Source organism: Aquihabitans sp. McL0605 (assembly GCF_049993875.1).
In the GTDB taxonomy this organism is placed as follows: domain Bacteria; phylum Actinomycetota; class Acidimicrobiia; order Acidimicrobiales; family Iamiaceae; genus Aquihabitans.
Genome location: NZ_CP188252.1, coordinates 2610270 through 2723313, shown reverse-complemented (window position 1 = coordinate 2723313; position 113044 = coordinate 2610270). Strand labels below are relative to the sequence as shown.

108 protein-coding genes, 3 tRNA genes and 1 pseudogene (2 of these 112 only partly in view) are annotated in these 113044 nt (G+C 71.6%); 51 read left to right on the top strand and 61 right to left on the bottom strand.

What is annotated here, in order from left to right; genetic code table 11:
* A protein-coding gene (locus tag ACPPVX_RS12645; protein WP_426570914.1) for an acyl-CoA carboxylase subunit beta crosses the window boundary here: on the bottom strand, positions 1 to 939 show its 5' portion. Its footprint begins 612 nt before the window's first position; only the first 939 of its 1551 coding nucleotides appear in the window; the start codon lies at positions 937 to 939; the stop codon falls past the left edge of the window.
* A gap of 85 nt (positions 940 to 1024) precedes the next feature.
* On the opposite strand from ACPPVX_RS12645, the gene ACPPVX_RS12640 reads away from it, so the two are divergent.
* The 9 genes from ACPPVX_RS12640 to ACPPVX_RS12600 all read left to right on the top strand — a co-directional run bounded on the left by ACPPVX_RS12640 (position 1025) and on the right by ACPPVX_RS12600 (position 8641).
* Positions 1025 to 1576, top strand: coding sequence for a carboxymuconolactone decarboxylase family protein (locus tag ACPPVX_RS12640; RefSeq protein ID WP_426570913.1), 552 nt, complete (start codon positions 1025 to 1027; stop codon positions 1574 to 1576).
* A complete protein-coding gene (locus ACPPVX_RS12635) occupies positions 1573 to 2343 on the top strand; it encodes an SDR family NAD(P)-dependent oxidoreductase (protein ID WP_426570912.1) in 771 nt (256 codons plus the stop codon). The genes ACPPVX_RS12640 and ACPPVX_RS12635 overlap by 4 nt, the downstream gene beginning before the upstream one ends.
* A 37-nt stretch (positions 2344 to 2380) precedes the next feature.
* Positions 2381 to 3154, top strand: coding sequence for a maleylpyruvate isomerase N-terminal domain-containing protein (locus ACPPVX_RS12630; RefSeq protein WP_426570911.1), 774 nt, complete (start codon positions 2381 to 2383; stop codon positions 3152 to 3154).
* A gap of 41 nt (positions 3155 to 3195) precedes the next feature.
* Complete coding sequence (locus tag ACPPVX_RS12625; protein ID WP_426570910.1) at positions 3196 to 4866, top strand: CocE/NonD family hydrolase; 1671 nt, start codon at positions 3196 to 3198, stop codon at positions 4864 to 4866.
* Between the two features lie 16 nt (positions 4867 to 4882).
* Positions 4883 to 5977 carry an ATP-dependent DNA ligase gene (locus tag ACPPVX_RS12620; protein WP_426570909.1) on the top strand — a complete coding sequence of 365 codons (1095 nt, stop codon included), beginning with the start codon at positions 4883 to 4885 and terminating at the stop codon, positions 5975 to 5977.
* A 1-nt stretch (position 5978) separates the two neighbouring features.
* Positions 5979 to 7451: a M1 family metallopeptidase gene (locus ACPPVX_RS12615; protein WP_426570908.1), complete on the top strand. Its 1473-nt coding sequence runs from the start codon at positions 5979 to 5981 to the stop codon at positions 7449 to 7451.
* A gap of 78 nt (positions 7452 to 7529) precedes the next feature.
* Positions 7530 to 7607 (top strand) — tRNA-Asp (locus tag ACPPVX_RS12610).
* A 23-nt stretch (positions 7608 to 7630) separates the two neighbouring features.
* Positions 7631 to 7706 (top strand) — tRNA-Phe (locus ACPPVX_RS12605).
* 323 nt (positions 7707 to 8029) lie between these two features.
* Positions 8030 to 8641 carry a hypothetical protein gene (locus tag ACPPVX_RS12600; protein ID WP_426570907.1) on the top strand — a complete coding sequence of 204 codons (612 nt, stop codon included), beginning with the start codon at positions 8030 to 8032 and terminating at the stop codon, positions 8639 to 8641.
* Positions 8642 to 8651: 10 nt separating this feature from the next.
* Here ACPPVX_RS12600 and ACPPVX_RS12595 read toward each other — a convergent pair whose 3' ends face one another.
* From ACPPVX_RS12595 to ACPPVX_RS12580, 4 genes and pseudogenes are all read right to left on the bottom strand, one after another.
* Entirely contained in the window at positions 8652 to 9371 is a 720-nt protein-coding gene (locus tag ACPPVX_RS12595) for a sulfite exporter TauE/SafE family protein (RefSeq protein WP_426570906.1), read from the bottom strand.
* Positions 9372 to 9482: 111 nt separating this feature from the next.
* Positions 9483 to 9902, bottom strand: a pseudogene (locus tag ACPPVX_RS12590) (arsenate reductase ArsC); the annotation flags it as partial.
* Between the two features lies 1 nt (position 9903).
* Positions 9904 to 10551 (bottom strand): aquaporin, encoded by a 648-nt coding sequence (locus ACPPVX_RS12585; protein WP_426570905.1) that lies wholly within the window; start codon positions 10549 to 10551, stop codon positions 9904 to 9906.
* Between the two features lie 65 nt (positions 10552 to 10616).
* Complete coding sequence (locus ACPPVX_RS12580; protein ID WP_426570904.1) at positions 10617 to 11075, bottom strand: ArsI/CadI family heavy metal resistance metalloenzyme; 459 nt, start codon at positions 11073 to 11075, stop codon at positions 10617 to 10619.
* A 133-nt stretch (positions 11076 to 11208) separates the two neighbouring features.
* Between ACPPVX_RS12580 and ACPPVX_RS12575 the strand changes: the two genes are divergently transcribed.
* On the top strand, positions 11209 to 11493 hold the full coding sequence (locus ACPPVX_RS12575) for an ArsR/SmtB family transcription factor (RefSeq protein WP_426570903.1): 285 nt from the start codon (positions 11209 to 11211) through the stop codon (positions 11491 to 11493).
* Positions 11494 to 11522: 29 nt separating this feature from the next.
* Here ACPPVX_RS12575 and ACPPVX_RS12570 read toward each other — a convergent pair whose 3' ends face one another.
* A complete protein-coding gene (locus ACPPVX_RS12570; protein ID WP_426570902.1) occupies positions 11523 to 13688 on the bottom strand; it encodes a beta-glucosidase in 2166 nt (721 codons plus the stop codon).
* Positions 13685 to 14707, bottom strand: coding sequence for a Gfo/Idh/MocA family protein (locus ACPPVX_RS12565; RefSeq protein WP_426570901.1), 1023 nt, complete (start codon positions 14705 to 14707; stop codon positions 13685 to 13687). Before ACPPVX_RS12565 ends, ACPPVX_RS12570 begins: the two co-directional genes overlap by 4 nt.
* A gap of 66 nt (positions 14708 to 14773) precedes the next feature.
* Here ACPPVX_RS12565 and ACPPVX_RS12560 point away from each other — a divergent pair, with 66 nt between their 5' ends.
* From ACPPVX_RS12560 to ACPPVX_RS12545, 4 genes are all read left to right on the top strand, one after another.
* Positions 14774 to 15970 (top strand): cytochrome P450, encoded by a 1197-nt coding sequence (locus ACPPVX_RS12560; RefSeq protein ID WP_426570900.1) that lies wholly within the window; start codon positions 14774 to 14776, stop codon positions 15968 to 15970.
* 93 nt (positions 15971 to 16063) lie between these two features.
* Positions 16064 to 16408 (top strand): ArsR/SmtB family transcription factor, encoded by a 345-nt coding sequence (locus tag ACPPVX_RS12555; protein ID WP_426570899.1) that lies wholly within the window; start codon positions 16064 to 16066, stop codon positions 16406 to 16408.
* On the top strand, positions 16405 to 16875 hold the full coding sequence (locus ACPPVX_RS12550) for an SRPBCC family protein (RefSeq protein WP_426570898.1): 471 nt from the start codon (positions 16405 to 16407) through the stop codon (positions 16873 to 16875). The genes ACPPVX_RS12555 and ACPPVX_RS12550 overlap by 4 nt, the downstream gene beginning before the upstream one ends.
* 121 nt (positions 16876 to 16996) lie before the next feature.
* Positions 16997 to 17662 carry an enoyl-CoA hydratase/isomerase family protein gene (locus ACPPVX_RS12545; protein WP_426570897.1) on the top strand — a complete coding sequence of 222 codons (666 nt, stop codon included), beginning with the start codon at positions 16997 to 16999 and terminating at the stop codon, positions 17660 to 17662.
* A gap of 40 nt (positions 17663 to 17702) precedes the next feature.
* Here ACPPVX_RS12545 and ACPPVX_RS12540 read toward each other — a convergent pair whose 3' ends face one another.
* Entirely contained in the window at positions 17703 to 18584 is an 882-nt protein-coding gene (locus tag ACPPVX_RS12540) for an LLM class F420-dependent oxidoreductase (protein ID WP_426570895.1), read from the bottom strand.
* 90 nt (positions 18585 to 18674) lie between these two features.
* Between ACPPVX_RS12540 and ACPPVX_RS12535 the strand changes: the two genes are divergently transcribed.
* Complete coding sequence (locus tag ACPPVX_RS12535) at positions 18675 to 19721, top strand: hypothetical protein (protein WP_426570894.1); 1047 nt, start codon at positions 18675 to 18677, stop codon at positions 19719 to 19721.
* Here the strand turns inward: ACPPVX_RS12535 and ACPPVX_RS12530 are convergent.
* The 5 genes from ACPPVX_RS12530 to ACPPVX_RS12510 are packed head-to-tail and all read right to left on the bottom strand — an operon-like array spanning position 19718 to position 25141.
* Positions 19718 to 20095 carry a VOC family protein gene (locus ACPPVX_RS12530; protein WP_426570893.1) on the bottom strand — a complete coding sequence of 126 codons (378 nt, stop codon included), beginning with the start codon at positions 20093 to 20095 and terminating at the stop codon, positions 19718 to 19720. The two genes, ACPPVX_RS12535 and ACPPVX_RS12530, sit on opposite strands and share 4 nt — an antisense overlap.
* Positions 20096 to 20138: 43 nt before the next feature.
* On the bottom strand, positions 20139 to 20552 hold the full coding sequence (locus tag ACPPVX_RS12525) for a DUF5655 domain-containing protein (protein WP_426570892.1): 414 nt from the start codon (positions 20550 to 20552) through the stop codon (positions 20139 to 20141).
* Between the two features lie 3 nt (positions 20553 to 20555).
* Positions 20556 to 21926 carry an aldehyde dehydrogenase family protein gene (locus ACPPVX_RS12520; RefSeq protein WP_426570891.1) on the bottom strand — a complete coding sequence of 457 codons (1371 nt, stop codon included), beginning with the start codon at positions 21924 to 21926 and terminating at the stop codon, positions 20556 to 20558.
* Between the two features lie 42 nt (positions 21927 to 21968).
* Positions 21969 to 23192, bottom strand: coding sequence for a lipase family protein (locus ACPPVX_RS12515; RefSeq protein ID WP_426570890.1), 1224 nt, complete (start codon positions 23190 to 23192; stop codon positions 21969 to 21971).
* Positions 23193 to 23221: 29 nt separating this feature from the next.
* Entirely contained in the window at positions 23222 to 25141 is a 1920-nt protein-coding gene (locus tag ACPPVX_RS12510; RefSeq protein ID WP_426570889.1) for a flavin-containing monooxygenase, read from the bottom strand.
* Between the two features lie 27 nt (positions 25142 to 25168).
* Here ACPPVX_RS12510 and ACPPVX_RS12505 point away from each other — a divergent pair, with 27 nt between their 5' ends.
* Together ACPPVX_RS12505 and ACPPVX_RS12500 are read left to right on the top strand one after the other, a co-directional pair.
* A complete protein-coding gene (locus ACPPVX_RS12505) occupies positions 25169 to 26056 on the top strand; it encodes an alpha/beta hydrolase (protein WP_426570888.1) in 888 nt (295 codons plus the stop codon).
* A 9-nt stretch (positions 26057 to 26065) separates the two neighbouring features.
* Complete coding sequence (locus tag ACPPVX_RS12500; protein ID WP_426570887.1) at positions 26066 to 26680, top strand: class I SAM-dependent methyltransferase; 615 nt, start codon at positions 26066 to 26068, stop codon at positions 26678 to 26680.
* 166 nt (positions 26681 to 26846) lie between these two features.
* On the opposite strand, the gene ACPPVX_RS12495 is transcribed toward ACPPVX_RS12500, so the two are convergent.
* The 4 genes from ACPPVX_RS12495 to pyrE all read right to left on the bottom strand — a co-directional run bounded on the left by ACPPVX_RS12495 (position 26847) and on the right by pyrE (position 29943).
* Entirely contained in the window at positions 26847 to 27581 is a 735-nt protein-coding gene (locus tag ACPPVX_RS12495; protein ID WP_426570886.1) for an HAD family hydrolase, read from the bottom strand.
* The gene (locus tag ACPPVX_RS12490) at positions 27578 to 29008 is read right to left on the bottom strand and encodes an NAD-dependent malic enzyme (RefSeq protein WP_426570885.1); all 1431 of its coding nucleotides are present in this window, start codon (positions 29006 to 29008) and stop codon (positions 27578 to 27580) included. The genes ACPPVX_RS12495 and ACPPVX_RS12490 overlap by 4 nt, the downstream gene beginning before the upstream one ends.
* Before the next feature lie 23 nt (positions 29009 to 29031).
* Positions 29032 to 29241: a helix-turn-helix domain-containing protein gene (locus ACPPVX_RS12485; protein ID WP_426570884.1), complete on the bottom strand. Its 210-nt coding sequence runs from the start codon at positions 29239 to 29241 to the stop codon at positions 29032 to 29034.
* A gap of 147 nt (positions 29242 to 29388) precedes the next feature.
* Positions 29389 to 29943: an orotate phosphoribosyltransferase gene (gene pyrE, locus ACPPVX_RS12480; RefSeq protein ID WP_426570883.1), complete on the bottom strand. Its 555-nt coding sequence runs from the start codon at positions 29941 to 29943 to the stop codon at positions 29389 to 29391.
* Between the two features lie 25 nt (positions 29944 to 29968).
* On the opposite strand from pyrE, the gene ACPPVX_RS12475 reads away from it, so the two are divergent.
* On the top strand, positions 29969 to 30778 hold the full coding sequence (locus ACPPVX_RS12475; protein ID WP_426570882.1) for a ParA family protein: 810 nt from the start codon (positions 29969 to 29971) through the stop codon (positions 30776 to 30778).
* A gap of 2 nt (positions 30779 to 30780) precedes the next feature.
* Complete coding sequence (locus ACPPVX_RS12470; RefSeq protein WP_426570881.1) at positions 30781 to 31119, top strand: hypothetical protein; 339 nt, start codon at positions 30781 to 30783, stop codon at positions 31117 to 31119.
* Positions 31120 to 31129: 10 nt separating this feature from the next.
* Here the strand turns inward: ACPPVX_RS12470 and ACPPVX_RS12465 are convergent, their stop codons facing one another.
* From ACPPVX_RS12465 to purF, 5 genes are all read right to left on the bottom strand, one after another.
* Positions 31130 to 31735: a sulfite oxidase-like oxidoreductase gene (locus ACPPVX_RS12465; RefSeq protein WP_426570880.1), complete on the bottom strand. Its 606-nt coding sequence runs from the start codon at positions 31733 to 31735 to the stop codon at positions 31130 to 31132.
* A 113-nt stretch (positions 31736 to 31848) separates the two neighbouring features.
* The gene (locus tag ACPPVX_RS12460) at positions 31849 to 33390 is read right to left on the bottom strand and encodes a N,N-dimethylformamidase beta subunit family domain-containing protein (protein WP_426570879.1); all 1542 of its coding nucleotides are present in this window, start codon (positions 33388 to 33390) and stop codon (positions 31849 to 31851) included.
* Between the two features lie 39 nt (positions 33391 to 33429).
* Positions 33430 to 33600, bottom strand: coding sequence for a hypothetical protein (locus ACPPVX_RS12455; RefSeq protein ID WP_426570878.1), 171 nt, complete (start codon positions 33598 to 33600; stop codon positions 33430 to 33432).
* A gap of 35 nt (positions 33601 to 33635) precedes the next feature.
* Entirely contained in the window at positions 33636 to 34670 is a 1035-nt protein-coding gene (gene purM / locus ACPPVX_RS12450; protein ID WP_426570877.1) for a phosphoribosylformylglycinamidine cyclo-ligase, read from the bottom strand.
* 36 nt (positions 34671 to 34706) lie between these two features.
* The gene (gene purF, locus ACPPVX_RS12445; protein WP_426575033.1) at positions 34707 to 36305 is read right to left on the bottom strand and encodes an amidophosphoribosyltransferase; all 1599 of its coding nucleotides are present in this window, start codon (positions 36303 to 36305) and stop codon (positions 34707 to 34709) included.
* A 119-nt stretch (positions 36306 to 36424) separates the two neighbouring features.
* Here purF and ACPPVX_RS12440 point away from each other — a divergent pair, with 119 nt between their 5' ends.
* On the top strand, positions 36425 to 37126 hold the full coding sequence (locus tag ACPPVX_RS12440) for a hypothetical protein (RefSeq protein ID WP_426570876.1): 702 nt from the start codon (positions 36425 to 36427) through the stop codon (positions 37124 to 37126).
* Between the two features lie 76 nt (positions 37127 to 37202).
* Complete coding sequence (gene dusB, locus ACPPVX_RS12435; protein ID WP_426570875.1) at positions 37203 to 38342, top strand: tRNA dihydrouridine synthase DusB; 1140 nt, start codon at positions 37203 to 37205, stop codon at positions 38340 to 38342.
* Here the strand turns inward: dusB and ACPPVX_RS12430 are convergent.
* The 4 genes from ACPPVX_RS12430 to ACPPVX_RS12415 form a co-directional block, all read right to left on the bottom strand.
* Positions 38324 to 38965 (bottom strand): Maf family protein, encoded by a 642-nt coding sequence (locus ACPPVX_RS12430; RefSeq protein WP_426570874.1) that lies wholly within the window; start codon positions 38963 to 38965, stop codon positions 38324 to 38326. The genes dusB and ACPPVX_RS12430 overlap by 19 nt on opposite strands.
* 19 nt (positions 38966 to 38984) lie before the next feature.
* Positions 38985 to 41549, bottom strand: a complete 2565-nt coding sequence (locus ACPPVX_RS12425; RefSeq protein ID WP_426570873.1) for a hypothetical protein — start codon at positions 41547 to 41549, stop codon at positions 38985 to 38987.
* A 114-nt stretch (positions 41550 to 41663) separates the two neighbouring features.
* Positions 41664 to 43895 (bottom strand): phosphoribosylformylglycinamidine synthase subunit PurL, encoded by a 2232-nt coding sequence (gene purL / locus ACPPVX_RS12420; protein WP_426570872.1) that lies wholly within the window; start codon positions 43893 to 43895, stop codon positions 41664 to 41666.
* A 74-nt stretch (positions 43896 to 43969) separates the two neighbouring features.
* Complete coding sequence (locus ACPPVX_RS12415; protein WP_426570871.1) at positions 43970 to 44368, bottom strand: TOBE domain-containing protein; 399 nt, start codon at positions 44366 to 44368, stop codon at positions 43970 to 43972.
* A 96-nt stretch (positions 44369 to 44464) separates the two neighbouring features.
* Between ACPPVX_RS12415 and modA the strand changes: the two genes are divergently transcribed.
* The 4 genes from modA to ACPPVX_RS12395 all read left to right on the top strand — a co-directional run bounded on the left by modA (position 44465) and on the right by ACPPVX_RS12395 (position 47711).
* Positions 44465 to 45283, top strand: a complete 819-nt coding sequence (modA, locus tag ACPPVX_RS12410) for a molybdate ABC transporter substrate-binding protein (protein ID WP_426570870.1) — start codon at positions 44465 to 44467, stop codon at positions 45281 to 45283.
* Entirely contained in the window at positions 45205 to 46074 is an 870-nt protein-coding gene (locus ACPPVX_RS12405) for an ABC transporter permease (RefSeq protein WP_426575032.1), read from the top strand. Before modA ends, ACPPVX_RS12405 begins: the two co-directional genes overlap by 79 nt.
* Positions 46071 to 47120, top strand: a complete 1050-nt coding sequence (locus tag ACPPVX_RS12400; RefSeq protein WP_426570869.1) for an ABC transporter ATP-binding protein — start codon at positions 46071 to 46073, stop codon at positions 47118 to 47120. The genes ACPPVX_RS12405 and ACPPVX_RS12400 overlap by 4 nt, the downstream gene beginning before the upstream one ends.
* Before the next feature lie 204 nt (positions 47121 to 47324).
* Entirely contained in the window at positions 47325 to 47711 is a 387-nt protein-coding gene (locus tag ACPPVX_RS12395; RefSeq protein WP_426570868.1) for a hypothetical protein, read from the top strand.
* Between the two features lies 1 nt (position 47712).
* Here the strand turns inward: ACPPVX_RS12395 and purQ are convergent, their stop codons facing one another.
* The 4 genes from purQ to purB form a co-directional block, all read right to left on the bottom strand.
* Positions 47713 to 48387 (bottom strand): phosphoribosylformylglycinamidine synthase subunit PurQ, encoded by a 675-nt coding sequence (gene purQ / locus ACPPVX_RS12390; protein WP_426570867.1) that lies wholly within the window; start codon positions 48385 to 48387, stop codon positions 47713 to 47715.
* Positions 48387 to 48647, bottom strand: coding sequence for a phosphoribosylformylglycinamidine synthase subunit PurS (gene purS / locus ACPPVX_RS12385; protein ID WP_426570866.1), 261 nt, complete (start codon positions 48645 to 48647; stop codon positions 48387 to 48389). The genes purQ and purS overlap by 1 nt, the downstream gene beginning before the upstream one ends.
* Positions 48648 to 48980: 333 nt before the next feature.
* Positions 48981 to 49877 carry a phosphoribosylaminoimidazolesuccinocarboxamide synthase gene (locus ACPPVX_RS12380; RefSeq protein ID WP_426570865.1) on the bottom strand — a complete coding sequence of 299 codons (897 nt, stop codon included), beginning with the start codon at positions 49875 to 49877 and terminating at the stop codon, positions 48981 to 48983.
* A gap of 54 nt (positions 49878 to 49931) precedes the next feature.
* Positions 49932 to 51374, bottom strand: a complete 1443-nt coding sequence (gene purB, locus ACPPVX_RS12375; RefSeq protein WP_426570864.1) for an adenylosuccinate lyase — start codon at positions 51372 to 51374, stop codon at positions 49932 to 49934.
* An 83-nt stretch (positions 51375 to 51457) separates the two neighbouring features.
* Here purB and ACPPVX_RS12370 point away from each other — a divergent pair, with 83 nt between their 5' ends.
* Positions 51458 to 51889, top strand: a complete 432-nt coding sequence (locus tag ACPPVX_RS12370; RefSeq protein WP_426570863.1) for a hypothetical protein — start codon at positions 51458 to 51460, stop codon at positions 51887 to 51889.
* Here ACPPVX_RS12370 and purE read toward each other — a convergent pair.
* The 3 genes from purE to ACPPVX_RS12355 form a co-directional block, all read right to left on the bottom strand.
* Positions 51882 to 52343 (bottom strand): 5-(carboxyamino)imidazole ribonucleotide mutase, encoded by a 462-nt coding sequence (gene purE / locus ACPPVX_RS12365; protein WP_426570862.1) that lies wholly within the window; start codon positions 52341 to 52343, stop codon positions 51882 to 51884. The genes ACPPVX_RS12370 and purE overlap by 8 nt on opposite strands.
* Positions 52344 to 52413: 70 nt before the next feature.
* Complete coding sequence (purD, locus tag ACPPVX_RS12360) at positions 52414 to 53643, bottom strand: phosphoribosylamine--glycine ligase (protein WP_426570861.1); 1230 nt, start codon at positions 53641 to 53643, stop codon at positions 52414 to 52416.
* Between the two features lie 16 nt (positions 53644 to 53659).
* Positions 53660 to 54994: an adenylosuccinate synthase gene (locus ACPPVX_RS12355; protein ID WP_426570860.1), complete on the bottom strand. Its 1335-nt coding sequence runs from the start codon at positions 54992 to 54994 to the stop codon at positions 53660 to 53662.
* A gap of 282 nt (positions 54995 to 55276) precedes the next feature.
* Between ACPPVX_RS12355 and ACPPVX_RS12350 the strand changes: the two genes are divergently transcribed.
* From ACPPVX_RS12350 to ACPPVX_RS12340, 3 genes are all read left to right on the top strand, one after another.
* Complete coding sequence (locus ACPPVX_RS12350) at positions 55277 to 55894, top strand: PadR family transcriptional regulator (protein ID WP_426570859.1); 618 nt, start codon at positions 55277 to 55279, stop codon at positions 55892 to 55894.
* Between the two features lie 191 nt (positions 55895 to 56085).
* Positions 56086 to 56859, top strand: coding sequence for an ABC transporter ATP-binding protein (locus ACPPVX_RS12345; protein WP_426570858.1), 774 nt, complete (start codon positions 56086 to 56088; stop codon positions 56857 to 56859).
* Positions 56860 to 56861: 2 nt separating this feature from the next.
* Positions 56862 to 59456 (top strand): ABC transporter permease, encoded by a 2595-nt coding sequence (locus ACPPVX_RS12340; protein WP_426570857.1) that lies wholly within the window; start codon positions 56862 to 56864, stop codon positions 59454 to 59456.
* Between the two features lie 36 nt (positions 59457 to 59492).
* Here the strand turns inward: ACPPVX_RS12340 and ACPPVX_RS12335 are convergent, their stop codons facing one another.
* The 9 genes from ACPPVX_RS12335 to ACPPVX_RS12295 form a co-directional block, all read right to left on the bottom strand.
* Positions 59493 to 60119 carry a hypothetical protein gene (locus tag ACPPVX_RS12335; protein ID WP_426570856.1) on the bottom strand — a complete coding sequence of 209 codons (627 nt, stop codon included), beginning with the start codon at positions 60117 to 60119 and terminating at the stop codon, positions 59493 to 59495.
* A gap of 20 nt (positions 60120 to 60139) precedes the next feature.
* Positions 60140 to 60793: a signal peptidase I gene (gene lepB, locus ACPPVX_RS12330; protein ID WP_426570855.1), complete on the bottom strand. Its 654-nt coding sequence runs from the start codon at positions 60791 to 60793 to the stop codon at positions 60140 to 60142.
* Between the two features lie 122 nt (positions 60794 to 60915).
* The gene (locus ACPPVX_RS12325) at positions 60916 to 62577 is read right to left on the bottom strand and encodes a PQQ-binding-like beta-propeller repeat protein (RefSeq protein ID WP_426570854.1); all 1662 of its coding nucleotides are present in this window, start codon (positions 62575 to 62577) and stop codon (positions 60916 to 60918) included.
* Positions 62578 to 63042: 465 nt separating this feature from the next.
* Positions 63043 to 64881: a DUF4214 domain-containing protein gene (locus ACPPVX_RS12320; RefSeq protein ID WP_426570853.1), complete on the bottom strand. Its 1839-nt coding sequence runs from the start codon at positions 64879 to 64881 to the stop codon at positions 63043 to 63045.
* Between the two features lie 107 nt (positions 64882 to 64988).
* The gene (locus tag ACPPVX_RS12315; RefSeq protein WP_426570852.1) at positions 64989 to 67475 is read right to left on the bottom strand and encodes an ATP-dependent Clp protease ATP-binding subunit; all 2487 of its coding nucleotides are present in this window, start codon (positions 67473 to 67475) and stop codon (positions 64989 to 64991) included.
* 61 nt (positions 67476 to 67536) lie between these two features.
* Positions 67537 to 69486, bottom strand: coding sequence for a hypothetical protein (locus ACPPVX_RS12310; RefSeq protein WP_426570851.1), 1950 nt, complete (start codon positions 69484 to 69486; stop codon positions 67537 to 67539).
* 128 nt (positions 69487 to 69614) lie between these two features.
* A complete protein-coding gene (locus tag ACPPVX_RS12305) occupies positions 69615 to 70265 on the bottom strand; it encodes a hypothetical protein (RefSeq protein WP_426570850.1) in 651 nt (216 codons plus the stop codon).
* On the bottom strand, positions 70240 to 71991 hold the full coding sequence (locus ACPPVX_RS12300) for a hypothetical protein (protein ID WP_426570849.1): 1752 nt from the start codon (positions 71989 to 71991) through the stop codon (positions 70240 to 70242). The genes ACPPVX_RS12305 and ACPPVX_RS12300 overlap by 26 nt, the downstream gene beginning before the upstream one ends.
* On the bottom strand, positions 71988 to 72806 hold the full coding sequence (locus tag ACPPVX_RS12295; protein ID WP_426570848.1) for a hypothetical protein: 819 nt from the start codon (positions 72804 to 72806) through the stop codon (positions 71988 to 71990). Before ACPPVX_RS12295 ends, ACPPVX_RS12300 begins: the two co-directional genes overlap by 4 nt.
* 179 nt (positions 72807 to 72985) lie before the next feature.
* On the opposite strand from ACPPVX_RS12295, the gene ACPPVX_RS12290 reads away from it, so the two are divergent.
* Positions 72986 to 73720, top strand: coding sequence for a hypothetical protein (locus ACPPVX_RS12290; protein WP_426570847.1), 735 nt, complete (start codon positions 72986 to 72988; stop codon positions 73718 to 73720).
* Between the two features lie 27 nt (positions 73721 to 73747).
* Here ACPPVX_RS12290 and ACPPVX_RS12285 read toward each other — a convergent pair whose 3' ends face one another.
* Genes ACPPVX_RS12285 through dnaK form a run of 4 tightly spaced genes read right to left on the bottom strand, consistent with a single transcriptional unit; the run spans position 73748 to position 77737 of the window.
* Positions 73748 to 74131, bottom strand: a complete 384-nt coding sequence (locus ACPPVX_RS12285; RefSeq protein ID WP_426570846.1) for a heat shock protein transcriptional repressor HspR — start codon at positions 74129 to 74131, stop codon at positions 73748 to 73750.
* Positions 74128 to 75294 (bottom strand): molecular chaperone DnaJ, encoded by a 1167-nt coding sequence (gene dnaJ / locus ACPPVX_RS12280; RefSeq protein WP_426570845.1) that lies wholly within the window; start codon positions 75292 to 75294, stop codon positions 74128 to 74130. The genes ACPPVX_RS12285 and dnaJ overlap by 4 nt, the downstream gene beginning before the upstream one ends.
* Positions 75295 to 75302: 8 nt before the next feature.
* Positions 75303 to 75887: a nucleotide exchange factor GrpE gene (locus tag ACPPVX_RS12275; protein WP_426570844.1), complete on the bottom strand. Its 585-nt coding sequence runs from the start codon at positions 75885 to 75887 to the stop codon at positions 75303 to 75305.
* Entirely contained in the window at positions 75887 to 77737 is a 1851-nt protein-coding gene (dnaK, locus tag ACPPVX_RS12270; protein ID WP_426570843.1) for a molecular chaperone DnaK, read from the bottom strand. Before dnaK ends, ACPPVX_RS12275 begins: the two co-directional genes overlap by 1 nt.
* Before the next feature lie 193 nt (positions 77738 to 77930).
* On the opposite strand from dnaK, the gene ACPPVX_RS12265 reads away from it, so the two are divergent.
* Positions 77931 to 78743 (top strand): acyl-CoA thioesterase, encoded by an 813-nt coding sequence (locus tag ACPPVX_RS12265; RefSeq protein WP_426570842.1) that lies wholly within the window; start codon positions 77931 to 77933, stop codon positions 78741 to 78743.
* On the opposite strand, the gene ACPPVX_RS12260 is transcribed toward ACPPVX_RS12265, so the two are convergent.
* A complete protein-coding gene (locus tag ACPPVX_RS12260; protein WP_426570841.1) occupies positions 78744 to 80954 on the bottom strand; it encodes an acyltransferase family protein in 2211 nt (736 codons plus the stop codon). It abuts the gene before it with no gap.
* Between the two features lie 162 nt (positions 80955 to 81116).
* Here ACPPVX_RS12260 and ACPPVX_RS12255 point away from each other — a divergent pair, with 162 nt between their 5' ends.
* The 6 genes from ACPPVX_RS12255 (at position 81117) to ACPPVX_RS12230 (ending at position 87331) form a co-directional block, all read left to right on the top strand.
* Entirely contained in the window at positions 81117 to 81890 is a 774-nt protein-coding gene (locus tag ACPPVX_RS12255; protein ID WP_426570840.1) for a phosphoglyceromutase, read from the top strand.
* Between the two features lie 85 nt (positions 81891 to 81975).
* Entirely contained in the window at positions 81976 to 82395 is a 420-nt protein-coding gene (locus ACPPVX_RS12250) for a cyclic nucleotide-binding domain-containing protein (RefSeq protein WP_426570839.1), read from the top strand.
* Positions 82396 to 82485: 90 nt separating this feature from the next.
* Positions 82486 to 84708 carry a (Fe-S)-binding protein gene (locus ACPPVX_RS12245; RefSeq protein WP_426570838.1) on the top strand — a complete coding sequence of 741 codons (2223 nt, stop codon included), beginning with the start codon at positions 82486 to 82488 and terminating at the stop codon, positions 84706 to 84708.
* Between the two features lie 2 nt (positions 84709 to 84710).
* On the top strand, positions 84711 to 85142 hold the full coding sequence (locus ACPPVX_RS12240; protein ID WP_426570837.1) for a hypothetical protein: 432 nt from the start codon (positions 84711 to 84713) through the stop codon (positions 85140 to 85142).
* A 189-nt stretch (positions 85143 to 85331) separates the two neighbouring features.
* Positions 85332 to 86261 (top strand): DUF1385 domain-containing protein, encoded by a 930-nt coding sequence (locus ACPPVX_RS12235; protein WP_426570836.1) that lies wholly within the window; start codon positions 85332 to 85334, stop codon positions 86259 to 86261.
* Positions 86258 to 87331: a CPBP family glutamic-type intramembrane protease gene (locus tag ACPPVX_RS12230; RefSeq protein WP_426570835.1), complete on the top strand. Its 1074-nt coding sequence runs from the start codon at positions 86258 to 86260 to the stop codon at positions 87329 to 87331. Before ACPPVX_RS12235 ends, ACPPVX_RS12230 begins: the two co-directional genes overlap by 4 nt.
* Before the next feature lie 28 nt (positions 87332 to 87359).
* Here ACPPVX_RS12230 and dcd read toward each other — a convergent pair whose 3' ends face one another.
* Together dcd and ACPPVX_RS12220 are read right to left on the bottom strand one after the other, a co-directional pair.
* Positions 87360 to 87935 (bottom strand): dCTP deaminase, encoded by a 576-nt coding sequence (gene dcd, locus ACPPVX_RS12225; protein WP_426570834.1) that lies wholly within the window; start codon positions 87933 to 87935, stop codon positions 87360 to 87362.
* A 145-nt stretch (positions 87936 to 88080) separates the two neighbouring features.
* On the bottom strand, positions 88081 to 88971 hold the full coding sequence (locus tag ACPPVX_RS12220) for an alpha/beta fold hydrolase (protein WP_426570833.1): 891 nt from the start codon (positions 88969 to 88971) through the stop codon (positions 88081 to 88083).
* 116 nt (positions 88972 to 89087) lie between these two features.
* On the opposite strand from ACPPVX_RS12220, the gene ACPPVX_RS12215 reads away from it, so the two are divergent.
* The gene (locus tag ACPPVX_RS12215) at positions 89088 to 89771 is read left to right on the top strand and encodes a hypothetical protein (RefSeq protein WP_426570832.1); all 684 of its coding nucleotides are present in this window, start codon (positions 89088 to 89090) and stop codon (positions 89769 to 89771) included.
* Between the two features lie 12 nt (positions 89772 to 89783).
* Here ACPPVX_RS12215 and ACPPVX_RS12210 read toward each other — a convergent pair whose 3' ends face one another.
* Both ACPPVX_RS12210 and ACPPVX_RS12205 read right to left on the bottom strand, forming a co-directional pair.
* On the bottom strand, positions 89784 to 92258 hold the full coding sequence (locus ACPPVX_RS12210; protein WP_426570831.1) for a lysylphosphatidylglycerol synthase domain-containing protein: 2475 nt from the start codon (positions 92256 to 92258) through the stop codon (positions 89784 to 89786).
* 112 nt (positions 92259 to 92370) lie between these two features.
* Positions 92371 to 92880, bottom strand: a complete 510-nt coding sequence (locus ACPPVX_RS12205) for a pyridoxamine 5'-phosphate oxidase family protein (protein ID WP_426570830.1) — start codon at positions 92878 to 92880, stop codon at positions 92371 to 92373.
* Positions 92881 to 93065: 185 nt separating this feature from the next.
* Here ACPPVX_RS12205 and ACPPVX_RS12200 point away from each other — a divergent pair.
* Positions 93066 to 93136: transfer RNA gene (locus ACPPVX_RS12200), tRNA-Gly, on the top strand.
* A gap of 138 nt (positions 93137 to 93274) precedes the next feature.
* Here ACPPVX_RS12200 and ACPPVX_RS12195 read toward each other — a convergent pair.
* Complete coding sequence (locus ACPPVX_RS12195; protein ID WP_426570829.1) at positions 93275 to 93757, bottom strand: MaoC family dehydratase; 483 nt, start codon at positions 93755 to 93757, stop codon at positions 93275 to 93277.
* A gap of 131 nt (positions 93758 to 93888) precedes the next feature.
* On the opposite strand from ACPPVX_RS12195, the gene ACPPVX_RS12190 reads away from it, so the two are divergent.
* From ACPPVX_RS12190 to ACPPVX_RS12175, 4 genes are all read left to right on the top strand, one after another.
* Positions 93889 to 94041, top strand: a complete 153-nt coding sequence (locus ACPPVX_RS12190; protein WP_426570828.1) for a hypothetical protein — start codon at positions 93889 to 93891, stop codon at positions 94039 to 94041.
* A gap of 132 nt (positions 94042 to 94173) precedes the next feature.
* Entirely contained in the window at positions 94174 to 94353 is a 180-nt protein-coding gene (locus tag ACPPVX_RS12185; RefSeq protein ID WP_426570827.1) for a hypothetical protein, read from the top strand.
* A gap of 101 nt (positions 94354 to 94454) precedes the next feature.
* Positions 94455 to 94748 (top strand): TraR/DksA family transcriptional regulator, encoded by a 294-nt coding sequence (locus ACPPVX_RS12180; protein WP_426570826.1) that lies wholly within the window; start codon positions 94455 to 94457, stop codon positions 94746 to 94748.
* A gap of 44 nt (positions 94749 to 94792) precedes the next feature.
* A complete protein-coding gene (locus ACPPVX_RS12175) occupies positions 94793 to 95080 on the top strand; it encodes a TraR/DksA family transcriptional regulator (protein ID WP_426570825.1) in 288 nt (95 codons plus the stop codon).
* A gap of 48 nt (positions 95081 to 95128) precedes the next feature.
* Here ACPPVX_RS12175 and ACPPVX_RS12170 read toward each other — a convergent pair whose 3' ends face one another.
* On the bottom strand, positions 95129 to 96463 hold the full coding sequence (locus ACPPVX_RS12170) for a sulfatase-like hydrolase/transferase (protein ID WP_426570824.1): 1335 nt from the start codon (positions 96461 to 96463) through the stop codon (positions 95129 to 95131).
* 487 nt (positions 96464 to 96950) lie between these two features.
* On the opposite strand from ACPPVX_RS12170, the gene ACPPVX_RS12165 reads away from it, so the two are divergent.
* From ACPPVX_RS12165 to ACPPVX_RS12140, 6 genes are all read left to right on the top strand, one after another.
* On the top strand, positions 96951 to 97076 hold the full coding sequence (locus tag ACPPVX_RS12165) for a hypothetical protein (RefSeq protein ID WP_426570823.1): 126 nt from the start codon (positions 96951 to 96953) through the stop codon (positions 97074 to 97076).
* A 75-nt stretch (positions 97077 to 97151) separates the two neighbouring features.
* The gene (locus tag ACPPVX_RS12160; RefSeq protein ID WP_426570822.1) at positions 97152 to 97472 is read left to right on the top strand and encodes a hypothetical protein; all 321 of its coding nucleotides are present in this window, start codon (positions 97152 to 97154) and stop codon (positions 97470 to 97472) included.
* 294 nt (positions 97473 to 97766) lie between these two features.
* Positions 97767 to 98063: a hypothetical protein gene (locus ACPPVX_RS12155; RefSeq protein ID WP_426570821.1), complete on the top strand. Its 297-nt coding sequence runs from the start codon at positions 97767 to 97769 to the stop codon at positions 98061 to 98063.
* A gap of 57 nt (positions 98064 to 98120) precedes the next feature.
* Positions 98121 to 98966: a thioesterase family protein gene (locus ACPPVX_RS12150; protein ID WP_426570820.1), complete on the top strand. Its 846-nt coding sequence runs from the start codon at positions 98121 to 98123 to the stop codon at positions 98964 to 98966.
* Between the two features lie 148 nt (positions 98967 to 99114).
* On the top strand, positions 99115 to 101775 hold the full coding sequence (locus tag ACPPVX_RS12145) for a peroxiredoxin family protein (protein WP_426570819.1): 2661 nt from the start codon (positions 99115 to 99117) through the stop codon (positions 101773 to 101775).
* Positions 101772 to 102689, top strand: a complete 918-nt coding sequence (locus tag ACPPVX_RS12140; RefSeq protein ID WP_426570818.1) for a LamG-like jellyroll fold domain-containing protein — start codon at positions 101772 to 101774, stop codon at positions 102687 to 102689. Before ACPPVX_RS12145 ends, ACPPVX_RS12140 begins: the two co-directional genes overlap by 4 nt.
* Positions 102690 to 102700: 11 nt before the next feature.
* Here the strand turns inward: ACPPVX_RS12140 and ACPPVX_RS12135 are convergent, their stop codons facing one another.
* From ACPPVX_RS12135 to ACPPVX_RS12115, 5 genes are all read right to left on the bottom strand, one after another.
* Positions 102701 to 103510, bottom strand: a complete 810-nt coding sequence (locus ACPPVX_RS12135; RefSeq protein WP_426570817.1) for a prolipoprotein diacylglyceryl transferase family protein — start codon at positions 103508 to 103510, stop codon at positions 102701 to 102703.
* Positions 103507 to 103944, bottom strand: coding sequence for a signal peptidase II (locus ACPPVX_RS12130; RefSeq protein WP_426570816.1), 438 nt, complete (start codon positions 103942 to 103944; stop codon positions 103507 to 103509). Before ACPPVX_RS12130 ends, ACPPVX_RS12135 begins: the two co-directional genes overlap by 4 nt.
* Before the next feature lie 50 nt (positions 103945 to 103994).
* Positions 103995 to 104777 (bottom strand): alpha/beta hydrolase, encoded by a 783-nt coding sequence (locus ACPPVX_RS12125; RefSeq protein WP_426570815.1) that lies wholly within the window; start codon positions 104775 to 104777, stop codon positions 103995 to 103997.
* Between the two features lie 58 nt (positions 104778 to 104835).
* Complete coding sequence (locus ACPPVX_RS12120; protein ID WP_426575031.1) at positions 104836 to 106809, bottom strand: M13 family metallopeptidase; 1974 nt, start codon at positions 106807 to 106809, stop codon at positions 104836 to 104838.
* Between the two features lie 103 nt (positions 106810 to 106912).
* Positions 106913 to 107416, bottom strand: a complete 504-nt coding sequence (locus tag ACPPVX_RS12115; protein WP_426570814.1) for an RrF2 family transcriptional regulator — start codon at positions 107414 to 107416, stop codon at positions 106913 to 106915.
* 74 nt (positions 107417 to 107490) lie between these two features.
* On the opposite strand from ACPPVX_RS12115, the gene ACPPVX_RS12110 reads away from it, so the two are divergent.
* Positions 107491 to 107976 carry a carboxymuconolactone decarboxylase family protein gene (locus tag ACPPVX_RS12110; protein WP_426570813.1) on the top strand — a complete coding sequence of 162 codons (486 nt, stop codon included), beginning with the start codon at positions 107491 to 107493 and terminating at the stop codon, positions 107974 to 107976.
* Between the two features lie 4 nt (positions 107977 to 107980).
* Here the strand turns inward: ACPPVX_RS12110 and ACPPVX_RS12105 are convergent, their stop codons facing one another.
* Both ACPPVX_RS12105 and ACPPVX_RS12100 read right to left on the bottom strand, forming a co-directional pair.
* Positions 107981 to 109630: a cyclic nucleotide-binding domain-containing protein gene (locus ACPPVX_RS12105; RefSeq protein ID WP_426570812.1), complete on the bottom strand. Its 1650-nt coding sequence runs from the start codon at positions 109628 to 109630 to the stop codon at positions 107981 to 107983.
* Positions 109631 to 109733: 103 nt separating this feature from the next.
* Positions 109734 to 110912 carry an amidohydrolase family protein gene (locus tag ACPPVX_RS12100; RefSeq protein ID WP_426570811.1) on the bottom strand — a complete coding sequence of 393 codons (1179 nt, stop codon included), beginning with the start codon at positions 110910 to 110912 and terminating at the stop codon, positions 109734 to 109736.
* Positions 110913 to 110972: 60 nt separating this feature from the next.
* On the opposite strand from ACPPVX_RS12100, the gene ACPPVX_RS12095 reads away from it, so the two are divergent.
* Positions 110973 to 111635, top strand: coding sequence for a GntR family transcriptional regulator (locus ACPPVX_RS12095; protein WP_426570810.1), 663 nt, complete (start codon positions 110973 to 110975; stop codon positions 111633 to 111635).
* A gap of 66 nt (positions 111636 to 111701) precedes the next feature.
* Here ACPPVX_RS12095 and katG read toward each other — a convergent pair whose 3' ends face one another.
* Positions 111702 to 113044, bottom strand: partial view of a catalase/peroxidase HPI gene (katG, locus tag ACPPVX_RS12090; RefSeq protein ID WP_426570809.1) — the 3' portion only. Its footprint extends 892 nt past the window's final position; the window shows 1343 of its 2235 coding nt (coding positions 893-2235); its start codon lies off the right edge, out of view — the gene reads right to left on this strand; the stop codon is at positions 111702 to 111704.

Below are 113044 nucleotides of genomic sequence, written 5' to 3'. Positions count from 1 at the left end.
GAAGCCGCAGACGATGTTGGTGGCCCACTTCGAGAAGTACTCGAAGAACTCGTTGTCGTCGGCGACCGCCTCGACCACCTTGCGCATGTCGTAGGGGACGTTGGCGCTGGCCGGGATCAGCTCGAGCAGCTCAGGCGTCTCGCGATCGATGGGATCGCCCGTGTCGACGATGGGCGGGGCCTCGAGGTTGTTCAGCGGCAGGTACGACAGGAGGAAGCGCACGTCGTCGAGGACGGCCTTGTCGTCGGGGGCCGTGAAGGCGGCGATGCCCGACTTCGAGGCGTGGGTCTGGGCGCCGCCCAGCTCCTGCTGGGTGACGTCTTCGCCGGTCACCGTCTTCACCACGTCGGGGCCGGTGATGAACATGTACGAGGTGTCCTCGACCATGAAGATGAAGTCGGTGAGGGCCGGGCTGTAGACGGCGCCGCCGGCGCACGGGCCCATGATCACGGAGATCTGCGGCGTGACGCCCGAGGCCATCACGTTGCGGTGGAAGATGCCGCCGTAGGAGGCGAGCGAGACCGGCCCCTCCTGGATGCGGGCGCCGGCACCGTCGTTGATGCCGACGACCGGGGCACCGACCTTGAGGGCCATGTCCATGACCTTGTGGATCTTCTCGGCGAAGACCTCGCCGAGGGCACCGCCGAAGAGCGTGAAGTCCTGCGAGAACACGAACACCTTGCGGCCCTCGACCTCGCCCCAACCGGTGATCACGCCGTCGGTGTAGGGCCGCTCGGCCACATCGGGGCTGCGGTGCCGGGCGAGCATGTCGAGCTCGTGGAACGAACCCGGATCGAGCAGGTACTCGATGCGCTCGCGGGCGAGCATCTTGCCGCGGTCGTGCTGGCGCTGGATCGAGCGCTCCGACCCCGGGGTGCGGGCCTGTTCCTTGCGGGCGAGCAGGTCGTCGAGTCGCTCGCGAATTGGGTGCTCCGGCATGGCGCAGAACCTACGCCAGCGCCAATTCTCCGACCCAACTCTGCCGGACTGAGCATCTGGGTAGCCCGTGAGGCAGGGTGGGGGCATGACCGATGCACCCAGGATCACTCCCCTCCCCTCTGATGAGCAGGAGCCCCGCACCCAAGAGCTCCTCGCTTCACTGCGCTTCGATCCTGATGCCGAGGACATGAACCTCTTCGCCACGCTCGCCCGGCACCCGCGGCTGCTCAAGCGCTGGTCCCAGTTCGGGGGGCTCCTGCTCGCCGGCGGCACCCTCCCGGCGCGCGACCGGGAGATCCTCATCCTGCGCACGGCCGCCAACTGCGGCACCGACTACGAGTGGGCCCACCACCTGCCCATGGGCGAGGCGGCCGGCCTCACCGCGGCCGAGATGGAGGCGCTGGCCGGGCCGCGCGAAAAGGCGCTCAAGGTCGACGAGCCCCTGGTGAAGGCGGCCGACGAGCTGCACATCCGCTCGGTGGTCAGCACCAGCACCTGGCGCGAGCTGGTCGACCGCTACGACGAGGAGCAGCTGATCGAGCTGTGCATGCTGGTCGGGCAGTACCACCTGGTGGCCTTCACCCTCCGCTCGCTGGGCGTCCAGCTCGAGGAGGGCCTCGAAGGGCTCCCGGCGTGAGCCGCCTGGCGGGGCGCCGCATCCTGATCGTCGGCGCCGGCACCCGCGCCAGCGCCGATCCCGACGCCCCTCCGGGCAACGGCCGGGCCATCGCGGTGACCGCCGCCGAGCAGGGCGCCACCGTCGTGTGCGCCGACATCGACCTCGCGGCGGCGCGTCAGACCGCCACGCTCGTGCGCGACGCCGGCGGCCACGCCCAGGTGGTGGTGGCCGACGTGTCCGACGCCGAGGCGTGCACGACCATGGTCGAGGAGGCCGCCGACTTGGTCGACGGGCTCGACGGCATCGTGGTCAACGTGGGCATCGGGGCGGGCCAGTGGCTCGGCAAGACCTCGGTCGAGCAGTGGGACCAGGTGTTCGACGTCAACGTGCGCGCCCACTTCCTGACCTGCCAGGCCGCCCTCCCGATCCTCGAGGACGGATCGGCCATCGTGCTGATCTCGTCGGTCGCCGGGCTCCGGCCCGGCAGCCGGATCCCTGCGTACGACTCGTCGAAGGCGGCCCTGGCCGGCCTCGGCCGCCACGTCGCGTTCGAGGGCGCCCGCCGCGGCATCCGCGCCAACGTGGTGGCGCCCGGCCTCATCGACACCCCGCTGGGGCGCCTCGCCACCGAGGGACGGCCCAGCCGCACCAAGGCACCTGTCGCCCTGGGCCGCCAGGGCACGGCGTGGGAGGTGGCCGCGCCGGTCGCCTTCCTCCTCAGCCAGGAGGCCAGCTACATCACCGGCCAGGTCCTCGCGGTCGACGGCGGGCTCTCCACCCTCTAGCTGCCAGGGCGCCCGGCCGCTCGGGCAGACTGCGCCGATGGAGCCCGCCCGCCACCTCGAGATCCTCCGCGCCGAGACCAGCCTCCTGGCCGCGGTGCCTGCCGACGTGCTCGGCGCCGTCGTCCCGTCGATGGACGACTGGACCGTGGAGCGGATCGTGCGCCACGTCGGCAAGGTGCACCAGTGGTGCAACGGCGCCATCCAGCTGCGCCCCGATCAGTCGATGGAGGACATCGCCCCCACCCCTGGGCTCCCCAAGGGCCCCGACTGCCTCCCGGCCTACGCGGAGACGGTCGCCGAGCTGCTCGCCACGTTCGAGTCACTCGACCCCACCGCCGCCCGGCCCACCTTCCTCGGGCCCGGCTCGGTCGGCTGGTGGCTGCGCCGCCAGGCCCAAGAGGTGTCGATCCACCGCACCGACGCGCACGACGCCATCCACGCGATCGGCGGGCCGGCGCCCACCCCGATCGCCGCCGACGGCGCGGCCGATGGGATCGACGAGTGGGCCCGGTTCTTCCTGGCCGTCCGCTGGGCGCAGAGGATCGGCACCCTTCCGCCCCAGCTCGCCGGCCGCACGCTGCACATCCACGGCACCGACGACCCCGCCCCCGCCGACGGCGCCGAGTGGCTGCTGACCTTCACCGGCGACGGCATCGAGGTGGAGGCCACCCACGCCAAGGGCGACGCCGCCCTGCGCGGCCCCGCGGCCGACCTGCTGCTCGCGCTCTGGCGGCGCCGGCCCCTGAGCTCGCTCGACGTGGTGGGCGACGCCGCCTTCGCGGCCGAGCTGCTCGACCTGGCGCGCTTCTGACGCCCGGCCCACCGGGCACCGCGGGAGTAGCGTGCGCGCCCGTGCGCCGCCTTGCTCCCCAGATCCTCATCGCCTCCGCCCTCCTGCTCGCCTCGTGCAGCTCCAGCGGGAGCGACAGCTCCAAGGCGACCACCACGACGACCGCCGCGCCGGGCAAGGCGGCGGCCACCGGGGGGCACGCCTGCGACCAGGGCGCCACCGCCAAGGTGACCACCGCACCGGTGCCCGGCGTCGCCAGCGACCAGACGATGACCTCGTTCGACGGCACCGAGATCCGCCTCCACTGGTTCCCCGTCGACGGCGCCGACAAGGCCGACCCGGCCCCCACCATCCTCATGGGCCCCGGCTGGTCGCTCGCCGGCGACACGTCCACCGACGGGGCCGCGCTGTTCGGCGCCCTCAGCATCAACGGGATGCACAAGGCCGGCTACAACGTCCTCACCTGGGACCCTCGGGGCTTCGGCGCCTCCACCGGGGTCGCCACCGTGAACGACCCCACCAAGGAGGGCCGTGACGTGCAGGGCCTCCTCGACTTCGTGGCCGAGCAGCCCGAGGCGAAGACCGACGCCACCGGCGATCCCCGCGTCGGCATGGTGGGCTTCTCCTACGGCGGTGGCATCCAGCTCACCACCGCGGCCATCGACTGCCGCATCGACGCCATCGTCCCGGGCATCGCGTGGCACTCGCTGCAGACCAGCCTCTACAAGGCCGACACGGTGAAGACCGGCTGGTCGAAGATCCTGACCAGCACCGTCCCCGAGGACCGCCTCGACCCGCACATCGTGTCGGCCACGAAGTCCGGCCTGGGCGATGGCACCCTCAGCGACGAGGACCGCGAGTGGTTCATCAGCCGCGGCCCCGGCGACGCCGTGAAGGACATCGACATCCCCACCCTGTTCGTGCAGGGCACCGTCGACACGCTGTTCACCCTCGACGAAGCCACCACCAACTACGGGATCCTGCGCAAGGACGACGTGCCCACCGCCATGCTCTGGTTCTGCGGCGGCCACGGCACCTGCCTCACCAAGGCGGGCGACCCCGACCGCGTCGGCAAGGCCAGCTTCGAGTGGCTCGACAAGTACCTGAAGGGCGACGCCACCAAGATCGACGCCGACACCAACCGGCTGAACCTGATCGATCAGGACGGGGTGCAGTGGAAGGCCAAGGACTGGCCGGTCGCGCAGGGCGAGCCCGTCACGGCCACCGGCTCGGGCACCCTCCAGCTGCAGGCCGACGGCGGCAGCGGCGCCGGCTCGATCACACCCCCTGCGGGTGATCCGCTCGGCGGGCTCGTCGCCAACATCACCCCAACCAAGGCCGAGAACGCGGTGAACGTCGCCATCGACCCGAGTACCACCGATGCCCTGGCCCTCGGCGCCCCCAAGCTGACCTTCACCTACTCGGGCGAGCTCACCGACCCGCCCGCCGCCCCGATCACCCGGGTCTTCGCCCAGCTCGTCGACGACCAGACCGGGCTGATCCTCGGCAACCAGATCACGCCGATCAAGGTCACCCTCGACGGCAAGAGCCACACGGTCGACACGCCGCTCGAGATGATCGCCCACCACCTCACGCCCGGGCACACGCTCACCCTCCAGATCGTGGCCACCACCTCGGCCTACGCCACGCCGGCGCTGGGCGGGCAGATCACGTTCCCCAAGATCGAGATCTCCCTGCCGACCGCCGAAGCGAAGGCCGTCACCAAGGGCTGACCCATAAGGTTCCGGCATGGATCTGCCGGTGATGCCACCCCTCCTGCCCATGCTGGCCAAGGCCTCGCCGGAGCTCCCCGACGCCGAGGTGGGCGCCTACTGGTTCGAGCCGAAGTGGGACGGGTTCCGCTGCATCGTGTTCCGCGACGGCGATGAGATCGAGCTCGGGTCCCGCAACGACAAGCCGCTCACCCGGTACTTCCCCGAGCTGCTCGAGCCGCTCAAGGCCTCACTGCCCGACCGCTGCGTGGTCGACGGCGAGGTGGTGGTGGCCGGTCCCGACGGGCTCGACTTCGACGCCCTGCAGCAGCGCATCCACCCCGCCAAGTCCCGGGTCGACCGCCTGGCGGCCGAGACCCCCGCCGCCTTCGTGGCGTTCGACCTGCTGGCGGTCGGCGACGAGTCGCTCCTCGATGCACCGCTGTCGAGCCGCCGGGCCCAGCTCGAGGCCGCGCTCGCCGACCCCGCTGCGTCGGTCCACCTCACCCCCGGGACCTTCGACCGGGCGCTGGCCTCGGACTGGTTCTCGCGCTTCGAGGGGGCGGGCCTCGACGGGGTGATGGCCAAGCCTGCCGAGGGCGCCTACCAGCCGAACAAGCGGGCGGCGCTGAAGGTGAAGCACCTCCGCACCGCCGACTGCGTCGTGGCCGGCTTCCGCGAGCACAAGAACGGCGACGGCCCCGGCTCGCTGATGCTCGGGCTGTACGACGACGACGGCAACCTCCACAACCTGGGGGTGGCCTCGTCGTTCTCCGTCGCCCGCCGCGCCGAGCTGCGCGACGAGCTGGCGCCCTACGTGACCGACGACTGGTCGACGCACCCGTGGGGCCGCTGGGCCGACGCCGCCGCCCACGAGTCCGGCACCGGCGGCCGCCTCCCCGGCGGCCAGTCGCGCTGGAACGCCACCAAGGACCTGACGTTCACGCCGCTGCGCCCCGAGCTGGTGGCCGAGGTGGCGTACGAGCGCGTCGACAGCGGGCGCTTCCGCCACAGCGCCCGGTTCCGGCACTGGCGCCCCGACCGCACCCCCGAGTCGTGCACCTTCGAGCAGCTCGAGGTGGTGCCCGCGTTCGAGCTGCGGACCGTGTTCCAGACCGACGGGTCGAGCTGACGTGCACCGGCGCGCCGCCGCGCTCCTGACCTGCTGCCTCATCCTCGCCGCCTGCACCACCACCGGCGGCGCGTCCGACGGGCAGCACCCCGACAGCACCACCACCAGCGAGCCCGGCACCACGACCACCACCCGCCCGGCCCCTGCGTCCACCATCGACGACGTGCCCGATGGGACCTTTCCTGGGCTCGGCGACCCGCGCATCGACGTGCAGCACTACGACGTGCTCGTGAAGGCCACACCCGGGAAGGCGCCCATCGTGGGCTACGCCAAGATCCGGCTGCGCTCCACCACCGACGGGCCGCTGAAGAGCTTCACGCTCGACCTCCGCGGCCCCAAGATCGCCCGCCTGTCGGTCGACGGGGAGCCGGCCGAGTCCTCCGCCGCCCACAACGAGCTCACGATCACCCCCCGGAAGCCGATCGCCCCCGGCACCACGGTCACCCTCGTCGCCCAGTACGCCGGCCCGCCCGACCAGGACGAGTTCCCCGGCTGGGGGATGCCGGTGGGGTGGCAGGACGACGACGAGGGCGGCTGGTTCTCCATGTCCGAGCCCAACGGCACGGCCACGTGGGTCCCGGTCAACGACCACCCCTCCGACAAGGCCACCTGGACGGTCACGCTCGACGTGCCCACGGGCGTCACCGGCGTGTCGAACGGCCGGCTCGAGGGCGGCAGGTCCAAGGCCGCGGGCAAGGGCCGGGTGCGGTGGACGTGGAACGAGACCGAGCCGATGGCGTCGTACCTCGTGCTCACCGCCGTCGGCCACTACGACCTGATCCAGAGGTCCCTCGCCCAGGTGCACGGGGTCCACGAGGTGCTGGCGTTCCCGCCGTCGATCTCGGCCCACGACCGGGCCGGCTTCGACCCCATCGGCGACATCCTCGCCTTCTACTCCGACTCGTTCGGCCGCTACCCCGACGACGACGCCGGCGCCATCGTCGTCCCCACCATGTTGGGGCTGGCGCTCGAATCGCAGTCACGGCCGCTGTTCGGCACCGACTCGCTCCTCGGCGGGGGCGTGCAGCCGTTGGCGCACGAACTGGCCCACCAGTGGTTCGGCGATGCGGTCACCCCCGACAACTGGACCGACGTGTGGCTCAACGAGGGCTTCGCCACCTACGCCGACTGGATGTGGGAGGAGCACATCGGCGGGCGCACCGTCGACAAGCAGGCGGAGCGCACCGCGTCCGCCCGCGCCGACGCCACCCTCGCCGTCCGCGACCCCAAGGCCGCCCGCACGTTCGCCCCCGCGGTGTACGACGGCGGTGCGGTCACGCTCCACGCCCTGCGCCGGACCGTGGGCGACGAGACCTTCTTCCGCATCCTCCGCACGTGGATCTCCACCTACTCCGGCACGACCGCGAACACCGCCGACTTCGTCGCCCTGGCCTCCAAGGAGTCGGGTCGCGACCTCACCGCGTTCTTCCGCTCCTGGCTCGATCAGGCCCCCCAACCGGCCCTTCCGAGCTGAGGCCGGCGCCATCGTGTTTGCGGGTGGGAGAGGGCGACCGGTAGCGTGCGCACTCGCCTCGGAGACGGGGTACCAGTAGGTCCCGTGGTGCAGTTTGGAGTGCACGCCGGCCTGTCAAGCCGGAGGTCGCGGGTTCAAATCCCGTCGGGACCGCCACCTACAGGGTCAAGCAACACCATGGTCGGGTAGCTCAGTTGGCAGAGCGCTCGCCTGAAAAGCGAGAGGTCACCGGATCGACGCCGGTTCCGACCACCAGAACAGCCACCAGGTCAGGCCCCCGGGCCTGACCTGGTGCCGTTTTCGCCTGCGGTACCTGAGCCGCTCATCTTCCGGCGTGCGGAGCCGATGGCAGTCGAAGTCGAAGACGGAGGTGGCGAGTGAGCGGCGGAATGCCCAAGGTGTGTCGGAACTGTCAGGCGTTCTTGATCGAGGGGCGGCCGGACTGTCCGTTCTGCGGAGCGATTCCCGGATCAGCGCCGGCAGCATCCGCCGTTCCACCGCTGCCCCAGGCTCCCCACCAGGTACCGACAGGTCCGAAGCGGTCGGCGTCGACCATCGCCATGGCACTCTTCATCGGGATGGCCGTACTCGGTGGCGCCGCCTTCGTCATCGACCACGGTCGCAAGGTGAACCGGGACGCCGGATCACGAGCCACCGATGCGAAGTCGTCGACGGAGCCGCAGAGCCCCACCTTCGAGAAGCTGATGGGGGTGTGCGAGGAGGACCCGAAGCCGATCGCGGAGGCCGCGTCCTACCAGGCGGGGCCCGACCCCCACTACATCGAGCTCATGGTCCTCGAGGACCTGGGCGACGGCTTCGAGAACGACGACCACTGGTCCGGGATCACGGGTGGCTCGTACTACCGCTCGCTCGACGATGCCGACCTCACGGACATCGAGCTGGTTGCCTGCCTCCACCTCACCGAATCGACGTTCGTGACTCGCTGCGAGATGTCCACGTACGGGTCGAACGCCGAAGCGGTCGAGCTCGACTTCTACGCGGGGTCCGGCGAGATGGTGGTCCGCGAGGCGAAGACCGGCAAGGTGGTCCAGACGAACGAGGTGCCCGCCAGCAACGGCCTCTCGTGCCCCGACAGCGGCTCCACGGGAGCGCACCTCGTCGACGTCCCGTACGAGGCGGCCGATGCCGTCCTTCGTGCGACCCTCCACGCGGGGACGCGGCCGGCGTAGGTACGGACCGTCAGCAGAGCAGGACGCGGGCGAGGGCGGCGAGGGCCGACACGGCGGAGATCACCAGGACCGCGGAGCGGAGGCGGTCGCCGTCGATGCGGTGGGCGATGCCGCGGGTGGCGGCGTACCCGATCGCTCCGCCGGGAGCGAGGATCAGCCCGATGCGCCAGTCGACGGCGTCGAGGTGGCCGGTGCGGGCCAGTGCCACCATCGTCAGCACGGTGGCGGCGAGGAACACGACCGGGAGCGTGGCCCGGAGCGTCTTGGCCGGCGCGTCCTGGTACGCCAGCGCCATCGGTGGGCCGCCGACGCCGGCCGTGGTGTTGAGGTAGCCCGAGAAGAACCCGGCACCGAGCAGCGTCCGGCGCCCGGCACCGGGCTGGAGGCCGGCGGCGCTCACCCCGACCGCAGCCAGGACCGCGAGCGCCGACAAGATCGCGATCGACGTGCCCGTGAACCGCGACAGGACGAGGGCGGCCACCGCGGTGCCGGGCAGCAGGCCGACCACCGCCCAGCGGGCCCCGCGCCAGTCGGTGTGCTCGAGGCCGGCACCCATCCCGATCAGGTTCACGGTCAGGCCGGCGACCAGGGCGGGCCCCGGGACGAGCACCGGGTTGATGAGCAGCAGCAGCGGGATCGACACGAGCGAGGCGCCGAACCCGATCGACGACTGCACCGCGGCACCGAGGGTGACGCACAGCAGCGCCAGCACGATCTCGGTGGCGTTCATCGGACGGTCACACCGCCGAGTCTGGTGATCCCGTGCCGCTCGGAGCCAGGGCTGAGGCTCCCTGGGGGAGGCTGGGGGAGCCTGGGGGACGCCGGGGGACCCCGGGGGACGTCAGGGGATCCTGGGGGACTCCGTGACCGTGACGTCGAGGCCGGCGAGCAGGGCGCGGACCCGCAGCTCGATCTCGTCGCGGATCGGGCGGACGGCGTCGATGCCCCGGCCCGCGGGGTCGTCGAGCGCCCAGTCCTCGTACCGGACCCCGGGGAAGAACGGGCACGCATCGCCGCAGCCCATGGTGATCACGATGTCCGCGGCACGGACGATCTCGTCGGTCCAGCGCCGGGGCTGGGCGGCGGCGATGTCGATGCCCACCTCGGCCATGGCGGCCACCGCCACCGGGTTCACCTCGGACGCCGGCTCGGAGCCGCCGGACCAGCCCGTCGCCCGGCCCTCCGCCAGGCGCTCGAACCAGCCCAGCGCCATCTGCGACCGGCCGGCGTTGTGCACGCAGAGGAACAGCACGTTGGGCCGGTCAGGCACGGGACGCCTCCTCGTGGTCGACCACGAGCTGCTGGCCCGCGGGCTCGTGGAACACGTAGCGGGCGAACGCGACCGCGAGGGCCGCCCCCACCAGCTGGGCGGCGATGAACGCCGGCGCCGAGCGGGGCGCGATGCCGCTGAAGGTGTCGGTGAGCGTGCGCCCGATGGTGATGGCCGGGTTGGCGAAGCTGGTGGAGCTGGTGAACCAGTACGCCGCCGCGATGTAGGCGCCCACGGCGAACGGCGCCATCGACGCCCGGCCCGAGCGGACGACGCCGGTGATCACCAGGAGCAGGCCGAACGTGGCCACCACCTCGCCCAGCCAGAGGTTGCTGCCGCTGCGGACGTGGGTGGACACGTCGACCGCCGAGAGGTCGAACATGACGTTGGCGACCATCGCCCCCGCGCAGCACCCGAGCACCTGGGCGGCGATGTACCCCGCGGCAACCCGCGTCTCGATGCCGCCGAACGCGCGCTCCGCCAGGGTGACCACCGGGTTGAAGTGCGCCCCCGACACCCACCCGAACGTCAGGATGAGGGCGACCAGGCCGACCCCCGTCGCGGTCGAGTTCTCGAGCAGCTGGAGCCCCGTGTCGCCGGGCGAGAGGCGCTGGGCGAAGATGCCCGAGCCGACCACCACGGCGGTGAGCAGCGCGCTCCCGGTCGCCTCGGCGACGAGGCGGCGGCCGAGGGCGTGGTCGAAGCTCAGGGCTTCGTGCCGAGCGCGATCGGCTCGGCGGCCGCCGGGGTGCAGCAGGCCGCGGCGCCGTCGGCCTGCGGCGTCGCCTCATGGGCCATCTGCTCGGCGTCGCCGGTCTTCACGTACCACTCCCACCGGGCACCGTCGGGATCGGTGACCCACGTCTCGACCTTGGTGGCGAAGCAGCAGATCGTGTCGTCGATGCCGGAGGTCTCGAGGCCGTCGGCCTGCAGCCGGGCCTCGGCCGCCACCACCTCCTCTGCAGCGTCGGTCTCGACACCGAGGTGGTTGAGCGTGGCGCCCTCCGGGCCCTCGAACAGCACCAGCTTCAGCGGCGGATCGCTGATCTCCCAGTTGGCGTACCCCGGGCGGACCTTGGCGGGCGGGGTGGCGAACAGCTTCGAGTAGAAGTCGATCGCCTGGTCGAGGTCGGTCACGTTGAGGGCGAGCTGCAGACGGCTCATGGGAGCGGTCCCTCCTGATAGATTGATGCTTGTCGATGTGCATCCTGAACCAAGAGATCGATGATTGTCAATGTCTGAGCGAACGAGAACTCCGATCCCCGTCGTCGAGTCCGGCACGTGCTGCGGGTCGGTGGTGTCCGAGCCCTTGACCGCTGCCGACGCCGAGCCACTGGCCCAGGCGTTCGCCGCGCTCGCCGATCCCGTGCGCCTGCGCTTGTTCAACCTGGTGGCCCAGGCCGGCGAGGTGTGCTCGTGCGATCTCCAGGAGCCCCTGCAGAAGTCGCAGCCCACGGTCAGCCACCACACCAGGGTGCTCGCCGACGCCGGCCTGATCACCGGCGAGAAGCGCGGCCGCTGGGTCTGGTGGTCCGTCGTCCCCGAGCGCCTCCAGGAGCTGCGCGCGTCGCTGACCCCCTGAGGGCGCCGCGGCGCCGCTCGGTCGTCGGGTCAGGCCAGGTCGATGGTGACAGGGGTGGCCGCAGGGTCGCCGGCATGGCGGGCGAGGGCCACGTGGACCGGACCGGCCACGGGCGACCAGGCCCGGGCGGCGGTGTCCCAGCGGGCGAGGAGCGTCGTCGGGAAGCGCACCTCGACCACGCGGCGCTCCCCCGGATCGAGCTCCACCCGAGCGAAGCCCACGAGCTTGGCGGGCGCATCGCCCACCGACGCGTACGCCTGCACCACCTCGACGCCGGGCCGGTCGCCCGTGTTGGCCGCGGTGGTGGTGGCCACGATCTCGTCGCCGTGGAGCGCGGCACCCATGCCGACGAGCGACAGCTCGGTGTAGCTGAGGCCGAACCCGAACGGGTAGGCCGCGGCGTGGCCGTCGGCCGCCAGCTTCCAGTAGCCGTGCCAGCCGTCGTAGGTGGCCTCGGTGGCGTCGCGGTCGAAGAAGGGCAGGTGGTCGGGGTGGGCGGGCACCGAGAACGGGAGGCGGCCGCGGGGCTCGGTCCGGCCGAGGAGGAGGTCGGCGAGGGCGTGGCCGCCCTCCATCCCGGCGTACCAGGACTGCACCACGGCCGGCACCTGCTGGTCCCAGCCATCGATGAGCACGGCGCTGCCCGCCACGAGGCACACCACCGTGTTCGGGTTGGCCGCGGCCACCGCGGCGATGAGGGCCTCGTCGTCGGCGCGAAGGCGCAGCGAGTCGCGGTCGCCGCCCTTGGAGAAGCCGAACCCGTCGTCGGGACCGCCATCGGGCCGCTCGAAGCGGTGCACCTCGGCGGCCACCGCGGCTTCGTAGCGGGCCACCACCTCGGGCTCGTCGGCAGCCGGCATCAACGACGCGAGGTGGGCGGTGCCGGCGTCGCCGATGAACTCGCCCTCGTCGGCCTTCGTGTACCCGACCACCACGATGGCCACGTCGGCCCCCGCGGCGATCGACGGGTCGTCGCCGGCGTGGGTCACCTCGGCGCCGGGCAGCGCGGCGCGCAGGCCGTCGAGGGGCGTGACCGCGGTGGGCGCCCACACGTCGCTCGAGCCGCCGTCGCCCAGGTTCCGCACCGCGGCGAGGCGGCCCACCACCGCCACCGTCGACAGCGCCGCCGGGTCGAGCGGGAGCAGGCCGCCCTCGTTGCGCAGCAGGACCGCCGACGCCGCGGCTGCCTCTCGGGCCAGCGCGCGGTGGTCGGGCGAGGCCAGCACGTCGAGCGACGGGCGCGGCCGGCTCAGGATCTGGTGGAACCGGAGCAGCGTGGCGACGACGTGCTCGACGGCCGTGGTGATCTCCTGCTCGTCGCACTCGCCCGCGGCCAGCGCGTCGTCGAGGCCGAAGGCGCGGATCATGCGGTACGGCATCTCCACGTCGAGCCCGGCGCGCACGGATGGCCCCGCGTCGCGCAGGCCGAAGATCCAGTCCGAGATGACGAAGCCGTCGAACCCCCACTGGTCGCGCAGGACGTCGGTGAGCAGCATCGGGCTCTGCCCGCACCACTCGCCGTTGACCGCGTTGTAGGCCGTCATCACCGACGCGACGCCCTCATCGACGATGCGGCGGAAGTGCGGCAGGTACACCTCGTGGAGCGCGGCGTCGTCGATGGTCACGTCGACGGCGAAGCGGGTGTTCTCCATCGAGTTGCAGGCGAAGTGCTTCACGCAGGCCATGGCGTGGCGCTGCACGCCCCGGGTGAGCGCGGCGCCCATCTCGCCGACGTGGAAGGGGTCCTCCCCGTAGGTCTCCTGCGCCCGGCCCCAGGCCGGGTGCCGCAGCACGTTCACGCACACGCCGCCGTAGAGCGACGCTCCGACGGCCCGGAGCTCCTGGCCGATCGCCTCGCCGATGCGCTCCTCCAGGGCGAGGTCCCAGGTCGCGCCCCGGGCCATCGACACCGGGAACGCGGTGGCGGGCCCGATGACCACGCCGCGCGGCCCGTCGGAGAACGCGAACCCCGGGACGCCGAGGCGCTCGACCTCGGCTGCGGGGAACGTGCGCTGGTGGTAGCCGCCCTGGCCCATGACGGCGAGGTCGGCCCAGAAGGGCCGGTCGCCGTCGAGGCACCAGTGGCGCTCCTCGGTGGTCATCTGCGCCACGAGCGCTGCCGCCTCGGCGACGGGGTCGGCACCGTCGGCGACCCGGGCGGCGGCCGCATCGAACGGCGTGGGGGTGGAGGTCACGGTGCCACCTCCACCCGGGTGCCGCCCTCGGCGGCGGAGCGGTAGATGGCGTCGACCAGCTCGTGCGGGCGCACGGCGTCGCGCATCGTGGGCGACGACGGCACGCCGCCGGCCACGGCCCGGACGAACGCGCCGTCCGGGTCGGCCACCTCCAGGCCGGCCGCGGCGCACGCCTCCAGCAGATCGTCGTCCTGCAGCACCCGTTCGTCTCCTCCGGTGGTGGTCCACGTGAGCGGACCGTCCCAATCGCCTTCGACCACCAGGTGGCGGCGTTCGCACAGCACCTCGACCCGGCGCAGGCTGGGCCGCTCGACCACGTCGTGCCACACGGTGGTGTGGACCCCGAGGCCGCCGGCCGCCAGGTCGAACACGGTGCCGACCGAGTCCTCGATCCCGTCGATCCCGTGGAAGTTGGCGGACCGCGCCGACACCGAGGCGATCGGTCCCAGGATCCACTCGAGGATGTCGAGGTCGTGGATCGAGTGCTCGAGCAGCGTGCCGGCGCCCGCCCGCTCGCGATCACCCCTCCAGGTCGAGGCGTACATGCCCTGGACCGGGATGTACTGGTCGTCGCGGAACACGATCGACATCACCCGCCCGGCGTCGGGGTCCTGCACGAGGTGGCGCAGGTAGGCGAAGGCCGGTGAGTGGCGCAGCACCAGACCGACCTGGTTGACGACCCCTGCCCCGTCGACCTCGTCGGCCATCGCCGCAGCCCGCGGGGCGTCGAAGGCGAGCGGCTTCTCGCAGAACACCGGGAGGCCCCGGCGGCACGCCTCGCTCACCAGGCGGGCGTGCTCGGACGTCCAGGTGCAGACGTAGACGGCGTCGCACGAGTCGAGCACCTCGTCCTCGGCGGCGCAGGCGGTGGCACCCCAGCCGGCGGCGAACTCGGCGGTGCGGTCCGGGTCGGGGTCGTACACCCCGGCGAAGGTCGACGGCGCCTCGGTCTGGAAGAGCCCGAACGCATGGAGGTGGGCGATCAGCCCGGCCCCGAGGAACCCGATCCGAGGTGCCATCCGGCCGAACCTATCCGCCCTCACCCACCTGGCCGGCCGGTCAAGGGCGGCGCCTACCCTGGGCCGATGGCCGCCGCGACCGTCCCCACCATCGATGCCAACACGCTCGACCCCCGGTTCTGGGTCGACATCGACGCGATGCACGGCACGTTCCGGGCGGCCCGCCGCAACGGCCCGCTGGCCTGGGACGCCACCAACCGGCTGTGGGTCGTCCTCGGCCACCGCGAGATCCAGGCGGTCGAGGGCAGCAGCGAGGTCTTCGTCAGCGGCCAGGGCTACCGGTCGTTCTTCGCCGAGGGCGAGGACAACATGATCTCGCTCGACGATCCGCGCCACGCCGACCAGCGCAAGCTCGTGGCCCGGCGGTTCACCCCGAAGGCCGTGCGCCAGCTCGAGGGCTACCTGCGCGAGCTCATCGGCGAGCTGATCGACGGCTTCGCCTCGGCCGGCGAGCTGGAGGTGGTGTCGCAGCTCGCCGCCCCGCTCCCCGCCCGGCTCACCGCGCACCTGCTCGGCTTCCCCGAAGACCGCTGGTACGACATCCAGACCTGGTCCGAGCGGCTGATGCGGTACGACCAGGCCCTCACCGACCTCGACGCCGCCCAGGGCTTCATCGATGCCATCGGCGAGTTCTCGGCCGTCCTCTTCCCCACCGAAGCGGCCCGCAAGCTCGAGCCCCAGGACGACCTGGTGTCGGTGTGGGCCAACGCCGAGGCGGCCGGCTGCCCGTACACCGCGCAGATGCTCGTCAACGAGACCGGGCTGGTGATCTCCGGCGGCGCCGAGACCACGCGCACGGTCATCTCCCGCGGGCTCGCCGTCTTGGCCGAGCACCCCGACCAGTGGGAGGCCATGGCGGCCGACCCGGCGCTCGTGCCCGGCGCGGTCGAGGAGCTGATCCGCTGGGTCACCCCGCTCAACAACTTCTTCCGGACCGCCACGGCCGACACCGAGGTGGCCGGGGTGCCGATCGCGGCGGGCGACCGCGTCATGCTCGCCTACCCGTCGGCCAACCGCGACGAGCGGGTCTTCACCGACCCCGACCGGTTCGACATCCGGCGCCACCCCAACCCGCACGTCGCGTTCGGGTTCGGCACCCACTTCTGCCTGGGCGCCTCGCTGGCCCGCTACGAGCTCACGCTGCTGTTCACCGAGCTGAGCCGGCGGTTCACGGACCTGCAGGTCACGCAGGCGCCGGACATCGAGGCGAACATCTTCGTCGGCGCGGTCCGCTCCCTGGGCCTGTCGTTCACCGAGCGCTGACCGCGGCGGACCTGCGGATCGGGGGTTGACGCGCGCGGCGCGCCTCCTCCATACTCAACACATCAGTTGATAAACAGTGAAGTTGAATACGAGATGACGACCGACCCGCTCAGCGCAACCTTCGCCGCCCTCGCCGACCCCACCCGTCGGGCCATGCTGGCCCGCCTGGCGGAGGGCGAGGCCACGGTGAACGAGCTGGCCGAACCGTTCTCGATCAGCCTGCAAGCCATCTCCCGCCACGTGAAGGTGCTGGAGCAGGCAGGGCTGATCACCCGGAGCAGGGATGCCCAACGGCGCCCCTGCACCCTGCGCCTCGCGCCGCTCGACGATGCCGTCGACTGGCTCGAGGAGCACCGCCAGGTGCTGGAGGGCCGCCTCGACCGACTCGAGGTCCACCTCCGCACGATCCAGCAGAAGAACCAGGAGCACGACCAATGAGCGAAGCAACCATCACCACCACCGGCACCGACGAGGGGCTGGGCGAGGTCACCATCGTCCGGGAGTTCGACGCTCCCCGCGACCTGATCTGGGCCGCCTTCATGGACCCCGAGCAGCTCAGCCGGTTCTGGGGCCCGATCGGGATGTCCACCCCCGCCGACCGGATCGTCCTCGAGCCCCGCGTGGGCGGCCGGTTCCTCACCGTCATGGTGCACGACGAGAGCGGCGACGAGTACCCGACCACCGGCGAGTTCGTCGAGTTCGACGAGCCGAACGTGTTCGCCTTCCGCGAGCCCGACTCGGGGATGATCTCGCAGAGCACCTTCGAGGACCTGGGCGACGGCCGCACCCGCCTCACGATCCATCAGACGAACGTGCCGGCGCCCTACCGCTCCCCCGACGCGCTCGCCGGCTTCAACACCGCCCTCGACAAGCTCGTCACCTACCTCGCCGAGGTCCAGGCCTGACCGCGGCCCACCCCACCACCGAGCGTCGTGTGGATCTGGGCCATCAACGCACCAGATCCACACGAGGTTCGAGCGGTCTGCTGCCGGCCCGGGGCGCGCCGACGGGATACCGTGCGCCGCCATGATCGACCTGCAGCGCCACGCCGACGTGTTCGTCCTCCAGATGGACGCCGACGAGAACCGCCTCTCTCCGGAAATGCTCGATGCGTTCGGTCGGGCGCTCGGCGAGGTGGAGCAGGCCGAAGGCGCCAAGGCCCTGGTGCTCACCGGGACCGGCAAGTTCTTCTCGAACGGCCTCGACCTCGACCACCTCGGCGCCAACCCCAACGACCTGCTGCCGTACCTGTTCCGCGTGCACTCGTTGTTCTCCCGGCTCCTGTCGGTGCCGTGCGCCACGGTCTCGGCCCTGAACGGCCACACGTTCGCCGCCGGCGCCATGCTCGCCATCTGCGCCGACCACCGGATCATGCGCGGGGACCGCGGCTACTGGTGCCTGCCCGAGGTCGACCTGGGGATGCAGTTCACCGCGGGCATGAACGCCCTCATCCCCGCCCGGGTGCCGCCCATGACGGCGCACGAGGCGATGGTCACCGGCCGCCGCTACACGGGCCCGGAAGCGCACGACGCCGGCATCGTCGACGAGCTGGCGGCCGAACACGAGGTGCTGCCGAGGGCCATCGAGGTGGCCCAGGCGCTGGCGGGCAAGGCCGGACCCGGCATCGCCGGCATCCGCACCCACCTGCACGCCCACGTCATCGCCCACCTGCAGGGCACCGAGCGCGGCTGACCGAACGTCCGGCCCGAGTCGCCCGCCCGGCCCGGTGGGGTCAGGTCAGGGCGTTGGCGGGCTCGAGGACGTCGGTGACCAGGGCATCGAGCTGCTCGTTGAGCATGTCGACGTCGAAGGCGAGGCAGAGGACCACGAGGCGGTCGACGCCGGCGGCGGCGTACTGCTCCATCAGCGCGGGCGTCGTGGGGTTGAAGTAGGGGCTGGCCGTGATCACCAGCTCGCGGCGCGAGCGGCCCTCCCCGGCGAGCAGCTCGTCGAGCCGGGCGAGCGAGGTGGTCACCTCGTCGGGCAGCTGGTTCCAGGAGAACCAGCCCTGGCCGAGCCGAGCCGCCCGCCGCATGGCGACGTCGCTGATGCCGCCGACGTGGATCGGCGGGTGCGGGGTCTGCACCGGCTTCGGGTACATGCGGCACGCCGACAGCGACGCGAGCTCGCCCTGGTAGGAGGAGACCTCCTCGGTCCAGAGCGCCTTCATGATGGCGAGGTGCTCGTCGGTGCGCTGCCCCCGCTTCTCGAACGGCACGCCGATGGCTTCGAACTCCTCGCGCAGCCAGCCCACACCGATGCCGAAGTCGACCCGGCCGTTCGACAGGTTGTCGAGGTCGGTCACCTGCTTCGCCGTGTAGACCGCGTTGCGCTGCGGCACGAGGCAGATGCCGGTCCCGAGGCGGACCCGGTCGGTCACGGCCGCGAGGTAGGTGAGCGCGGTGAGCGGCTCGAGCATCCCGGTGTCGCCGCCGCCCGGGAACTTCCCATCGGGCGAGAACGGGTACTCGCTCTCGTACTCGTCGAACAGGACGACGTGCTCGGGCACCCAGATCGACTCGAAGCCCCGGTCCTCGACGTTGCGGCCGACGGCCCGGAGGACCTCCGGCGACGCGTTCCCGTTGCCCAGCGGTACGAACACTCCGACATCCATGCGCATCCCCTCGGTTCGTGAACTAGAACACGTTCTAGTTCATCGCTTCGGGCTCGCGCCGCGAGCACCACCAGGGGAAAGCAGGCCGCCATGTCGATCAAGGTCATCCAGTGGGCCACCGGGACCGTGGGCATCCACGCCGTCCCTGGCATCGTCGCCCATCCCGATCTGGAGCTCGTCGGGCTCTGGGTCCACTCCGACAGCAAGGCCGGCCAGGACGCCGGGACGCTCTGCGGGATCGATCCGACCGGCGTGATCGCCACCCAGGACGTCGACGCCCTGCTCGCCCTCGACGCCGACGTCATCTGCTACACCGCCAGCTCCGACATCCGCCCCGATGGCGTGATCGACGACATCTGCCGGATGCTCGCCAGCGGGAAGAACGTGGTGGGCACGTCGTTCGTGCCGCTGCTGTTCCCGGCGGCCGCAGGCGACGGGGTCCTCGACCGGCTCGAGGCGGCGTGCCTCGAGGGTGGCACCAGCTTCTACAACAGCGGCATCGACCCGGGCTTCGGCAACGCCGGCCTGGCCATCCACCTGGCCGCCATGTGCAAGGAGGTGCGGACGATCCGGATGATGGAGATCGTCAACTACGCCACCTGGGACAACGCGTTCACCATGTTCGAGATCATGGGCTTCGGGAAGCCCGATCCCACCCACTCGCTGCTGCTCTCGCCCGGCTCCACCAGCATGGCGTGGGGGCCGGTGCTCGAGCTGGTGGCCGCCGGCATCGGCCTGCACCTCGACGAGATCATCGAGCGCCACGAGGTGATCCTGGCACCGGAGGACATCGAGATCGCGTCCGGCACGGTGCCGGCCGGGACCATCTCGGGCATGCACTTCGAGATCGTGGGCATCGCCGACGGCCAGGAGCGGCTCATCGTCGACCACGTCACCCGCCTGCGCGACGAGGACGCTCCCGAATGGCCCCAGGGCGGGGGCTACCGCATCCTGGTGGAGGGCGAGCCCCACCTGAAGTGCGAGCTGGAGCTCAGCTCGGACCTCGGCGACCACAACCACGCCGGCTGCCTGGCCACCGCCATGCACGTGCTCAACGCCATCCCGGCCGTGGTGGCCTCGGAGCCCGGCGTGAAGACCATCCTCAACCTCCCCGTGTACTCCGCCACCGTCTCCTAGAAGTAGGGGCGGGTCTGGACCTCGAGGAGGTGGCCGTCGGGGTCGCAGAAGTAGAAGCCCTGGCCGCCGTTCTGGGTGTACAGCTCGCCGGGGCTGCCGCGCTGCGGGTCGCCCCAGGTCTCCAGCCCGCGGGACAGCACGCGCTCGCGGATCACGGGCAGCTCCTCGTCGTCGATGAGGAACGAGTAGTGCTGGGTGTCGAACGGTTCGCCGCCGGCATCGATGAAGTCGAGGCTGGATCCGTTGGCCGTGACCACGGCCTGGAACGGCGGGAACCAGACCGGCGCCGGCAGGCCCAGGATCTCGGTCAGGAACCGGGCCGACGCCTCCGGGTCGGTGGCGTGGACGATCGTGTGGTTGAACGCCGCAGGCATGGGCCCAACGTTAGGAGCGATCCGCCGTCGCCGCACCCGGTGCTCACTCCGGGGTGAGGGCGTAGGCCTCCTCGACGAACGCGAGGAGCCGGTCGTCGAGGTCGTCGGGGCCGTCGAGCCGAGCGGTGTGCCAGTAGCGGCCGCCGTACTCGTTGACCTTGCGGGTGATCTGCGGGTGCTCGGCGCGCCGGGGGAGCCAGAACGACAGCGTCTCCCACCTCGTCATCGGCCGCAGCTCGGCGAAGGTCTGGGCCCGCTTCAAGAAGATGCCCACCGACACCGGCTCGATGTGGATCGGCCCGACGTGGTCGATGCCTGCCATCAGGGCCTCGAAGATCGGGCGCTCGAACGGCGGCCCGGACGCCAGGTAGTCGTCGAGGGGCATCGCCGGCGCGCACTCGTGGCCCTGGCCGCGGCGGGCGAACCGGCGCCCGCACGCCGGGCAGTCCCACGCCACCGGCTACCAGCGGGTGATGAGCTTGAGGATCTTCTGCACCCGGGCCGGATACGGCGGGTAGACGAATCCGGGGTCCATGCGGGTGGGGCGCTTGAGCACCGACTTGGTGTGGCTGAACGTGTCGAAGCCGGCCTTGCCGTGGTACGAGCCCATGCCGCTGGGCCCGACGCCGCCGAACGGGAGCGACGTGACGGCGGCCTGGTACACGAGGTGGTTGATGCAGACCGAACCGGCGTGGGTCTCGTCGAGCACCTTGCGCTCGGTGCGGTCCGACGACGTGAAGAGGTAGAGCGTCAGCGGGCGAGGGCGGGCCTTGATGAACGAGATGGCCTCGTCGATGGAGTCGACGGTGATGACCGGCAGGATCGGGCCGAAGATCTCCTCCTGCATGACGGCCGACGCCGGGTCGGGCTGGCGCACCACCACGGGCGCCATCACGCGGGTGTCGCGGTCGGTCTTGCGGGGCAGGAGCTCCTCACCGCCGTGGCCTTCGAGCAGGCCCTCGAGCCGGTCGAGGTGCTGCTCGTTGACGATGGAGGTGGCCGGCGCCTTGTCGCGGAAGGTGGCGAGCTCGTCGACCACCATGCTGGTGAACTTCTCGCTGACCGCCTTCTCGACCAGCAGGTAGTCGGGGGCGATGCAGGTCTGGCCGGCGTTGAGGATCTTGGCCCAGGCCACCCGCTTGGCGGCCACCTTGAGGTCGGCGTCGGCGGCGATGATGGTGGGGCTCTTGCCGCCGAGCTCGAGCGTGACGGGGGTGAGGTGCTTGGCGGCGGCCTCCATGACCACCTGGCCGACGCGGGTGGAGCCCGTGTAGAGGATGTGGTCCCACGGCTGGGCGAGCAGCTCTGTGGTCTCGGCCACCCCGCCCTCGACCACCACCACGGCCTCGGGGTCGAGGTAGCGCGGGACGAGGTCGGCGATGGCGGCCGACGTGGCGGGCGCCAGCTCCGATGGCTTGAGCACCATCACGTTGCCGGCGGCCAGCGCCGCCACGGCTGGGGCCAGGAGCAGCTGGAGCGGGTAGTTCCACGGGGCGATGATGAGCACGGCGCCGAGGGGCTGGGGCTCGGTCCACGCCTGAGCCGGCTGCACCACGATCGGCACCGCGTGCTTGGTCTTCTTGGCCCAGCCGCCCAGGTGCTTGATCGCGTGAGCGGCCTCGTCCTTGACCAGGTTGAGCTCGGTGAGCCACGAGTCGAACGGGGGCTTGCCCAGGTCGGCGCTGAGGGCCTCGGACAGGCGCTCCTCGTTGTCCTTGAGCAGGTCGATCACGCCTTGGAGCTGCCGCTTCCGCCAACCGAGGTCGGTGGTCCGGCCGGTGTCGTAGGTGGCCCGGAGGCGGTCGATGGTGGCGGCGACGTCGGTGCTCATGGCCCTCAACGGTACCGGCCCGTCCGGAACGGCGACAGGGGGTCAGCCGTCGTGCCGGTGACAGCCCGCGGGCACCCGCTCCCCGGCGAAGCGGTCGGCGGTCCACGCCAGCAGCGGGGCGTCGATGGGCGAGCCCTCCTCGACGATCCCCAGGTGGCCGATCCCCGGCAAGAGGTGGAAGTCGAGGTCCTGGCCCTTCCGGCACAGCTCGTCGACGTACGTCTCGGTCACCTTCGGGGCCACCACCTCGTCCGCGGCGCCCTGCCCGATGAACAGCGGGAACGGGATCTCGCCCTTGGCCGAGTTCTGCTCCATCCGCCGGACGAGCGGCCTGTACGTCGCCGGGTCGACCTTCAGGATCGACCCGCGCAGCGACAGGCCCTCGAGGATCGTCAGGAACGCCGCCGGCTCGGTGAGGCAGCGCCCCGCGATCCGGCGGGCGACGGGGCGCGCCGCCGGCCGAACGATGTCGTCGAAGTCGATGTCGTGGTACACGTGGCTCCACGACTCGATCGCCAGCGACGACAGCACCTTGCCCACGGTGGAGTCCTTCTCGGCCACGAGCAGGGCCGACAGGTGGGCGGGCGGCGAGAGCGCGCCGAGCCCGACGATGTCGACGTCGGGGGCGTACTCCTTGGCGATCTGGCCGGTGAACAGCGTGGTCTGGCCACCCTGGGAGTGCCCCCACACCACCGTCTCGTCGGTGAGGCCGACGCCGTGGGTCACGTCGTCGGCCGCGTCGTACGCGTGCAGGGCGCGGATCGAGTCGAGGACGTTGCGCGCCGCGGTGTCGCCCACCAGGTACTCGTGGGGGCCCTTCGTGCCGAGGCCGACGTAGTCGGTGGCCACCACCACGTACCCCGCCTTCAGCACGGCGCCGAGCGCCGGGATCCCGCCCCACGGCTCGCTCAGCAGCGAGGGGGCACAGCCGGGCACGATGCCGGTGGTCCCGTGCGCCCAGGCCAGCACCGGGTGGGCGCCGTTGCCCTTGGGCCTGGCCTTCGGCACCAGCACCGTGGCGGTGGCGACCCGCTGCTCACCGGTGGCGATGGTGGTCGTGTACATGATCAGGTGCGCCTCGGCCCCCGCCGGCACGCCCTGATCGAAGCCCTTGCTCCGGATGACGGCTCCGGGCTTCGTCGGCAGCTCCGACGGGGTGGCGTAGAAGTGGCCCGGCTCGGCCGGCCGCGACACGTAGACGAGGACGCCGATGATCCCGGCCAGGACCACGAAGACCGCGATCGCGATCCGCAGCGCCCACCTCATGCTCGCCCCCGCATGGCCAGACGGTACTGCTAGGTCAGTTCGAAGTCCTGGAGATCGGGCGCCTTGGTCCAGGCCCAGTAGTCGACCAGCCGCCACGGGCTGAGGATGTAGATGTCGCCCTCGTCGTTGCGGTACCAGCTCGTCTTGATGCTGGGGTGGCTCCAGACCATCTCCTTCATGCGGGCCTGGAGGCGGACGTTGTACTCGTCGTGCGCCTCTTGGCGGACCTCGATCGCCCGCTCCTCGCCGCCGAGCAGGGCCTCGATGCAGCCCATCACGTAGCGGACCTGGCACTCGGAGTGGAAGATGAGGCTGCCGCCGCTCGCCAGGTTGGTGCCCGGGCCGTACAGGCAGAACAGGTTGGGGAAGTTGGGCACGGTGATGCCGTAGAGCGCGGTGGGGCGGTCGCCCCACTGCTCGCCGAGCACCACGCCGTCGCGGCCGACGATGTCCATGGGCCAGAGGTACTTGTTGGCGTGGAAGCCGGTGGCGTAGACGATCACGTCGACGTCGTGGTCGACGCCGTCGGCGGTGCGGACCCCGGTGGGCGTGATGCGCTCGATGGCCTCGGTGACGAGCTCGACGTCGGGCCGGGTGAGCGCACCGAGCCAGCTGCCGTTGTCCTGGAGCGTCCGCTTGCCGAGGCACACGTAGTCGGGCACCACCTTGGCGAGCAGCTCGGGGTCGTCGCCGATCTGGTCGGCCATCCACTGGGTGAACATGTCGCGGGCGGCGTCGTTGATGTCGCTGATGCCGTGCTCGGGATCGGCGTAGTCGGGGTCGATGGTCATGGCGATGAGCCCGCCGTCGCACGCCGGCCAGAACAGCAGGAACCGGTACCAGCGTCCGTAGTACGGCAGGTGGCGGATGGCCCACGGCACGCCCGCGCCCACCTGGGCGTGGTAGTTCGGGTTCGGGAACATCCACTGGGCCGACCGCTGGAACACGGTGAGGTGGTCCACCTCGGGGGCGACCGTGGGGACCAGCTGGAACGCGCTCGCGCCCGTCCCGACCACCGCCATCCGCTTCCCGGCCAGGTCGGTCCCTTCCACCCACTGGGCCGAGTGCATGGCCTCGCCCTCGAACGAGTCGAGACCCTCGATGTCGGGGAGCTTGGGCCGGTTGAGCTGGCCGACCGCGCTGATGACGGCGTTCGCCACGAGCGGCCCGCCGGTGGTGTCGACGGTCCAGGTGGCGGACTCCTCGTCCCACACGGCCGAGCGCACCTCGGTCTCGAAGCGGATGTGGTCGGTGATGCCGTAGTCGCGCATGCACCGGTCGAAGTACGCCTGCAGCTCGGGCTGGCGGGCGAAGTACTCGCTCCACTCGTCGTCGGGGGCGAACGAGTACGAGTAGAAGTGGTTGCCCACATCGACCCGGCAGCCCGGGTAGCGGTTCTCGAACCAGGTGCCGCCCACCCCGGCGTTCTTCTCGACGATGGTGAACGGGATCTCCGCGGCCGCGAGCTTGATCCCCGCCAGCAGCCCCGACATCCCGGCACCGATCACCACGACGTGGAACGCCGCCTGGACGGTCGGGTCGAGGTCTCGCACCCAGGCCTGATCGCGGACGTCGGTGCCGTCGAGCGCCAGCTCCTCGAGCATCAGCGGCACGTACTCGGCCGGGACCTCGCCCGCCACCAGGAACTCCATCATCCGGTGCACCAGCTCGGCCGAGGGCGGCGGTGGGAGGACGCAGCCGCCGTCGCGGAACTCGATGATCTTGTCGAGGGCGAACGCCCGCGCCGAGGCCTGGTCCTCGGGGCTCATGAACCCCTGCACCTCGTTGAGGTAGTTGCCGACCGGACGGTGGGGGCCGTCCAGGATCGAGGCATCGCCCGTGAGGTGCACCAGCGACACCAGGAGGGTGGGGACGCTCACGTCCTCCAGCGCAGCTGCGATGGTGGCGTCGTCGTCGGTGATCGGGAGTCCTGCGTATCGGTCGCTCATCAGGGCGGGACCCTACGATGCCCAGCCATGGCACACCCGGGCATCGACGTCATCCGCCAGCTCCTCGGCGACACCCGCCACGACGAGGTGCCCCTGCTCGAGCGCCGGGCCAACCTCGCCGCCCTCGCCGGGTCGCCCCCGGCTCCCGACGGCGTCGCGGTCGAGGTCATCGAGCTGGCCGAACGGGCGGCCGAGCGCCTCACCCCGGCCGGTGCCCCGGGGGACGAGGTGGTGCTGTACCTCCACGGCGGCGGCTACTGCTCCGGCTCGCTCGACACCCACCGAGGGCTGGCGGGATCGCTCGCCCTGGCGTGCGGCCGCACGGTCGTCGCGCTCGACTACCGGCTCGCCCCCGAAGACCCGTTCCCCGCCGCGCTCAACGACGCCCTGCTCGCCTTCGACCAGCTGGCCCCGGCCCGCATCGCCATCGCCGGCGACTCGGCCGGCGGCGGCCTGGCCGCGGCCACCGCACTCGCCCTCCGCGACCGGGGTGGGTCCCTGCCGGTCGCGCTGGTGCTGATCTCCCCCTGGGTCGACCTGACCCAGAGCGCCGAGACCTACGCGGAGCTCGGCGACGTCGACCCCATGCTCACCGACCGCAGCCTCACCACCATGGCCGAGGGCTACCTGGCCGGCACCGACGCGCGCACGCCGTACGCCTCGCCGGTGTTCGGCGACCTGACCGGCCTGCCGCCCACCCGGGTCGACGTGGGCAGCGACGAGTGCCTGCTGGGCGACAGCCGCACCATCGTCGACGGCCTCGTCGCCGCTGGCGGCACCGCCGAGCTCCACGTGTGGCCCGACATGATCCACGTGTTCCAGGCGTTCCCCGCGGAGCTGGTCCCCGAGGCCGCCGAGGCCGTCACCGCTGCCGGCGGGTTCCTCGCCGGCCACTTCGCCCCCACCGACGGCTGAGCGACGGCCGTGGGCGTCTACCGAGACCACGTCGTGCCCCGCCTCGTCGAGGTGGCGTGCGGCGGCGCCCAGATGGAGCGGTGGCGCGCCCGGGCGGCCGAAGGGTTGCACGGCCGCGTGGTCGAGATCGGGTTCGGTTCGGGCCTCAACGTCCCCGTCTACCCACCCGAGATCACCGAGGTGCTCGCCGTCGAGCCGGCCCACGTCGCCCGCGACCGGGCCGCCCACCGCATCGCCGCGAGCCCGGTGCCGGTCCGCCACGTGGGCCTCGACGGCCAGGTCCTGCCCATCGACGACCACTCGTGCGACGGGGCCCTCTCCACGTTCACCCTGTGCACCATCCCCGATGCCGGCGCCGCGCTCGCCGAGCTGCGGCGGGTGCTCAAGCCGGGCGGCGAGCTGCACCTCCTGGAGCACGGCCTGTCGCCCGACCCCAAGGTGGCCCGCCGGCAGCACCGCCTCGATCCGATCGAGCAGCGCGTGGCCGACGGCTGCCACCTCACCCGAGACCCGATCACCCTCGTCGAGGCCGCCGGCTTCGAGGTGATCCGCCAGGACCGCCGCTACGCCAAGGGCCCCAAGCCCTGGACATGGATGACCTCCGCCGTCGCCGTCTCCCCCTGACCCGCCCCCGCCCGCCCCGCCCCTCGACCCTGGCACCGATCACGGACACCACCGACCTGGATCCGTGCCAGGTTCCGGGTGGGGACACCGCCATCGGGCGCTACCGGCGGTCGACGGTGGGAGGGGCAGCGCGACACCGGCGACTCCGGGTCGAGCTCGGGGTGGGTCAGGCCAGGCCGAGCGCGGCGAGCAGGTCGGCGTGGTCGCCGATGACCGCATCGCCCTCGACCTGGTCGGTGCCGTCGTCGGCGGAGCCCGGGTCGTCGTAGATGCCGGAGTAGCGCACGGCGAACATGCCCATGCCCTGGGCGCCCGCGATGTCGGTGCGGCGGAGGTCGCCCACGTGGGCGGCATCGGTGGGATCGACGCCGCCGAGCCCCGCCAGGGCGTGCTCGAAGATCACCGGATCGGGCTTGAACGTGCCGACCTCGTCGCTGAAGGACCAGTGATCGAAGTAGCCGATGAGGTCGTGCCCGGTGAGGAAGCGCCGCAGCGTGGTGGACGGAGCCAGGCCGACGTCGCAGATGATCCCGATGCGCACGCCCGCCGAGCGGAGGCCGTCGAGCGCGGCGGCGATGTTGGGCGTGGGCTGCGGGTCGTGGGCCGGATCGGGGTCGGTGATCCACGCCACCATCTCGGCGCGCAGCGCCGGTGACCCGTCGACACCGAGGTGGCCGAGCATGTCTCGGATCGAATCGTCGGCGCGGTAGGCCTCGTTGGCCCTCCAGCTCTTGTCGAACTGCCGGCCCGCGTGGCGCTGGGCGCCGCGCAGCACATCTCGATCGAGCTCGAAGCCCTCGCCGGCGAGGAGCCCGAGCCAGGCGGTGAGGCGACGGTCGCGGAACCCGGCGTCGTCGGCCTGGATCAGCGTGTTCCAGAAGTCGAAGGTGACGGCCTTCAACGCTGGTCGCGGCACACGCCGTCGGCGCGAGCGGCCTCGGCCACCGCGGCGGCCACCCGCTCGCCGACGCTGGTGTCGAACACCGACGGGATCACGAACCCGGGACGGAGCTCCTCGGCCGAGACCGACTCGGCGATGGCCGTGGCCGCCGCCCGCTTCATGTTCTCGGTGACGTCGGTGGCACCGGCGTCGAGCGCACCGCGGAAGATGCCGGGGAACGCGAGCACGTTGTTGATCTGGTTGGGGTAGTCGCTGCGGCCGGTGGCCATGACGGCGACGAGGTCCTTGGCCAGCTCCGGACGGATCTCGGGGTTGGGGTTGGACATGGCGAACACGATGGGATCGTGGGCCATCTTGCGCAGGTCGTCGGGGGTGAGGAGGTCGGGGGCGCTGACGCCGATGAACACGTCGGCGCCGGGGAGGACGTCCTGGAGGGTGCCGCTGATCTGCTCGGGGTTGGTGATGTCGGCGAAGCGCTGCTTCACGTCGTTGAGGTCGGTGCGGCCCCGGTGGATGGCGCCCTTGGTGTCGCAGGCGACGATGTTGGTGACCCCGGCGGTCAGCAGGATCTTGGCGATGGCCACGCCGGCGGCGCCGGCGCCGCAGATGACGACCCGCAGGTCTTCCATGGCCTTGCCGACGATCTTGATGGAGTTCTCGAGGGCGGCGAGGGTGACGACCGCGGTGCCGTGCTGGTCGTCGTGGAACACCGGGATGTCGAGCAGGGCGCGCAGCCGGTCCTCGACCTCGAAGCACGCCGGTGCGGCGATGTCCTCGAGGTTGATCCCTCCGAACACGGGGGCGATGCGCACGACGGTGTCGACGATGGCGTGGATGCGAGCTTCGAGCGGCGCGTCGGGCGGGCCCGCATCGATGCAGATCGGGAAGCCGTCGACCCCCGCGAAGTTCTTGAACAGCAGGGCCTTGCCCTCCATCACCGGCAGCGAGGCCTCGGGGCCGATGTTGCCGAGGCCCAGCACCGCGGTGCCGTCGGTGACGATGGCCACGGTGTTCTTCTTGATGGTGAGCTCGTGGACCCGCTCGGGGTGGATCTCGATCTCGGTGCAGATGCGCGCCACGCCGGGCGTGTACGCCATCGACAGGTCGTCGCGGTCGGCGACGGGCATGCGGGCGAGCACTTCGATCTTCCCGCCCGCGTGCATGGCGAACGTGCGGTCGCTCACCGAGATGACCTCGAGGCCGGCGATGCCGTCGAGCGACCCCACCACCTCGGTGATGTGCTCCTCGGACCGGCAGTTCACGATGAGGTCTTCGTCGAGGTACTCGTCGCGGGCCTCGAAGCCCTCGAGCGCCACGATGTTGCCGCCTACCCCGCCGATGGCCGCCGCGAGTCGGCCGAGGGTCCCCGGCGTGTTGTCGAGCCGGACGCGGATGGTCACGGAGAAGGCGGCAGTGGGCGAAACCATGCCGCGACGCTAGCCGCCGCCTGTCAAGGCTCCCCAACCCCTTCCAGCAAGTCGCGGAGGCGGTAGACGGCCCCCGCGGGGAAGCGGCGGTGGCCGCCTCTGGTGCGCAGCGCGGGAAGGATTCCCGCCGCGTCCCAACGTCCGACGGTCTTCGGCGTCACGTTGAACAGCGAGGCGACTTCTGCAGGGGTGAGCAGGGTCGCCGGATCCGGCGTTTCGATCACGGTGGTCATGGCAGCGGTGTTCCTTCGTGCGGGTACGAGGCACATCCGGGGTGTCGATGCACCTGCAAACGTACCAAACCGCACGCAAGGGGTCGAAAGACCTGCGCTGCCGCGCCATCACCGGCCGCCCGCCACGGTCAGCGCCCGCCCGGCCGCTTAGGGGTTCGGCCCCTCGAAGGCGAAGCCCAGGTCCTCGGCGGTCACCAGGGCCAGGACCCCGAGCCCGTGCTCGGCGGCCATGGCGGTGACGGTGCCGCCCCGGTCGACCACCGGCAGCAGCAGGACGGGCTCGGCACCGGCCTCACGGATCACCTCGGCCGCCTCGAGCATCGACACGCCCCGGGTGACGGCGTCCTCGGTGATGACCACCTTGTCGCCGGGCTCGAGCGCCCCGGCGATCCGGCCCCCGCCACCGTGGTCCTTGACCTCCTTGCGCACGCTGAAGCTGCGCAGCGAGCGGCCCCGCGTGGCGGCGATGGCCGCGATGCCGAACGCCACCGCGTCGGCCCCCATGGTGAGGCCGCCGATCGCGGTCACGTCGCCGGGGATCACGGCGAGCGCCGCGTCGGCCACCAGCAGCATCCCTTCGGGGCTGCAGGTGGTCTGCTTGGCGTCGATGAACCAATCGGTGGGCTTGCCCGACTTCAGCACGAAGTCGCCCCGCTTGACGGAGTGGGCGAGCAGGTGGTCGATCAGCGCTTGCTTCGTCATGGGAGTCGACCCTAACGAGCCGGGGGTGCCACACTTCGTTGCCATGACGCGGGTGGTGGCGATCGCGAACCAGAAGGGCGGCGTGGCCAAGACCACCTCCACCCATGCGCTGGGCGTCGCCATGGCCGAGCGGGGCAAGCGCATCCTCCTCGTCGACCTCGATCCGCAGGCCTCGCTGACGTGGGCGTGCGGCGTCGACCCCGATGCGCTCCAGGTGTCGATCCACGACGTGCTGCTCAAGCGGGCCACGGCCACCGACGCCATCGTCGCCCTGCCCACCCCCAAGCCGGTCAAGGACGACAAGGTCGGCGTGCTCCACCTGCTGCCGTCCACCATCGACCTCGCCGGCGCCGAGCTGAACCTGCTCACCAAGACCGGCCGCGAGTACGTCCTGCGCAAGGCCCTGTCGAAGGCCGCCGACCGGTACGACCGGGTCCTGATCGACTGCCCGCCGTCGCTCGGCATCCTCACCATCAACGGGCTGACCGCCGCCGACGACGTGCTCATCCCGCTGCAGTGCGAGTCGCTCAGCCAGCGCGGCGTGGGCCAGCTCCTCGAGACCATCGAGGACGTGCGCGACTACACCAACGACGACCTCCAGGTCATCGGAGCGATCGCCACCATGTTCGACGGCCGCACCAAGCTGGCGCACCAGGTGGTCGAGCAGGTCCGCCGCACCTACGACGTCACGGTGCTCGAGCCCTTCGTGCCCAAGTCGGTCAAGGTGGCGGAGGCGCCGGCGCGCGGGCGCTCGGTCCTCACCCACGCCCCCAAGTCTCGCAGCGCCCAGGCCTACCGCGAGCTCGCCGTGCAGCTCCTCGGGCGCAAGGGCTGACCGTGGCCGACGACGCGGGCCGCGGCGGCCGCCGTCGCTCGCTCGACCCGCAGGGCCGCCGCGCCCTGTTCGAGACCCCGGTCAGCGCCGCGCGCGACACCATCCGCGCCGGCACCCCCAGCGACGGCCGCGAGGCGCTGTTCTCCACCGGCCCTCGACGGACCGGCACCGTCATCGTCACGTGCTCGTCGTGCGAGGCCCGGAGCCGCATCAACCTCACCGACCTCGGGCTGCGCTGGATGGGCGGATCGATGTGGATCCCCGGTCGCAAGAACAGCCACTGGATGCGCTGCCCGAGCTGCTCCAAGCGCACCTGGTGCTCGGTGGGCTGGCAGGACTGACGGGCACGGGCTAGCGGTAGCGCTGCTCCAGGAACGGGTCGCCGTAGTCGTGGTAGCCCCGGACCTCCCAGTAGCCAGGGACATCGTGGTCGAGGACCTGGATGCCCGTCAGCCACTTCGCCGACTTCCAGAAGTACAGGTGCGGCACGAGCGTGCGGATCGGGCCGCCGTGCTCGTCGGGGATCGCGCCGCCGTCGACCGACGTGGCGATGAGCGAGGTGGGCCGCAGCAGGTCGGCTAGCGGCAGGTTGGTGGAGTAGGCGTACGGCGCGTGCTGGAGCGTGTGGGTGGCGTTCGGCTTCAGGCCCGCCTGCTCGAGCACCTTGGCGATGGGCACGCCCCGCCAGACCGTGTCGAACCGGCTCCACTTGGTGACGCAGTGGAGGTCGGTGGTGAGGTCGACCTCGCCCAGCGCCACCAGGTCGGCGTGGGAGAGCCGGATCTCCTGCTCGACCGCCCCCCAGACGCGCAGCGTCCAGGTGGCCAGGTCGACCTGCTGGACCGGGCCCTCGTGCAGGACCGGCCAGCGGTCGGTGCGGTACTGCCCGGGCGGGAGCCGCGCCGGGTCGATCCCGTCGGCGATGAGCGCCTTGCGGTTCCGGTCGAAGAAGCTCACCGGCTCAGTCCGCCGCGAGCATCGTCGGGATCATGCGCCCAGCCTACGCCCGCCCCGAAACGGGTCGCTCTCGACCGCGGTGGCGGCGAGCGACCGACCCGAACCGGCGGCGGTCAGGTGGGTGGGGCGGCGAGGCGGTTCAGGAGGTTGCGGGTGATCTGCTCGACGGGCTCGTCGCGGCCGGCGAGGCCGTGGGCCCAGTCGGTGCTGCCCGAGGTGACCACCACGCCGCCGCTCGGCGCCGTGTACGTGCCCAGCACCGCGTGGCCGTGGGCGAAGCGCTCCACGTCGGCGGGCTCGCGGCCACCGCCCGTGACGCGAGCCGCGATGTACTCCAGCTCCGACGGCTGGTCCGGTGGCGGGGGGCGTCCGGCCGTGGTGCGCGTGAAGTGCGGCGCGGGGACGGTGCCCAGGATCTCGAAGTCGAGCGGCGTGCTGTCCGAGCCCGTGGGGTAGGGCAGGCCGTCGCGGTAGGTGAAGTCGCACCCGTCGCACTCGTAGCCCACGGTCCGGCTGGCGCCGCCGAGGACGTCGCCGTAGTCGATCCCCGTGCCCTCGAACATCCAGTGGTCGGGGCGGTGGATCGTGTAGCCGCCGGCCCCTCGGGTGGCCCGCTTGCCGATCCGGTGGTAGCCGCCGCGGGTGAAGCTGACGCCCGTCATCCGGTTCTCGGGCCGGTCGACCTCCTTGTCGGACCAGAAGCTGGTGAGCTCGCCGATCCTCTCGGTGCCGTAGACGGGGTCGGACTTGTAGAAGCCCTTGTACCCGACCATGGTCGCCGCCGGCCCCTCCGGGGTGTGGTCCTCCAACCGGACCTGCCACAGCGACGTGTTGCCCGAGAAGAACGCCGCGTTGCCGCCCTGGGCGATGAAGCCCTCGACGGTGTCGCGCATGTGCCCGGACCAGTACTCGTCGTGGCCCACCGACAGGTAGAGCGAGTAGCCGCCCTCCCCCACCGTGGCCAGCAGGCCGGGGTGCTCCTCCAGGTCGGCGTTGAGGACGACGTCGACCGCGTAGCCCTCCCGCTCGGCCCACTGCAGGAACGGGAGCTCCCAGTCGGGCCAGCCCGCCGAGCCCGCGTACGGCGACAGGTGGTTGGCCGCGACGTAGCCGCGGTGCGCGGTCATCTGCGGGTCGTAGTCGGCCTGGTTGGTGACCCGCCGGCCCTCGCCGGGCGGCTTGTACAGGTAGCCGGGCGACATCGGTCGCTGGAAGGAGACCGACGTGCCGCCGGTGTAGAGGTTGTTGCCGCCGAAGTCGTTGTACGCGTTCCAGGTGTTGGTGGTCAGGGCGAGCAGCATCGGCGCGGTCGGAGCACCGATCTGCGGCCGGACCACGAAGAACGCGTGGCTGCGGCGGCGCTTGCCGTCGACATCGATCTCCAGGACCACCTCGTAGTACCCGCTGCGCCACGAGCGGTCGACGTCGAGCACCACCGCCACCGGCCACCCGCACCCGTCCTGCGCCGCGCCGTGCGGCGTGGGGTGGAAGTCGGCCGGCACGGTGTCGGCCCAGACCACGTCGCGCCGCCACCCGCACCGGGCCACCTCGACCGACACGGGCCGCCCCGCGGCCGACGACAGGTGGAGCCCGACCGTGCCCCCACCCACAGCAGATTGCGGCCAGCAGTACCCGGTGACGGTCTCGAACGGCATGGCCGGGAACCTACCCACCAGCTCACGCCCGTGCGTCGGTCAGGCCAAGGAGCGTCGAGCCTCGCGGCCGCACGCGACCGCGCCGGCCACGGTGGCGGCGATCACCAACGCCGCGAAGGAGAACGGATCGCCGAGCACGACCATGAACTTCGAGACCAGAACGAGGAGCGCCAGAGCGATCAGCACCAGCGCGGCGAGCCCGCACGCCACCCCCCACGTCCGCCGACGAGCCGCCGCTCCCATGGTCAGGCGGTGAAGTGGACCTGGCCGGTGCCCTTGTGGACCTTGCCGATCTCGACGGCGCGCTGGCCGGCGCCGCGGAGGACGTCGAGCGCCCGGTACACCTCTTCCTGCGGGACCACGACCACCATGCCGATGCCGAGGTTGAACACCTTGCGCATCTCGTCCTGGGCGATGTCGCCGTGGCGGCGGATCTCGGCGAAGATCCGCGGCTCCTCCCACGAGGACGGGTCGATGGTGACGTCGACGCCCTTGGGGAGCACGCGGGTGAGGTTGCCGGCCAGGCCGCCGCCCGTGACGTGGCACACGGCGCGCACGTCGACGGCGCGCTGCAACGACAGCACGGCCGGCGCGTAGATCACCGACGGCGTGAGCAGCTCCTCGGCGAGCGTGTGGTGGGCGCCTTCGAAGGCGGGCCCGTCGAGCGGCAGCTGGGCCTTGTCGAGCAGCACGTGGCGGGCGAGCGAGTAGCCGTTGGAGCGGATGCCGGGCGACGGCAGGCCGATCATGACGTCGCCGGGGCGCACGTTGTCGCCGGTGATCAGCTGGTCGCGCTCGGCCACCCCGACGGAGAAGCCGACCAGGTCGAACTCGCCCGGATCCATGGCACCGGGGTGCTCGGCCATCTCGCCGCCGATCAGGGCGCAGCCGGCCTGGCGGCAGCCCTCGGCCACGCCCTCGACGAGCTGTTCGATGTGGTCGGGGTCGAGCTTGCCGACCGCGATGTAGTCGAGGAAGAACAGGGGCTCGGCGCCCTGGCAGACGAGATCGTCGACGCACATCGCCACCAGGTCGACGCCGATGGTGTCGAACCGGCCCGACGCCTGGGCGATCAGGGCCTTGGTGCCGACGCCGTCGGTGGACGACACGAGCACCGGGTGGCGGTAGCGGTGGCTGGCGAACGCGAACAGCCCGCCGAACCCGCCGATGTCGCCGATGACCTCGGGACGGAACGTGGAGCGCACCTTGTCCTTGATGCGCTGGACGGCTTCTTCGCCGGCGGCGATGTCGACGCCGGCGGCTTCATAGGTCTCACCCATCGGTGGGGTCCTTCTCCATGTCGGGCACGGGTGGTGCTACTGGTTGCCGCGTGCTTCGTCGGCAGGGAGCAGGCTGCTGCCGAACAGCGCCTGCGTGGTGGCGCCGACCGGCGTCGGATCGCAGCCCGCACCGCCCTGCGCATCGTCGGCCTCGAGCACGCCCTTGCTGAGCGTGACCGGGACGGCGACGGGGTAGTTGCCGGTGAAGCAGGCGTCGCAGAACCCGGCGCCCCCGGTGCCCGTGGAGGACACCAGCCGGTCGAGGGTGATGAACGCGAGCGAATCGACGTTGAGGTACTGGCGGATCTCCTCGACCTCGAGGTTGGCGGCCAGCAGCTCCGAGCGCTCGCCGGTGTCGATCCCGTAGAAGCACGACCACTTGATGGGCGGTGAGGTGAGGCGGAGGTGGACCTCCTTGACGCCCGACTCCCGCAGCATCTTGACCAGCTGCTTCTGCGTGGTGCCGCGCACGACGGAGTCGTCGACGACCACCACCCGCTTGCCCTGGAGGTTCTCCTTGAGCGGGTTGAGCTTCATGCGCACGCCGAGCGCCCGCATCTCCTGCGTAGGAGCGATGAACGTGCGGCCGATGTAGCGGTTCTTGACCAGGCCCTGGCCGTAGGGGATGCCGCTGGCGCGGGCGTAGCCCTCGGCCGCGGGGATGCCCGACTCCGGGACGCCCATGACCATGTCGGCCTCGACGGGAGCCTGCTCGGCGAGCAGCTCGCCCTGGCGGACGCGGGCGAAGTGCACGCTCTTGCCGTAGAGGCGGGTGTCGGGCCGGGCGAAGTAGACGAACTCGAAGATGCAGAGCTTCGGGTTGAGCCGGTCGGCGGGGAACGGCCGGGCCGAGCGAACGCCGTCGGCGTCGATCACGACCATCTCGCCCGGCTCGATCTCGCGCACGAAGTTGGCGCCGACCACGTCGAGCGCCGGCGACTCCGAGGCCAGCACCCAGCCGCCATCCTCGAGCCGGCCGAGGCACAGCGGCCGGAACCCGTTGGGGTCACGGATGCCGACGACGCGGTGCTCGTCCATGAGCACCAAGGAGAAGGCACCCTGCAGGTGGGGCAGCACCTCCATCAGCGCGGTGTCGAGCGCGGGCGCCGGCAGCGACGGGTCGTGGAGGCGGGCCTGCTCGCCCCGCTCGAGCTCCAGCGCGAGGAGCTCGGCGACGAGGTCGCTGTCGCTGGCCACCGTGCCGGGCAGCATGCCGGCCTCGTCGGCCAGCTCGCCGGTGTTCACCAGGTTGCCGTTGTGGCCCAGGGCGAACTGCGTGGGCCCGGCGTCGCGGTAGACGGGCTGGGCGTTGCGCCACGAGCTCGACCCGGTGGTGGAGTACCGGGTGTGGCCGATGGCCAGGTGGCCGGTGAGCGGGGCGAGGGTGCGGTCGTCGAACACGTGGGCGACGAGGCCCATGTCCTTGACGACGGTGATGTCCTCGCCGTCGCTGACCGCCATGCCCGCCGCCTCTTGGCCGCGGTGCTGCAGGGCGTACAGCCCGAGGTAGGTCATGTGGGCGACCGGCTGGCCCGGGGCGTAGACGCCGAAGACGCCGCACGCCTCCTTGGGCGAGTCGTCGTCTGGGTCCCGCAGGTCGGCGGGGACGGATCCAGGCGCACGCACGAGCCCCATCATCGCACGCCGCGCCCGCGATTCCACACTTGCTCGCTCACCTGCGGATGTGACCTCCGGCGCCCGTCACGGCCCCGTGGGACCCGGCCGGCGCGGCCGGGTGTGTGAAGCTCCCGGGGATGGCCCCGCGAACCGACGACGGCGACGACCGCGTCGACCATCTCCCCCCGGCGGGGCACCGGGCGCTGGTCCTGATCTGCGCCGACGGGCTCGAGAGCAGCTGGGTCGCCCAGCTCACGGCCGACGTGGCCGGCGAGCACGGCTGGGCCATCACCACGGCCGCCGCCCCAGGAGCAGGGGCCCGGCACCCTTCCGCCCAGGCCACGGTCGGCCCCCTCGGGGCGGCCGTCGACCCTGCCGAGGGGCCTGAGATCGTGGTCTGGGTCGAGGCGGGCTCGTCGCGGAGCCCGGCGGTCGTCGAGTCGGCCGAGCACCTGGTGGCCCGGCTCGAGCTGACGGTCGGCGCGTTCAAGGCCCGTCGGAACCAGCGGGTCACCCGCGCCGCGCTCGAACGGTTCTTCGACCGCGTCGCCGCGGCCGCACTCCGGACGCCGACACCGGCACCGGTGCCCGCCCCCGGCGCGGCGGTCGAGCCGGCCCCCAGTGCCGACCCGATCGTGGAGGGCAGCCGCGCCCTGCTCGCCGAGATCGATCGCTGGCTGGCCCGCGCCACCATGGCGCCCCGTGCCGCCCAGGCGATCCACGCCGACCGCGCCATCCTCGCCGCCGCCATCGGTGCCCCCGAGATCGATCTCGTCATCGTCGAGCGCGCCTCGGCGCGGCTGCGTGCCGCCACCGGTCCGGCCGGCCCCGCGACCTGACGACACCCGTCCGTCCGGAGAAGGGGGCGACGCGAGTTCGGGGTCCTGGGGGTGGGGCTGGCAGCCTGGAGGGGTCATGAGCGTCGAGACCGAGACCCGGAGCCTGCAGATCGGGCCGCACGAGGTGTGGCCGCCGGTCGTCCTCGCGCCCATGGCAGGGGTGACGAACGCGGTGTTCCGGGGTCTCTGCCGGGCCCACGGGGCCGGGCTGTACGTGAGCGAGATGATCGCGGCGCGGGGCCTGGTGGAGCGCCAGGAGAAGACGTACTCGCTGGCGCGGTTCGGGCCCGACGAGGCTCCCCGGTCGATCCAGCTCTACGGCACCAACCCGGCGGTCATGCACGACGCCGCCAAGCAGCTGGTGGCCGAGCACGGCGCCCAGCACATCGACCTCAACTTCGGCTGCCCGGTCCGCAAGGTCACCCGCCACGGCGGCGGGTCGGCCCTGCCGTGGCGCCGCACGCTGTTCGCCCAGGTGGTGGCGGCCGCCGTCCAGGGTGCCGGCGACGTGCCGGTCACCGTGAAGCTGCGCATGGGGATCGACGACGACCACCTCACCTACCTCGACGCCGGGCCCATCGCCCAGGCCCAGGGCGCGGCCGCGGTGGCGCTCCACGCCCGCACCGCCGAGCAGGCGTACTCCGGCCGCGCCGACTGGACCTCGATCGCCCGTCTGAAGGAGGCGGTCACCGAGGTGCCCGTGCTCGGCAACGGCGACATCTGGACGGCGGCCGATGCCGTCCGCATGGTGGCGGAGACCGGGTGCGACGGTGTGGTGGTCGGCCGGGGCTGCCTCGGTCGCCCCTGGCTGTTCGGCGACCTGTCCGCCGCGTTCGACGGGCGCACGGTCAACACCGCCCCGCCGATGGCCGTGGTGGCCGCCACCTTGCGCGACCACGCCCGCCGGCTGGCCGAGTGGCACGGCGACCACGTCGGCGTGAAGGACATCCGCAAGCACGTGGGCTGGTACCTCCAGGGGTACCCGGTCGGCCCCGCCATCCGCCGGCGCCTCGTGCAGGCCGACACGCTCGACGAGTTCGAGGCCGTGCTCGACGAGCTCGATCCCACCATCGAGCTCCCCGCCGACGCGCTCGGGCTCCCCCGCGGCCACCAGCACGGCCCCCGCACCGTCACCGTGCCCGAGGGGTTCTGGGACGACCGCGACAGCCCGGCCCTGCTGGGTGCCGGCGCCGACGCCTACACCTCGGGCGGCTGATCCCCAGCGCGGGGCACGTCGATCCCCGCGGCCACGAGCATCCGCCGCGTGACGTCGAGCGGCAGGCCCACCACGTTGTCGAACCCGCCCTCGATCGACGTCACGAACCGGTCGCCCACCTCCTGGATGGCGTAGGAGCCGGCCTTGTCCATGGGCTCCCCGCTGGCGACGTAGGCGGCGATCTGGTCATCGGTCCACCGGGCCATGTGCACCACGGTGACCGCCACCTCGACCTCGACCGCCACCGCCGGCGCCAGCGCCACGGCTCCCGCGGCACCTCCGGCGACGGTGGCCACGGCCACCCCCGTCAGGACCTGGTGGCTGCTGCCCGACAGGAGGCGGAGCATCCGGGTGGCGTCGGCCTCGTCGACCGGCTTGCCGAGGACCTCGCCCTCGACCGCCACCACGGTGTCGGATCCGAGCACCACCACGTCGCCCTCAGGTGCCGCGGCCACACCGCCGAGGGCCTTGGCGACGGCGAGGCGCCGCACCAGCTCCTCGGCCGGCTCACCGGGCCCGGGCGTCTCGTCGACGTCGGCCGGGCGGACCTCGAAGGGCACGCCCAGCTGGGCCAGGAGCGCGTGGCGGCGCGGTGACGCCGAGGCCAAGACGAGCAGGGTCATGCCCGACGGTACGTGACGGTCAGCCCGTGTAGCTGGGGTTGCCCGGGATCGGGTCGGCGCCGCCGGGACCGGGCTCGGCGGGACCACCGCCCTCCCACACGTAGGCCGTGTAGATGCCCATGACCCCCGAGCGCGAACGGTCGTTGGTGTAGACCGCGTCGAACCGGAGGCGCTCCCCCGCGGTGACCGACTCGGACAGGGCGCAGGTGCTGATGCCCTTGATGGCCAGGTCGTCGTCGTAGAACTCGGGTGGGTACTCGTCGGTCGGGTCGATGGGTCCCACGGCCGTGGTGGTGCTCATCGGCATGCTCGTGGTGGTGGCCTCGGCGACCATCGCCAGCGGGCGGCTGCTCGACCGGAGGTCCATGGTGTGGCCGACGGGCTCGTCGCCGTAGGTGATCTCCGAGCGGCACAGCCGCCGGCCGCGGTCGTTGACCAGGTCGGCGTAGGCGCCGCCGTTGTGGATGTGGCCGCCGGCGCCGATCAGGCGCCCCGACTTGGCGATGGTCAGGTAGTGGCTCTGCGTGTCGGGGGTGCCGCTGCCGTCGACCGTCCACGTGTAGGTGTCGCAGCCGGTGGCCGAGCCGAAGTAGCTGGTGACGGGACGCACGTTCTGCACGTCGCGCCGGTAGTCGATGTCGTAGGTGAGGTACACCTTCTGGTCCTCCATCGACCGGCTCATCAGCTCGTAGACGCCCGACCAGGTGTCGGTGTCCTTGACGACGAGGCCGTAGGGATCGCCGGTCTGGAGCACCGTGCGCTCGGCACCCGCGGCGCCCACGATCTGGCCGGGCAGGCCGAACGTGCCGTCGGGGCAGGCCGGGTTCTCCTTCGCCGTGTTGGCGATCACGAAGTGGTGGAGGTGGGCGTGCTCCTGGTCGACCGGCATGCCCTCGGCGTCGACGAGGTCGAAGCTGAGCTTGGTGATGGCGAAGTCGCCGTCGGGGCGGGGGACCTTGATGAACAGGCCGCTCGGGTCGAGGTCCTTGGCGGCCTTCGCCATGTCCATGCCGTCCATGTCCATGGCGGGCAGATCGATCGGGCCGATCTTGCCGTGGTACGTCTCGCGCTCGCCCTGCGACGGCCAGCCCTCGGTGGGCTCGGCCGGCAGCGGCGCCTCGGCGGACACCGTGTCGGGCGTGAACACCTGGTACTCCTCGGCGTAGCCGAGCTGGTCGTCGCACACCCCCGCGATGCCGTAGCGGCCTGGGGTGGTGGGTGCGGTGACCGTGCCGGAGCCGAGCTGGGCGTCGAGCACGATCGGGTCGGACTGGCTGATGACGTTGCGGGACGAATCGACGATGGCCACCGCGACCGTGCCGTCGCAGAAGCCGCCGACCGAGAGCATCACGCTGCCTCCGGTGGGCGACGACGTGGGGCTGGCCCGCTCGACGTAGAGGTCGGCGGTGTCGTTCTCGTACAGGTACCGGGTGACGTAGCGGAAGCCGTTGCCGGTGGGATCGCCGCAGTCGGCGGAGGCCACGAGGTCGAACGATCCCTCCGGCGCGTCGCCCTCCACCGACCAGTTGCCGTCGGCGTCGGGGACCGCGGTGAGGGTCTGCTGGATCGAGCCGTCGGGGTCGACCGCGTCGTCGGCCAGCGCCTCGATCGACCGACGGGCCAGCGCCCTGCTCGCCCGCTGCTGGACCTCCTCGATGCCGTAGCTGTAGGCGTAGCCGGTGAGGTTGACGGTGACCGCCTGGCCGCCCGTGCAGCCGCTGCCCATGGCGTGGATCATCCCGTCGGAGACCTCGGCGGTGAAGTCGCCGCTCGGGTTGGTGCCCGCCACGGTGAGGGGCAGGAGCTCCCCGATGGCGAAGCTCGACTCCTCGTCGTCGCGCTCGCACGCGACCATCAGCGTGTAGTCGCCCTCGGGCAGCGGTCCCCCGGCGGGGTTCCCGAGGGCCGTGCCCCGCTGGTTGAGCGCCAGCTCCGAGGTGAAGGTCCCGCTGCCGGGGATGTCGGCGGAGGTCCCGGTGACGTAGTTGCCGGCGGTGCGGCCGCTCAGGTCGGTGCCGGCGAACAGCACCACCTCGGCGAAGGAGTCGCCCTGGCACTGGGACCCGGTGACCGTGACGACCTGGCCCCCGGCGGCGGTGCTGCGATCGACCGAGACGACCGGGCCCGTGGGCGATGCGGTGCCGGGGGTGATGTCGACCGCGACATCGGGATAGGTGAAGACCGTGGTGGTGGTGACGGAGGCACCCTGCTCGGTCTCGACGTAGGTGGTCAGCAGGCAGCGGCCGGCCACGACGGCGGGCAGCGCGGGATCGACCCAGCCCGGCACGGTGAAGCGGTAGCGGCCGTGATCGTCGACCTGCTCGCCGAACGCCGCCATCCGCTCACCGGCACCGGTGCCGCTGATCAAGAGGAGCTGGGGCTCCTGGTAGGAGAACCCCTCGTCGGTGTCCTGCTCCACGCTGGAGCAGCCGGTGGCCCCGGCCGAGAACGATGCGCCGACCGCGACCGACGACGACCATGGGCTGATGGTGCCGCCCGCGGCCTGCGCGGTGGTCTGGCTCAGGGCCAGACCGGCCACCAGGACCGTGAGTGCTCCGAGGATCGCTGCTGCTCGCCGTCTCATGGTGCTCCCCACCCGTGTCCGCCACTGCGCCTGACGCCAGGGCCACCAGGATCGGCCGCCGCTGAACCCGACCAGCGTGGCACACCCGCCGGGCGGCGGCCGCCACTGCGGGGCTCAGGCCTGGGTGGTGCCGGCGCCGAGGGCCACGGGCAGGCGGTCCCGCCAGGTGGTGATGACCTCGTCGGCGGGCAGATCGATCAACCCGTCGACCGCGAACCGATCGCCGCCGGCCGAGCCGAGCGGCACTGCCGGGACACCCGCGGCGGCGGCGCGGGCCAGCAGCTCGTCGACCGCGGCCACGGGCACGGCGGCCACGACGCGCGACGGCAGCTCGGCGAAGAGCTGGGCGGCGGTGGCCACCGCGGTCACGTGGAGCCCGAGGCCCGAGCGGCAGGTGAGCTCGGCGAGGGCGACGCCCAGACCGCCCGACGACGCATCGTGCACCCCCGACAGCCCGCCCTCGAGCACGAGGGAGCGGACGAGGTCGGCCACCTTGGTGTGGGCGACGCCGTCGAACGCCGGCAGGGTGCCGCCCTTGTCGCCCCGGGCCCAGGCGACGGCCGACCCGGCCAGGGTGGGCGCGGGCTCGGACAGGTCGTCGCCGAGCAGGACCAGCGCGTCGCCATCGGCCATGGTGACGCCCGGAGGGCGCCGGTCGAGCCGGTCGATGAGGCCGAGCAACCCGATCACGGGGGTGGGGTCGATGTCGGTGCCGCGGGACTCGTTGTAGAGGCTGACGTTGCCGCCGATGACCGGGAGGCCGAACGCGTTGCACGCCTCGCCCAGGCCGTCGACCGACTCCGACAGCTGCCACATCACCTCGGGGTGCTCCGGGTTGCCGAAGTTGAGGCAGTTGACGACGGCGATGGGCCGGGCCCCGACGCAGGCCAGGTTGAGGACCGATTCGGCGAGGGTGAGCGCCGTGCCCGTGCGGGGATCGACCGCGCACCAGCGGTGGTTGCCGTCGGTGGTGATGGCCATGCCGCGGCCGGTGTCGACACCCGTCACCGGGTGCTTGAGGCGCAGGACGACGGCGTCGCCACCCGGCCCCTCGACCGTGTTCAGGAACAGCTGGTGGTCGTACTGCGACGACACCCACGTGGTGTCGTACAGGAGGCCGAGGAGGCTGGCGGCGGCATCCGACGGGGCGGCGGGAGCCAGCGCGGCCCGAGCGGCCCGGTCGGCTGGCTCGGCCATCGGCCGGTCGTAGAGGGGGGCGGCGTCGTGGAGGCTGGAGGCGGGCACGTCGGCCAGCACCTCGCCATCGAACCCGTCGACGATGCGCAGCTGGCCCACGCCATCGACCGGCTCGGTGACCTTCCCGACGACCGTGGCCTGCACCTCCCAGCGCTCGCACAACCGCATGACCTCGGCCAGGCCCTCGGGCGTGACGATGGCGAGCATGCGCTCCTGCGACTCGGAGGTCATGACCTCGAACGGCTCCATGCCGTCCTCTCGACGGGGCACGGCCGCCACGTCGAAGTCCATGCCCATCTTGCCGTTGGCCGCGGTCTCGCTGGCCGCGCAGGTGAGGCCGGCGCCGCCGAGGTCTTGGATGCCCACCACGAGGCCGGCGTCGAGCAGGGCGAGGCAGGCCTCGATGAGGCGCTTCTCCTCGAACGGGTCGCCCACCTGGACGGCCGGGCGCTTGTCCTCGCTGCCCTCGTCGAAGCCGGCCGACGCCAGCACGCTCACGCCGCCGATGCCGTCGCGGCCGGTGCTCGACCCCAGCAGCACGGCCAGGTTGCCGGCGCCGGTGGCCGCGGACAGGACCAGCCGATCGACCGGGAGGATGCCGAGGCACAGCACGTTGACCAGGGGGTTGCCCTTGTAGCACTCGTCGAAGATGACCTCGCCGCCCACGGTGGGCACGCCGACGGAGTTGCCGTAGCCGGAGATGCCCGACACCACGCCCTCGGCCACCCAGCGGCTGCGGGCGTCGTCGAGGGGACCGAAGCGAAGCGGGTCCATCAGCGCGATCGGCCGGGCGCCCATGGTGAAGATGTCGCGGAGGATGCCCCCGGCACCCGTGGCCGCACCCTGGTAGGGCTCGATGTAGCTGGGGTGGTTGTGGCTCTCGATGCGGATGGCGGCGGCGATGCCGTCGCCGACGTCCATGACGCCGGCGTTCTCACCCGGGCCGACCAGCACGCCCTCGCCCGTGGTGGGGAGGCGCTTGAGGTGGATCCGCGAGCTCTTGTACGAGCAGTGCTCGGACCACATGACCGAGTACATCGACAGCTCGAGGCGGTTCGGTTCCCGGCCCAGGATCTCGACGATGTCGCCGAGCTCCGAATCGGTCAGCCCGAGGGCGATGTGGATCGGCGTGGCGTCGGCATCGGTCACGCCGCCGAGGCTACCGGGAGACCAGCAGGGCCCTGGAACCGTTGCCCGGCCAGGTCTCGCCGGCGCGGAGCCGGCTAGGCCTCGGGGACCTCGACCACGACCGAGGTGGCCTTCACCGATGCGGTGGCCACCATGCCAGGCACGATGTGGAGGTCTTCGACCGCCTCGGCGGTGATGAGCGACACGATCCGGTGGGGACCGGCCTGGAGCTCGACCTGGGCCACGAGGCCCTCCACGCGCACCTGGGTGACCAGGCCGGTGAAGCGGTTGCGGGCGGTGCGGGTGGGTGCCGATCCACCGCTGGGCGCCTCGGCGTGATCGACCAGGTACGCCGCCAGGCTGACGCCGTCGACGAACCGCTGGCCACCGTCGGACCGGCCCCCTTCGACGGCCCCGCTGTCGACCAGCCGCCGGACCGTGTCGACGCTGACGCCGAGGAGATCGGCTGCCTGACCGATGCGGAGCGACGCCATGGCGACAGCGTACTGCCACCGCTTCCGCCGCGTTCTCTCGTGCCTGCGAGGTAGTTTGGAGATCTGACTGGCACCCGCCAGACCCGAAGGAGACCCATGCGACGCCGACCCCTCTACTTGGTGCTCACCGCGCTGGTGCTGACGCTCGCGGCGTGCGGGAGCAGCGGCGGATCCGACAGCGGTTCCCAGGCCACCACCACCGCCGCAGGCGCCACCACCACCGAGGCGTCCCTGAAGGGCGAGATCACCGTCTCGGCCGCAGCCTCGCTCACCGAGGCGTTCACCGACATGGGCAAGGCGTTCGAGGCGGCCAACCCCGGCACCAACGTCACCTTCACCTTCGACTCGTCGGGCACCCTGTCCCAGCAGATCCTCGATGGCGCCCCGGTCGACGTCTTCGCCTCGGCCGACGAGGCGAACATGCAGAAGCTGGTCGACGGCGACCTGGTGAAGGACGATCCGACGGTCTTCGCCCGGAACCGGCTGATCATCATCACCAAGCCCGGCAACCCGGCCGGGATCTCGTCGCTGTCCGACCTCACCGACGCCGGCGTGATCTCGCTGTGCGGCGCCGACGTGCCCTGCGGCAAGTTCGCGGCCCAGGCGCTCGACAAGGCCGGCGTGACCATCCCGGAGCGCTCGATCACCCGCGGCCAGAACGCCAAGGCCACCCTCACCGCCGTGAGCGAGGGCGACGCGGTCGCCGGCATCGTCTACGTGACCGATGCCGAGGCGGCCGGCGCCGCCGTCGACTCGGTGGAGATCCCCGACGACCAGAACGTGATCGCCACCTACCCTGTGGCCGTGCTGACCGACACCCAGGACGCCGCCGTGGCATCGGCGTTCGCCGACTACGTGTCGTCCTCCGACGGGCAGGCCACGCTGAAGGACCGGGGCTTCCTCCCGCCCTCGTGAACCGGGCCCGGCGGCGGCCGCCCGCGCTCGTGCTGGTCGCCGCCACCGCCGGGCTCCTCCTGTTCGCGCTCCCGCTGCTCGGCCTGATCCAACGGGCCGACTGGGCGAACCTCCTCGACCACCTGCGCTCGCCGGCCGCCACCGACGCCATGCGCCTGTCGCTCACCACCTCGACGATGGCCACGGTGGTGGCCATCGTCCTGGGCCTGCCGCTGGCGTGGGTGCTGGCCCGCACCGACATCCCGGGGCGGGCAGCCATCCGCGCCCTCGTGCTGCTGCCGATGGTGCTGCCCCCCGTGGTGGGCGGCGTGGCCCTGCTGTCCGCGTTCAGCCGGCGAAGCCCGATCGGCGGCTGGCTGTACGACGCGTTCGGGATCCAGCTCACCTTTTCCCGCGCCGGCGTGGTGCTGGCTGAGGCGTTCGTCGCCATGCCGTTCTTCGTGATCACCGTCGAAGCGGCCCTGCGCGCCACCGACCAGCGCTACGAGCAGGTGGCGGCGGGTCTCGGCGCCTCACCCAACCAGGTCTTCCGCCGCGTCACGCTCCCGCTCATCGCCCCTGCCGTGATCGCGGGCGCCATCTTGAGCTGGGCGCGGGCGCTCGGCGAGTTCGGCGCCACCATCACCTTCGCCGGCAACATCCAGGGCCGCACCCGGACGCTGCCCCTCGCCGTGTACCTCCAGCTCGAGTCCGATCCGCAGGGGGCGATCGCCCTCAGCCTCGTGCTCCTGCTGATCTCGTTCGCGGTCCTCATCGGCCTGCGCGACCGCTGGCTCGGGGCGGCGCGGTGAGCCTGGTCGCGCACCTCCAGGTGACGCTCGACCCGTTCCGGCTCGATGCCGCGCTCCAGGCCGAGCCCGGGCGGGTCGTGGCGCTGCTCGGCCCCAATGGTGCGGGGAAGACCACCACGCTGCGGGCGCTCGCGGGGCTGCAGCCCCTCACCGCCGGATCGGTGTCGCTCGACGGGGAGGTGCTCGACGCTCCCGACCGCCGCACCTTCGTCCCTCCCGAGCAGCGTCCCATCGGCATCGTCCACCAGGACCTGCTGCTGTTCCCCCACCTCGACGCCCGCGACAACGTCGCCTTCGGCTTGCGCACCCACGGTCGCACCAAGGCCGAGGCCCGTCGGCTGGCCGACGCGCAGCTCGACGCGATCGGGCTGGGCGACCACGCCCGCTCGCGCCCCCGAGCCCTCTCCGGCGGCCAGGCGCAGCGCGTGGCCCTGGCCCGCGCCCTCGCCGTCGAGCCCCGGCTGCTCCTGCTCGACGAGCCCCTCACCGCGCTCGATGCCACGGCGCGAGGTGCCACCCGTCGAGACCTCCGCAAGGTGCTCGACGGGTTCGACGGCGTCACGGTGGTGGTGACCCACGATCCCATCGACGCCCTCACCCTCGCCGACGACGTCGTGGTGCTCGAGGAGGGTCGGGTCGCCCAGGCGGGCTCGCTCGCCGAGGTCACCACCCGGCCGCGGACGCGCCACGTGGCCGATCTGCTCGGCGTGAACCTGCTGCGCGGCGATGCCGCCGGGACCGAGGTGCGGGTGGACGGGACCGTGGTGCACCTGGCCGATCACCTCGATGGCCCGGTGTTCGTGACCATCGCGCCGAGCGCCATCACCGTGCACGGCCGCGCCCCCGAAGGGAGCGCGCGCAACCGGTGGGCGATGACGGTGGCGAGCATCGAGCCGCTGGGCGAGCGCATGCGCCTCCGCCTCGATGGCCCGGTCCCGCTCGTGGCGGAGATCACCCCGGTGTCGCTCGTCGACCTGCGGTTGGTGCCCGGCTCCGAGGTGTGGGTGTCGGTGAAGGCGACCGAGGTGCACGCGTACGAGCGGTGACGCATTCGCTCTTTCCTGAGCGTTCGCTCAGCATGCATGGACGCGCGATGTGCACCCGCATTTGCTGCCAAGGGGATACCCATCGATCGCATCAAATGCAGTGGTATCGACGGCCCATCAATTGATGATGAGCACATCCGGGTTGTGAACATCATCTGAAGGTGGTTCTCTAGGGAGATGGCTCCAAAGAAGAAGACCCGCGCAATGACCGATGAGCACAAAGCAGCCCTGGCGGAGGGGCGTGCCCAGGGCCGAGCGGTCCGGCTCTACCTCGAAGCGCTCGAGGCCAACAAGCCGAAGCGGGGGCGTAAGCGGACCCCTGATTCCATCAAGAAGCGGCTGGTCGCCATCGCGGCCGAGCTCGAGACGGCCGACCCGCTGAAGCGCCTGCAGCTCACCCAGGAGCAGCTCGACCTCGAGGCCGAGCTCGCTGCGGGTGCCACCACCGTCGACATCACGGCGCTCGAGAAGGGCTTCGTGGCGGCCGCCGCCGGCTACGCCTCGCGCAAGGGAATCAGCTACGGCGCCTTCCGGAGCGTCGGCGTGCCGCCGTCGGTCCTGCGGGCGGCCGGCATCTCCCGGGCGTCTTGATCTAGGCCGGCGCCGCCGCTCGCTGCAGCAGCGACTGGAGCAGCGGCAGGCCGTCGGTGGATCCCAGCAGGGGGCTGGTGGCCCGTTCGGGGTGCGGCATCAGACCCACCACGTTGCGGCCTTCGTTGCAGATCCCGGCGATGTCGTCGACCGAACCGTTGGGGTTGGTGACATAGCGCAGGACGACCTGATCGTTGGCCTGGAGCTGCGCCAGGGTGTCGGGCGAGCAGGTGAAGTTCCCCTCGAAGTGATTGATGGGAACTCGCAGGATCGCGCCGAGGTCGGCGGCGTTGGTGAGCACCGAATCGGTGGACTCGACCCGCAGCTCCACCGTGGTGCACAGGAACTTGAGCCCGCGGTTCTTCTGCAGTGCACCAGGCAGCAGCCCGGCCTCGGTCAGCACCTGGAACCCGTTGCAGATCCCCACCACCGGACCACCCGAACGGGCGAACTGCACCACCGCGTTCATGACCGGAGAGAACCGGGCGATGGCGCCGGGCCGGAGGTAGTCGCCGTGGGCGAACCCGCCCGGGACCACGACGGCATCGACGCCGTCGAGCGTGCTGTCGCCGTGCCACAAGATGTCGGCTTCGCCGCCGAGCAGCCGGATGGCCTCGAGGGCGTCGAGCTCGCAGTTGGAGCCGGGGAACTGGACCACGCCGACTCGGGCGCTCATCAGGCCGAGGCGCCTTCGGTCACGGTGATGGTGGCATCCTCGATCACCGGGTTCGTGAGGAACCGCTGGCACAGGTCGGCCACCTCGGCGCGAGCGGCGGCCTCGTCGGCGGCCTCGAGCGAGAAGCGGATGGCCTTGCCCACGCGCACGCCGCGCACCCCGTCGAACCCCAGGTGGGGAAGGGAGCGCTCGATGGTGGCGCCCTGCGGGTCGGCCACCCCCTCACGAAGCGAAACCTCGACCGAGACAGAGAACAGCATGCCCCCGATCATCCCATATCGACCCAACTCCCCAGAACTCCCCACAACCCCAAGCCCCCAGCACCCGTCCACCACCGAGAGGCACCATCGCGGGGTACAGGTCGGGGTTCCCAACAGACCCCCGACCACCTCGACGAGCGAGCCCGAGGAAGGGGTTCCGAGCGAAGCGAGCCCAGGGGGGTTTGGGGGGACGGAGCTTGCGGAGCCCCCCAAGACGAAGGCGTGCGACGAAGTCGTGCGCCTGAGCGGAAGCAGCCGGCCGTCAGGCCGTCGAACAGCTCGAGGAACGGAGCGAGCGCAGCGAGCGAGTGACGAGAAGGAGCGAGGCGGCCGCTAGGCCGACACCCCGGGCCAGTCGGCGAAGTTGCGGCCGGTGATGCGCTCGTAGGCCTCGACGTAGCGGGCGCGGGTGGCGGCGACGATGTCGTCGCCGAGGGGCGGGGGCGGCGGGGTCTTGTCCCAGTCGAGGCCGTTGAGGTAGTCGCGCACGGGCTGCTTGTCGAAGGACGGGGGCGTCGAGCCCGGCACCCACTGGTCGGCCGGCCAGAAGCGGGACGAATCGGGGGTGAGGACCTCGTCGCAGAGGATCAGCTCGCCGTCGAGCAAGCCGAGCTCGAACTTGGTGTCGGCGAGGAGGATGCCCCGCTCGGCGGCCCAGGCCGCGCCCTCCTGGTAGATCCGCAGGGAGACGTCGCGGACCCGTTCGGCCAGCTCGGTGCCGATGAGGTCGGCGGCCCGCTCGAAGCTGATGTTCTCGTCGTGGTCGCCGAGGTCGGCCTTGGTGGAGGGGGTGAAGACGGGCTCGGGGAGCTGGGACGATTCCAGGAGGCCGGCGGGCAGGGCGGCGCCGTGCGTGGTGCCCGCCTGGTACTCCTTCCACGCCGACCCGGTGATGTAGCCGCGGACGATGCACTCGACGGGCAGCATCTCGGCCTTGTGGGTGAGCATGATCCGCCCGGCCAGGTCGGGGTCGTCGTCGGCGATGCCGAGGGCGGTGATCTCGGGGCCCTCGGTGGCGATGAGGTGGCCCGGGATGAGGTCGGCGAACTTCTCGAACCAGAACGCCGACATGGCGGTGAGCACGCGGCCCTTGTCGGTGATGGCCTCGTTGAGCACCACGTCGAACGCGGAGAAGCGGTCGGACGTGACCATCAGCAACCGGTCATCGCCGGCGTCGTAGATGTCCCGGACCTTGCCGGAGTAGAGCTTCGGGAGCGACGGTTCAGCCATCCGCCGAACCTACCAAGGCCGCCCGGCTCGGACGGAAGCCGCGCGTGCCGGCGGTCAGAGGATGTCGCCGGGGCGGTAGGCGGCCGCGGCGGGATCCTGCTCGACGTGCCAGGCGACGAGCGCCGCGAACGCCCGGGCCTGGCTGGGAGCCAGGCCCACGAGGTCGAGCGGGTTGGCGATGGCCGCGTCGATCGCGCCCCGGTCGAGACCGAGACGGGGGTCGGCGGCGAGGCGGTCGATCAGGTCGTTGTCGGCGCCTTGGCGCATGGCCAGCGCGACGGAGACGGCGTGCTCCTTGATGGCTTCGTGGGCCTCCTCGCGGCCGACGCCCGCCCGGACCGCGGCCATGAGGACCTTGGTGGTGGCAAGGAAGGGGAGGTAGCGCTCGTTCTCGCGCTCGATGATGGCGGGGAAGGCGCCGAACTCCTGGAGCACGGTGAGGAACGTCTCGAACAGGCCGTCGAGGGCGAAGAAGGCGTCGGGGAGGGCGACCCGGCGGACGACGGAGTCGCTGACGTCGCCCTCGTTCCACTGGCCGCCGGAGAGGGCGCTGACCATGGTCAGGTGGCCGCCCAGGATGGCGTTGAACCCGCACACCCGCTCGCAGGAGCGGGAGTTCATCTTGTGGGGCATGGCCGACGAGCCGACCTGGCCTTCCTTGAACCCCTCGGTGACCAGCTCCTGGCCGGCCATGAGGCGCAGCGTGGTGGCCAGGCTCGACGGCGCCGCCGCGGCCTGGACGAGCGCCGAGACCACGTCGAGGTCGAGGGAGCGGGGGTAGACCTGGCCGACGTTGTCGAGGCTGGCCGAGAAGCCGAGGTGGGTGGCGACGGCCTGCTCGAGCTGGGCCACGGCCTCGGGCGAGCCGAGGAGGTCGAGCATGTCCTGCTGGGTGCCGACCGGGCCCTTGATGCCGCGCAGGGGGTAGCGCTCGATGAGCTCGTCGACGCGGCGCAGCGCGACGAGCAGCTCCTGGCCGGCGTTGGCGAAGCGCTTGCCGAGGGTGGTGGCCTGGGCCGGGACGTTGTGGCTGCGTCCGGTGATGACGGTGGTGTCGTGCTGGGCGGCCAGGTCGGCGAGGACCGCGAGCGTGGCGAGCATGCGGCCCCTGATCACGACCAGGGCGTCTCGCACCTGGAGCTGCTCGACGTTCTCGGTGAGGTCGCGCGAGGTCATCCCCTTGTGGATGTGCTCGTGCCCGGCCAGATCGGAGAACTCCTCGATGCGGGCCTTGACGTCGTGGCGGGTGATCCGCTCGCGGGCGGCGATGGACTCCAGGTCGACCTTGTCGATGACCGCCTCGTAGTCGTCGATCACGCCGGCGGGCACCTCGACGCCGAGACCGGCCTGGGCTCGGAGGACGGCCAGCCAGAGGCGGCGCTCGAGGACGATCTTGTGCTCCGCCGACCAGAGCTCGGCCATCTGGAGGCTGGCGTAGCGGGCGGCGAGCACGTTGGGAACTGCTGGTTTCACGCCTCGACCGTACTCGGCGTGCATCTGGCGACTTCTGCTTGATCCCCGCCGCCTGGTGCCGATGAGGAAGAGGCGCTGATCCGGGAGGGATATCCGTGACGCACTGCATGCGACATTACGAGGAGCCCGTGGTGGCTCACTGCCGGACGTGCAACCGCCCGTACTGCAGCCGTTGCCTCGTCTACTCGTTCGGCCCCAAGAAGCCACCGTTCTGCGTCGCCTGCGCCCTCTCTGCCTCGGGGGTGCGCAACACCACGAAGACGACCGTGGCTGCGGCGGCTCCCGCCCCGACCGCGGATCGTCGGGTGGAGCGGGCGCAGCGGCGCGCCGAGAAGTCGCAGGCCAAGGCCACCAGCCGGGCCACCAAGCGCGCCGTGAAGCTGGGGCAGGTCGGGGTCTTCCCCGAGGAGCCCCGCCCCACCAACGTCCCGGTGCCCAAGGGCCTCCCGACGCCCGCGAGCCGCTACGGCGCCCCGGTCGAGCACTACGTGCCGACGCCCGAGCACTACCAGGCGCCGGCCGAGCACTACGTCAACTGACGGCGGCGCGCTGCTCCCGATCGGCGACCAGCGCGGCCTGCAGCTGCTCGTCGCTGATGGCGAGCATCTGGACCACGAGCAGGGCCGCGTTGACCGACCCGTCGACCGCCACCGTGGCCACCGGGATGCCCTTGGGCATCTGGACGGTGGCGTAGAGCGCGTCGACGCCGTTGAGGGCACCGCCCGACAGCGGCACGCCCACGACGGGCAGGGTGGTGTGCGCGGCGGCCGCGCCGGCCAGGTGGGCGGCCATCCCGGCGCCGGCGATGACGGCGGCGAAGCCGGCCTCGCGGGCCCCGCCGACGAACGTCGCCACGCGCGCCGGCGTCCGGTGCGCCGACATGACGTGCACCTCGGTCTCGATGCCGAACCCGGCGAGCGTCTCCGCCGCGGGCTCCATCTTCGGTCGGTCGTTGGGCGATCCCATGATGATCGCCACCTTGAACTTGGTCACGTCTGGCTCCTCGAACGCGATGGGGTGACCCGGCGAAGCTAGCGCCGCCCGGCCGCGACGTCCGAAGGGATCAGGCCGGGGCGATGTCGGTGCGGTGGTGCTCGCCGGGCCACGACACGTGGCCCAGCGCCTCGTAGGCCGTGGCTCGGGCGGCGGCCGCGTCGGCGCCGCGCCCCACCACGTTCAGGACCCGACCGCCCGCGGTGACCATCCGGCCCTGGTCGTCGGCGCCCACGCCGGCTCGGAGCACGGTGGCGCCGGCGACGGCGTCGGCCGCGTCGAGGCCGTCGATCACGTCGCCGGTCCGCGGGGCGACGGGGTAGCCCTCGCTGGCGGCCACCACCAGCACCGCCGTGTCGTCGGCGAAGGTGGGGGCCGGCACCGTGGTGAGGTCGCCGTCGGCGGCGGCGGCGAGCAGCTCGGCGAGGTCCGAGGTCATGCGGAGCAGGACCACCTGCGAGTCGGGGTCGCCGAAGCGGACGTTGTACTCGATCAGCTTGGGGCCGTCGGCGGTGAGCATGAGGCCGGCGTAGAGCACGCCCCGGTAGTCGATGCCGCGCTGCGTGAGCTCGGCGAGCGTGGGCTCGATGAACGTGCGGTTGACCTCCTCCTCGAAGCCCTCGGGGACGAACGGCAGCGGCGACCACGCGCCCATGCCCCCGGTGTTGGGCCCGGCGTCGCCGTCGCCCACGCGCTTGAAGTCCTGGGCGACGGGGAGGCACACCGCGCGGGTGCCGTCGCACACGGCGAACACCGACACCTCGACCCCGGTGAGGCCTTCCTCGATCACGACGCGCTCGCCCGCCGCGCCGAAGGCGGCGCCCTCGAGCTTGGCGCGGACGTCGACCTCGGCCTCGGCGAGCGAGTCGGTGACCAGCACGCCCTTGCCGGCCGCCAGGCCGTCGGTCTTGATGACGTAGGGCGGCGTGAGCGTGGCGAGGTGGCTGGCCGCGAGGTCCGCGTCGGTGAACGCCTCCCAGCGGGCGGTGGGCAGGGCCGCCTCCTCGGCGATCAGCTTCATGTACGCCTTGGAGCCCTCGAGCCGCGCCCCGTCGGCGCCGGGCCCGAACACGCGCACGCCGGCCTTGCGCAACCGGTCGGCCACGCCGGCGACGAGCGGCTGCTCCGGCCCGACCACCACCAGGTCGACGGAGCCGTCGGCCACGAGGTCGAGCACCGGCGTGTCGACCGAGCCGGGGATGCCCGGGTTGCCCGGCGTGACGATCACCTCGGCCGTGCGCGCCAGCACCTGGGCCAGGGCATGCTCGCGCCCTCCGGATCCGACGACGACCACCTTCACAGCAGGACCTCCAGGCTCACGCGTTGCGGTGGACGAACTGTTCCCGGCCCGGGCCCACGCCCACGAGGGTGACCGGCACGCCGACCTGCTCCTCGAGGAACGCCAGGTACGCCTCGGCGGCGGGCGGCAGCTGGTGGGTCTCGGTGATCTCGGAGAGATCGGCCTTCCACCCGGGCAGCTCCTCGTAGATCGGCGTGGCGGCGTGGAGGTCGCTCTGGTGGTACGGCAGGTGGGTGACCCGCTCGCCGCGCACGTCATAGGCGACGCAGACCTTCACCGTGTCGAGCGTGTCGAGGATGTCGAGCTTGGTGATGGCCAGCTCCGACAACGAGTTCAGGCGGACGGCCTGGCGCAGCATGACGGCGTCGAACCAGCCCGGGCGGCGACGGCGGCCCGAGTTGGTGCCGTACTCGCGGCCGACGTCGACGAAGTGATCGCCGAGGGTGATCTCCTCCTCGTCGGCCAGGGCGCGGTCCTTGCCGCCGACCGCCTCGCCGGAGATGGCGAGCTCGGTGGGGAACGGTCCGGTGCCGACGCGGGTGACGTAGGCCTTGGCCACGCCGATCACCCGGTCGATGTAGCGGGGCCCGACGCCGGCGCCGGTGCAGACGCCGCCGGCCACCGGGTTGGACGACGTGACGAACGGATAGGTGCCGTGGTCGAGGTCGAGGAACGTGGCCTGCGCCCCTTCGAACAGCACCTGCTCGTGGCGCTCGAGCGCCTCGTGGACGAACGACACGGTGTCGCCGATGTGGTCTTCGAGCCGTGGGCGGCACACGTCGAGGTACTCGTCGGCGATCTCGCCCGGGTCGAGCGGCAGCTGGTTGAAGACCTTGGCCAGGACCGCGTTCTTCTCCTTGGCCAGGACCTCGAGCTTCTCGCGGAAGATCTTGGGGTCCAGGAGGTCCTGCACCCGCAGGCCCACCCGCGACGCCTTGTCGGCATAGGCCGGGCCGATGCCGCGCTTGGTGGTGCCCAGCTTCGACTTCCCCAGGCGGCGCTCGGTGAGCCGGTCGATCTCCTGGTGGTACGGGAGGATCAGGTGGGCGTTGCCGCTGACCCGGAGCCGCGAGGGGTCGATGCCCCTCGACAGCAGCATGTCCATCTCGGCGATGAGCACCCGCGGGTCGACGACGACGCCGTTGCCGATCACCGGGGTGATGTGCTCGTAGAGGATTCCGGACGGGCACAGCTGGAGGGCGAAGCTCTCGCCGTTCACGACGAGGGTGTGGCCAGCGTTGTGGCCTCCCTGGTAGCGGACGACGAGGTTCATCTCCTTGGCGACGAGGTCGGTGAACTTCCCCTTCCCCTCGTCACCCCACTGCGTACCGACCACGACGGTCGCTGGCACGGCCCTGCTCCTCTACGACGGCGTTCAGACCGAGAGGGAACGCTACTGCCTGGCGATCACCCACCTCGCAGGCCGATTCCCACCCACCCCTCGAACCGCCCTCGAGCCCCGCTCAGACCCCCCTGGACCCCGGTCCAGCTTCGCGGGCGACAGGGCGCGGGACGCCCGCTCCCTGCGACGTTCGGGCTTGGGGGTTGTCAACGATGCACTACCGATATATCGTGATCGCATCGTGATACATCCTCACGAACCCATTCGAAGCAACGAAGAAGGAAGCACCCCATGAAGAACCACAACGAGAACAGAACGTTCGAGCACGACAACCGAGGCCGCCGAGCGGCCCACGACGACGTCACCGACGCCTTCGGGCGCTTCGGCGGACCCCCGTTCCGCGGCCGTGGTGGCCGCGGCGGCCCCTTCGACCGCCCCCGCGGTCGCGGTGGTCGCGGCGGAGGCCGAGCCCGTCGAGGCGATGTGCGCGCCGCCCTCCTGGCCCTCCTCGCCGAGAAGCCGATGCACGGCTACGAGATGATCCAGGAGCTCGACGAGCGCACCGGCGGTGCGTGGAAGCCGAGCCCCGGGTCCGTGTACCCCACCCTCACCATGCTCGAGGAAGAGGGCCTCATCACCGCCGAGGAGATCGAGGGCAAGCGCCGCTTCACCCTCACCGACGGCGGCAGGGAAGCCGTGGCGGGCCGCGAGGGCCCGGCGCCGTGGGAGCAGGTCGTCACCGACGCCGACCCCGCGGTCTTCGAGCTCCGCGACGTGCTCGGCAGCACGATGTCAGCGGTCAAGCAGGTCTTCCGGGTGGGCACCCCCGCCCAGCAGACCAAGGCCGTCGAGATCCTCACCGACACCCGTCGCCGCCTCTACGAGGTCCTCGCCTCCGAAGAGGACTGACCCTCCCGACCACCACCGTCTCCTCCCCGGCGCTCACCACCAGGCCGGGGAGGAGGCGCGTGTGACCGAAATCTGGCCACGCCGTCACCCCACGCGGGTACCTTGGCCCCACCTTGGCGGGTGCTCTGCGATGAGTCTCGCCCCGACCGAGCGTCGGACACCCCGACGAACCCTCAGGCCAGGAAGATCGCATGAGCACCACCACTGAAGAACAAGCCCCTGCCGCCCCCGCGCCCGGAGCCATCGCCGCCCGAGCCGTCAACGCGGTGAAGACCTACGGCGAGGGCGACACGGTCGTCCGGGCCCTGGCCGATGTCACCGTCGACCTCGCCGAGGGCCAGTACACCGCGATCATGGGCCCGTCCGGCTCCGGCAAGAGCACGCTGATGCACTGCCTCGCCGGGCTCGACGAGCTCACCAGCGGCAGCGTGTGGATCGAGGGCACCAACCTCACGGAGCTCAAGGAGAAGGACCTCACCAAGCTCCGGCGGGACCGGATCGGCTTCATCTTCCAGGCCTTCAACCTGATCCCCACCCTCACGGCCGAGGAGAACATCGTCCTGCCGCTCTCGCTCGCCGGCCAGGAACCCGACCAGGCCTGGTTCGACCAGGTGGTCAGCACCGTCGGCCTCGGCGACCGCCTCAACCACCGGCCCAGCGAGCTGTCGGGCGGCCAGCAGCAGCGCGTCGCCGTGGCCCGGGCGCTGGCCAGCAAGCCGGCGATCATCTTCGCCGACGAGCCCACCGGCAACCTCGACTCCCGGTCGAGCTCCGAGATCCTCTCGTTCATGCGCTCGGCCGTGAAGGACTACGGCCAGACCATCGTCATGGTCACCCACGACCCGGTGGCGGCCTCGTACGCCGATCGGGTGCTGATCCTGGCCGACGGCAACATCGTCCACGAGATCAACCACCCCACCACCGACGCGGTGGTGGACTTCATGAAGACCTTCGGTGACGACTGACCATGTTCAAGACCACGTTCCGGGGCCTGTGGTCCCACAAGCGGCGCCTCGTCTCCACGGTCATCGCCATCGTCCTCGGCGTCGCGTTCATGGCCGGCACCCTGGTGCTCACCAGCACCATCAACAAGATCTTCGACGACCTCTTCTCCAACGTGAACGAGCACACCGACGCGGTCATCCGCGGCGACGTCTTGTTCAAGGACCAGCAGTCCGGCACGGTGCGGGCCAAGCTGAACGAGGCGCTCGTCCCCGACGTGAAGGCGGTCGACGGGGTCGCCAACGCGGTGGGCACCAAGTCCAACATCACCCTCACGCTGCTCGACCCCAGCGGCGACGCGATGGGCGGCCAGGGGCCGCCCACCTTCGTGAACTCGTGGACCACCGACCCCTTGCTCAACTCGTTCAAGGTGGTCGAGGGCCGCGCCCCCGACAAGCTGGGCGAGGCCGTCATCGACAAGGCCACCGCCAAGGACGGCCCGTTCAAGGTGGGCGACACCCTGCACCTCGTCGGCCCCAAGGGGCGCGAGCAGCTGAAGCTGGTGGGCATCACCCGCTTCGGTGACGCCGACTCTGCGGGCGGCACCATCAACATCGCCACCACGCTCGAGCAGGCTCAGGCGTTCGCCAACGATCCCAGCCGCGTCGACACCATCGAGGTCCGCGGCGACAGCGGCCTCACCGCCGACCAGGTGGTCGAGCGCCTCGATCAGGCCAAGCTCGCGCCCAAGCTCGACATCGTCACCGGACGCGAGGCGGCCCAGGAGCAGTCGAACGAGATCAAGGATGCCTTCAGCTTCTTCTCGACGATCCTGCTGGTGTTCGCCGCCATCGCCTTGTTCGTGGGGATGTTTATCATCTCCAACACCTTCGGCATCCTGATCGCCCAGCGCACCAAGGAGCTGGCGCTCCTGCGGGCCATCGGGGCCAGCCGCGGCCAGGTGCTGGCGTCGGTGCTCGTCGAAGCGGGCATCGTCGGCCTCGTCGCGGCAGTGCTCGGCTTCTTCGCCGGCGTCGCGCTCGCGTTCCTCGCCTTCGCGGGCCTGCGGGCCGGCGGCCTCGACCTGCCCAGCACCAGCCTCTCCATCACCCCGAGCACGGCGCTGACCGCCATCATCGTCGGCCTGGTGGTCACCGCAGCCTCGGCCATCGTGCCCGCCATCCGGGCCACCCGCGTCCCGCCGATCGCCGCGCTGCGAGACGTCGCCGTCGACAACTCCGGCCGGTCGAAGGGCCGGTCCATCCTGGGCCTGCTGATGCTCATCGGCGGTGGCCTGCTGATCCTCCCGGCCTTCAAGGCCGAGCCGCCCAGCAGCGCCCTGCCGGGCATCGGGCTCGGGCTGGCGCTCATCCTCGGCGCGGTCCTGGTCCTCGGGCCGGTCATCGCCAAGCCGCTGTCGCGGCTCGTCGGGCTCCCGCTGCCGGCCATCAAGGGCGTCACCGGCCGCCTGGCGCGGGAGAACGCCATGCGCAGCCCGCGTCGCACCGCGTCCACGGCCTCGGCGCTCATCATCGGCGTCACCCTCGTGGGCTTCATCACGGTGTTCGCCGCGTCGGCCCAGGAGTCGATCACCAACTCGGTCTCGGGCGGCTTCCAGGGGCAGTACATCATCCAGCCGGCCAACCTCAACGGGAACCTGGCCGGCCTGCCGCCCTCCGCCACCGACAAGATCCGCGACATCAAGGGCGTCGACGCCGTCGCGGGCGTCACGGTCACCATCGGCAAGGCCAAGATCGACAACCCGAGCGGGCCCGATCGCAGCGCCTCGGGCAACATCGCCGGCATCGACCCGGCCGAGTTCCAGAAGGTCTTCAAGACCACCATGAAGGAAGGCCAGCTGGCGCCGCTCGGCCCCACCCAGATCGTGGTCGACGGCGAGCTGGCCAAGAGCAAGGACATCGTGCTCGGCAGCAAGATCACCATCACGAGCGTCGACGACAAGACCGCCACCTACACGGTGTCGGGCATCAGCGACGACCTCGCCGTCCTGTCGCTCTACGGCTTCCAGTTCGTCACCAGCGATGCCGGGTTCGCCAAGCTGGCCACCGCGCCCACCAGCTTCATCGTGGGCATCACCCTCCAGCCGGGCACCGACGCGGCGGCCATGCGGGCCACCCTGAAGGTCCCGATCAAGGGCTACCCCACCATGAAGCTCCAGGACCGGGACCAGTTCACCGGCACCCTGGTCGCCCAGATCAAGGCGCTCCTCAACGTGATCTACGGCCTGCTGGCCGTGTCGATCATCATCGCCCTCATCGGCATCGCCAACACGCTGTCGCTGTCGATCAACGAGCGCACACGAGAGCTCGGCCTGCTCCGAGCCATGGGCATGTCGAGACGCCAGCTCCGGTCGATGGTCCGCTGGGAGGCGGTCATCGTGGCCCTCATGGGCACGGGCCTCGGCGTCCTGCTCGGGCTCGGCCTGAGCTGGATCCTGGTGAAGGGCCTGGCCAGCCAGGGCGTCGACACCTTCAAGGTGCCCGTCACCGGCCTGATCATCGAGATCATCTTCGGTGCCGGCCTCGGCATCTTGGCCTCGTTCAACCCGGCTCGTCGGGCTGCCAAGCTCAACGTCCTCGAGGCCATCGCCACCGAGTAGGTCGAGCAGCCGCCGCAACCCTCGCTGAGCCCCGGCTCAGCGAGGGTCGGCGCGGTCCAGGTTCCAGTGCTTGGTCACCGAGCACATCCAGCCGTCGCCCTTGGGCAGCAGCGAGAACCGGCTGATGATCAGCTGGCCGCCCTCGGCATCGCCGTAGAGCAGGTCGATCGAGAACACGCCCTGGTCGGCCACGATGGCGGCGAGCTCCGAGCGGGCCTCGACATCGTCGTCGCGCAGCGCCCCCTGCCAGAAGCCGGTGTCGCCGGACGGCACGTAGAGGTCTCGGGTCTGGCGCCGGAAGTCGTCGACGTCGGCGTGGACGCCGATCGACTGCCCGTCGACGTTGAGGTGCCACCCGTGGATGTGAGCCAGCCCGTTGCCGGCGTTGCGGAGCGGCAGGGCCAGCCAGATCACGCCGTCGCCCACGTCGACGATCGCCCGGCCCGCGCCCACGCTCGCCCAGTGCCGGTCGACCCACATGATCTTCTCGGCCGGATCGTCGATGCGGCCGTTGACCAGGAACGGCCGCAGCGACGCCAGCAGCGTGCGCTCGGCCGTGCGGGCCGACCGGTTGCCCGAGCGCACCGCCGAGAACGTGGCGACGGCCAAGACGAGCGTGCCGCCCGCCGTCGCCAGCGCGGAGATCGTCGTCCAGTCGGCCATCGGGTGAGCGTACGGTCGCCTCAGAGGGTCCCGACGCGACCGAGGGGCCAGATCAGCACGGACGCCCGGCCGACGATCCGGTCCACCGGGATCGTGCCGAAGCACCGGCCGTCAGTGGAGTCGGTGCGGTTGTCACCGAGCAGCAGGACCGATCCCTTCGGGATCGTCACCCCCTCGGTGGTACCGATGCCCGTGAGCGGGGACGTGATCGGGCACGACACCTGAGGGGTGGTCACCTTGCCGTGGATGTACGGCTCCGGCAGCACCTTGCCATCGATGTGCACCACGCCATCGGTGATCGACACGTGGTCGCCCGGCAGGCCGACCACGCGCTTCACGAAGTCCTTGGGGTACGACGGTCCGAGGTTCGCCGGACGGTCGAACACGACCACGTCGCCCCGACGCACGTCGTGGAGGCGGTACGACAGCTTGTTCACGACGATCCGGTCACCGTTGGCCAACGTCGGCTCCATCGAACCGGACGGGATCCAGAACGTCTGGAGCACGAACGTGCGGATGACGACCGCGATCACGATGGCGCCACCGATGACGACCACCCACTCGACGATCTGACGCCGCGACCGCTTGGCGTGGGGCGCGGGCGGCTCGGAGGTCACGGTGGCGACGGGGACCGCGTCGGGCTCGGGAGCGGCGTGCTCATCGGTGGAGGTCATCAGGTGGTGATCGTTCCGGAGGTGGGACAGAGATTGGGCCGCGAGGCGTCGGCCCTCGGAGGTCAACCCCGAGAGGACGAGACGATGATGTCCGCTCGCCCCGAGGCGCACCGGCCGCAGGGTCAGGCGTCGCCGATGGCGTAGAAGGCGCCGCCGCGGGCCCCCACGTAGATCTTCCCCTTGAAGACGGTGGGGGTCGACTCGATGCAGCCCTCGAGGTCGACGTTCCAGAGCTCGGGCGGATCGGCGTTGGGGTCGGACACGTCGTAGGCGTGGAGCACACCGCTGCAGTCACCCATCACGAGGGTCTTGTCGACGACCACCGGCGACTGCCAGGTGGGGCCGGGGAGCTTCTTCTCCCACAGGATCTTGCCGGTCTTCATCGACACCCCCAGGAACCGCCCGTGGTTGGTGCCGGCGTAGACCACCCCGTTGTAGATCGCGGGCGTGCCCCAGATGCCGTAGCAGCTGGCCTCGGTGCAGGTCCCGGAGGGCCCGCCGCCCTCGGGGTCGTTGACCTTCCACACGAGGGGGTCGTCGGGCTTGGACGGGTCGAGCTTCATCAGCTGCCCGGCCTCGTCGTCGCGGGCGAAGCTCGAGGTGCGCTCGCGCTCGGAGGCCACGTAGAGCATGCCCTCCTTGTCGACCACCACCGAGGCGTCGGTGTCGTCGCCCGTCCAGTACCGGAAGATGCGCTTGACGCTGTTGGGGTCCTTCTTCAGGTTGGTGATGTCCCAGCCCTGGACGAGGCCGCCGGAGTTGGCGAAGTAGACGGTGTTGCCGGAGATGGCGAGGGAGTTCTCGATCGAGTTGTCCTTCACGCGGGCTCCGGAGCCGGCCAGGTCGGAGGTGAGCTGGTCGTCCCAGCCCGGTGCGTGGAAAACGATCTTGGGGTCGACCGTCACCATGCCGTCGGCCCCCTTCGACCGGTTCAGCTTGATGATGTACCACTGGCCGTTCTCGCCGCCCTCGAAGAGGTAGTCGTCGATCATGAGCGGCGAGCTGTCCCAGTCGTCGTTCCAGCCGTTGACCGGCGTGACGTTGTCGGCGCTCATGCTCCACAGGTCGGCGGCCGCGGTGGGCCGGTCGAGCCCGAGGATGTGGAAGTCGGCGCGGCTGCCCGAGTAGAGGATCGGCTCGCCCTCGGGGTCCTTGGTGACCGAGCCCTTGATGATGTCGTGCATGTCGAACGGATCGAGCCAGTCGGTGCCGTCGGCGGCGTTGATGAAGTGGATGTGCTGGTCGTAGGTCCCGACCGCGATCAGGGTCTTGCCGTCCTGCTCCCAGACGGCCGGCTCACCCGTCCAGCCGGAGCCGCACCAGCTGTGGGGCGTGTTCCCCACGGGCGAGCTGCTGCACATGCCACCGCTCTTGGGATAGCGCCACAGCACCTTGGGCGCCTTCGGCAACGGACCGAGGCCGTAGTAGCTGCGGGTGGGGTTGCCGCGGAACGTCAGCTGGCCGACCACCTTGCTGCTCCACGGCTCGCCGGAGCTCTTGGGATCGACCCAGCCCTTGTAGGTGGACGCGGTGGCGATGCCCTTGGCCTTGGCCGCGCTCACCTCGGTCTTGCTGGGCTCGGTGGTCTTACTCCCTCCTGCGGCGGTGCTGGAGCTGTCGTCGCTGCCGCCGATCTTGGAGCAGCCCCACAGGACGAGCACCAGGACCACGAGGATGCCGCCGCCGGCGATCAGCCGGTTGCGCTGGATCTCCCGGGTGCGGGCCGACTGGCGTCGATCGGCGCGGCTGGCGGCCGCTAGGGCACCGACGGTGCGCGACGGCACCGGCCCGGGGAGGGGACGGGAGCTGACGGTCCTCGGCCCGGCTGGGCCACCGGGGCCGGGGGGACCCGCGGGACGAGCCGGGCCGGCGGCACGGGCGGGGTCGGCGGCACGGGCGGGGCCGGACGCCGGGCGGGGCGCGCCGCCGGGGCGCGGCGGTCGGGACGGTCCGGGCCGCGGCGGAGGACCGGGGCGACCCGACGAGGGCGCGCCGTCGCTCGGCCGGGGTGGACGGCGTGGTCCCCGAGGGGGCGGCGAGGCGTCGGGCATTCGGGGGAGCTCCAGGCAGGGGATGCCCGGTGCAGCCGAGCACGACCGGACCGGGGGGCGGCTCCCAGCGTACGGACCCCTGCCCCTCCGAACCGGGCATCCACCTCCCCCCAACGCGCCGGCTCCCGGTGCGGACGGGCCCCGAGGGGGCCGCCCGACACCGGGAGCCGGGTCAGCGGATGCGGTGGACCGCTCGGGCTACGAGCGGTTGAAGTACTCGTTCGACGAGACGGTGGCCTCGACGATCTTGAGCTCCGTGGTGCCCGCCTGCAGCTTGTTCACCCAGTAGGTGACCTCGCTGGAGGGGGGCGTGCGGCGCAGGTAGCGCTCGTACATGCCCTGGACGGTCGCCGTGTCGGCGGCCGGCGTGGCCAGCAGGGTGGTGGCGATGGTGCCGCGGGCCTTGCCGGCCGCGATCTGCGACACGACCGAGTTGATCTGGACCTGCGTGGCCGCGATCCGGGTGACCTGCTGGTACAGCGCGGCGGCGAACCCGGCGGGGGACGAGCCCGACTTGGTGAAGTACTCGCTGGAGCCGATCACCTCGGCGCGGATCTGGTCGGGGTTGGACCCCTTGCGGATCTTGTTCGCCCAGAAGGTCTGGCCGGACTTGTCGGGGATCCGCTGCAGGAACGTCTGGTAGATCCCGTCGACCACGCGGCGGCCGTACTCCGGCGTCGTCTGGTACTTGCGGATGATCACGACGCGGCTCTCGCCCGAGTCGACCCGGTTGAGCCAGTACGCCTTGCCGCTGGGATCGGCCGCCCGACCGAGGAGGTCGAGGTAGACCCGGCAGATGTAGCGGGCGTTCTTGCTGTCGCTGGGCGAGCAGCCGGGCAGCGTGGGGTCGGCGACCGTCACGTTCACCGTGCCGGTGGTCAGCCCGCCGAAGCCGTCGCTCACCGAGTAGGCGAACGAGTCGGGGCCGTTGACGTTGTTGGCGGCGTAGGTGACGTTGCAGCCCGAGCCGGTGACCTTGCCGAGCGTGGTGTTGCCCAGCGTGGGGGCACACGTGAGGGCCAGGCCCTCACCGGCGTCGGGGTCGGTGCCGCCGAGGGTGATCGCCTGGCGGTCGTTGCGACCGACGGTCACGTTGATCACGTTGGCCGCGGGCGGCCGGTTGGTGATGTTGAACACCACGGATGCGTTGGCGCTCTTGGCCCCGTTGTCGTCGTTGACCCGGAAGGCGAACGAGTCGGTGCCCGAGGTGCGGGCGCCGGCGGTGAAGGTGCGGTCGCACCCGGTGCCGCCGATGGTGCCCTTGGCCTGGCTGGTGGTGGCGGGCACGGTGCAGGTGAGCGGGTCGCCGTCGGGGTCGGTGCCGGTGAGGGTCACGGGGACCGACGTGCCCTTGTAGGCGGTGATGACCTGGGGCTCGGCGACCGGCGGGCTGTTGCTGGTGTTGAGCTGGAGCTCCCAGCCACCGTTGAAGCCGCCGGAGTCGCCCGACGCGTCATCGACCACGTAGAGCTTCCAGACGCCGTTGGGGTCCTTGCCGTTGAAGCTCGAGAGGTTGAGGGCGGGGAAGCTGTCACCCACGCCGGGCCAGCTGTCGCCCTGGTGCCCGAGCGCATCGTTGTCGGACGGACGGACGCAGATGTCGGCGCCCGACGGCATGCCGTTGGCGAAGTCGGGGCAGGCGTCGTCGAAGGTGATGGAGTCCTTCGTCAGGTTGGTGCACCCGTTGAACTCGATCGCCGGCGCGCCGTTGTCGGACATGAGCGTCGTCTTGGTGCCGTCGGGGCCCACGAGGAGCACGTCGAGGTCCTTGGTGCAGCCGTGGTTGGCGCCCCGCAGGACCACCTTCATGCTGAGGATGCTGGTGCCGAGGCCCGAGACCGTGATCGGCGAGGGGTAGAGCCCGGCCTGACCTGAGTCGGGCGTGGTGATGGCGGCCGTGTTCTTGACGGTGGCCGTGCTGGCTGCGCTGGCGGGCGTTGCGCCCATCACGCTGACCAGCACGCCCATGAGCAGGGCCGCTGCCAGGGCCACCCCTCCGGTCCGCCGGGTGACGCCGCGCGTCGGTACCTCGATCATCCATCCCCCAAAAGCTCCGCCACGCGCCGTCTGCGCACGGTCCGAGGCAGTGTGACCTCCTCGCGCGGCAGGCGCAAGGCGAAATCCGAGCCATCGCTCGGATCGAGTCAGACGCTCAGCGTGACGACGCCGTCGTCGCCCGCTTCGACGGTGACCGTGTCGCCGTCGGTCACGGTGCCGTCGAGCAGCTTGAGGGCGAGGACGTCGCCGATCTCGCGCTGGATCACCCGCTTGAGCGGCCGGGCGCCGAAGGCGGCGTCGAACCCGTTGCGGGCCAACGAGGCCTCGGCGTCGGGCGTGACCACCAGGTCGATGCGGCGGGCGGCGAGCCGCTGGCGCAGGCCCGCCAGCTGGATCTCGACGATCTGCGACAGGTCGTCGGTGGTGAGCGACCGGAAGCGGACGATCTCGTCGATGCGGTTGACGAACTCGGGCTTGAACAGCGTCAGCGGATCGCCCGGCAGGTTCGACGTCATGATCAGCACCACGTTGGTGAAGTCGACCGTGCGACCTTGACCGTCGGTGAGGCGGCCGTCGTCGAGCACCTGCAGGAGGATGTTGAACACGTCGGGGTGGGCCTTCTCGATCTCGTCGAGGAGGATCACGGAGTAGGGCCGGCGCCGCACCGCCTCGGTGAGCTGACCGCCCTGGTCGTAGCCCACGTAGCCAGGGGGCGCACCGACCAGGCGCGACACCGCGTGCTTCTCCATGTACTCGCTCATGTCGATGCGGACCATGGCCCGCTCGTCGTCGAAGAGGAAGTCGGCCAGGGTGCGGGCCAGCTCGGTCTTGCCCACGCCGGTGGGGCCGAGGAACAGGAACGAGCCGATGGGGCGGTTGGGGTCGGAGAGGCCGGCACGGCTGCGACGGATGGCGTTGGCCACCGCGACCACGGCCTCGTCCTGGCCGATGACCCGCTCGTGGAGCACGTCTTCCATGCGGACGAGCTTCTGGAGCTCGCCCTCCATGAGGCGGGTGACGGGGACACCGGTCCACTTGGACACGACCTCGGCCACGTCTTCCTCGTCGACCTCCTCCTTCAGCATCTGCTGGGTGGCTTGGAGCTCGGCGAGGCGCGCCGTGGCCACGTCGACCTGGCGCTCCAGCTCGGGGATCTGCCCGTAGCGGATCTCGGCGGCCTTCTCGAGGTCTGCTTCGCGCTCGATCTCGATGCGCTTGGCCTCGAGCTGCTCCTTGAGCTCGCGGATCTGCGTGATGGCGTCCTTCTCGCCCTGCCAGTGCGCCTTCATCGACAGCGACTGCTCCTGGAGGTCGGCCAGCTCCTTGTCGAGCGCGGCGAGGCGCTCGACGGAGATGGCGTCCTGCTCCTTGGCCAGCGCCACCCGCTCGATCTCGAGCTGGCGGATGCGGCGCTCCACCACGTCGATCTCGGTGGGCAGGGAGTCGATCTCGATGCGCAGCTTCGAGCCGGCCTCATCGATCAGGTCGATGGCCTTGTCGGGCAGGAAGCGCGCGGTGATGTAGCGGTCGGAGAGCACGGCCGCGGCGACCAGCGCGGCGTCCTGGATGCGCACGCCGTGGTGGACCTCGTAGCGCTCCTTCAGGCCGCGCAGGATGGCGATGGTGTCCTCGACGGACGGCTGGCCCACCAGCACCTGCTGGAAGCGGCGCTCGAGCGCGGCGTCGGCCTCGATGAACTTGCGGTACTCGTCGAGCGTGGTGGCGCCGATCATGCGCAGCTCGCCGCGCGCCAGCATGGGCTTGATCATCTGCCCGGCGTCGCTGGCCCCCTCGGCCTTGCCAGCGCCGACGATGGTGTGGAGCTCGTCGATGAAGGTGATGACCTCGCCCTGGGCGTCGGTGATCTCCTTGAGCACGGCCTTGAGCCGCTCCTCGAACTCGCCGCGGTACTTGGCCCCGGCCACCATGCCGGTGAGGTCGAGGCTGATGACCCGCTTGTTCTTCAGGCCCTCGGGCACGTCGCCCTCGACGATGCGGCGGGCGAGGCCCTCGACGATGGCGGTCTTGCCGACGCCGGGCTCGCCGATCAGCACCGGGTTGTTCTTGGTGCGCCGGCTCAGGACCTGGATGGTGCGGCGGATCTCCTCGTCACGCCCGATGACCGGATCGAGCTTGCCCTGGCGGGCGGCCTCGGTGAGGTCTCGCCCGTACTTCTGGAGGGCCTGGTACTGCTCCTCGGGGTTCTGGCTGGTGACCCGGTGGCTGCCTCGGACGGTCTGCAGCGCGCTGAGCAGCTGCTCCCGATCGAGGTCGAGCTGGCCCGACAGGGCGAGCAGGAGGTGCTCGGTGGACAGGTACTCGTCGTGGAGCTCGGCGCGCTGGGCGTCGGCCAGCTCCACCACGTTGTTGAGCGCGCGCGACAGCCGGGCCTCGGCCCCGCCGTAGGCCTTGGGAAGCCGGGCGAGCTCCTCCTCGGCGCGGTTGCGCAGGCTGGCCGGCGAGGCGCCCACCTTCTCGAGGATCGGCAGGACCACGCCTTCGCTCTGCCCCAGCAGCGCCACCAGGAGGTGGTCGGGGGTGACCTCGGGGTTGCTGTCGGCCGCGGCGCGGCCGATGGCCGCGTTGAAGGCCTCCTGCGTCTTGAGCGTCCAGCGGTTGGGATCGAGTGCCATGGAAGCAGTCTATCGGCTCAAAGCACAAAACTTGATGGTGAGGCACTCAACTTTCCGGCGCTCACATGCACAAGTCGAGGATGACCGCGATGCCGGCGTTGATCTCCTTGAGGGTCTCGGGGTCGGTTTTGAGCAGGTCGAGGTCGGGGTTCTCGGTCGCCTGCTGCTTGACCTCATCGATCCGGTCGATGGCCGTCTTGAGCGTCGCGAGCTGGGATCGGCTCAGCAGCGGAGCGACGCTGCTGACGTGGCTCGACGCGAAGGTCGACAGCTCATCGAGCACGTCGGCCTTCGGTCGGGTGCCGTTGGGGTCGACGATCTCCTTGCCCAGGCGAACCAGCGTGTCGCAGGACGCCTGGACACCCGCCACGTACACGCGCACCGCCACCCGAGGTCCACCCGTCTTCGGGTCGTAGGACGCCGACGCGATCAGCTGGTCGTGGGCCCGATCGGCCTCGAGCTGGGCGAGCTCGGGAGAGCCATCCGGCGCGGTCGCGATGATCAGGGCCGGGGTCTTGGCCGGGAGCCGACCCGAGACCACGTGATCCCCGTAGGCCCGGTCGAACGGACCGAGGCTCGTACGGATGTCGTACCCACGGTCGATGAGATCGGCCACGATGGGCGGACCGACGGCGAGAAGGGCATCCTCGCCCTGGTACTTCACGATGAACGTGCCCGGCTCGGTGGCATCGGCCACCTTCGAGCGGATGGTGTCGACGGTGGCGAAGACGGGCTGGTCGCGGATGTCGACCGTCCAGTACGACGACACGCCGGCGAGCACACCGAGCGCGGCGATCACGCTCACCACCACGAGGATGTCGGGCGCCCGCCACCGACGGGTGGCCAACTCGGCCACCGTGAGCAGGAGCACCAGCCAGATCAGGGCCCCGCCCGTCCACATCCATCGGAGGTTGGCCGCCTTCACGGTGGACGGCGGAGGCAGCTTGCTGGCGCTGTACACCGAGGCCAGCAGCACCAGCACGGCGATGCCAGCGAGCGTGAGGTACGCCGAGCGGGTCCGGTAGAGGTGCGCTATGGCCGCACCGAACGCGACGAGGACCGCGACACCCAGCGCGGTGCGAACTCCTCCGGGGGCATCCAGGAAGGAGAGGTTGCCCAGCTTGCCGCTGGGACGGGCGAACATCGGCACAGGAGCCAGCGCGTGCATCACGCGGCTGGCCGCGAACCCGACGCCCTTCCCGGCGGCGTTGCCGTCGCTGAACGTCCGGACGATGCTCGAGATGTTGCCGGTCCCGAAGAACTGGTCCCACATGACCGGTGCCCAGACCACGACCCCGATGACCGCCGATGCGATGAGCGAACGAGCCGGGACCTCGTCGCGCCGCACGAGCGCCACCACCAGCGCGCCGGCGACGACCGCCACGAGCGGAATGCCGAGCGCGACGTACGTGAGGTGCGCCTGGATCACGAACGACCCGACGATCACGAACACCGGCAGCAGCTTCCAATCGCCGGCGATGACCTCAGCGGCCACGAGGACGAGGGTGAGGGATGCGAACGCCGCGATGTTGGAGCTCACCGGGTCGTAGAGCACGTGGGCGCCCAGCCCGAAGGCAAGCGCGCCGTAGACCCCCAGGGTGAGCACCCCAGCGATCAGGCCGTGGCGGCGGACCATGACCCAGACAGCGATCGCCCAGGCGGCCCCGTTGATGGCCGCGGCGCCGAGGGCCAGACCGGCATCGATCCCGTAGAGCCACTGGAACGGCGCCAAGACGTAGAACGGCAGCGGCCCCGGGTGGTTGGACAGGATCCCGCTGCCGAAGTTCTCGCCCGTGGTGGGCAGGCCCGACGTGAGCAGGTGGCCGTGCAGGAGATCGCTCACCCGGACGCCGATGAGGGCGTTGTCGCCCGTGGCGCGCCATCCGGACGAGGCGGCCAGGACGCCGATCAGCAGGGGGACAGCAGCGGCGATCGCGATGATGATGCGGTCCCACCGCTGGTCGTGGAGCGGCCCGGCCGGGGACCGTCGCAGCGGACCCGGGTGGACCATCCGCTGGGCCCAGGCACGGACAGGGTTCCGCTGCTGGGCGGGGCGACGACGGTTCCCGGAGGGTCGGTTGGCTGGGCGTCGGGCCTCGGCCGAGGCCGGGCCGCTCCGGCGGGCGGGCGTGGGCGCGCTCACGACTGCCGGGCCTTGGTGAGCTGCAGCGGCGCCGAGGCCGGTCCGGTGCCCATCTGGAACGCATCGGCCCCGAGCGGGGACCCCGCCGCATCGGTGCCCGACACGAGCATGCCCGTGGCCCCGCAGGCGAGGGTGAACGTGGCTTCGGCAGCGGGCGGGACCGCGAGGCGAAGGCGGTCCGCGACCACGACCGTCTGGCCCACGTTGGTCGCTCCTGGCGCCCCCTGCGGGACGACGTCGATCGTGACCTTGCCCGAGGTGGCGTTGTGCAGGTGGAATGCGTCCCGATCGCCCCACAGGGTCACCGCACCCGCCCGCGTCGCCGGCCTCTCGGTGGGGGTGAGGCTCAGCGGCCACCCCACGCACCCCGTGCCGCCCTGTCGGGGGCCGGCCGCCGCCACCATCTTCGGCGCGTTCGCCAGCCGCTCCAAGTGGTCGTTCGGTTGGGAGCGCGACACCGTCACCAGGGTGGCGACCAGCAGCAGGAGCGCGCCCATCACCCAGGCGCGCCATCCCCAGCGTCCACGGGACGCACGACGCCGCCGCAGGGTGTCCACGCGGCGCACTCGGAACGCGTCGTCCGCCGCGACCGGGGCCTCGGAGACCATCTCGGCCTGCTCGTCAGCAGAACTTGGCGACGGCTGCATCAGGATCCTTGGGCACGGTGACCCGGGTGTTGGCGGGAGCGTGGAAGAAGTTGGTCACGAACCGCTTGGGCGTCATCGGATCGGAGGTGTCGGACAGGATCTGGGCCAACGCGCCGCAGGTCTGGGCCTTCGCCGCGGCCGCGGAGGGAGGGTCGGCCAGCAGCCCCATCCGGGCGTACACCCATGCCAGCGGCAACTTGCGCAGGTGACCGGCCGTGACCCCGTCGGCCGGCATGTGGCTGGCGATCGGATCGGCCAGCGCCAGCCGATCGATGATGCGGACATCGATGCCCGCCACGACGCCCAGCGCACCGATCGTGGTGCTGGCCACGACTGGGCCCTGTCCCTTGCGGAGCTGCACCGTCTGCCCGTTGAACGGGTCGTCGACGATCATCAGATCGCCACCGGCCGCGGCGTACTGCAGGATCAGGGGCTTGACGGGACCGGCGAGGAAGGAGTGCTCGTAGTCGCTCACGCGGGTGGGCGGCTCGCCGACCCACTTGCGCACGGCCAGCTCTCGGGCGTCGAACCGAGCATCGAGGAAGTCGCTCGACGTCACGCGATACGGCGGCCGCATGGTGGTGGCGCTGGCGCTCGCCCACAGCAGCAGGACCGCGGTGGCACCCACGAAGACGGGACGCAGGTGGTAGCTGGCGCCGGTGAACCGATCCGTGCCGACGACCGCGATGGGCGCGACCAACGTGAGCAGCGGTACCACCAGCAGCCGCCCGTTCACGTAGTCGCCACCGATCGACACCAGGTAGGCGATGTTGACCAGGGCTGGCACCACGAACGCGGCGACGAGCAGGCGCTGACGGGCATCGGCGTCGACCAGCAGGGCGATGAGGAGCGCGGCGAGCAGCAGCAGCGGCAGCCACAGCACGAACGGGGCGATGAACGAGGCCAGGAAGTGCCACCCCTCCTTCGAGCCGAGCGGACCCCCGAGCTTGGCCAGCGCGGTGTTGGGCAAGACGAGGCCGTAGTAGCCCATCCGGAAGATCTGGTACCCGATGGTGGGGCCCACGGCCCAGGTCAGGGCCCGCAGCCGCGAGCCGTTCGCACCACGGTGGAGGATCAGCCACACGGCGAGGAACGAGAACGTGTACATCGCGAACTCAGGTCGGACCAGCGCCCCGGAGCCCAGGACCACGAGGAGCCAGTGCGGTCGATCGACGGGCGGCGCCAAGCCCACGCGCTGCTCGCGCACGCGCCGGGCCATGCCGTAGAAGCACGCACCGATCCAGAGGTAGCCCACCGAGCCCTCGTGGCCCGAGGTGGCGAAGTCCCACGTGAGGGGCACCGCGACGAACGCGATCGCCCCGACGGGCACGGTGAGGCGGCCGGGCACATCGGCACCCCAGAGGTGCATCGCCCCCGCCATCACCAGCCACAGCCCGACGACCGAGCACCCGACCCCCACCACGAAGACGACCGTCTCGATGGGCACCAGTCCGAACGTGAGGATCCGGCCGAGGGCGAGGAACGCCACCTGGACCGGGCTGGTGAACGCCTCGATGCGCTCGCCGGCGTTGTACACCGGCCCGCGGCCGGCCACCAGGTTCTGGACCACCCGGATGTTGATCAGGCCGTCCTCGTGGAGCCACCGGTGGGCCCACGCCATCGCGCCGAACACCGCGGCCACCACCGCCGGCATCGCGTAGGGCAGGACCCGGGAAGCGCTGGGGAGGGCCCACGCGCGCCGCTTCGTCGTCGTGGGCTCGGTCATCCGGGTACGGGGAGCGTCCGCCGGGCCACCAGCGGGAACTCCTTCACCACGCCACGAGAGCCCAGGTGGATCGTCTCGGGCGCGACCGAGGTGCCGTTGGAGGTGAGGTCGAAGGTGAGCTCCTTCTGCCTGCACCCTGCCGAGAAGTCGAAGCCCACGGGCTTCTCGCCCGCCACGAGGTCGAACTTGAGGGCCTTGCCCAGATCATCCTTCGTGACCTTGACACCCTGGGCGGTGGTCGGGCTCTGCAGCGCAGGAACGTACTGGCCCGTGACCGAGCCGCGCAGCGAGCTCACGGCGGTGCCGGCCAGGCGCACGTGCCAGCCCTGGAAGTCGCTCCAGATGTAGACGCCGTCGGCCACTTCCTTCGGCGGGAAGTTGAAGGCCGAGTCCCAGTCTCCGCACCCGGTGGACACCGCGCCGGCCGGCAGGGTGCTGGGCGTGATGTTCTGGGCGTTGTACGGCGCCACCTGGGAGGTGAGCTGGGTGACGGCGCCCTCGCCGTTCGAGGTCTTGGTGCCGCTGGCCGCATCGGTGCCGTCGGAGGAGCCGTCGTTGCCACCGAAGAGCACGAACGCCAGGGCGATGACAGCGACGACGCCGATGGCCGCGTAGATCAGGCGCCGGTCGACGGGGCGCCGGTCCGGGTCGCTCGAGCCCCACAGGTCTTCGTCGTCGTCGGGATCGGGTCCCTGAGCCGCCTCGGCCGCGGCTGCGGATCCCCCCATCCGCCCTGGGGCCTCAGCACCACCGGTCGGGTCGCCGGTCCCTGGGTCTTCGGGCTCGCCGGGGTCGTTCGCCTCATCGTCGGACACGTCGGGGCTCCTCTTGGTCGCACGGGGGGCCAGGTCCACCGGCAGCGGACAGTACCACGCACCTGGTCACCGGCTCGGGCGCACCGCGGCGCTCGGCCGCCGGCACGACGGGTCGGCGCGCATGGTGTCGCTAGCATCCGGTCGGACCCTGCCGCCCGACCGGAAGAGGACCACGCCTCATGGGCGCGCCGACCGAAGATCCCGATTCCATCTGGACGCCCCACCAGGTCGACGATGGCAGCCCCGAGGCCGGCGACGGCAGCTCCAGCGGGGGCGGCCGCACCGCGCGGATCTTGATCGGCGTGGTGTTCCTCCTCATCGCCGCCGCTGCCGTGGGGCTCGTGGTTCGGGGCGGCTCCTCGTCTCCCAAGGAGCGGTCGGTGGGCCGGGCCCTGTCGCTCCGCCCCCACCTCGATGGCGTGGTGGCCACCAGCACCGACACCGCCGCCACGACCGTGACGCCCACGCTCGTGCCCACCACCGTGCCCCCCGGCGCCATCGTGAAGTGCGGCGACTGGGACGCCGCCTACAACTTCGAGGCCACCGAGATGAGCGACGGCGTCTACATCTGGAGCGACTTCACCGGCTGGCACGTGCGGGCGATCGGCGACGGGCCCGGCACCGTGACGGGCACCATCACCGGCACGGTCCAGCCCAACCTGCTGCCAGTGCCCGACCCGACGCGGGTGGATGCCGCCACCGTGCCCGGCACGAACGACCTCACCTTCACCGTGCGGCCCGGCACCACGGCCGAGGGGATCGACTTCAGCGCTGGGTGCACGCAGAAGGCGCTGCACTTCGCGCTGCTCACGGACGGGAGCCCGATCGACCCGAAGCTGGTGCACCTCGGTCGCAACGGAGCGATCGTGGCCACCCCCTTCGACGCGAACCGGGAGCCCGAGCCCGCCGGCTGAACGGCCGAACCGGACGTCGAGCTCCGATCAGCGGCGGCGGCGCTTGCCCTCGAAGAGCACGACCGACTGGTGCACGGGCACCAGCTCGTAGCGGTTGCGGCGCTCCACCTCTTCGACGGCCTCGTGGGCCGCCTCGCGGGTGCGGTCGAGCTCGGCGCGCAGGCCGCGGACCTCGGCCTCGAGCTCCAGCACCCGTTCGACGCCGGCCAGGTTGAGCCCGGCGTTGGTGAGGTCTTGGATCCGCTTGAGCAGATCGATGTCGGCGTCGCTGTAGCGGCGGCTGCCGCCCTGGGTGCGGGCGGGGTCGACGAGGCCCTTGCGCTCGTAGATCCGCAGGGTCTGCGGGTGCACGCCTGCCAGCTCGGCGGCGACGGAGATGATGTAGACGGCGTGGTTCGGGGAGCGGCTCACGTGCTTCCTCCCTCGGGGGACGGGGTGAACAGGTGGTGGCGCGGGGATTCCGTTGCAGCAGCGGCGAGCGCCTCGATGGCGGCGCGCTCGTCATCGGACAGTTTGGCGGGAACGGCCACCTCCACGCCGACCAGGAGGTCGCCGGTGCCCTTGCCGGTGGGGACGCCTCGGCCCTTGACGCGGAAGGTGCGGCCGGGCCGGGTGCCCGCGGGGATGCGGACCTTGACGCCTGAGCCGTCGATGGTGGGCACCTGGATGTCGGCGCCGAGCGCGGCCTCGGGGAACGTGATGGGCACGGTGACGCGCAGGTTCTTGCCGTCCATGCTGAACACCGGGTGCGGCTCGACCCTGCAGGTGACGAACAGGTCGCCGGGCTGGCCGCCCTGGCGCCCGGGATCGCCCCGCCCCTTGAGACGGATGCGCTGCCCGTCGCTCACGCCGGCCGGGATGCGGACCTTGATCTCGCGCGGCCGGCGCTCGACGCCGGCGCCGTGGCAGGTGTGGCACGGGTGCTCGATGATCACGCCCCGACCGCCGCAGTTGGGGCACGGGCGCGACATGGCGAACATGCCCTGGTTGTCGTCGACGACCCCGCGACCGGCGCACGTGGGGCAGCGCACCGGCGAGGTGCCGGGCTCGGCGCCCGATCCGGTGCACGTGTTGCACACCGCGTCGCTCACGAGGTGCAGCGACGTGGACAGGCCGGCGACGGCGTCGGTGAAGTCGAGGTGGAGCTCGGCCTCGAGGTCGGAGCCGCGGATGGGCCCGGTAGCTCGCGAGCGGCCGGGGCTGCGACCGCCCCCACCGCCGAACAGGTTGCCGAGGACGTCGCCGATGCCGCCACCGCCCATGTCGAAGGTGAAGCCGCCGGGGGCGCCCTGGCCGAAGCCGCCCGGGCCGGGACCGCCACCGAAGCCCCCCATGGGGCCGAGGGCGCGGACCTCGTCGTACTCCTTGCGCTTCTCGGTGTCGCCGATCACGTCGTAGGCCGACGAGATCTCCTTGAAGCGCTCCTCGGCAGAGGCATCACCGGGGTTGGCATCGGGGTGGAACTCGCGAGCCAGCTTCCGGTACGCGCGCGTGATGTCCTTGGCGTCGGCCTTCTCGGCGACGCCAAGGACCTCGTAGTAGTTCTTCTCGAACCACTCGCGCGGCGGGCTCACGGGACGGCTCAGCCCTTGACCTTCACCATGGCCGGGCGGATCACGCGGCCCTGCCAGGCGTAGCCGGCGCGCATCACGTCGGAGACCACCGTGGACTCCTGGCCCTCGTCGCCGGGCTCGTGCATGACGGCCTCGTGCCACGTGGGGTCGAAGTCGTGACCCAACGGGTCGATGCGCTCGAGCCCGCGCTTGCCGAGCGCCTGGAGGAGCGCGGCGAAGATGGGCTCGACCTCGGTGGCGCCGTGGAGCACGGCGCCGTCGCACGCGTCGAGCACGGGCAGGAGCTGCTCGACGAGCTCGGCGACCTTGCGGGTCACCTCGTCGTCGAGCTGCTTGGCCGCGCGCTTGCGGTGGTTCTCGAACTCGGCCTGGGTGCGGCGGGCGAGGTCGAGGTACTGGTCGCGCTCGGCGGCGGTGGCCTCGAGCAGAGCGATCAGCTCCTCGACCGACGTGGCCTCGTCGAGCTCGGGCTCGACGTCGGCCTCGGACGCGACGGGCGCGTCCCCGGCGTCGTCTTCGACCTCGTCAACGGGGTCGTCGGGGCCGGGAGGCGCGACGGCCTCCTCGGCCTCGACGTCGTGCTGGTCGCTCATCAGGCTTCGCCGTCCTCGTCGATGACCTCGGCGTCGACGACGTCGTCATCGTCGGCACCGGTGGCGCCGGCGCTGCCGGCATCGCCCTGGTCGTACTGGCCGGCGTTCTCGGTGGCGGTGTTCTCGTAGAGCTTCTGGGCGAAGGCCTGCGAGGTGGTGGACACCTCTTCGATGGCCGACTTCATGGCCTCGATGTCGGTGCCGTCGTTGGCCGTCTTGAGGGTGGCCAGCGCCGCCTCCAGGGCGTCCTTCTCGGTGCCGGTGACCTTGTCGCCCTGCTCCTTGAGCAGCTTGTCGGTCTGGTACACGAGGGTGTCGGCCTGGTTGCGGATATCGGCCTCTTCCTTGCGGACCCGGTCCTCCTCGGCGTGGGCCTCGGCGTCCTTGACCATCTGGTCGATCTGGTCCTTGTTGAGCGAGGACTGACCGGTGATGGTCATGCTCTGCTCCTTGCCGGTGCCCTTGTCCTTGGCGGACACGTGGACGATGCCGTTGGCGTCGATGTCGAAGGTGACCTCGATCTGCGGCACGCCACGGGGCGCGGGCGGCAGGTCGACGAGCTTGAACTTGCCCAGGGTCTTGTTGAACTGGGCCATGTCGCGCTCGCCCTGCAGGACGTGGATCTCCACCTGCGACTGCATGTCGTCGGCGGTGGTGTACGTCTCGGTGCGCTTGGTGGGGATGGTGGTGTTGCGCTCGATGAGCTTGTGCATCACGCCGCCCTTGGTCTCGATGCCGAGCGACAGCGGGGTGACGTCGAGCAGGAGGATGTCCTTGACCTCGCCCTTGAGCACGCCGGCCTGGACGGCAGCGCCGATGGCGACCACCTCATCGGGGTTCACCGACTTGTTGGGCTCGGAGCCGGTCATCTCGAGCACGAGCTCGGCGACGGCGGGCATGCGGGTGGAGCCGCCGACGAGGACCACGTGGTCGATCTGGCCCTGGGTGAGGCCGGCGTCCTTGATGGCCTGCTCGAACGGCTTGCGGGTGCGGTCGAGGAGATCGGCGGTGAGATCCTGGAACTTGGCCCGGCTCAGGTTTATGTCGAGGTGGAGCGGGCCGGCGTCGGTGGCGGTGATGAACGGCAGGTTGATCTGCGTGCTCTGCACCTGGGACAGCTCGATCTTGGCCTTCTCGGCCGCTTCCTTGAGCCGCTGGAGCGCCATGTTGTCCTTGGACAGGTCGACGCCGTGGTCGCCCTTGAAGCCGTCGACCAGCCAGTCGATGACCTTCTGGTCCCAGTCGTCGCCACCCAGCTGGGTGTCGCCGTGGGTGCTCTTGACCTCGAACACGCCGTCGGCGATCTCGAGGACCGACACGTCGAACGTGCCGCCGCCGAGGTCGAACACGAGGATGGTCTGCTCCTGGCCTTCCTTGTCGAGGCCGTAGGCGAGCGCCGCCGCGGTGGGCTCGTTGATGATCCGGAGCACCTCGAGGCCGGCGATGGTGCCCGCCTCCTTGGTGGCGGTGCGCTGGGCGTCGTCGAAGTACGCGGGGACGGTGATGACGGCCTGGGTGACGGTGTCGCCCAGGTACGCCTCGGCGTCGCGCTTGAGCTTCATGAGCGTGCGGGCCGAGATCTCCTGCGAGGTGTACGCCTTGCCGTCGATGTCGATGGTCCAGTTGGTGCCCATGTGGCGCTTCACGGACCGGATGGTGCGATCGGGGTTGGTGATCGCCTGGCGCTTGGCGACCTCGCCGACGAGCACCTCGCCGTTCTTGGCGAACGCCACGACGGACGGCGTGGTGCGCGATCCCTCTGCGTTGGGGATCACGATGGGGTCGCCGGCCTCCAAGACGCTGACGACCGAGTTGGTGGTGCCGAGATCGATGCCGACGGCCTTGGGCATGGGTGCCTCTCCTGTGTGCTGAGATCGATGAACTGAAGCCAGTATAAAAGTTGAGTGCGTGATTATCAACTTGAGCGACAGGCAATCCGGAAGCCCCGCCTCAGCCCTGACCAGGGGCCTTGGGGCGGCTCCGCGGCGGGGGCCGGGGCGCCGGCCTCGTGGTGAGCAGCGGGCGCGTGGCACCATGACCCGCATGGGTGACCCGACCACGGACTTCGCGGCCATGCTCACGCTCGAGCCCCACGGCCCCGACGTGTGGGTGGGCACCGGGCCGCGCTACCCGTGGGGCGGCCTCTACGGCGGCCAGATCGTGGCCCAGGCGCTGCGCGCCGCCGCGCACACCGTGGAGCCCGAGTACCGGGTGCACTCGCTGCACGCCTACTTCATCCGCCGCGGCGACGCGTCCGAGCCGGTCCGCTACGAGGTCGACCGCGTGCGCAACGGACGGTCGTTCATCACCCGCACCGTCACCGCCCGCCAGGCGGTCGGCGCCATCTTGTCCATGTCGGCGTCGTTCCAGATCGACGAGGACGCACCCGAGGTGCAGACCGCCGAGCTGCCCGAGGCGCCCGCCCCGTCCGAGCTGGTCCAGGACTCGTGGTCGTCGATGTTCGACCGCGCCACGGTGCCGGTCACCGAGCTCGCCGGCCGCTCGCGCGGCTGGCTCAAGATCAACGCCGACCTGGGCGACGACCCGGTCCTGCACGCGTGCGCGCTGGCCTACATGTCCGACGATTACCCCACCGATGCCGTCGCCGCCCTGCACCCCGACCGGCCCGGCCCCGACGCCCGCCCCGAGGACCACCCGTTCGTCGCCTACAGCCTCGACCACGCCATGTGGTTCCACCGGCCCGTCCGCGCCGAGGAGTGGCACCTCACCGGGATGATCTGCCACGGGATCATCGCCTCGCGCGGCCTCACGGTCGGCCACGTGTTCACCGAGGAGGGCATCCACGTCGCCTCGGTGAGCCAAGAGGTGCTGCTGCGGGCCAACCGCAAGCGCTGATCAGCAGGTGGCCTTGAGCCGGGCCAGGCCCCGGTCGAGCCCGTCGTGCACCCCCTGCGGGAGCGAGCCCGGGTTGGGCAGGTGGCCCTGGGTGAGCCCCACCAGCGTCTCGTGGACCCACGCCTGGAACACCGGGTCGGCCAGCGCCGAGAGGTCGTCGGCCATGGCCGGGTCGAGCGCCGCGAGCGTCTTCGGGTCGAGGCGGCGCACCCCTGCTTCCACCGCACGGCGCTCCGGGGCGGACCTCGCCACCTCGGCGAGCCGGGTGTCCGTGAGCTCCAGGAGCCGCTCGTAGGACCGGCACACCGTGCCCAGCGCCCGGGCCCGGGTCGTCGACTCGGCCGACGCGTCGAGCGCCGGACGGTGGAGGCCCGCCCGCCGGGCCACCTCGCCGAAGATCCACTTCGACGCCGCGGTGCCGCCGGGGCCCTGGAAGTGGACGCCGTCAGACCGGATCGGCACGCCGTCGACCTGCTCCTTGCAGGTGCCGCCCGGGCAGAGCCATCCGTCGAGGTCGATGGTCTTCACCCCAGGCGTGGCCGAGGCCACCGAGGCCATCACCGCGTTGGTGCACGCCGTGCGGTCCCACGTGTCGGCCTGGCGGAAGGTATTCGTCGAGCGGGGAGCATCGGCCACGAACACGGGGGCACCGCTGATGCGGGCGTCGGCGAGCAGGGCCGCGAACCGCGTGCGGAGCAGGTGCTGGTACGAGGCATCGCACGCACCGACCCACCGGCCCGCCACCTCCAGGTCGGCGTTGGTCCAGCCGCCGTAGAGCACGAGCACGGCGTCGGGGCGCTCCCGGGCCACGAGGGCACCGACACCGGCGGGGCAGGCGGCCGGGAGGCTGATGTCCTTCTCGGTGCCCCGGGCCCGGTGGGCACCGTCCCACACGGCCTGGCAGCCGAGCACCGTCGACCGGACCACGTCGAGGCCGTAGGCCCTCGGGTCGGCCACCGCGGGCGCCGCGATGCTCGCGGCCACCGAGTCGCCGAGCACCACGACCTCGGGCGCGCCGGCGATCACCGCCTTCGGCCGCACCACCCCGGACCCCAGCTCCTGGGTCGGCACCGAGATGGCCGCGCTCGTCGCCACGAAGAGGGCGACCACCGCGAGGGCCATCCCCGCCACCGCCAGGCCCGCGCCGCGCCGCCCCTCCCACCAGCCGGCGGGTCGGCGGTGGCGGATCGGGCGCTCGACGAGGAACCACGACGCCGTGGCCGCCGCCAGCGACAGCCCCAGCCGAAACGCCAGCAGCGCCGGGCCCCGCAGCCCGGTGTGCTGCGGGGAGCAGGCGACGTAGATCGGCCAGTGCCAGAGGTAGAGGCCGTAGCTGATGATCCCGAGCGCCCGCAGCGGGGCCACGCCGAGCACGCCGGCCATCCGGGTGCTGCGCACGTCGGCCGCCGCGGCCACCAGGACGGCCGCCAGGACCGAGGCGCCGAGCAGCCCGCCCCAGTAGGTGAACGAGGCGGTCCCGTCGAGCCCCCACCACGCCACCGCCAGCACCGCCGCGGCGCCGATGCCGATCGACTCCGTGCGCCGGGCGAAGGCATCGGACCGGCGCCGGGTCCGGCGCCAACCGGCCACGAACGCGCCCAGCGCCACGGCCACCGCCCGCGTGTCGGTCCCGAGGTAGATGCGCTCCACGGACGCACCACCGGCGCGCAGGCCGATGGCGAGCGCCGCCGACGCCGCGGCCGCGATCAGCGCCCAGCGGGCCACGGTCGCCGCCGGCCGGGCCCGCCGCCCACGCAGGACGAACGCCACCGCGATCGGCCAGACCAGGTACAGCTGCTCCTCCACCGCGAGGCTCCAGGTGTGGGCGAACATCGACGGGGCCAGCCCGCGATCCCAGTAGCTGACCCCGTTGGCGATGTCGTGCCAGTTGGCGACGAAGAACAGCGTCGCCAACCCATCGGAGCGCACCCGGCCGAGGTCGATCCGGGCCACCTCGAACCAGGCGTACAGGGAGACCGCCGCCACCAGGACGAGCAGGGCCGGCAGGAGCCGTCGGGCCCGGCGTCCCCAGAACGACGCCAGCCCGATCGCGCCCTCCTGCTTGTGCTCGATCAGCAGGAGCGAGGTGATGAGGTAGCCCGACAGGACGAAGAACAGGTCGACACCGAGCCAGCCGCCGTCGAGGTAGCCCGCGTGGAAAAGGAGCACGGCCACCACCGCCAGGCCCCGGAGCCCATCGAGCGCGGGCACGCGCGCCATCCGCGGTGCCTGGTCCCGGTCGCTCGCTTCGGCCGGCCCCGGCGGAACCGGTGCCTCTGCCTCTGCCACGTCTGTCGACATCGGCGGGAACCATACCGATCCGCGATCGACCGCGTTCGGAGCGATCGCGGGCCCGCCGATACGGTCTCCGCCATGACGTCGACCCTCATCCTGCTGCGCCACGGGCAGAGCACCTGGAACGCCGAGAACCTCTTCACCGGGTGGTGGGACGCCGACCTGTCCGACAAGGGGCGCGACGAGGCCGCCGCCGCCGGCACGCTCATGGCCGAGGCCGGGCTGGTGCCCGACGTCGTGCACACCTCGCTGCAGACCCGGGCCATCCGCACCGCCAACCTGGCCCTCGACTCGATGGGCCTCCTGTGGCTGCCGGTCAAGCGCCACTGGCGGCTCAACGAGCGCCACTACGGCGACCTCACCGGCCGCAACAAGGCCGAGGCCACCGCCCAGTACGGCGAGGACCAGGTGAAGGTGTGGCGCCGCAGCTACGACACCCCGCCGCCGCCCACCGCCGCCGACAACGCCTTCGACCCCAACGCCGACCGCCGCTACGCCTCGCTGCCACCCGACGTGCTGCCGCAGTCGGAGTGCCTCGCCGATGTGGTCGACCGCATGCTCCCCTACTGGTTCGACTCGATCGTCCCCGACCTCGCCGGCGGCGGCACCGTCCTGGTGGCCGCCCACGGGAACAGCCTCCGGGCGCTCGTGAAGCACCTCGACCGGATCGCCGACGCCGACATCGCCGGCCTCGACATCCCCACCGGCGTCCCGCTGGTGTACGAGCTGGGCGACGACGCCCGCCCGGTCGAGGCCAAGCCCGCCCTCGAGCGCGCACTCGGCGACCCCGAAGCGATCAAGGCCGCCGCCGAAGCCGTCGCCCGCCAGGCGCAGGCCTCGCCCAACGCCTGACGCTTCGCCTCCACCGCCGGTCCGCACCAACTGACCAGGCAAGGTCTCCAGCACGCGCCGCGCCGCGTCCGTATGCTTCGCAGCCATGGCACCCAAGCACCTGGAACACCTCGCCGAGATCCCGTTGTTCTCCGCGCTGTCGAAGCGCGACCTGGGGCGGATCGCCAAGGCCTCCAACGAGATCACCGTCGCGCCGGGCCACGTGCTGGTCGACCAGGGCGATGCCGGCCGCGAAGCGTTCCTCATCGTCGACGGCACCGCCACGGTGAAGCGCAACGGGCGCAAGGTCGGCACCCTCAAGGCCGGCGACTCCATCGGTGAGCTGGCCCTGCTCGACCACGGGCCGCGCACCGCCACGGTCACCGCCGACACCGAGCTGACCGCCCTCGTGCTCAGCGCGCGGGAGTTCGCCGGGGTCATCGAAGAGGTCCCCGGCCTGGCCCAGAAGCTGCTCGGCCAGCTCGCCGCACGGGTGCGAGAGCTCGACCGCCAGATCTACGGCTGAGGCCCCCGGCACGCAGCCCCTCCCACCTGCGCACCAGCCCGCCGCGGAAATCGGTGGGGTCCCAACGTCGCGAGTACGTTTGGCCTCGCTATGGCAACTGAAGAGACCACTGCAGACAAGCGGATCAAGCCGCACCACCTCGTCATCGGACTGGGGGTGCTGGTCGCCGCGTTCACGGCCATATCGGGCATCGTCCCGCTGTTCACGAAGTGGCACGACACGTCGCCCATCGGCCGCGAGGTCTTCTTCAACATCCCGTCGCCGGTGAAGCTGGCGTTCTACATCGTCATCCCGATCGTCATCATCTACGGCGCGGTGATGTTCTCGAACCGGGTGAAGAACTGGGAGCGGGGCGCCCCGGACCGCCGGGCCACCACCACCAAGAACGCCAAGAACCGCGCCGAGAGCTACCGCTCGGGCGTCTACATGCAGACGCTGCTGCGAGACCCGGCCGCGGGCCTCATGCACAGCCTCATCTACTTCCCCTTCCTGGTCCTGCTCGCCGTCACCACGGTGCTGGAGATCAACCACCAGGTGCCCGAGAGCATGAAGTTCCTGCACGGCACCACGTACCAGGCGTACTCGTTCGTCGGTGACCTGGCCGGAATCTTGCTGTGCATCGGCGTCGGCTGGGCCATCGTCCGCCGCTACGTCATCCGGCCGTACCGCATCCGCATCAAGACCAAGGCCGACCACGCCCTGGGCCTCGGCACGCTGTTCGTGCTCGGTGTCACGGGCCTCGTCACCGAAGGCGTCCGCATCGCCGCCGAAGGCACGCCGGCCTTCGAGAAGTGGTCGTTCATCGGCTACCCGATCGCCCTCGCCATCAACGGCTACGGCAGCCTCCACGGCCTGCACCAGGCCCTCTGGGGCATCCACGTCGGCGCCTTCGTGGTCTTCCTGATCATCCTGCCGGTCACGATGATGCGCCACATGTTCACGTCGCCGCTGAACATGTACCTCAAGGACAAGGAGCGCCCCAAGGGCGCCATGCGGCCCATGCCGAACCTCATGGAGACCGAGCTCGAGAGCTTCGGCGCCTCCACGGTCGAGGAGTTCACCTGGAAGCAGCTGCTCGACACCGACGCCTGCACCATGTGCGGCCGGTGCACCAGCGTCTGCCCCGCCCACGCCACCGGCAAGCCGCTCGACCCCCGGGAGATCGTGCTCAAGGTCGGCGAGGTCATGGCCGCCTCCGGCACCCCCAAGGTGTCGCCGCCCATCAGCACCGTCCCCGACATCATCATCGAGTCGAACTCGGTGTTCGACCGCATCACGCCCGACGAGGTCTGGGCCTGCACCAGCTGCAAGGCGTGCGACGAGATCTGCCCCGTCAACATCGAGATCCTCGACAAGATCCTCGACATGCGCCGCTACCTGACGCTGATGGAGGCCAACTTCCCCACCGAGCTCGGCTCCGCCTTCACCGGCATGGAGAACCAGGGCAACCCCTGGGGCATGAGCCAGTCCGACCGGGCGGCGTGGACCGCCAAGGTCGACGACGTGCCGATCGTCGACGGCTCCGAAGCGTTCGACCACGAGTTCCTGTACTGGGTGGGCTGCGCCGGCTCGTTCGACGACAAGAACCAGAAGGTCACCCAGGCCATGGCCAAGCTCATGCAGCGCGCCGACATCGACTTCGCCATCTTGGGCCCGTCGGAGAACTGCACCGGAGACTCCGCCCGCCGCGCCGGCAACGAGTACATCTTCCAGATGCTCGCCACGCAGAACATCGAGATGATGAACGGCATGGGCGTGAAGAAGATCATCACGCAGTGCCCGCACTGCTTCAACACGCTGATGAACGAGTACCCGCAGCTCGGCGGCAACTACGAGGTGGTGCACCACAGCCAGTTCCTCGAGTGGCTCATCGACCAGGGCAAGCTCGACCTCAGCGAGGCCAAGCTCGAGGAGCGGATCGTCTACCACGACTCCTGCTACCTCGGCCGCCACAACGACGTCTACATGGCGCCCCGCAACGTGATCGGCAACCTGGCCGGGATCGAGATCGTCGAGGCCTCGGCCAACGGCACCAAGGGCATGTGCTGCGGCGCCGGCGGCGCCCGCATGTGGATGGAGGAGACCATCGGCACGAAGGTGAACGACGCCCGCTCCGAGCAGCTGCTCAACACGGGCGCCGAGCGCGTCGCCACCGCCTGCCCCTTCTGCTACATCATGATCGACGACGGCGTGAAGGGCCTGGGCAAGGGCGACGACGTCCAGGTCGCCGACATCGCCATGCACCTGCTCGAAGCCATCGAGGCCGGCGAAGCCCGCGGCGTCGGCGGCGTGCTGGAAACGCTCGAGGACTGACCTTGACCGACGGCGCCGGGAGCAGGGTCACCGTCGTGGTGGCCAACGCCGACGAGACCGTCTGCGAGGTCTTGGCGCGGGTGATCGAAGCGGGCGGCCACGAGTCCGTGCGGGTCACCGACGCCACCCAGGTGTCGAGCGCCGTCAACAGCGCCTCGGCCGACGCGGTGCTGCTCGATCTGGGCGCCGCCAACGTCGACCAGCTCCGCAACCTGCGCAGCGAGGGCCATCCCCGGGGCAGCGACGCTCGGGCGGTGGTCATCAGCACGGGCCCGGCCAACTCCCTGCTCGCGTGGCAGGCCGGCGCCGATGCCGTGCTCACCCGGCCGTTCAAGGCCGAGGAGCTCCAGGCCACCCTGGCCGACGTGCTGGGCCGCACCAACGATGCCCGGGCCGCCATCCGGGCCGCCCAGGTCCAAGCCCTCAGCGCCTGACCACCCGGCGCGGTCGGATCCCGATCGGGCTCGGGCCCACGACCCGACACGAAGCGGCCGTCACGCTGGGTAGCCTCGGCGGTGCGCTCCGTGCATAGGTCATTCGGCCTAGACAAGATCAGTCACTGTGCGTAGTATTCGGTTCCGAAGCCGACTGCTCTCCGTGGTCGGGACGAAGGGGACACGGAAATGCCTCGAGCCCAAGCGATCGACACCAGCGTCGGACCCATCGGCGGCCAAGCGCTGCCCGAGGGCGTCATGATGCGGCGGGGCCAGTCCTGGGGCGCCGCGGTGCGGCGCCAGGACGGATCGATCGGCACCACCAGCCGGATCCTGCCCGCCAGCCTGAACAAGTGGCGCACGCTGCCCCTGGTCCGGGGCGTCATGGCGCTCGGCGAGACCGCCGCCCTCGGAACCAAGGCCACCGTCTGGGCCGCCCAGGAGCGCGGCGACGAGCGGGGCGACGGCTACACCCGCAAGGGCCTGTTCGCCACGGTGGCCATCGCCATCATCGCGGTCGTCGGGGTCTTCGGCCTGCTGCCCGCCGTGCTGGTGAAGCTGGCGGGCATCGACGGCACGATCACCTTCCCGCTGAGCGAGGGCCTCATCCGCCTCGGCATCCTGGTCGGCTACCTGTTCCTGCTCGGCCGCTCGCCGCAGGTCCAGCGGGTGTTCGCCTACCACGGCGCCGAGCACATGACGATCCACGCCTTCGAGCACCGGGTCAGCCTCACGCCCGAGCACATCCGCACGTTCAGCCGCCGCCACCCGCGCTGCGGCACGGCGTTCCTGCTCGTGGTCGTGATCACCACGATGTTCGTGCACGCCTTCATGGGCCACCAGAGCTGGCAGGTCCTGGTGGTCGGGCGCATCCTCGGCCTCCCCCTGGTGGCCGGCATCGCCTACGAGGCCATCCGCTTCGCCGGCCGCCACCAGCACCAGCTGATCGGGCGGCTGATCATGGCCCCCGGGTCGTGGCTGCAGGGCATCACCACCGCCGAGCCCACCGACGACATGATCGAGGTGGCCGTCGCCGCCCTCGAGGCCACGTTGGCCGCCGAGCCGCTCGCCGCCGCCGTCACCACTGCACCGCTCGGTGCCGTCGAGGTGGCCCGGTGACCGCGCCCGCCACCGATCGCAGCACCCGGGTCGACGCGGTCGCAATGGCCGAGATCATCGCCGTGGTCGCACCCCTCGTGGTGCCGCGAGACGAGGTCGACGACGAGGTGGCGGTCCCCGAGGCCGTGCCGTCCACCGACCCCGCCGACACCGCTGCCGCCCAGGCGCCGCGGTTCGAGCGCCTCAGCACCCGCCGCACGCTGGTGCTGGCGCTCGCCGGGATCACCACGCTCACCGAGCTCCTCAGCTTCACCGGCCGCATCCCCACCATCCCGATGGGCGGCCTCGAGCTGTCGGCTTCGCTCATCCCGGCCCTGGCCCTCGGGCTGGCGTGCGGATCGCGCCTGCTGGGCCGGTCGTCGGTCCGCCGGGCCGCCATCGTCTTCTGGATCGTCGCCGCCGTGATGATCCCCGTGCTGGCCTACCTCTTCTGGCGGTCCGGCCGCCTCGAGCTGGTGCCCACCCTGATCTTCGCGGCGCTCGACGAGGAGCTGGTCTACCGGCTGGCCATCCCTGCGGTCATCGCCGCCGCGCTGCGCCTGGGCAACGTGCGCCCCAACGCTGCTCGCATCGCCGGGCTCGTCGGTGCCGGCATCGCGTTCTGCCTCCTGCCCGGCCACCTCGAGCAGATGCGCGGCGCCGCCGGGTTCCTCCCGTTCGCCGCGTTCGCCGGCCTGTCGGCGTTCATCGTCTACCGCTCCGGGTCGGTCCTGCCCATGGCCGTCGGGCACGCCATCTCGAACCTGCTCGCGGTCCTGGTCTTCCGCAACGCCATGCCGGCCGATGCCCGCTCTCTGGGCCTGGCCACCGTGCTGTGCCTCCTGGTGCTGGCCTGGGGCCGTCCGGCCCGCATCACCGTCGGCGACGACGGCGGCCTGGTCGACACCCAGACCGGCCTGGCCGTCACCGCCATCGACCTCCGCGACGGGCAGCCCGCCCTGGTGGAGCTGGCCGACGGCCGCTACCTCCCGGTCCACGCCGACATGGTCCGGCCTCGCGACGTGCCGGTGGTCGACCTGCCCGACGACCCGGCGGCCGACGAGGGCCGCCTCCACCACGAGCTGACGTAAGCGCCGGACCGGGTGCGGCGGCGCCCCCTCAGTCGTCCTGGAAGTTCTCCCAGTAGCGGGAGGGGGTGGGACCGCGCTGGCCCTGGTACTTGGAGCCCACCGCCGCGGAGCCGTAGGGCACGTCAGCCGGGGTGGTCATCCGCAAGAAGCTGATCTGGCCGATCTTCATGCCCGGGTACAGCGTGATGGGCAGCGTGGCGATGTTGCTGAGCTCGAGGGTGACGTGGCCGTCCCAGCCGGCGTCGATGAAGCCGGCGGTGGAGTGGATCAGCAGGCCGAGGCGACCGAGGCTCGACTTGCCCTCGAGGCGCCCGACCAGGTCGGTGGGGAGCTTGATGCGCTCGGCCGTGGAGCCCAGGACGAACTCGCCAGGGTGGAGCATGAACCGGGACTCCGGCTCGTCGCGGATCTCCACCAGCTCGGTGAGCTCCTCGAGGTTCTCCTTCACGTCGATGATCGGCGTGGTGTGGTTGCGGAACACCCGGAAGTAGCGGTCGATGGTCAGATCGACCGACGAGGGCTGGATGCACGACTCGTCGAGCGGGTCGATCTCGATGCGGCCTTCGGCCAGGGCCTCGCGGATGCTGCGGTCGGAGAGGATCACGGGACCGGAGGGTAGACGGTCGGCGGCCCGGCCCGGGCGGGACACCCCGACCGGCTCCGCAACCACCACCTCACCACCGCCTCCATCCGAACTTGTTGCAGCCAGTGCTCCATGCAGCACTCCGTGCAACAAGTTCGGTCTGGGGTCAGATGTCGAGGAGGGTGACGAGGATCTCCTCACCGGCGCCGAGGCCGCCGAGGTGGCTCTCGCCGGGGAGGACGTGCAGCTCCGCGTCGGGCAGCCGGGTCACGCAGTGGACGCCGTGCTCGAACGGGATGATGTGGTCGGCGTCGCCGTGCCACCAATGCACCGGGACCTTCACGTCGGCCAGCTCGAAGCCCCAGGGGCGGCAGAACAGCAGCACGTCGGCCAGCGGAGCGGAGATCTGCTTGCGGCTCCCGTTCAGCAGGTCGTCGAGGAACATGGCCTTGAACTCGGGCCGCTCGAGCAGGGCCCGGTCGCCCGACGGCGAGACCTTGGCGAACAGGTCGAGCGCGGGTGGCGCCAACGGCTTCAACAGGCGGATCATGCCGGTCAGCCCGATGCCGATGGGGACGCGGCCGACCCGGATGAGCGGTTCGAGGTGACGGCCGACCGAGACCAGCCCGCCGTCGATGGCGTCGGGCCCGACCGTGGGCGCCACACCGCCGAGGACCCCGATCGTCCGGACCCGATCGGGCAGGGCGTGGCCGGCGGCCAAGGCGTAGGGGCCGCCTCCTGACAGGCCGATCACGATCAGCTCGTCGAGGCCGATCTCGTCGGCGACCGCTTCGAGGTCGACGGCGAAGTCGAGCATCCGGCGGTAGAGGTGCGGTGTTGACGATCCGATGCCGGGCCGGTCGATGCCGACGATGCGGACGCCGTTGGCCTCGGCGAAGGCCCGTGCCTCCTGGGGGATCTGGCGGCGCGCACCCGGTGTGCCGTGGAGCCACACGACGGCCCGGCCGTCGGGCGGGCCGAACTCGGCGAACCCCAGGCGGCGGCCGCCACCGATGCCGACGGTCCCCTCCAAGCGCGGTGCGATCACATCCCCCATCGCGCCAGCCTGCCACCACGCCACCCACCCCGTGACCAGGCTCGGCCGCAGAGCCCTCCACCGCTCGTTCGGTGGCAGCCGGGTCCACGCCCGCGAGCGACGCGTACGCTGTCCCGGTGCGGAGGACGACGGGCGGTTGGAGCGGGCGGGCGGTGGTCACCCTGGCGCTCGGCGCCCTGCTGGCGCTGGTGGTGGGAGCGTGCTCGACGGGTGATGGCAGCAGCGGCTTGGGCGCGGGCGTGGGCCAGTACGCCCCGGAGCGGAAGTTCGCCGGCAACCTGGTGCTGGTCCGCGACGACCTGCGCGGCGGCGAGTCGACCCACGCGCTGGGGCCCACCGAACGGGCCGCCCACTCGCTGCTGCTCGAAGCGTGTGCCGGCTCGCGCCTGCCTGGGTGGAACGCCCGGGTCATCGACGAGGTCGCGATCACCGACGCCGGCGACGCGCCGGTGGCGTCGAGCCGGGTCGACATCATCGACCATCCGTTCAACGCGGCCTCGCACCTCAACGTGCTGCGCGACGTGCTGATCCACTGCGGTGACCACCCGGCCGTCGCCGGTGCCGCCGCCGACGCCTTCCCGATCGACGAGGCCGAGCTCGACGGTCTGGCCGACGATCACGTCGCCACGACGGTCACCACCATCGTGCACGGCAACCCCACCACGAGCACGCTGATCCAGCAGCGCCGCGGCCGCGTCCTCGTCACCACCACCTCCCACGACCAGGCCCGGGCGATCGAGCTGGCGAAGAGCGCCGCCGCTCGCCTGGAGAAGGCGAAGTCCTACGACGTCGACGAGTGAGGACCTCGGTCGTCAGATGTAGTCGTGGTGGCGGAGCCAGTTGAGGGCGAACCAGCCCCAGATCGGCGGGAGGTAGGCGGTGCAGAGGCGGGCCGTGAAGGTGGCCGCCACCGCGATCGACTGCTCGACACCGGCGGCGGTCATGCCGGCGATGAGGCCCGCCTCGATCACACCCAGGCCGCCGGGCACGGGCGCGGCGCCGCCCAGCAGGGAGGCGAGGGAGTTGATCACGATGAGCGTCGCGAGCGGGAGCGACGTGCCGTAGGCGTGCAGCGCGGCCTCGAGGACCAGGGCGTAGGCGATCTGCGAGCAGAGGTTGCCGCCGAAGATGCGCACGGCCTTGCGCGGATCGCTCAGGATGCCGCGGAGGTTCGCCTTGGCCGCCGCCACCTGCGGGCCGACCGTGCGACGCACCATCGCCCGCAGCTTGGGGGCGAGCAGCACGACGGTCACGAGGACGCCGAGCGCCACGATGCCGAACAGGACGTAGCCGGCGATGTCGCTGCCGCCGACCGATCCGGTCGAGAAGTCCATGTTGGTGAAGAGCAGCGCCAGCGTGATCAGGACGACCTCGACGATGCCGTTCACGAGCGAGTTCATGACCCCGGAGCTGGCCGCCACCGCGACCGCCAGGCCCTGCTTCTGGAAGAAGCGGATGACCAGCGCGGTGTTGGCGACGGTGCCGCCGATGAGCCCGGTGAAGTTGTTGGCGAACTGCTCGGCGAGCAGCGGGCCGAACGGGAGGGGCTGCACGACGGTGCCCTGGACCGAGATCGTCCCGAAGAAGTTGGGTGAGAACGAGATGGCGAAGGCGATCAGCACCCAGCCCTTGTCCGCGGTCTGGAGGGTGGCCCAGAGGTCGACCCCGGAGAACTGGGCGACGATCAGGTAGAAGCCGACGAAGGTCGCCACCGCCATCGCCACGCTGGTGCCCGAGATGCGCCGCAGCTGGGTGAGCTGCGGCACCTCGACGCCGGTCCAGGCGGCACCGGCCTCGCGGAGGTCCTTGAGCAGCTTCTTGCGCTCGGGCAGCGCACGGCGCGCTGCGGGGGACAGCGCCGCCGACTCGAGCAGGGGCAGCAGCTCGGACAAGCCGTCGTCGCCCAGGGCCCGGCCTGCGGCGGCGAGGGCTCGTTCGTCGCCGACGAGCACGGCCGTGGAGACGAGCAGGTCGACTCGGTCGCGGGTGCGGCGCTCCGCCGGTGCCCCCGCCACGCCGAGGGAGAGGTCGACGAACGCGGCACCACCGCTGGCAGTGCGGATGAGGTTGTCGGGGCCGATCATGCCGTGGGCGATGCGGGCGGCGTGGAGCCGGCCCAGCTGGGTCCAGGCGTCGTCGAGCGTGGCCTCGTCGAGCTCCGCCGGGTCGATCAGCGAGAACGGCTCCCCGGGCGGGTCGAGCAGGACGAGCACCGCCGTCTCCTCCGGTCCGGCGGTCGCGGCGATGACCACCTCGCTCACGGGCACCCCGGCCTTCGCCGCCATGAGCAGGAGGTAGGCGCGGTGCTCGAGCTGCGACGAGCGCGACGCCGAGATCGACGGACCGGCGTCTCGGTACATGAGCGAGCGCCAGACCTTCGAGAGCCAGCGGGCGTCGGTGGCATCGCGGCCGATGACGATGACCGATGCCGGGGCACCGTCGGGTGCGGCGGCGACGAACCGGGTCTCGCCCCAGGTCTGGGCATCGGCCAGCTCCAGGTCGACGAGGGCGACACCGAGGTCGGCCAGCGCCCGCCGCACCGACCCCTTCGTCGGCGTGGCCTTCGGCGTGCCGATCGCCAGGCTGGCGATCGCCGACATCGCCCAGCCCAGGCCGACCGCCCCGGCGATCGAGGCCAGGGGACCCACCGCGGCCAGCACCGCGCCCGCGATCGCCAGACCGGAGATCATCCAGACGCTGCGCCGCGCCGGGCGCACGAGGTACGGCGCCACGGCGAGCAGGACGGCGATGGCCACCGCCAGCCACACCGGCGACGCCGCGAACAGGTGACCGCTCTTCTCACCCGCCGCGGCGCGGACCTCGTCGACGTGGACGACGCCGGCGAGCAGCCACGACACGACACCGGTGACGGCACCGAGGACGACGAGCGACAGGGCCAGGCGGATGTTGCGGGTGAGGAGCAGCGCGCCGACCACGACCACCACCGCGCCGACGGTGCCGGCGACGAAGACGAGCGTGCCGGCGCTCCCGATCCACGCGGGGAGGTCGGTGAGCCAGCGGTAGAAGCTGTCGTCTCGGGGCTTGAACCCATCGGTGGCGAGGTAGCTGGCGGCGACGACCAGCAGACCGATGGCGAGGTGCAGCGCGTCGCTCGGACGGCGACGGATGCTCCCCGCCGGCACCACGCCGAAGAACGAGCCCGCCCTCGCCCGCGGCTCGGCGCTGGCGAGGATCCGGTGCGGGTCGAACGAGGCTCGGCGGCGCGACCGTTCGACGTCGGCCTCGACCGGTGCGCCCTGCTCGCTCCCCCGCTCGTGCTCGCTCATCGCCGTCGCAGCGTACGCCAGCGCCCGATCTCGGGATCTCCCCCGGACCCGTGCGACGTGTGGTCGAGCTCGTTCGGGGTGCGGTCGGTCTCCTCCGACCCGGACCGCTCGGTCAGAAGGTGAAGCGGGTGCTGCGGGGGCCGAAGGCGTCGTCGGTGCCGAAGGCGTAGACCGCATCGGGGGCGATGGCGAAGGGCCGGTAGGGCGGGGCGCCGGCGGTGGGTGCGCCGTAGGGGGCGTCGAACGCGCCGTCGACGACGACCGGGGGCCAGCCGTACTTGTCCCGGTAGGCGTCGGCGAGGCGCTGGAGGTGATCGGGGTCGGTGACGAAGCTGGCGGTGCCCTCCACCACGAGGTCCATGCCGTCGGTGGTGACCGACATCGAGCAGCGACCGTCGGCGGCGAGGTGCCGGCCCTTCGCCGCGTCGGCCCGGGTCGTGGAGTGCAGCTCGCCGTCCATCCAGATGGTGAGGCACGGGCGCACGTGGGGGCGGCCGTCGGGCCGGGCGGTGGCGAGCCAGGAGAACCGGGCTTCGGCGATGCGACCCTGCGCCTCGTCCCACTCGATGGGCTCGGCATCTTGTCCGGTCAGCACCTCGGCGTGGGTCGGCTGCGTGGTCATGGCCAGCTCCTGGTCGGCGGTCGACGGTGGCCGCCACGCTCGGGCGCCCACCACCGGGGCAGACGCAGGCCCGGCGCCCAACTCATCGCCACGATCTCGCTGGGCGCCCGCCGACCGGGGTCGGGTAGGGTCATCCCTCGCTGGATCGCCGTCCGCAAGCCCACGGGCCCAGGTCGGCGCCCCACGCGGGTGTAGTTCAATGGCAGAACATCAGCTTCCCAAGCTGAATACGGGAGTTCGATTCTCCTCACCCGCTCTCACCCGAAGAACCGCAAGGAGGCCCTGGTCAGTAGACCAGGGCCTTCGTCGTTCTGGCGGGCGGCCTGGCGACCTTGCCCTGTGTCGCGGCCGTCGAGCGGCGTACCCGGACGAGCCGGGAGGGCCGAGGCAGACGTCAGGCGTAGACGAGGCGCGAGATCCACTCGGCGACGAGGGCCGGCTTGTCCTCGCCCTCGATCTCGACGGTGAACGAGCGGGTGACCTCGATCGAGCTCCCCTTGAGCTCGACGTTGCTCGTGACGGCCCGGGCCCGGATGCGCGAGCCCACCTTCACGGGCGCGACGAAGCGCACCTTGTTGAACCCGTAGTTGATCGCCATGGCGAAGCCCGCGAACCGGGCTGGGTCCTGCCGCGCCGAGCTGGTGCCCGAGGACAGGTGGCTCAGCATGGACAGGGTGAGGAACCCGTGGGCGATCGTCGTGCCGAAGGGCGTTGCCTTCGCAGCCTCCGGGTCGACGTGGATGAACTGGTGATCGTGGGTGACGTCGGCGAACTGGTCGATCTGGTCCTGGGTGACGGTGAACCACTCCCCGGTGCCCTCGTCGTTGCCGACATCGGCTTGGAACAGTTCGAAGGCCTTGGCTGCTGCATCGCTCATCGCTCTGTCCTACTCCCTCTCCCACGGATCCGCTCGCCTGACGGCGACGCCCCCGCAGGTGATCGTGGTGGGGCGACATCTGACGCAAATCTTTCGCTTCATGGAGACGCTTCGGCGCTATGGTCGGCGGCATGGAGACCACCGCAACGACCGCATGCGCCGTGGGCGCCGGCGTGTCTGCTCTCCATGCCGTCGCGCCGCCCGCGGTGGTGCGCGGCTGGCTCTACGACCCCGCCGAGCACTGGTGGGCGCTGCTCGTCGGCGCGCCGCCGTTCTCTCGCTGAACGAGCCGTCGTTGAGGCGCTAGGCCTCCCCTCACAGCTTCAGTCCGACGTACCCGACGATTCCTCGTCGGGTGCGATCGCTGCGCTGGACGACGAGCGTCTGTCTGCCGCACAAGGAGCTCGGGTTCCTCGATGGTGCCGTTCGTGCTCTCCGTCGGCCTCCTGGCCACGGTGGGCTTCGTCCTCAAGATCGTCCTCCGCGTCCTGAACAGGGGCTGCCGGTACCGGTGCCGCTGCGTCGCGGACTCGGTCGCCCTCGGCGCGCTCGCCGCGATCGCGACGAGCCCTCCGGTGCGACAGGGCGACCGCTGACCGGACGTCTGCGGGAGCTCCGACGCCGCCTGCACCTCAGCCCCACCCCTACCGGCTCGGTCATCGAGTCGACCATCACCGAACAACGAGAGGAACTCCTCATGACACGTCACCTCAACCACCCGACGCAGGACGGATCGGTCCGGGTCCGGCTCCAGATGCTGCTCGACGAGCACCTCGATCGAGCCGATGCGTGCCAGCCGGACGACCCCGCGCTCGAAGGCCACCTCACGGCCGCCATCCAGTTGAACACCGCCCTGGTCCGGTGGGACCAAGGCACCTACGGACGATGTCGCCAGTGCGACGAGCTCATCGGTGCCGAGCGGCTGGAGGCCATCCCCGCTGCGGCGCTGTGCATCACCTGCCAGCTCCAACCCCGACCGTTCCTGATCTGAGGAACCCCGGCGCCGGCCCGCCCGCCACCGCCCGAAGGAGAAACGTGACGACCGAGATGACCCCCATCACCACCCTCGATGCCGAAGACCTCGCCGAGTTCGAGCGGACACTGCGAGCCATGCTCGAGGAACGGGTGGCACCGCTCTGCGACGACGATCTCAGCCTCGCTCGGCACCAAGCTCACGAGCGGTCGCTCGAGGAGGCGCTCGAGCGGATCAGCGCCGGGACCTTCGGCGGATGCCAGGGGTGCGGCGGACCGATCCCCTCGGAACGCCTCGAGGTGGTTCCCACCGCGCAGCGCTGCCGGACGTGCGCCTCTCGGCCGAGCTAGCCCCAACGCTCGGGCCCACCCGGCGCCCCCGGCGACGTGCGGTCGAGCTCAGGCGATCGTGATGTGGGGCTCGACCGCCTCGACGTTGCGGATCCGAGTGGCGAGGGTGGCGGCCAGGTGACGGCGGAGGTCGGCCGTCGCCGCGGTCCCCGCCAGGTTCACGAGCTGGAACGGGTCGCGGATGTTGTCGTAGCAGCTGGTCTCGACGTAGTGCTCGGCGTCCGGTCGGCGGTGACCAGCGAGAGGGTTCCGGGTCGGGGCGCGCACGGCGTAGGTGTGCGTGGGGGTCCGGAGCGCCCGCCCGATCTGGGATTCGCTGATCTGGATCAGCACATCGGATGGGGCATCGGCGTCGGACTGGAGCGGGCGCCCATCGAGCCCGGGGTCGCCGCCGCCGGCCGCGTGGACGAGCGTGGGGGCCAGGTCGAGGTTGGTGGCGAGGTCGCTCCGGCGGACGCCACCGCGGAAGCCGGGCCCGGACAAGACGAGCGGGATGCGGAGCGACGCGTCGTGGGGACTGCGCTTGTACTCGAGGTTCCGGGTCCGGAAGTGGTTGCCGTGATCGCTGGCGAACACGATCAGCGTGTCATCGAGCTGACCCGAGGCCCGGAGGGCATCGACCATCCGGGCCAGGTTGGCGTCGATGCTGGCGCAGCACGCGAGGTACTCGGCGTAGTTCCACCGCCAGTCACCCGCCCACCGGCGCAGGTCGCCGGGGCGATCGAAGTCGGCGAACCGCCGGGCCCAGCCCTTGGGACCGATGGTCCGGAACCGGTTGTTCTGGTGGTGCGGCTCCAGGAAGGACACGAACAGGAAGAAGGGCCGCTCCCGGTCGAAGCGCCCGAGCCGTTCGATCGCGATGTCGGTGAGCGCGTCGACCCGGTAGCCGTGCAGATCGACCCGCCGTCCGTCCTCATCGAAGACGTGTCCTGACACCGCGCCGGACGTGTGCTCCAGCGCATCGGCGGCGACCCAGGCATCGCGGTACCCGCCCCGCCGGTCGGGCGGGACCGGCTCGCGTTCGAACCGTGCGGTCGGCCGGTCCGGAGGCAGGCCGTGCCCGCGGTTCGACGCAAGGTGCCACTTGCCGACGTACCCGGTCTGGTAGCCGAGCCCGTGCATCCGGTCGGCGAGGGTCTCGGTGCCAGGGGGCAGCGCGATTCCGTTGCGCCAACAGCCGACCGAGGTCGGGTACCGACCCGTCTGCAACGCCGCTCGGGCCGGGCCGCACACGGGCTGCACCGTGAACGCCTCGTCGAAGGCCACCCCCTCGGCCGCCAGCGCATCCAACTGCGGCGTGACGTCCAGGCGCTGGCCGAACACCCCACACGAGTCCGGACGCTGCTGGTCCGACAACACGACCAGGACGTTCGGCGGCGGCACACGGGAACCCTAGGCAGCCGGGCGAGGGAGCCGGGCACCCCCCGCCCCATCGGATCCACGCCCGCTCGGCGGCGCTGGTCGGTCTCCTCAGTGACACCGACGACGTTCGGGCCGGGCACTCGGCGCCAAGCGAGATGCTGCATATGCGAATCCAGCGGAGTGGGGTGCATTTACCGCTTTCACAACGGGACGCTTTGCGGACTATGGTCGAAGCCATGGCTATTCCGGCTGCGTTCGCGATTCGAGGGACCACGATCCCTGCCGCTGACCGCCCGGCGTGCTGGTGGGCGCTGCTCGTCGGCGCCCCTCCGGCCGTCTGATCCCCCGCCAGATCTAGCTGCAGGCGGACTCGCTCCGCCCCGCCGTCCCGGGCCCCCCGTTCCTGCCACCGGCAGTCGACCGCGGGCGCGGTTGGGGAACGGACGGTTCCATTTCACTTGGAACAGCGAAGTCCCACTCAGTTCTTTGACGCGCCAGGAGGTGAATCATGGGAGACGGAAAGACTCGAAAGAAGGGCAAGTCGGTGCTCGAGAAGCGCCGCCTGAAGCACGAGCGTCGCGCCACGCGAGACGCGGCCGACCAACGACGGAAGCTCGTCGACGGTCGAGCCTGACCAGACCGTACGGCGGCACCGGGTTCTCCGGCCCGGTGCCGCCGTCGGCACCCCGATGCATGCGAAAGGACGACCGTGACCCTCCGAGCCCAGTGCCACAGCTGCACCGAAGCGTTCGACCTGGCGCAGCTCTACACGGCCGACCCCTTCGACGCCGACCGGTGCCCCAAGTGCGGCGCCCACCTGGGATCCGCCGGCCTCGGGCACACCACCTTCCGGATCGAACGCCACCTGAAGGCCCTCGATCAGGCGCTCCGAGCCCTCGCCGACGCGCCCGGGGCCTTCACCGTCGACGTCGCCGACCTCGGGTCGCACGTGATGGCGGCGATCGACCAGCTCGACGAGCCCCCTCGCCTCGACACCTCCACCCGAGTCGTGCCGGCCGTTCGGCTCTGACACCGAGCGCAGCAGAGGGCACCGGTGAGGGCCTTCGGCCCCGGGCCCTACTCGCCGGCGCCGCGACCGGAGGGGGCAACGGCGCCCCGTCCGGTCGCAGGACCGATCCCCACCACGACCAGAGAGATGCCTTCCATGCCACACCGAGACGGAGCCACCGTGACCGACGCAACCCGGACGGATCGCACTCAGGTGCTCGAGGGCGGGGCCGGGCCTCCATCCCCGACCGTCGGCCCACCGAGCGAGATGCGCTCGGGCCCACGAGGTGAACCTCCCGGGCTCGGTCGCTCCATCGTGGTCGCCAGCGCGGTGGCGATCACCGTCGTCTTGAGCACCGTGACGATCGGCCTCCTGGCCACGGGCACGTCGCCGGCTTCGTCCTTCGGCATCGCGGCCTTCGCCGCCCTGTGGGGAGGCGGAGGCTTCGGCGCCATGATCGGCGGGGTGCTGTACGCCCACCGTCTCGAGCAGGGCGATCCGACGCCGTCATCGGTGGGCTCGGACCACGACCTGGCGCCGGCCCTGCTCCCGGCCTGGCCATCCACGACGACCGTGCCTGCGATGAGGGCCAAGCGGGCCGCGTCATCGTGAAGCGCGCCGGCCACGAGCGATCTGCCCTGCCGGCCCCGGCGCGATGATGAGGGCGCCATGAGCACCCCCAACATCCTCACCGACACGCGGCCGATGATCGACGGCGAGCGACCCGACGTCGCCAACTCGATCATCACCGACGCGTGGGGGCTGCACTTCGCGCAGGGCGGGGTGGTGATGGCCGCGGGGCTGCGGGCGATGGAGGCGGTGCTCGACCGGCCCGACCTCAGCCTCGCCAGCGCGAGCGCCACGTTCTGCCGGCCGGTGGCGTGCGGACCGGTGTCGACCACGGTCGAGGTGCTGCGCGACGGACGTCGGGGGTCGCAGGTGCTCGGCGATCTCCGGGTGCCGGGCGACGACGGGACCAACGTCTCGCTCACAGCGGTGTTCACCGACCCCTCGCTGCCCGGTCCGACCGACACGCCGCTCCCGCGGCCCGTCGAGCTCCTCGACCCGCCGCCCGCCGACGCCCCTCCGGTCTGGATGGAGAGCGCCTACCCCCTCGGCTTCCTCGACAACACGGAGTGGAAGACGGCCAGCTCCGGCGCATCGGCACCCGCCCACGATCCGGTCCACCGGCTCGCGGTCTGGTTCCGGTTCACCGATCCGCCGGCCGCTCCGGATGCCGACTGGGATCCCGCGCTCCTCCCGATCCCGGGCGACTCGCTCGGCTCGGCGCTCATCGTGGCGCTCGGCGGCGGCGAGCGGCCGGTCGGCAGCGTGTCGCTCCAGATCGGCATCCAGGTGTTCCGGCCGATGCGCGGCACCTGGATCGGCGTCGACTCCACGTGCACGCACATCGCCAACGGGCTCGCCAGCGGGGTGCTGAACCTCTGGAGCGCGGCCGGCGAGCACGTGGCCACCGTGACGCAGACCGCCATGCTCCGCTCCCTGTCCGACTGACCGCCGCCTCCGCAGGCACGCGGCCCGGAAGGCGGCGCACCCCGGCGCACGATCCCGGACAAATGTCCGGTTCTTCGTTGACGGGCCGGTCCGGGTTCGCCACCATGGTCGTGCGGGTTGCGACGGGTGGTGCTGCGGAGGAGCAGGCATGTCCAACGGGTTGACGGGTCAGTTCGATGCCGTGCTGGAGGTGAGCGCCGCGTCGATCCAGCGGCTGCTGATGATCCTCCACCGCAACGACCACAAGGACGCGAGGGTGCCGACGCTGCCCCACCACGTCGAGCTCCACCTCGACGAGCCCGGGAGCCCCGGCCACCTCGCCGCGCAGGTGGGCGTGCCGATCCTGTCCCTCCACGACGGATCGACCGACACGTTCCACCTCGACGTCGGCATCCGGGCCGAGTTCCTGGCCGACGAGGGTGCCACCGACCCGCTCCCCCAGTTCATCAACGGGACCATCGGGGCCGACTACCGGATGGAGCCCGTCGACCCGACGTGCATGGGCTGGCAGCACGCAGCGAAGGACCACGTGTGGCTGCGCGTGGTCGCCGGGTCGGTGACGTTCCGCGGCACGACCGTGAGCGACCTTTCGGGGTTGGACCTCGATCTCGGCTCGCCCGAGCTGACCGCCCAGATCCAGCACCTGGTCGAGCGCCTGCTCCAGCACCAGTTCGAGGCCACGCCCCACCGGGTGTCGAGCGGGTTCCGGCCCGGCCACCTCGTGCAGCTCGATCGCAACGAGGGGAACGCGGTGGCGATCCCCGTCGGCCTCGACGGCTCGGTCCCCTCGGGCTCGGTCTCGAGCATCAGCCGGGTGTTCCTGTACGAGCGCGACCTGGCGCTCGCCGTGAGCCGCGACGTCGTGCTGGCTCGGATCCGCGCCGTCCTCGACGACTTCCAGAACAGCTTCGGCGAGACGATCCGCCTCCACTTCACCGCCGGCATCCTCGGCTGGGACTTCGTCGACATCGACATCACCTGGGGCGTGGCGGTGAGCTCGACCGAGGCGGTGTGGGTCGGACCGGCGGGGCCCGTCGGCGGGGTGTGGATCGACGTGAAGGTCCACGGCGACGGCACGACCCAGAAGTCGGAGTACAACTGGACGTTCGACGTCGTCCAGCGGATCCTCCTCAAGGTCAACGCGGGGAACAGCTGGGTCAGCGCCACGCCCGTCGGCAACCCGAGCGTCGTCCTCAACTACGGCGGGCCCTACGCAGACGAGGCCAAGGCGGCGGCCCAGCCGCAGGTCGAGCAGAGCCTGCAGGCCCAGATCCAGACCCTGACCGGCAACGTCGGCGCCGACCTCGGGCTCGGCGACCGAGCCGCCGACCTCAGCCGCCAGCTGGCCACCCTCGACCCGGGCGCCTTCGCCCGCTTCGACGCCACCCGCTACGACGACGACGGCATCGTGCTCGTCGGCACGATCTGGGTGTCGTCGGCCACCAGCGGCACCGAGGTGGCGTTCGCCAAGCGCGACGAGGGCGACGGCTACACCGCCTTCGCCAGCTGGATGCCCGGCGGCCGGATCGACCGCTACTCGTGGTCATGGCAGTGGCACGACGGCTCCCTTCCACCCGACCAGTCGTCGTTCCGCGATCGCTGGAGCCTCGTCCGCGCCGCCGGCCGGTCGCGCGGGCCGTTCGGCGTGCGCGCCGGGATCAGCGCGCCGCTGCCCGGCATCGACGGGCCCGGCAAGGTGAAGCTCGTCGTGGCGGGGGTGTACGTCGACGACGTCTCCGGCGAGCTGGTCGACTTCACCGCGAGCAGCGAGCCGATCGACCTCACGCTCCCCCCGGGCACCATCCCCCACCAGCGACTCGTCATCAGCACCAACGACATCCACGGGCCGATCGCCGGCGAGCACCTGCCGACGTCGGGCGTCGACATCGGCCTCCACACCTCGGTCGCCGGGTACGGCGGCGGGTTCAGCACTGGTGGCTCGAACGTGCTCGTGGTCCGACCCGGTTCGGAGACGAGCGAGACCGAGCTCACCGCGTCGATCGCCACCGCGCTCGCCGGCGCAGGCAAGGAGGGGACCGGCCTGCAGGTGGTCGTGCTCCACCCCGAGGGCACCATCGACGCCGCCGGCATCGAGGCATCGGCCCAGCAGTTCCATCGCGAGGTCGGGGCCCTGGCCAGCACGTTCGTGTCGTTCGACGTCGACGGCACCTGGGCCGACGCCCTGGCCCTCCCGGTCGACACCCGTTCCACCGTGATGGCCCTGGTGACCCCGCAGGGCGGCACGTCGTGGATGGCGACCGGGGAGCCGGAGGCCGACGAGCTGTCCGCCGTGCTCGGCGCCCACCTGGTGCCGGCGCCGCCCCCGAGCTACGAGCGCGTCGACTACGGGGTGAGCCGCGACGACCTGCTCGGCCCGTGGGCCCTCGCCGTGACCGGTGCCGGCTGCCCGCCGCCGCCCATCGGCCGCCAGGGCCGCCGGGCCATCATCACGTTCGTCCGCCCCGGCTCCACGACCAACCTCCGGGCCCTGACCACGGTCAAGCGCCTGGCCCCCGATCCCGACGACGTCTTCACCGCAGTCGTCGTGCAGGGCGCCGCGGTCGACGGCAGCGAGCTCCGCACCGCCGGCCTTGCGGGCGACGCCGTGCCGATCGCCGACCCCGACGGCGAGCTGGCCGAGCGCTTCGGCGTCCGGACCTGGCCCACCACGATCCTGGTCGACGCCGGCGGCGTCGTCCGCCGCGTGATCCCCGGTGCAGGCGACGAGCCCGGCGCCCTCGGCGAGCCCGCCGCTCCCGACCAGCCCGGCGGCCGACCGTCCGATCCCAGTCCGGAGGTGCCCGCATGACCCCGACGCTGATCGTCCTCATCCCGCTGCTCGTGGTGCCGGTGGTCGCCCTGCTGGCCTTCGCCGGGTGCAAGCCGTTCGCCGCCGACACCTCGACGCCGCCGGGGACCGCCCCGGGCAACGGCGACCACCCTGGAAACGGCAACGGCAACGGCCGCCCGTCCTACGCCGACACGATCCTCAAGGGCGGCGAGGGCCTGGTGGCGTACTGGACCCTCAGCGACGTCGCCACCACCGTCGCCGTCGACAAGGGGCCGAGCGCGCTCAACGGCACCTATCGCGGCGCCCCGGTGCTCGGGCAGGGCGGCGGCGCCCTCGCCGACCGGGAGCCGTCCGACGGGTGCACCCGCTTCGGCGGAGCGGACCTGGTCGAGGTGCCCCACAGCGCGCTGCTCAACCCGGGCCCCAACCTCCGGTTCACGTTCGAGATCTGGGTGCGCCACGTCGACGCGGCCGGCCACGCCGGTGACACGCAGACCATCGCCAGCTCGCGCGGGAAGGCCGGCGGCGACGACACCGGGTGGGAGCTGTACCTCAGCTACGGCAACGACGGCACGCCCACCTACAAGGCCCGCGTGTTCGGCGGCGGGACCAACGCCTCGGCGACGATGGCGGCCGGGGCGGGTGCGGTGGGTGGCGCCTGGCACCTCGTCGCCCTGATCTACGACGGCACCGGCGCCGCCCCGTCGGTCACGGTCGACATCCGGATCGTGGGCGACCCCAACCGGTACACCGAGACGAAGTCACCCGCGGGCTACGCCAGCACCACCGACGCCTCGCCGTTCGTCATCGCCGCGTTCGGGGCCGGCAACCCCCAACGGCCCTTCACCGGTGATCTGGACGAGGCCGCGTTCTACAACACCGCCCTCAGCCCGACGCAGATCGACGCCCACGTCGCCGCCAGCCGGCCCTGACCCGGCCGCGCTCACCACCCGAGGTCACCAGCTCGGCCCACCGCCAGGGCGGCCGCGACCGCCAGCAGGATCGCCACCGAGGTGACCGCGTTGCCCCAGGCCGAGCGGGCGCCGGACCCGCGGGTGGCCCCGAGGGCGATGCGGCCCGCGGCGTAGGCCCCCACGACGGCCAGGAACCGGGCGCCGGCGAACGGCACCTGCGGCCCCGCCACGACCGCCACGGCGAGGACCGCGACGAGGATCAGCCCGACGTAGCCCGCCTCGAGCAGCGGCGACGGGTAGCGGCGCTCCCAGCGACCTTCGACATCGGGCATCCGCACCCCGAGCGCGCCCTCCGTGGCCCGGCCGGTGCAGCACCCGTTCATGGCGCAGCCCAGCCGCGTCGGGATCAGCCCGACGAGCATGGTGAGGGCGGCGGCGTCCCAGAACCGCCAGTACGGCAGGTCGAGCAGCGCCAGCACGGGCACCGAGACGGCCGCGCTCAGCACCAGGCCGCCGTAGAGCGCCGAGCCCCCCTCGGCCCGCCGCCACACGCGCGACGGGTCCCGCCGGAACTCGTCGCGGTGACCGAGCACGAACCAGAGGCGCGACCCCACCAGCGCCGGGACGAGCAGCAGGGCGGTGCCGACCACGAAGCGGACCTCGTCGAGGCCGTCGGCCGCCGCCGCCCAGACCCCGACGTAGGTGCCGAGCACGCAGCCCACCTCGAGCAGCACCACGTAGCTGGGCACGCGGTGGCGGCCGAGGTGCAGGTACCGGCGGCCGAACAGCCGGCCGGGAGGCGGGACCGCCCCGAGCGAGGCGGCACCGGTCGCCGTCACGTGCGCACCGACCCCACCAGCGCGGCCAGCACCACCAGCGCGCCCACCACCAGCGCGGCGTCGGCCGCGTTGAAGACAGGCCAACGGCCGACGGCCAGCAGGTCGACCACCCCGCCGTGGCGGACCCGGTCGACGACGTTGCCGGCCATGCCTCCCACCAGCAGGCCCAAGCCGACCGCGACCGGCGCACCGACCCCCGGCTGCACCAGCACCACCGCTGCGGCCGAGAGCACCACCACCGCCACCGCCACCGCGGCGGCGGTCGACAGCCGCACCAGCCCCGCGCGCTGGTTGGTCACCCGGGCCACCGCCACGCCGCCCACGATCGGCCGGCGCTCGCCCTCGGCCAGGCGCAGCGTCACCGAGCGCTTGGTGGCCCGATCGAGCGCGGCGACGGCCAGCGCGACGACGAGCGACCACAGGACGGGGAGCACGGCCACCATCTTGCGCCTTCATCGAGGCCCAGGCCAGGGGTGTTGCGGGCTCAGCCTGGATCGAGCAGCCCGTGCGCCTCGATCCAGCGGGTGGCGAGGCCCAGCCAGCTGTCGGCGGTGGTGCCGGTGGGCACGGCGCCGTAGCCGTGGCCGCCCCCCTCGAACAGGTGGAGCTCGACGGGCCTGTCGGCACCGCGCCAGGCGTCGAGCAGGGCCAGGCTCCCGCTGATGCCGAGGGGATCGTCGATGCTGGCGCCCACGAACAGCGGGGGCGCGTCGGTGGCGTCGGGGACCGGGAGCGTGGGCAGGTACATGGCCACGGTGGCGTCGGGCCGCGCGCCGGGGTCGCCGATGGTGGCCTCGACGGCCGCCGCCGAGCCGGCCGAGAACCCGATCAGGACCACGTGGCGGTGCCGCTGGCGCGCCCAGCGGACCGCGGCGGCCGCATCGGCCCCGGCGAGCCGCGCCTGCACGGCGAGGGCCTCCGCCGCCGCGGCCCGGTCGGCGAGCATCGCCATCGCCTGGTCGCGGAGGTCCTGGTCGCTCTCGGTGGGGAGGGTCCGGTACTCCAGGAGGTAGGCGTGGGCACCGCGACCGGCGAACCACTCGGCCACGGGCGTGCCCTCGTTGCCGACGCTGAGCATCAGCATCGCTCCGCCGGGGCACACGATGACGGCCGTGTCGGCCCCGGGCTCGGCCGGCGCGAACGAGGTGAGCGAGGGCCGCACGACGTTGCGCAGCGCGGCGTGGCCCCCGAACTCGGGCGGGAGCTGGAACGGGGTGCTGCCCGGCCCCTCCGGCTGGTCGTCCCACAGCTCGATCCGTTCAGCCATGGTGATCCTCTCGTTCGTTGGACGTGGGTGGTGCCGGCGGGTGCCCGAGCGGGCGGCGCTACCAGATGCGGACGCGGTGGTCGGGGTCGAGCCAGAGGCCGTCGGTGGGGTCGGTGGCGAAGGTGTCGTGGAACTCGTCGAGGTTGCGGACGATGTTGGCCCGGAACTCGGCCGGTGAGTGCGGATCGATCGACAGGAGCTGGAGCTGGGCCTCGCGGCGGGTCTTGATCCGCCAGATGTAGGCCCAGTTCTGGAACAGGCGCTCGCGACCGGTCTGGCCCTCGAGCACCGGCGCGTCGGCGCCGCCGAGGCTGAGCTCGTAGGCGAGCAGGGCGATGGTGAGCCCGCCGAGGTCGCCGATGTTCTCGCCGACCGTCAGCGCGCCGTTGACGTTGTGGCCGGGCAGCTCCCGGGGCTCGAACCCGTCGTACTGGGCGATGAGCTGGTCGGCCAGGACCTGGAACGACTCGCGGTCGGCGTCGGTCCACCAGTTCTCGAGGTTGCCGTCGCCGTCGTACTGCGAGCCCTGGTCGTCGAAGCCGTGGCCGATCTCGTGGCCGATCACCGCACCGATGCCGCCGTAGTTGAGGGCGGCATCGGCCTCGGGGTCGAAGAACGGAGGCTGCAAGATGGCGGCCGGGAAGCAGATCTCGTTGACGCCGGGGTTGTAGTAGGCGTTCACCGTCTGGGGCGTCATGAGCCACTCGTCGCGATCGACGGGGGCGCCGATCTTGGCCAGCTGCCGGGCGGTCTCGAAGGCCGACGCGCGGCGCACGTTGCCCACCAGGTCGTCGCGCTCGATCTCGAGGGCCGAGTAGTCGCGCCACCGTTCGGGGTAGCCGATCTTGGGGCGGAACTTGTCGAGCTTGGCGAGGGCGCGCTCCCGGGTCTCCTCACCCATCCAGGCCAGCCGCCCGATGCTGTCGCGGTAGGCCTCGACGAGGTTGGCGACCAGCTCGTCCATCTGCGCCTTGGCCTCGGGCGGGAACGTGCGCTCCACGTAGGCGGCACCGACGGCCTCGCCCAGCGCGGCGTTGCAGAGGCCGACCCCGCGCTTCCAGCGGTCGCGCTGCTCGGTGGTCCCCTTCAGGGTCTTCGAGTAGAAGGCGAAGTTCTCGTCGACGAACGGGGCCGACAGGTAGGGCGCAGCGTCGACGGCCACGTGGAACGAGAGCCAGGCCTGCCAGTCGGCCAGCGGCACCTCGACGAGCGCCTCCGACACGACCCCGAAGAAGCTGGGCTGACGGACGAGCACCTCGGCGAGCTGCGCGTCGGTGGCACCGAGCCCGTCGGCCCACGCCGCCCAGTCGTAGGCGGGGGCCAGCTCGGTGAGCTGCGCGAGCGTGGTGAGGTTGTACGACGCGATGACGTCGCGGTTGCGGACCCGGTCCCAGTGGCCGGCGGCCAGCCGGGTCTCGAGGGCCAGGATCCGAGCGGCCGCGTCGGCGGCGTCGGCCTCGCTCCGGCCGATCAGCTGCAGCACCCGGGCGACGTGCTCGACGTACGCGGTGCGGATCTCGGCGAAGCCGTCCTCGCGGTAGAAGGACTCGTCGGGGAGGCCGATGCCGCCCTGGACCAGGTTGACGATGTTGCGGTCGGACTGGCGGTCGTCGGTGTTGACGTAGGCATCGACCAGGCCGCCGACGCCGCCGCGCTGGAGCCGCCCGAGCAGCCCCACCAGGCCGGACGCATCGGTGAGCGCAGCGATGGCGGCCAGGTCGTCGGCGATGGGCGCCGCGCCCAGCGCGTCGGCGCGCTCGACGTCGAGGAAGCTGGCGTACAGGTCTCCGAGCTTCCGACGGTCGGCGTCGAGGCCGTCATCGCCGGCGTCGACCGCGTCGCGGGCCTCGCCGAGGATCTCGCCCACGATCTCCTCGGCCTCGAGCGCCAGGTCGATGAACCCGCCGCTCACGGCCAGGTCGCCGGGGATCTCGGTCTCGGCGATCCAGCGGCCGTTCACGTGCCCGAACAGGTCGTCCTGGGGCCGGGTGCCCGGGTCGGTGTCGTCCAGCGCGGCGTAGGTGGTCACGATCGTCGTCTCCGTCAGGTGGTCGGTCCCGCAGGTGGTGCGAAGCCGCGAATCGTACCGGCGGAGCACCGGTGATCGAGCGGGACCAGGCGAGATCCCGAGAGGCTCAGCTGACGCGTTCCGCGAGCCAGCGGCGGATGCGCACCGGCGTCTGGGGCACCTTGGCCTCGACCTGCCCAGCGATCCCGGCGATGGTCGTGGCGGCCAGCTCGGCTCGCCACGCCGCTTCGGCCCGACCCATGACGGCGGCGATCTGGCAGGGAGTGCGGCTCTCGCGGGCCGACGCACCCATCGGGCCCTGGCGGCGGATCTCGGTGCAGCGGAAGGCGCCCTCGGTCCCGTCGACGGCCTGGACCACGTCGAGGACCGTGATGCGCTCCGGCGGGCGGGCAAGCGAGAAGCCGCCCCGCGCCCCGGGGGTCGATGTCAGCACGCCGGCGCGGGCCAGGGCCTGCAGCTGCTTGTTGAGGTACGGCGCCGGCAGGTCGTTGAGCTCGGCGAGCGAGGCCACGGGCACCGGACGATCGGGTCCGGCCATGGCCAGGTGCACGCACGCGTGCAGCGCCCACTCCACTCCTTGGCCCAGCTTCATGATCTGGATGGTACTCATCCAGGTTCCGGCTTCGCCTGTGCTAGAACTATCTGGACATCACATATCCAGATTGAAGTTCGAAGGAGCCTCCCATGACCGACCTCCACCTCACCCCGCAGCCCCCCGTCGACCTGCACGGTGGCCTGCCCTCCGGCCTGCGCGCCATGTACCGGCTCGAGACCGCCATCGCGGAGAGCTCGCTGCCGAAGGCCCTCTACGAGCTCATCAAGATCCGCGCCTCGCAGATCAACGGCTGCGCCTTCTGCCTCGAGATGCACCACCACGATGCCGTCGAGGCGGGCGAGACGGCCGAGCGGCTGGCGCTCCTGTCGACCTGGCGCGAGAGCGAGCTCTACACCCACGAGGAGCGGGTGGCCCTGGCCGTCACCGAGGCCGTGACCCGCATCGCCGACGGCCACCTCCCCGTCGACCTGGAGGCCGAGGCCCGCAAGACCTTCGACGAGCAGACCTATGCCGCGCTCATCTACGGCATCGTCGTCATCAACGCCTGGAACCGGCTGTCCATCGTCGGCCACGCCGTGCCCGGGTCGATGCGCCAGGGTTCCACCGCCGGCTGAGGGCTCAGGGTTCGACGACGGGCGGAACGGGCACGCCGTCGTCGAACCGCAGGGCGTGGATGGCGCCCCAGGCCGCGGCCTGCGAGGTGTCGCTGCCCGTCACCGCCACCAGGAACGGGACGCGGTCGATCGCCAGCAGCTCGCCGCTGCTCCGGGCCGTCACGGTGGCGGTCCGGGGCACGTCGGCGAGGAGGGCGACCTCGCCGAAGGAGCCGCCGCGGCCGAGGACCCGGATGTGCTCGCCGCTCATCGAGACGTCGAGCTCACCGTGGACCACGGCGTAGAACCGGTCGCCGTGGTCGCCCTGGCGGACGACCTCCTCGCCGGCGGCGAACGGCTGGGAGGCCGCGGTGCGGGCGAGGGCCTCCAGGTTGATCGGCGGAAGGGGCGCGAACATCGGCAGCTGCTGCAGCAGGCTCATCTCCACCACGGGGACGTCGGCGCTGGCGTCGGCGTGCCAGACCGCCTTGGCGGACACGGCGAGGATGAGCGCCAGCACGAAGCCGAGGGCCACGAGCGCCCAGTGCACGTCGCCCACGGCCACCACGATCTGGGCCAGGCCCGAGCCGAGGAGCATGCCCACCCCGCCGACCAGCTCCACCAGGGCGAACAGGCTGGCCAGGGCCCGAGGGTCGGCGGAGCGCTGGAGCAGCATCCGCCCGATGCCATCGCACAGCGCCGCCACCAGGCCCAGGAGCGGCAGCACCACCACGGCGACGGGCCGCGACGTCGCCACGCCCAGGATCACGCACAGCACGGCCGCGGCGAGCAGCCCGAGCGCGAGGGACGGTGCCAGCCGCGTCCGGCGCACCACCACCGTGGCCACCACCATGCTGGCGAGGGCGCCCGCCCCCACCAGGGCGTTCAGCACCCCCACCCCGCCGGAGCCGAGGTCGAGCGCTTCGAACGCCAGCACCACGAGCAGCACGTCGAGCGCACCGAGGATGACGTAGTACGCCAGGGCGACGCCGAACAGGCCGGTGGTCCCCCGGTTGGCCCGCACGGTGGCGATGGCCTCGGCGAGCGGGCGGTCGGCCGATGCCGGCGGCGGACCGGCTCCGGCGGCAGTCGTGCCGACCAACGAGATCGCCAGCGCGGCGGCCGCCGCGACGCCGCACCCTGCCAGCGCGAGCTCAGGGCCCCCGGCCCACAGCAGCACCGCCACGCCGAGCGGCCCCAGCAGCGCCGCGGCGCACTCGCACCGCGAGATCCAGAGGGTCCCGGTGGTCAGCTCGCTCGTCGATCGCACCACCGCGGGCAGCAGCACCGCTCCCGTGGGCCGCAGCGTGGGGACCGCACCGAGGGCCAGCACCGAGCCCGCGATCGCCACGGGCACGACGCCACCGGCCATCGCGGCCGCCGCGATCGCGTAGCCGGCCACCTGGGCGGCGAGCCCGACGTTGCGGACCAGCGCCGGCCGGAAGCGGTTGGTGAGCGTCGACGCGACGAAGGCACCGGCCAGCGTGGCCCCGAGGATGGCGAGCGAGGCCAGGCCGGTGCCGCGCGAGCCGCCCTGGTCGAACGCGAAGACGAGCACGGCCACGAAGGCCGCGTACTCGGCGACGACCGTGAGCAGGTGGGCCCCGACGAGGCGGGTGAGCGCCGGGTTGCCCGCGGCGCGCTGGCGACCCGGCCCCGCCCTGGTCCCCTGCATCGCGCCTCCTCACCCGTGCGGACCTGCTCTTACTAACACCTGCGGCGAAGCCGGGAGGCCGTGAGCAGTGGTGCCCGGTGGGATGGACCGCGCTCGAGGACGGTCAGGTCAGGCGGTACAGCTCGACCGCGTTGGCGCCCATCACCTTGCGCTGGGTCTCGGGCCGCAGGGTGGCGACCCGGTCCTTCACGATGCCGACCGGGTCGGGGTGGAGGCTGGTCGGGTGCGGGAAGTCGGTCTCGAACATGATGTTGTCCTCGCCGACCTGATCGATCAGGTGCTGGAGGTCGCCACGGCCGGTCTCGAACCAGAACGTGGCGTACCAGTTGTCTCGGAAGTACTCGGACGGCAGCTTCTCGAGCTTGTCGAAGTGGGCCGGCGCGTTCTCCTCGAGCTCGTAGTCCATCGCTTCGAGCATGAACGGCACCCAGCCGATGCCGCTCTCGACGGACACCATCTTGAGGTTCGGGTGCCGGTCGAACATGCCCGAGTAGGCGCTGTTGAGCAGCACCCGCGAGTTGTTCTGGAAGAGCGAGGCCCCGCCGATGGCGGGCTTCACGGCATCGTCCTGGCTGGGCCAGTAGGTGGTGCCGAAGTAGGAGAGCGCGGTCTGGCTGGCGCCGATGTGGAAGTGGACCGGCAGGCTCAGCCCGGCGCAGACCTCCCACAGCGGGTCCCACGCGGGATCGCCGAGGTCGGGCGAGCCGGAGTCCTGCGGGTCGGCGGTCATGTTGATGCCGCGGTAGCCCAGCTCGGCGCAGCGCTGGGCCTCTCGCACGCAGAAGTCGACATCCCACGCCGGCATGATCGGCATCGGGAGCAACCGGTTGGCCGACGCCTCCTGCACCTCGGCCATGGCGTCGTTGTAGAGGGTGACGCACAGCTCGGCGACCATCGGATCGTCGACCGTGTTCCAGAGGTTCTGGCCGCCGATGCCGATCGAGTTGGGGTACAGCACCTGCGTGTCGATGCCGAGCTCGTCCATCAGGACGAGGCGCTGCGCCGGGTCCCAGGCCGCGGGGTGGACGTCCTTGATGCCCCAGCTGCCGCCCTGCGACTGCCGGAACGGGTGCTTCTTGCCGTCGTGGTCGATCGTGCCGCCCGAGCCGGCCTTCCCGAAGGTGTGGCCGTCGACCACCCACATGTCGACGCCGTCGATCACCTCGACGCGCGGGACCTTGTCCTCGTAGCCCTTGGGCGCCCGTTCCGTGAACAGGTCGTGCCGTTCGGTCATGTGGGAGTCGGCGTCGACGACGCGGAGGCCTGCTGCGAGTTCGGTCATGGCCCCCATCCTCGCGCAGCAATCTTTGATTTTCAATTTTTTATCGCTACACTGCGTGAGGTGACGACGCTCAAGCGGGCCAAGACCAGCCAGGCCGTGGTCGACCACGTCCAGACCCAGATCTTCGAGGGCCGCCTCCGGCCCGGCGATCGCATCGACGTCGACGGCGTGGCCACCGCGCTCGGGGTCAGCCCCACCCCGGTCCGCGAGGCCCTCACCCTGCTCGAGCGCGACGGCGTCATCTCCAAGCGCGTCCACCGCGCCGCCTACATCGAGCACTTCGATGCCCGCACCCTGCGGGCCGACTTCCACGTCCTGGGCATGCTCAGCGGCGTCGCCGTCGCCCGCATCGCCGTCGACCCCGACCCCGAGGTCCTCGCCGACCTCCACCGGATGCTCGACGAGCTGCGCGCCGCTCCGGCCGACGCCCATGCCCGCCACGAGGAGCTGAGCACGGAGATCCGCCGGGCCGAGCACCGGGCGGGGGCCACGCCGCGCTTACGGGCCGAGCTGCGCGGGTTCGGCCACTTCCTCGAGTGGGCGGCCCGCCAGAGCACCACGCGCAGCCGCGACGAGCTGGCCGACGCTCACGCCCAGGTCATCGACGCCATCGTCGCCGGCGACAGCCGGGCCGCTTCGGAGCACCGCCAAACCGAGGCCCGCAGCGTGGCCGAGGCGGTCATCGCCGAGCTGGTGCAGCGCGGCGTGATCGAGCACGGCTGACGCCGCACCCGCGTCGGTGCCGGTCGGCCCGGCCCGGAGGCGAGGCCGACCAGGAGCACCGGAGGATCAGCGGAGGTCGAACCGATCGGCGTCCATGACCTTGACCCAGGCCGCCACGAAGTCGGCGACGAACCGCTCGTGGGCATCGGACGAGGCGTACACCTCGGCCACGGCCCGGAGCTGCGAGTTCCAACCGAAGACGAGGTCGACGGCGGTGCCCGTCCAGGTGACCTCGCCCGACGCCCGGCTGCGGCCCTCGTAGATGTGCTCGGTGGACGACACCTTCCACTCCGTGGCCATGTCGAGCAGGTTCACGAAGAAGTCGTTGGAGAGGGTGCCGACCTTGTCGGTGAGCACGCCGTGGCTGGTCTCCGCGTGGTTGGCCCCGAGGACCCGGAGGCCACCGATCAGCACGGTGAGCTCCGGGGCGGTGAGCCCGAGCAGGCTGGCCCGGTCGACCAGCAGCTCCTCGGGCCGGCGCTTGTCGCCGGCGCGGGTGTAGTTGCGGAACCCGTCGGCGGTGGGCTCGAGGACCGAGAAGGTCTCGACGTCGGTCTGCTCCTGCGAGGCATCGGTGCGCCCCGGCGAGAACGGGACGACGATCGGTTGCCCGGCATCGGCCGCCGCCTTCTCCACCGCCGCGGAGCCGGCGAGGACGATCAGGTCGGCGAGCGAGATCTGCGCACCGCCCACGTGCGAGCTGTTGAACTCGCCCTGGATCCCTTCGAGCGCCTGCAGGACGGAGGCCAGGCCGGCCGGACCGTTGACGTCCCAGTCTTTCTGCGGAGCGAGCCGGATGCGAGCACCGTTGGCGCCGCCGCGCTTGTCGCTGTCGCGGAAGGTGGAGGCCGACGCCCACGCGGTGGCCACCAGCTGCGAGACGGACAGGTCCGAGCCGAGGATCTGCTGCTTGAGGGCGGCGACATCGGCGTCGCCGACGAGTGGGTGGTCGACGGCGGGCACCGGGTCCTGCCAGATCAGCTCCTCGGAGGCCACCTCGGGACCGAGGTACCGGGAGATGGGGCCCATGTCGCGGTGGGTCAGCTTGTACCAGGCCCGGGCGAACGCGTCGGCGAACTGGTCGGGGTTCTCCAGGAAGCGCCGCGAGATGGGCTCGTAGGCCGAGTCGAACCGCAGCGCGAGGTCGGTGGTGAGCATCATCGGCGCGTGGCGCTTCGACGCGTCGTGGGCGTCGGGCACGGTGTCGTCGGCCGAGCGATCGGTGGGGCGCCACTGGTGGGCGCCGGCCGGGCTCTGGGTCAGCTCCCACTCGTAGCGGAACAGCGTCTCGAAGAAGCTGTTGTCCCAGGTGGTGGGGGTGGGCGTCCAGATGATCTCGATGCCGCTGGAGATGGTGTCGTTGCCGATGCCCGTGCCGAAGCTGTTCTTCCAGCCGAGCCCCTGGTCCT

Bases quoted from the DNA above. Each gene is read 5' to 3' on its own strand.
- ACPPVX_RS12210 (WP_426570831.1), bottom strand. From the start codon at position 92,258: ATGAGCGAGCACGAGCGGGGGAGCGAGCAGGGCGCACCGGTCGAGGCC.
- ACPPVX_RS12425 (WP_426570873.1), bottom strand. From the start codon at position 41,549: ATGAGACGGCGAGCAGCAGCGATCCTCGGAGCACTCACGGTCCTGGTG.
- ACPPVX_RS12490 (WP_426570885.1), bottom strand. From the start codon at position 29,008: ATGGTTTCGCCCACTGCCGCCTTCTCCGTGACCATCCGCGTCCGGCTC.
- ACPPVX_RS12165 (WP_426570823.1), top strand. From the start codon at position 96,951: ATGGGAGACGGAAAGACTCGAAAGAAGGGCAAGTCGGTGCTCGAGAAG.
- ACPPVX_RS12565 (WP_426570901.1), bottom strand. From the start codon at position 14,707: ATGGCACCTCGGATCGGGTTCCTCGGGGCCGGGCTGATCGCCCACCTC.
- ACPPVX_RS12600 (WP_426570907.1), top strand. From the start codon at position 8,030: ATGGCCGTACTCGGTGGCGCCGCCTTCGTCATCGACCACGGTCGCAAG.
- ACPPVX_RS12275 (WP_426570844.1), bottom strand. From the start codon at position 75,887: ATGAGCGACCAGCACGACGTCGAGGCCGAGGAGGCCGTCGCGCCTCCC.
- lepB (WP_426570855.1), bottom strand. From the start codon at position 60,793: ATGACCTCCACCGATGAGCACGCCGCTCCCGAGCCCGACGCGGTCCCC.
- ACPPVX_RS12620 (WP_426570909.1), top strand. From the start codon at position 4,883: ATGGATCTGCCGGTGATGCCACCCCTCCTGCCCATGCTGGCCAAGGCC.
- ACPPVX_RS12510 (WP_426570889.1), bottom strand. From the start codon at position 25,141: ATGAGCGACCGATACGCAGGACTCCCGATCACCGACGACGACGCCACC.
- ACPPVX_RS12100 (WP_426570811.1), bottom strand. From the start codon at position 110,912: ATGACCGAACTCGCAGCAGGCCTCCGCGTCGTCGACGCCGACTCCCAC.
- ACPPVX_RS12145 (WP_426570819.1), top strand. From the start codon at position 99,115: ATGTCCAACGGGTTGACGGGTCAGTTCGATGCCGTGCTGGAGGTGAGC.
- ACPPVX_RS12235 (WP_426570836.1), top strand. From the start codon at position 85,332: ATGCCTCGAGCCCAAGCGATCGACACCAGCGTCGGACCCATCGGCGGC.
- ACPPVX_RS12550 (WP_426570898.1), top strand. From the start codon at position 16,405: ATGAGCGAAGCAACCATCACCACCACCGGCACCGACGAGGGGCTGGGC.
- ACPPVX_RS12440 (WP_426570876.1), top strand. From the start codon at position 36,425: ATGGCCCCGCGAACCGACGACGGCGACGACCGCGTCGACCATCTCCCC.
- modA (WP_426570870.1), top strand. From the start codon at position 44,465: ATGCGACGCCGACCCCTCTACTTGGTGCTCACCGCGCTGGTGCTGACG.
- ACPPVX_RS12595 (WP_426570906.1), bottom strand. From the start codon at position 9,371: ATGAACGCCACCGAGATCGTGCTGGCGCTGCTGTGCGTCACCCTCGGT.
- ACPPVX_RS12255 (WP_426570840.1), top strand. From the start codon at position 81,117: ATGACGTCGACCCTCATCCTGCTGCGCCACGGGCAGAGCACCTGGAAC.
- ACPPVX_RS12335 (WP_426570856.1), bottom strand. From the start codon at position 60,119: ATGGCCGACTGGACGACGATCTCCGCGCTGGCGACGGCGGGCGGCACG.
- ACPPVX_RS12305 (WP_426570850.1), bottom strand. From the start codon at position 70,265: ATGCAGCCGTCGCCAAGTTCTGCTGACGAGCAGGCCGAGATGGTCTCC.
- ACPPVX_RS12430 (WP_426570874.1), bottom strand. From the start codon at position 38,965: ATGACCCTGCTCGTCTTGGCCTCGGCGTCACCGCGCCGCCACGCGCTC.
- ACPPVX_RS12300 (WP_426570849.1), bottom strand. From the start codon at position 71,991: ATGACCGAGCCCACGACGACGAAGCGGCGCGCGTGGGCCCTCCCCAGC.
- ACPPVX_RS12555 (WP_426570899.1), top strand. From the start codon at position 16,064: ATGACGACCGACCCGCTCAGCGCAACCTTCGCCGCCCTCGCCGACCCC.
- purS (WP_426570866.1), bottom strand. From the start codon at position 48,647: ATGCTGTTCTCTGTCTCGGTCGAGGTTTCGCTTCGTGAGGGGGTGGCC.
- ACPPVX_RS12190 (WP_426570828.1), top strand. From the start codon at position 93,889: ATGGAGACCACCGCAACGACCGCATGCGCCGTGGGCGCCGGCGTGTCT.
- ACPPVX_RS12180 (WP_426570826.1), top strand. From the start codon at position 94,455: ATGACACGTCACCTCAACCACCCGACGCAGGACGGATCGGTCCGGGTC.
- ACPPVX_RS12125 (WP_426570815.1), bottom strand. From the start codon at position 104,777: ATGGCTGAACGGATCGAGCTGTGGGACGACCAGCCGGAGGGGCCGGGC.
- ACPPVX_RS12580 (WP_426570904.1), bottom strand. From the start codon at position 11,075: ATGAGCCGTCTGCAGCTCGCCCTCAACGTGACCGACCTCGACCAGGCG.
- ACPPVX_RS12315 (WP_426570852.1), bottom strand. From the start codon at position 67,475: ATGGCACTCGATCCCAACCGCTGGACGCTCAAGACGCAGGAGGCCTTC.
- ACPPVX_RS12515 (WP_426570890.1), bottom strand. From the start codon at position 23,192: ATGAGGTGGGCGCTGCGGATCGCGATCGCGGTCTTCGTGGTCCTGGCC.
- ACPPVX_RS12530 (WP_426570893.1), bottom strand. From the start codon at position 20,095: ATGCCTGCGGCGTTCAACCACACGATCGTCCACGCCACCGACCCGGAG.
- ACPPVX_RS12560 (WP_426570900.1), top strand. From the start codon at position 14,774: ATGGCCGCCGCGACCGTCCCCACCATCGATGCCAACACGCTCGACCCC.
- ACPPVX_RS12340 (WP_426570857.1), top strand. From the start codon at position 56,862: ATGTTCAAGACCACGTTCCGGGGCCTGTGGTCCCACAAGCGGCGCCTC.
- ACPPVX_RS12370 (WP_426570863.1), top strand. From the start codon at position 51,458: ATGCGACATTACGAGGAGCCCGTGGTGGCTCACTGCCGGACGTGCAAC.
- ACPPVX_RS12250 (WP_426570839.1), top strand. From the start codon at position 81,976: ATGGCACCCAAGCACCTGGAACACCTCGCCGAGATCCCGTTGTTCTCC.
- ACPPVX_RS12195 (WP_426570829.1), bottom strand. From the start codon at position 93,757: ATGAGCGATGCAGCAGCCAAGGCCTTCGAACTGTTCCAAGCCGATGTC.
- ACPPVX_RS12115 (WP_426570814.1), bottom strand. From the start codon at position 107,416: ATGAGTACCATCCAGATCATGAAGCTGGGCCAAGGAGTGGAGTGGGCG.
- ACPPVX_RS12185 (WP_426570827.1), top strand. From the start codon at position 94,174: ATGGTGCCGTTCGTGCTCTCCGTCGGCCTCCTGGCCACGGTGGGCTTC.
- ACPPVX_RS12110 (WP_426570813.1), top strand. From the start codon at position 107,491: ATGACCGACCTCCACCTCACCCCGCAGCCCCCCGTCGACCTGCACGGT.
- ACPPVX_RS12245 (WP_426570838.1), top strand. From the start codon at position 82,486: ATGGCAACTGAAGAGACCACTGCAGACAAGCGGATCAAGCCGCACCAC.
- ACPPVX_RS12485 (WP_426570884.1), bottom strand. From the start codon at position 29,241: ATGACCACCGTGATCGAAACGCCGGATCCGGCGACCCTGCTCACCCCT.
- ACPPVX_RS12345 (WP_426570858.1), top strand. From the start codon at position 56,086: ATGAGCACCACCACTGAAGAACAAGCCCCTGCCGCCCCCGCGCCCGGA.
- purF (WP_426575033.1), bottom strand. From the start codon at position 36,305: ATGGGGCTCGTGCGTGCGCCTGGATCCGTCCCCGCCGACCTGCGGGAC.
- dnaK (WP_426570843.1), bottom strand. From the start codon at position 77,737: ATGCCCAAGGCCGTCGGCATCGATCTCGGCACCACCAACTCGGTCGTC.
- ACPPVX_RS12265 (WP_426570842.1), top strand. From the start codon at position 77,931: ATGGGTGACCCGACCACGGACTTCGCGGCCATGCTCACGCTCGAGCCC.
- ACPPVX_RS12505 (WP_426570888.1), top strand. From the start codon at position 25,169: ATGGCACACCCGGGCATCGACGTCATCCGCCAGCTCCTCGGCGACACC.
- ACPPVX_RS12540 (WP_426570895.1), bottom strand. From the start codon at position 18,584: ATGGATGTCGGAGTGTTCGTACCGCTGGGCAACGGGAACGCGTCGCCG.
- ACPPVX_RS12205 (WP_426570830.1), bottom strand. From the start codon at position 92,880: ATGACCACGCAGCCGACCCACGCCGAGGTGCTGACCGGACAAGATGCC.
- ACPPVX_RS12220 (WP_426570833.1), bottom strand. From the start codon at position 88,971: ATGGGGGATGTGATCGCACCGCGCTTGGAGGGGACCGTCGGCATCGGT.
- ACPPVX_RS12290 (WP_426570847.1), top strand. From the start codon at position 72,986: ATGGGCGCGCCGACCGAAGATCCCGATTCCATCTGGACGCCCCACCAG.
- ACPPVX_RS12310 (WP_426570851.1), bottom strand. From the start codon at position 69,486: ATGGTCCACCCGGGTCCGCTGCGACGGTCCCCGGCCGGGCCGCTCCAC.
- ACPPVX_RS12535 (WP_426570894.1), top strand. From the start codon at position 18,675: ATGTCGATCAAGGTCATCCAGTGGGCCACCGGGACCGTGGGCATCCAC.
- ACPPVX_RS12415 (WP_426570871.1), bottom strand. From the start codon at position 44,368: ATGGCGTCGCTCCGCATCGGTCAGGCAGCCGATCTCCTCGGCGTCAGC.
- ACPPVX_RS12320 (WP_426570853.1), bottom strand. From the start codon at position 64,881: ATGATCGAGGTACCGACGCGCGGCGTCACCCGGCGGACCGGAGGGGTG.
- ACPPVX_RS12395 (WP_426570868.1), top strand. From the start codon at position 47,325: ATGACCGATGAGCACAAAGCAGCCCTGGCGGAGGGGCGTGCCCAGGGC.
- ACPPVX_RS12380 (WP_426570865.1), bottom strand. From the start codon at position 49,877: ATGGCTGAACCGTCGCTCCCGAAGCTCTACTCCGGCAAGGTCCGGGAC.
- ACPPVX_RS12630 (WP_426570911.1), top strand. From the start codon at position 2,381: ATGGAGCCCGCCCGCCACCTCGAGATCCTCCGCGCCGAGACCAGCCTC.
- purM (WP_426570877.1), bottom strand. From the start codon at position 34,670: ATGGGTGAGACCTATGAAGCCGCCGGCGTCGACATCGCCGCCGGCGAA.
- pyrE (WP_426570883.1), bottom strand. From the start codon at position 29,943: ATGACGAAGCAAGCGCTGATCGACCACCTGCTCGCCCACTCCGTCAAG.
- ACPPVX_RS12520 (WP_426570891.1), bottom strand. From the start codon at position 21,926: ATGAGCACCGACGTCGCCGCCACCATCGACCGCCTCCGGGCCACCTAC.
- dusB (WP_426570875.1), top strand. From the start codon at position 37,203: ATGAGCGTCGAGACCGAGACCCGGAGCCTGCAGATCGGGCCGCACGAG.
- ACPPVX_RS12105 (WP_426570812.1), bottom strand. From the start codon at position 109,630: ATGCAGGGGACCAGGGCGGGGCCGGGTCGCCAGCGCGCCGCGGGCAAC.
- ACPPVX_RS12140 (WP_426570818.1), top strand. From the start codon at position 101,772: ATGACCCCGACGCTGATCGTCCTCATCCCGCTGCTCGTGGTGCCGGTG.
- ACPPVX_RS12460 (WP_426570879.1), bottom strand. From the start codon at position 33,390: ATGCCGTTCGAGACCGTCACCGGGTACTGCTGGCCGCAATCTGCTGTG.
- ACPPVX_RS12350 (WP_426570859.1), top strand. From the start codon at position 55,277: ATGAAGAACCACAACGAGAACAGAACGTTCGAGCACGACAACCGAGGC.
- ACPPVX_RS12640 (WP_426570913.1), top strand. From the start codon at position 1,025: ATGACCGATGCACCCAGGATCACTCCCCTCCCCTCTGATGAGCAGGAG.
- purB (WP_426570864.1), bottom strand. From the start codon at position 51,374: ATGCACGCCGAGTACGGTCGAGGCGTGAAACCAGCAGTTCCCAACGTG.
- ACPPVX_RS12545 (WP_426570897.1), top strand. From the start codon at position 16,997: ATGATCGACCTGCAGCGCCACGCCGACGTGTTCGTCCTCCAGATGGAC.
- ACPPVX_RS12150 (WP_426570820.1), top strand. From the start codon at position 98,121: ATGAGCACCCCCAACATCCTCACCGACACGCGGCCGATGATCGACGGC.
- purQ (WP_426570867.1), bottom strand. From the start codon at position 48,387: ATGAGCGCCCGAGTCGGCGTGGTCCAGTTCCCCGGCTCCAACTGCGAG.